This is a genomic window from Denitrobaculum tricleocarpae (genome assembly GCF_007004665.1).
Classification (GTDB): domain Bacteria; phylum Pseudomonadota; class Alphaproteobacteria; order Kiloniellales; family Kiloniellaceae; genus Denitrobaculum; species Denitrobaculum tricleocarpae.
In genome coordinates this window covers 276,653-391,995 of the sequence record NZ_ML660054.1, presented here as the reverse complement: position 1 = coordinate 391,995, position 115,343 = coordinate 276,653, and the positions used below count along the sequence as shown (strand labels likewise).

Sequence of the window (115,343 nt, the reverse complement as noted above, 5' to 3'; positions counted from 1 at the left end):
CCGGGTGTCGGTTGCGTGTCGGCGGCCGCTCCGGACAGATGCGCGGAGGCGATCAGCGGAACCAGAAATCCCGTTATCAACCGGCGCATGGGGCAGCTAACTCGCGTCTTCCCCGGACCCTAACGGCACGACACGGATCTTGCGATTGCGCGTGGTCAGGGCCAGGCGGCCGTTCTTGAGAGCCAGGGCATCATCGCCAAAGAGTTCGCGGCGCCAGCCGCTCAGCGCGGCCACGGGCGCGTTGTCGTCCGCGGCGATGTATTCCAGGTCGGCGGAGTTGGCGATCAGCTTTTGGGCAACGTCGTGCTTCTCGCACTTCATTTTGAGCAGGACCTTGAGCAGGTCGATCACCGGCCCCAGTCCGTTCGGGAGATCCGGTTTGCGGGGCGGGGAAGGGCAGTCGGTTTTCGGGACGGCGAGGCCCTTGTTGATCGCAGTCAGGATGCCCTGGCCGATTCGGCCGTTGGCGACGTCGCGGGACAGGCCGCGTGTCCGGCCCAAGGCATCGGCGTCGGTCGGCCGGTGCGCGGCAATGTCAAAGAGCTGTTCATCCCGCAGGACCCGGTTGCGGGGGGTATTCCGCCGCTGGGCCTCGCGCTCCCGCCAGGCCGCCAGTTCTTTCAGAATGGCGAAATAGCGGGGATCGCTTGAGCGGGTTTTCAGGCGCGCCCAGGCATTTTCGGGGTCCATCTTATAGGTGTTGTCACTGGTCAGGGTCGCCATTTCCTCGTCCAGCCAGGCGGCACGCCCCGAGTTATCGACCCTGCGTTTCAACTTTTCGAAGGCCGGGCGAAGATGAATAACGTCCGAGAGGGCATAGTTCAGCTGCTTGGCTGAGAGCGGCCGGTGCGACCAGTCGGCGAAGCGCGAGGATTTGTCGATGTGTTCCCCGGTCAGTTTGCGGATCAGGGTGTCGTAGCCGACGGAATCACCGAACCCGCAGACCATGGCGGCAACCTGGGTGTCGAACACGGGACCGGGCACATGACCCATCAGGTTGTAGAAGATCTCGAGGTCCTGACGCGCGGAATGAAAAACCTTCAGAATATCCGGGTTGTCCATCAGCGCGTAAAGCGGCGCCAGGTCTATGCCTGGCGCTAAGGTGTCGATTGCGGCGACTTCATCCGGTCCACCAATTTGTACAAGGCAAAGTTGTGGCCAGTAGGTCGTGTCGCGCAGAAATTCTGTGTCGACCGCGATATAGTCTGCGGTTTCCTGACGTGCGCAGAAGGCGGCGAGTTCGTGATTGTCGGCTATAATTGTCATGGAACCGATATACACGGTAATGCCCGGCGATAAAAGCCAAGGCCAACGATCCGGGGATAAGAGCAATTTAACTTCGGTTTATCTGCCGGAAGGCAGCGGGATTTCGGCCTCCAGGCCTTGACAAAAGGGGTGGTTAGATGCCTCTTTCGCCCCGCTTTCCATTGATGTGACCAAGAGTTCCAAAGGACCCGATATGCACCCCTATCGCACGCATAATTGTGCAGAATTGCGCCTGTCAAACGCGGGTGAAACCGTACGCCTGTCCGGATGGGTCCATCGCAAGCGCGATCACGGCCAGCTTCTGTTTGTCGATCTGCGGGATAATTTCGGTCTCACGCAATGTGTCATCGACATCTCGAGCCCGCTGTTCCAGAAGCTCGAGTCGGCCCGCAACGAGAGCGTGATCACGGTCACGGGACGGGTCATCGAGCGGACGGCGGAAACCATTAACGACAAGCTGCCGACCGGCCAGATCGAAATCGGTGTGGATGAGCTGACGGTTCAGTCAACTGCGGACATGCTGCCACTTCAGGTGAATGCCGATGAAGATGCCGGCGAAGATATCCGCCTGCGCTATCGTTACCTGGACCTGCGCCGCGAGAAGATGCATGAGAAGATCCTGCTGCGCAGCAAGGTGATCTCCTCGATCCGAAGCCGCATGATCGATCAGAACTTCACCGAGTTTCAGACACCGATCCTGACCGCGAGCAGCCCCGAGGGCGCGCGCGACTACCTGGTGCCCAGCCGCATTCATCCCGGCAAGTTCTACGCCTTGCCGCAAGCGCCGCAGATGTTCAAACAGCTGCTGATGGTGGCCGGTTTCGACCGCTATTTCCAGATTGCCCCTTGTTTCCGCGATGAAGACAGCCGCGCCGACCGCTCGCCTGGCGAGTTTTACCAGCTCGACTTCGAGATGAGCTTCGTCACCCAAGACGATGTTTTCGCAGCCATTGAGCCGGTTCTGCACGGCGTCTTCGAAGAGTTTGCCAATGGCAGGGCCGTTACGCCTGCGCCATTCCCGCGCATTCCCTTTGACGAGGCAATGCTGAAGTACGGCTCGGATAAGCCCGACCTGCGCAATCCGATTGAAATCATTGATGTGACGGAAGCTTTCCGCGGCTCCGGCTTCGGAATTTTCGCGAAACAGGTGGAGACCGGGGCCGTTGTCCGGGCCATTCCGGCACCGGGCGCTGGCGGGAAGCCACGCAGTTTCTTCGACAAGCTGAACGACTGGGCGCGGGCCAATGGCGCGGCCGGGCTGGGCTACATCAATTTTGCGGACGGTGAAGCCAAAGGCCCGATCGCCAAGAACCTCGACGCGGATCGTATTGAGCAGATCAAGGCCGCGACGGGCGTCGCCGACGGCGATGCGGTCTTCTTCGCCTGCGATAAAGCCCTGGCAGCCGCCAAGTTCGCGGGCACGGTGCGTAACAAGCTGGGCGACGATCTCGACCTGCTTGAGAAGAACTGCTTCCGGTTCTGCTGGATCGTTGATTTCCCCATGTTCGAACTGGATGAAGACACCGGCAAGATCGAGTTCAGCCATAATCCCTTCTCCATGCCGCAGGGCGGGTTGGACGCCCTTGAGAACCAGGATCCACTGACCATCAAGGCCTATCAGTACGACATCGTCTGCAACGGCGTAGAACTCTCGTCGGGGGCCATCCGGAACCATCTTCCCGAGGTGATGTACAAAGCCTTTGCCATTGCCGGCTATGCCCAGTCAGAGGTGGAAGAGCGCTTCTCGGGTCTGCTCTCGGCCCTGAAGTTCGGCGCACCGCCTCATGGCGGCTCGGCGCCGGGCATCGACCGGATTGTCATGCTCCTGGCGGATGAGCCGAACATCCGTGAAATCGTAGCCTTCCCGATGAATCAGAAGGCCGAAGACCTGATGATGCAGGCGCCCGCCGAAGTTCCCATGGAGCGGCTGCGCGAACTCCACCTTCAGCTCAAGCTGCCGCCGGAGTAGGCGGCGGCGGCAAGCCCTCGAAAAGGTTCATCGGAACTGCTCGCATAGACTGTATTTTTTTGGACTGTCAAACCTATTGGTGTTTACGCTATTCTGTAAGCGGGCGCCAGATTGGGGTGGTTGATCCAATTGCTATTCCAACCGGGCTCACCTAGAGTTTGCGGCTCGTTACGGAAACGTCAGGAAATGCATAGATGACTCTGCCACGTGATGACGGGTACTTCATGCCCGCCGAGTGGATGCCTCACAGCCGATGCTGGATGGCATGGCCGTGCCGCGAAGCCCTTTGGGGGGATCGCCTGGAAATGGCTCAGGATGCCTATGCCGAAGTGGCCAATGCGATCGCCCAATTCGAACCTGTGACGATGATCGCCAATCCGCAGGATGTGGCCGAAGTCTCTTTGCGCTGTGGTTCCGGGGTCGGGTGCCTGCCGATTCCCCATGACGACTCCTGGACCCGTGACACGGGGCCTTCTTTTCTGGCCAATACGCAGGGCGAACTGGCCGGTGTGGCCTGGCGCTTTAACGCCTGGGGCCAAAAATACAACGAATACGAAAAGGACCGGCAAACGGCGACAGCCATCCTCGAGCACTTGGGACTGCCGGTCTTCGCGGCGGATATGGTCCTTGAGGGCGGTGCGATCCATGTGGATGGGGAGGGGAGCCTGCTGACCAGTGAGCAGTGTCTGCTAAACCCGAACCGCAATCCGGATCTGACGCGCTCAAAGATCGAGGAAAAGCTGCGAGCCTATCTGGGCGTCGAGACGATTATCTGGCTGAACGAGGGCTTAATCGACGACGAAACCGACGGGCACGTCGATAACCTTGCCTGCTTTGCGGCGCCCGGGATTGTTTTAGCGCTTTCCAGCGATGATCCCAGCGACGAGAACTATACGGCGCTACAGGAGAACATTGACCGTCTGCGGGGAGCGGTCGACGCAAAAGGCCGTTCGCTCGAGGTGATCGAAGTGCCGCAGCCGGATCGCATGAACGACGATCACGGCAGACGCCTCAGCCGCTCCTATATCAACTTCTACATCGCGAATGGCGGGATCATTATGCCGTCGTTCGAGGATGCGCAGGATGCCCGCGCTTACGAGATCATCGCCGACGCCTTTCCCAACCGCTCGGTCGTCACTGTGGCCGCCAACGACATTGCTTTCGGTGGTGGCGGTATCCACTGCATAACCCAGCAGCAGCCCTTGGTTTAGACCCTGCCGGCGGCGCGATTTGACGAGCGACCGGCGCTCAAGACTGTGCCAGATGGGAAGACTCTTCGGCCGGATGTTTGCGACGGCGGCGGCTTGGCTTGCCGGGCGCGGCCAGCATTTTTCTGATCTTGTTTTTGCGCGCGTAGAGACTCCGGTCCGCCAGGAACATGACGGTGTCCGCTGTCTTGCCGGGACCGTAGCTGTCGACTCCCAGACTTGCCGAAACCGGGATCTGATGACCGTTCCAGTTGATCACCAGGGTATTCAGCATTTTATCGAGCTTGTTGGTGAGACGGGCCGCCGTATCGGGGTCGGACTGCGTGAAAAGGATGGCGAATTCGTCTCCGCCGATCCGCGCGACCGCATCGCACTGGCGGGTATTGCGAGAGAGCTTTCCGCCAATGGCGCTGAGTACGGCATCTCCTGCCAGATGGCCATAGGTGTCATTGATCGCCTTGAAGTGGTCCAGGTCGCATAGAACCAGCAGTCCGCTCTCGTCCGAACGGTCTGCCCGTGCTAGGGCACGGGCAAACTCTGCATCGAAACCGCGCCGGTTGAGGAGGCCCGTGAGTTCATCTGTTACCGAGAGACTCTCCAGATAGCGGATGCGTTTACTCTGCTCCGCGACCGTTTGCTCGGCCTCGGCCGCGAGGGCGAGCAGTTCCTCCAGCAACTCCTTGGAGGCCGGATCGACTTTCCAACTGCGTGGCTCCGGGAGCTTTTGCAGCCGTTCGCTGATCGCGCAGCAGTCGGTGATCTGGTTTTGCTCGGCTTGCTCTGTGGCTTGCTTCAAAGCTTGTGATGCAGACACGGCGTTTATTCCCCACAGTGAATGTTAGTGCGCGTCTAATACGAAGCAAACGCCGTGCCAGGAAATAAGGTTATTTTTGTGTCATTTCGAAGTTTCTGGCCGGTAATTTTTTCCAACCCGGCAAAAACAGCCAGTCCCAAGGGCAATTTTTGAACGCTGCGGAGAGCCTGCGGGCTGTAGAGGCGGCGGGCGGCCCGCGGCTTGGTGCCGCCGTTTACACCAAGCGGTCGGGCGGGCTGTCGCCCCGGAAAAAGGCATCCAGATTATCGAGACATTTGAAACCCATAGCGTTACGTGTCTCGACTGTCGCGCTTCCCACATGAGGCAGTAAGAAGGTGTTCGGCAGGTCGCGGTAGGCCGGATTGATCTTGGGCTCGTTTTCGAAGACATCCAAGCCGGCGGCTGCGATTTTTCCGCTTTTCAGCGCATCGATCAATGCCGCGTCGTCCACGATAGTTCCGCGCGCGGTATTCACGACAATGGCACCGTCTGGCATCAGCGCGAGATGATCCCGATCAAGAACATGATGCGTCTCCGGGGTGGCGGGGCAGTGGATGGAGAGAAAATCGCAGTGCGGCAGCAAGGCCTCGAGCGTCTCGTGGTAAATGGCGCCGTTCTCCTGGGAGGCAGGGAGGCGCTGGCGTTTGCTGTAGTGGATCGTCATGTCGAAACCTCGGGCGCGCCGGGCCACCGCTTCGCCGATCCGGCCCATGCCGAAGATACCCAGACGTTTGCCGGTGACCTCGGTGCCGACCAAAAAGTTCGGTTTCCATCCGGTCCATTTGTCTTCACGGACAAGCCGTTCGCCCTCATAGGCGCGGCGTGCCGCCGCCAGAATCAGAAGCATCGCGACGTCAGCCGTGGCATTGGTCAAAACGTCCGGCGTGTTGGTGACCACAATGCCTTTGTCTTTGGCTGCTGTCAGATCGATATGCTCGAAACCCACCGAGTAGGTCGCAATGATCTTAACCTCGTCGGGCAAAGCGGCGATCGTGTCTGCGTCCATCTTTTCCGTTGAGGTGCAGAGGATGGCGGCGCAACCCGCTGCCCGCTCGAGCAGTTCTTCTCGGCTCCAGAGTGTATCGTCATCATTCAGGCGCGCCTCATAACTCTGGGTCAGCCGGCTGATCACATCGCTGGGCATGGCCCGGGTCACGAGAAGGGATGGTGGCGTGTTCGGCATACAAAGAACGCTCCGTGCGTCTATAGAGAATCGGTTACACAGCGCTTGCGCGGAGGCCACGCAACTGCGGCGGACAAATTAGTACACGCTGAAGGAGTGGCCTGCTAGAGTCGGCGCGCCGTATTTTGCTGAGACAGCTTTTTGTTTGGGAGTACCCCGCTACATGTCCGATCGCACAGGTCCTGGAACATCATCGGTTAAATTTCTCTTGGCCGCCACGCTGGCGGCCGTTTTTGCGCTGCCCTCGGCTGCAACGAGCCAAATTCTGCCGCATCGGGCTATTTACGATTTGAACCTCAGCAAGACCCAGGCAAACAGCAATGTGACCCAGGCCCGCGGCTTCTTCGAGTTTGAGTGGGAGGACGCCTGTTCGGGCTGGACGGTTCTGCACAAGACGCGTCTCAAGGTCAACTATTCGGACGGGCGCCATCTTGATTTCGGTGCTTCGCATAAATCCTGGGAGGCGAAAGACGGCACGAGCTATCAGTTTTTCATCAAGCGCGACTATAACGGCGATACAGTTGAGGAGATCCGCGGCGAAGCGGAACGCGGTGGTGAAGACCTTGCCGGTACAGCCCGCTACAGCGCGCCCGAAGAGCGCGAAGTGCTATTGCCCAAAGGCGCTATCTTTCCGACCCAGCACAGCCTGGAACTTCTAAAAGCGGCGGAGCAGGAGGCTCTTCCCTTGTGGCGCGTCGTCTTCGACGGCTCAGGGGATGACGGCTTCTTTGGTATTTCGGCGGCATTGGTGCGCCCGCTGGCGCCGGGAGAGGATCTGGGAGAGGTCGCAACGGCGATGGCCGCAGAACCGTCCTGGCGCGTGCAGCTCGCCTTTTTCGATATCAGCAATCAAACCGGCGCACCTGAGCAGGAACAGGCCTTGCGGATCTTTGCCAATGGTGTGGTCGACGAACTTGAACTGGATTACGGGGATTTTGTGGTGAAAGCCCGGCTGCGCGAGCTCAAGCCCTTCGATGCGCCCGATTGCTGACGGTTTTGACGGGCTGTCTGTCTGAAAAGTTTATTTGAGGCTGCGGCCTTTTTTGATGGCGTCGTCGCCGAGCTTCTGACGTACGGCGTCGATGGCCCGTTCCACCTTTGCCACCTGAGCGAGTTCCGGAACCAACAGGCTTGGCGGATCTGCCGTTTCGCCGTCTTTCAGGTCGCTGGTGCCGACACCAATCAAGCGGAACCGCCGGCCGTCGGCGACGGTCTTCAGCAGACGCCTGCTTTCCTGATAGATCACCTCTGAGAGCTGGGTCGGATTCTCGAGAGTCCGGCTGCGGGTGATTTGTTTGAACTCGGAGGTTTTGAGTTTCAGTGTGATGTTGCCGCCCGCGAGCGACTTGGCTTTTAGGCGCTTCGAGACCTTTTCACAGAGGGACCAGAGCTGCTTCTCAAGCCGTGCCGGATCTTTTATGTCTTCGTTAAAGGTCGTTTCCGCTGAAATAGACTTCATGACGGAGTGAGGCTCTACCTTTCGGTCATCAATGCCACGGGCAAAATAGTAGAGACGGCTGCCGATCCGGCCGTAACGGTCAACCAACTGGGGTTCGTCGTAGGGAAGCAGGTCGCGGACCTGGCGGATGCCGTCATTGATCAACTGCTTTCTGAAGGCCTTTCCGACGCCCCAGATGATGTTAATCGGTTTCTCCGCCAGAAATGCCGGGGCCTCCGCCTCGCCAATCATGGCAAAACCCCGGGGCTTATCCAGATCAGATGCGATTTTCGCCAAGAACTTGCTGTAGCTGAGGCCGACGGATGCCGTGACACCGATTTCCGTTTCGATCCGTTTGACCAGTTGAGCCAGTGTTCGTGCCGGACATCCGCCATGCAGTTGAGTCGTGCCCGTGAGGTCCAGAAAGGCTTCATCGATCGAAATGGGTTCGACCAGGGGCGTGACGGCTTCCATCAGTGCGCGAACTTCACGCCCGACGCTGCTGTATTTTGCCATGTCGGGTTTGATAACGACGGCATTTGGACAGGCTTTCAGTGCTTTGAACATCGGCATGGCCGAACCCACACCATACATCCGGGCCAGATAGCAGGCTGCGGAAACAACACCGCGGTGCCCGCCGCCGACGATCACAGGCTTGTCCTGCAGGTCCGGATTGTCGCGTTTTTCAACGCTGGCATAAAAGGCGTCGCAATCGATGTGCGCGATCGAAAGGCCTTCGAGCTCCGAATGGCTGACAACACGGGGCGAGCCACAGGCGCTGCAGCGCGCGTGACGCCGGGGATCAACCGGAGTTTCCTCGCTGACTAAGAAACAGTCTCGGCACAGGCTTGTCATCGGTCTCGTCTTGTTATGACGGATTCCCGACGCTCCGTTTCGGCAATCCTTTCGTACCCCACAGCTTTGCCAGCTCGGCTGCTTCCGCTTCACTCCAAAGCCAGGCCGCGCCACGGACACCGCTGGAATCTCCATGTTTCGGCGGTACGATCATCGTATCAAACGAATCCGAGAAAACGTAGTCCCGAAGCCGGTCAGGGAGCGATTTGTAGAGGCGCTGGATGTTCGATATGCCGCCACCGATGACGATGGCGTCGGGATCCAGGATGTTAATCACCGATGCCAGTGCACGCGCCAGGCGGTCTTCGTAGCGTTGCAGAGCGGCTTCCGCAACATCGTCCTCCTGGTTTTCTGCGCGCAGGACCATTTCGCGCGTCGACGCGGCACAGCCGCCCCGGGCCCTGTAGTCTGCGTCAAGCGACGGACCGCACAGGAATGTCTCAATGCAGCCCGATTTGCCGCAGTAACACCTGGGCCCGGGCTGTTCCTCCGGCCTGGGCCAGGGCAGGGGGTTGTGCCCCCACTCACCCGCAATGGCGTTGCGGCCGTCCAACGCCTCTCCGCGCACGACAATCCCGCCGCCGACACCGGTCCCCAGGATGATGCCGAATATGATCCTGGCGCTCGGCATTTCCAGCGGTGAGGCGGCACCGTCTGAAGCTTCGGAGAGGACAAAGCAGTTGGCGTCATTCATGACCCTGACCGAACGGCCCACGGCAGCGGCGAGGTCCTGCTCGATCGGGTGGCCGATCAGACAGGTCGAGTTCGCGTTTTTGACGCGGCCCGTTGCGAGTGAGATGGCGCCCGGAATTCCCACACCGACCGTGCCAACGCAGCCGGTTTCCGCTTCCAGAGCGCTGACCAGTGAGCCTACGGTGGCAATTGTGGCATGATAGTTGCCTGCCGGTGTCTCGACGCGCCGGCGAAGGACTTCTATTCCGCCGGGTGCTAACAGGATTCCTTCAATCTTGGTGCCGCCCAGATCAATTCCTATTCGCACACCAGACTCTTCCCGGACTATAACCCCTAAATATATTGCGCACTCGCAACCTTCGACTTAATTGGTTACTCTAATTTAACTTTAATCGTATAGATCTCTGAGAGTACATTCCATAGGCTTGCGGTTTCTGCAGGTCTGTCGACTGCTCGGGGTCGGTAGTGGTTTTATTGCGGCGGCAAATGTCATACCGGTTGGAACAAAACCCGTGACTTATGTCAAAGGTTGAGGCGACGCGAACATGCAAAACGGCAAAAACGATTCCAAGACAGTCTTGGTGGTCGAAGACAACGAGCTGAACATGAAGCTTTTTCATGATCTGCTTGAGGCCCATGGCTACAACATTCTTCAGTCCAAGGATGGCATGGAAGCCCTTCGCATCGCGCGCGAACACCATCCCGACCTGATCCTGATGGATATCCAGTTGCCTGAAGTTTCCGGGCTTGAAGTGACCAAATGGATCAAGGAAGACGATAACCTGAGATCGATCCCCGTGATCGCGGTGACCGCCTTTGCCATGAAAGGCGACGAAGAAAAGATTCGCGAGGGTGGTTGCGAGGCTTACATCGCTAAGCCGATTTCCGTGACCAATTTTCTTGAGACTGTCGAACGGTTCCTGAATTAGTCGTCTGCCAAGTTTTTCGATTGCCATAAGTCAGGCCCCTAATGACCGCCAGAATTCTCGTTGTTGATGATATCCCGGCCAATGTGAAGCTGCTTGAAGCGAAGCTGATGGCGGAGTACTTCGAGGTTCTCTCTGCATCCGATGGTCCCACCGCCCTTGAAGTTGCCACGCAGGAGATGCCCGATCTCGTTCTGCTGGACGTAATGATGCCGGGCATGGACGGTTTCGAGGTCTGCACGCGCCTTAAATCCTCGCCCGAGACCAGCCACATCCCGGTTGTCATGGTGACCGCGCTGAGCGATGTCAGCGATCGTGTCCGCGGACTGGAAGCCGGTGCGGATGATTTCCTGACCAAACCCGTCAACGATATCGCGCTTTTCGCCCGGGTACGCTCGCTTGCGCGCCTGAAAGTCATGATGGACGAGCTGCGTGTCCGTCAGGCCGCGTCGGGCCGTGATCCGGTGCTGGAGCAAAAGAAGCTCGGCAGCGAAGAAGAGACCGCCAACGCGCGTATTCTCCTCGCCGAGGCCAATGAGCTGGTCGCGGAGAAGGTCGTGGGCTACCTCAGTGAAGCCGGGCACACGATCGACCGGCGTACGAATGTCGCGGAGGCCCTGGAGCTGGGATGCCGCGAATCCTACGATCTGATGATCGTCAGCCTGTTTCTGGGCGATGAAGACGGATTGCGGCTTTGTTCGCAGTTCCGGACCCAGGAAGAAACACGCCATGTTCCGATCCTGCTCGTGCTGGAGGAAGAAAACCTGCCCCAGCTGGCGAAGGGCCTGGATCTCGGGGTGACCGACTATCTGATCAAACCGATCGACAGTAACGAACTGCGCGCCCGTTCGCGGACCCAGATTCGGCGGCGCCGCTACCACGACATGCTGCGCGAGATGTTGCAGCAGAGCGTATCGCTGGCCTACACCGATGGCCTGACAGGTGTCTATAACCGGCGCTATATGAATGCGCATCTGGACCGTAAGATCATGGAAATCGCGGAAAGCGCGAAGCCGGTCTCGGTGATGCTGTTCGATATCGACAAATTCAAGGACGTCAACGACACCCACGGTCATGCTGCCGGTGATGCGATCCTCAAGTCCTTGTCGTTGCGCGTTGCCGACTCAATCCGCGATTTCGACCTTCTGGCTCGCTACGGCGGTGAAGAGTTTGTCGTGATTATGCCAGATACGGCGTCAGTGATTGCCATCACCATCGCTGAGCGTGTCCGCAGGCGGGTGGCGGAAGAGAAATTCCAGACCGTCGAGCTCGGGGATCCTCTCGAGGTGACGATTTCAATCGGTGTGGCGACGACCACCGATCCCATGGAGATTGCCGACAGCCTCCTCGCGCGTGCTGATGCAGCCCTCTATCAGGCCAAGCGTTCCGGCCGAAACCGCGTCGTTGCGGCCCAACCGCTGACCCAGGCCGAACGCGAGCCGGTCATCGCGCAGATCGTGTCCAACAACGATCAGTCCAAGGTCTCCTGATCTGACCTTCATGGCTGTCGCTGTGGCCATATTCCTTGGATTTGCGTTCGGGACCTCTCAATTTCGTCCCCAGAAAACAAAACAGCCGCCCGTAAAGGGCGGCCGCTTGTACTTCCGTAAGCTACGGAAAGCTTACTTGATCTTCGCTTCCTTGAAGACGACGTGCTTACGGGCCTTCGGGTCGTACTTCTTGAGCTCAAGCTTTTCGGTCAGAGTCCGTGGGTTCTTCTTCGTGACGTAGAAGTAACCCGTGTCGGCCGTGCTGACCATCCGGATGAGCTGTGTAGCTGGCTTAGCCATGGCGCAATCCTCGTAGCGTGTTCGTCCCCGATTGAGGCAATCGGGAAGGGAAACCGCCCTTCACCTGTTGAGTAAGAGACTGATATTCGTTCCACTTTGACAGAATTATGAAACGGACAGCCTCTAGAAAACCTAAAGTCAGCGCGCAAAATAGCGGCAGAGACGGCTAAGTCAAGCCTGGAGTGTCCTTTGGGAGGCGGAAACGCCGCCTTGATGCTTCGAACCGGTCCAGCGAAACATTGCCGCCGGGCGGTCAGAGAGGGCGGACTCAGAGTTTCTTATTATAGAATAATGCGTTAGCGCTTCTTGTAAAACCAGTTTAGTAATGTTGGCCATCGGAAGCTCGCCGATCATGTTGAGCGGACACCAGCCTATGTCCTCAAGTTCACCATCGCCGCCGATTTCTCCTTGGGCGAATCGGCCATCTCCCAGCAGAAAGCGGGTATGAAAGCGGCGCGGAGAAAAGGTTGGTGTGATCGCCCGGGCAATAAACCAAAGCCGCTCGAAGGCAGGCTGAATGCCGGCCTCGGCATAGCGGATCCAGATCTGGGATTGTCCGCTGTGGGGCACTTCTGAGGCCGCATCAGAGGCTTTGCCGTAGAGAACGCCGGTTTCTTCGAAGGTTTCCCGCAAGGCGGCTCTTGCGATTGCGGATGCCCGCCCATGGGTGGCTTTGTCAAGACCTTGGGGCAGGGGGGGCAAATCTTCGGGGAAAGCCGACGCTCCGCCGTCCTCTGGCTCGACCCTGCCGCCAGGCACCACATAGACGCCGGGCATGAACCCGGCCTTACCGTGCCGCCGTCCCAGCAGAACCTCCGTCGCGTCTTCGCCTGTCCCGCGCAATAGCACAAGTGCGGCCGCGGGCACGGGGCGGACGGGCAGTTGCCGCAGTGCGGCGGAGTCGATCTTGGACGCTGTCAGTGGGTACCGCTCTGGCGAGAGATAAGACGCTGTCTGTTGGAAGTGGCATTCTGCCAGCAATGACGGCTCAAGGAAACCGCATCGTCACGGTTTGATCGCGCGGATCACCGGTCGTTTTCGCTCGCCGATTTTGCCGCCGTTGCAGACATCTGGTAGCTGAAGGCCTGTGCCGTTGTGGCGTGGCTCACATCACCCAGGGCCTGGACGTAAAGCGATGGCTCACTCAGCAGGCGCTCCGCAACCTCCAGGTCGATGCTGGCTGCCGTTCGGCGTGGCGGGCAATTGTCCCTCAGGAGCTTAATCGCCGCGGGATCGTCGAAATCAGGGGAAATGCTTCGAATGTCATGGTCGATCGGCATAGTGCCCCGCCGCAATGCCGCCAGGACATCGTCGGTTGAATCAATGTCGCCGGTGGTGCAGATATCCGGCAGGACACCGCGCTGGTGTAAAGCATAGCCCGAGGGGGCGTGAAAGCGCGCCCAGGTGAGGGCCAGTTCACCTTGATTGGGCAGGCGGAATACGTTTTGAACGGTTCCCTTGCCGTAGGAGTTGCTGCCGATCACCACGGCGCGTCCCGAATCCTGGAGTGCGGCGGCGACAATCTCGGACGCGGACGCTGAGTTGCTGTTGATCAGAACGATGATCGGAAGACCATCGGCGATATCGTCAGGTTCAGCGTCGAAAAACTGCTCACTGTCGGGATGCCGGCCGTGGGTCGAGACGATTCGTCCCCCCGTAAGAAAGAGGTCGGCGACAGCGACGGCCTGATCCAGCAAACCGCCCGGATTTCCGCGCAGATCTAAAACGTAGCCCTTCAAATCCGGACCGACTTTTTGGGACACTTCCCTGATCTTGTTGCGCAGATTCAGGGTCGTGTTCTGATTGAAGCCGGATATGGTGATGTGAGCGACTTCGTCGGCTTTTTTGATCCGCACTGTCTGAGGTACGATCCGAGCGCGCGTCACCGTGATGGGCAGGAGTTCATTGTAACCTTCGCGTTCGATATCGAGCTTGACCTGACTGCGCAGGCGGCCACGCAGGCGCCGGATCGCATCCTTTTGCGAGAGTTCACGGGTGTCGACCCCATCGATCTTCAGAATCAGGTCCTCGGCCTTCACGCCGGCCTTTTCCGCAGGCGTTCGCTCCATGACAGAGATTACGCGGATCCCTTCATCGGAAATGTCGATGCGAATTCCGACACCGCCGAAACCTTCGCGGCTCGCGCGGTTGTTGCGGGCTTCATCCCGTCCGGAATAGCGCGAAAAGGGGTCAAGCTCGGCGAGCACGCCGTCGAAAACCGTCTCGTAGAGGCGTTCGGTATTGGTCTCTTCCAGCTCTTTCGACTTGGTCCGTGCCACGGTGATCGCGGCAGCCGTCAAATGAGCCCAGGCGTTGACATCGTTCGGTTTCGGCTGGTGAAAGCTGACGGCTTCTTCGCCTTCGAGCGCAATGCGGACCTTCTCCCGCTCAACGGCAATCGAGATATCCGGATCGATGGTCGCGAGGCCTTCCAGGCCCGCGAGCGCCAGACGGTCCACCATGACTTCGTCGATATAGCTTTCTGCCACATCGCGATAGCTTGCAACGAAGAAGCGGTCCGCGCGGGAGACGTCGAAGCCGGCTGATTTGGTGGTATCCTGCGATGCGCAGGCAGCCATAAGGAAGGCAAGCGGAAGAAGTGTGCTGCGAGATACCGTTCGTAACGCCCGGTTTTTGCCCATTGATTCTACCTGCGCGCGATCGCCGGGGGGACTATTTGGCACCGATGGTTCAGCCAACCGCCAGTTTCCTTAATTTTGAGTACAATCAAACACTAAGTGATGTTTGGTCTACTGCACCACAGTTAATATCGCAAACACACAATTTATTTATCTCTCAGGCGATGAAGTGCCCTCGAGATATGACATGATTGAAGCGCAAGCCCGTCAAGGATTCGTAAATATCCACGCTTGGTGTCGCGGATTCATTGCTCGTGCCGGCGCTAGCGTCGGCGCGATCCTTTGGTTCCGGGCGTTTTCTTGCGATTTTTTCCTTTGCCGGTAGGGCGCTTCCCGGGTTTTCGGGACTTCCGGTCTGCTAATTTCTTGTTTGCACTGGTTTTTTTCAGCGGGTCCCAGGATGCATCTGTGCCTTGCGGTTCGCTGTTTGCGGGGGCTTCGGCATCCTCATCGCCCTCGATAATCTGCAGCACGAGGCCACCAGTCACCGGAGTTGCTTCCATTAACCTTGCTGCGACGCGGTCACCCAAACTGTATACCCGGCCCCAGCGGCGCCCGATCAGGCAGTGCTTCGCTTCATTGTGATCGTAACGGTCGTCCGGAAGGGAACTCATGGGCACCAGTCCGTCCGCGCCGCTGTCGTCCAGCGTAACGAAGAGGCCGAAGCGGGTGACACCGTTCACCCGGCCCTGAAAGATTCCGCCGACCTTGTCCGCCATATATGCCGCCGTCAGCCGGTCGACGGCGTCGCGCTCCGCGGCGGAGGAGCGGCGTTCGGTTTTACTGATGTGCTGAGCGATCTCTTCAAAGGCCTCGGCGGCATCCGGCGGGAGCCCATCGTCGCCGAGCTTTAACCCTGAGATCAGAGCCCGGTGCACCAGGAGGTCGGCGTAGCGCCGGATGGGAGAGGTAAAGTGCGCGTAACGGGGCAGGGCCAGGCCGAAATGACCAATATTTTCAGGCGAATAGACCGCCTGGCTTTGTGTGCGCAGGATCATCTCGTTGATCATCGGCTTCTCGGGCCGCTTCGCTGCCTTGGTCAGAAGCTGGGTGAGGACCTTGGGGCGGATCACCTGGCCGCGTGCAAGGTGGAGGTCCATGGACGCAAGCACCTGGGCCAAAGCCTCGATCTTGACGGGATCAGGCTGCTCGTGGACACGGTACATACAGGGGCGCCGGAGCCGTTCCAGCTCCGAAGCAGCCGCAACGTTCGCGGCAATCATGAATTCTTCGATCAGTTTATGGCTGTCGAGCCTCTCTCGCGGCACGATCGCCGTGATCCGGCCGTCGTCATCGACCACGACCCGGCGCTCGGTCAGCTCGAGCTCCAGGGTGCCCCGCGCTTCGCGGGCGGCGAGCAAGGCACTGTAGGCGCCGTAGAGCGGTTTGATGACCAGATCGGTCAACTGGCCGGGAATCTCGGTATCTTCACCATTATGCGCTGCCTGGACCTGCTCGTAGGTGAGACGGGCTGCCGAGCGCATCAGGCCCCGGATGAAACGATGCCGCAAGGGCTTGCCCTCTGCGTCAATCCACATGTGAACGGCAAGGCAAGGCCGGTCTACCCCCGGCTTCAGGGAACACCAGCCGTTGGAAAGCTCTTCAGGCAGCATGGGCACGACCTGGTTGGGCAGGTAGGTCGAGTTGCCGCGCCTATAAGCGTCGCGATCCAATGCGTCACCGGCGGTCACATAGTGGGCGACATCGGCGATGGCGACCATCAGATGCCAGCCGCCGGGGTTCTGCTTGTCATCGTCGGCTTCCGCCCAGACCGCGTCGTCGAAATCGCGCGCATCGGAACCGTCGATGGTCACCAGCGGCAGGGCGCGCAGATCCTCTCTTGCGCCCAGATCTGCAGCTTTCGCGGCCTTGGCCGCTTCTTCGGCGTCATGCGAGAAGGCTATGGGGACCTCGTGCTCATAAAGCGCGATCAGGCTGAGGGAGCGCGGGGTGTCGATCGCGCCGATCCGCTCCAGCACACGCGCCTCCCGTTGGCTGTTGCGGTGCCGCGTGGGTTTCAGGGTGGCCACGACCAGTTCGTTGTTTTCAGCGCCCCGTGCATCTTCCGCACGCACGACGAAATCGTTTTTGGCGCGCCGGTCGGTGGGATGAAGATGGCCACCCTCCCGGCCGATACGATAGACTCCAAGGATGCGGTCGGGCGATTTTCCGATGCGACGAATGATTTGCGCGTCGTAGCTGCCGTCGTCGTTCCGCGACATGCGGGCGAGAATGCGTTCGCCTGTAGCGAAAGCGGCGCGGCTGCGTTTATCCGGCGCCAGGAAGATCCGTGGCGGCGGTGTTTCCTGCTCCCAGGTCGCGGGCCGTGCCAACTGCTCCCCGTCCTCGTCGATATCCGCGACCTCGATCACCAGGACCGAAGGCAGGTGGCCCGGCAGCATGACTTTCTTCTTTTCCCGAAGCTCCAGGTGCCCTTCGCGTTCCAGCTCCTTCAGCATGGCCTTGAGAGGAATACGGTCGCTGCCTTTGATATGGAACGCGCGGGCAATCTCTCGCTTGCCGACCGGAACCGGGCTCTCGCGGATGAAGGTCAGAACCTCGTCTTTGCTTGGAAAAGGTGTCGCCTTGGGTTTGATTTTTGCCAAGTGGGTCTCGATTTAGTCTTCGCTGGATGCCGTTGTCTTGGCTGGGGCTTTCTTTTTTGTAGTAGCCTTTTTAGCGGCGGGCTTTTTAGCCGCAGTTTTCTTCGCCGCTGTCTTCTTGGCGGGCGCCTTCTTCTTTGCTGCTGCTTTCTTTACGGGGGCTTTTTTGCCGCCCTTCTTCGTTTTTGCCTTTTCAGCCTGAACCTTCAGCAGTTCGACGGCGGCTTCGAGGGTGAAGCTCTCCATCTCCGCGGTTTTCGGCAGCGACGCGATCAGCTTGCCGTGTTTGACATAGGGACCGTAGCGACCCTTGAAGAGATTGATGGGTTCTTTGTCGTCCGGGTGTTCGCCGACAACCCGAAGGGGTTCGGCTGCGCCGCGCCGGGCAGGGGCCTCGGCAATCAGGGAAACCGCACGGTTCAGGCCGACGGTCAGCACGTCGTCGTCATTGCTGATCGAGCGATAGGTCTTGCCGTGTTTGACGTAAGGTCCGAAGCGCCCAATGCCTGCGGTGATCATCTCACCGTCTTCAGGGTGCGGGCCGATATCGCGTGGCAGGCTGAGAAGGCCAAGCGCGACCTCCAGCGTCACGTCCGAATGCGGCAGGCCCTTGGGCAGAGAGGCCCGTTTGGGCTTTTCCTTTTCCACCGGCTCGCCAAGCTGCGCATAGATGCCGTAGGGGCCTTTGCGCAGGGAGACTTCGAGACCGGTCTCCGGGTCTTTGCCGAGCACACGCGGGAAGGCGGCTTCGCCGTTCTCGCCGTCTTCGCCTTCGCCGGGAACGGCCAGAGCCCGGGTAAAGCGGCATTCCGGGTAGTTGGAGCAACCGATAAAGCCGCCGTTACGGCCCAGGCGCAACCCGAGCCGGCCTTGCGAACAGGTCGGGCACAGGCGCGGATCCTTATCCGGGTTTTTCGGATCCACCGGGAAGAAGTGCGGTCCCAGGTCTTCGTCCAAAGCATCGATCACTTCAGTGATCGTCAGGTCCTTGGTATTGCCGACTGCTTCGTTAAAGGCATCCCAGAAGGAGCGCAGAACGATTTTCCAGTCGATGCGTCCACCGGATATGTCATCGAGCTGCTCTTCAAGTTCAGCGGTGAAGTTATACTGAACGTAGCGTTCGAAGAAGGAACTCAGGAACGCGACCACAAGCCTGCCCCGGTCTTCCGGTACGAAGCGGCGCTTATCCAGGACCACGTAATTACGGTCCTGAAGGACCTGAATGATCGAGGCATAGGTGGAAGGCCGTCCGATGCCCAGCTCTTCCATCTTTTTGACCAGACTGGCCTCGCTGTAACGCGGCGGCGGCTGGGTGAAGTGCTGCTCCGGCTCGATGGCGTCGCGGGTTGGCCGGTCGCCTTCGGTCAGCTTCGGCAGGCGACGGTCCTTGTCGTCGTCTTCGCTTTGCTCGCCGGCATTGGCATCTTTCTGGTCGTCCTTGCCTTCCTGATAGAGCTTCAAAAAGCCATCGAAGGTCAGGATCGAGCCGGTTGCGCGCAGGGTGGCCTGGCCGACATCCACGTCGATATCGACGGACACCTGGTCGAAGCGCGCGGATTCCATCTGACTGGCCACCGTGCGGTTCCAGATCAGCTCGTAGAGGCGCGCCCCGTCGGAGTCCAGATAGGCCTTCATCTCGGAGGGGTGGCGGCTGACATCAGTCGGCCGCACGGCCTCATGGGCTTCCTGGGCGTTTTTGGCTTTACTCTTATAAACCCTCGGCGCGTCCGGCAGGTAGTTCTGGCCGTACTTCTCGCCGACCATGTCCCGTGTCGCGGCGACCGCCTCAGCGGAAATCGAGACGCCGTCCGTCCGCATGTAGGTGATCAGGCCCACGGTCTCACCGCCGATTTCGAGACCTTCATAGAGCTTCTGTGCAGTGCGCATGGTGCGGGTCGCGCCGAAACCCAGCTTGCGCGAGGCCTCCTGCTGCAGCGTCGAGGTGGTGAAGGGCGGGTGAGGGTTACGCCGGACCTGTTTGCGCTCGACCTTCTGAACGGTAAAGCTGGAGGCATCTTCCAGGCGCCTCACGGCGGCCATGGTGGTTGCTTCATCGGGCAGATCGAAGCGGTCCAGTTTATTGCCGTCCAGGTGCGTCAGGCGCGCCGAGAAAACCTTGTTTTCTTCATTGCGCAGCTTCGCGGTCACGCTCCAGTACTCGCGTGGTTTGAAAACCTCGATTTCCGCCTCGCGCTCACATATCAGGCGCAAAGCCACCGATTGGACGCGGCCTGCCGACTTGCTGCCCGGCAGCTTGCGCCAAAGAACCGGAGAGAGGGTGAAGCCGACCAGGTAATCGAGAGCGCGGCGTGCGAGGTAGGCGTCGATCAGTTCCCGATTAAGCTCACGCGGAGAATTGAAAGCGTCCAATACTGCACTTTTGGTCACTTCGTTGAAGACGACCCTTTGAACGGCAACATTTTTGAGGACCTTGCGGCGGGTCAGCTCTTCCGCGAGATGCCATGAGATGGCTTCGCCTTCACGGTCGGGGTCAGTCGCGAGGATCAGAGTATCGGCGCCCTTGACGGCGTTCTGGATGTCTTTGATGCGTTGTTCGGATTTGCCTTCAACCTGCCAGACCATGGCAAAGTCCTCGGCAGGGTCTACCGAGCCGTCCTTGGGCGGAAGATCGCGCACATGGCCGTAGCTGGCCAAGACGTGATAGTCGCTGCCGAGGTATTTATTGATGGTCTTGGCTTTCGCGGGAGACTCGACGACGACAACCTTCATACGGAATGACTTACCTGCAAATAAATATTCGAACCAATCGATTAAAACGCCGTCCGAGCCGCGGTTCCCGATCTGAGCGCCACCATATTCCCGGGGAGCCGATCTACGGCACCGGTGAGTTCCAGCTCAAGGATCGCTGAGGACACGGCTGCGGGAGACAATTGGCATTGCCTGATCAGTTCGTCAACAGCAACAGGTGTATCCGATAGCAATGACACGATGTCCCCGTGGGCTTCGGCGATTTCATTTTCATCGTTCGCCGGCGTGCAAAAGACTGCCTTCTCAAGCGCTTGCGGGGCAATCGGCGGTTTCTCGAAGCTGCTTTCCACTGCGCGCAGGATATCTTCGGTGGATTCGGTGAGAATCGCTCCCTGACGGATCAGATCGTTGCCGCCCTGCGATCTGGGATCGAGCGGCGAACCTGGCACGGCGAAGACTTCCCGGCCTTGTTCCAACGCTAGGCGGGCGGTGATGAGCGAGCCGGAATTACGGGCGGCCTCGACCACCAGGACGCCGAGCGAGAGACCCGAAACGATGCGGTTGCGGCGCGGAAAGTACCTGGCCTGAGGACGGGTGCCAGGCGCCATCTCGCTCAGCACCGTTCCTTGTTCCACGATCGCGTTATAAAGGTCCTCGTTTTCCGGCGGATAGATCACGTCGAGCCCGCCGGCGACCACGGCGAGGGTGCCGCTGTGCAGCGAACCCTGATGCGCGGCGGTATCTATTCCGCGGGCAAGCCCCGACGCGACAATCAGTCCTTCCCTACCCAGATCGGCCGCAAACTGCCGGGCCAGCCGCCGTCCGTTGGCGGAGGCATTGCGGGCACCGACCACGGCAATGGCTTTGCGTGTCATGAGCTTCTGATCGCCCAGGCCGATCAGGACCGGCGGCGCATCTTCAGTGGCTGCGAGGGCCGCCGGATAGCTGACTGACTGCAGGGGGATGACCCAGGCGCCCAGCTTCGCAATGGCATCGAACTCGCGTTCGGCTTCGCCCCGTGGCCTTAGCGAGAATCTGGCTGTGTGGTTCCTTTTACGCAGCAGACCCGGAAGAGCGGCAATTGCTTCACCGGCGGAACCGAAGCGGGCGGTTAACTGCCGGAAAGTGACGGGGCCGATAGAACGGCTTCGGCTGAGCTGCAGACTATCGATGATCTCGCGTTCATTGCGGGCGCTATCTTGAGTGCTGATCATGAGCTACCTTGGGTCGTAAACGCTGGTGGCGTCAAGGCGTGAAACTGCCACTCATGCTATTCCGTCTTTTTCTGACCGATCTTGGTTTCCTCGCCCTTAAGTAAGCGGAGGATATTCTCATGGTGCTTGAACCAGATCAGGATGGCGATGGCCGCGGTGAGTTCAACCATTTGAAGGTCGCCCAGGATATACCAGGAAAAAACCGGGGCAGAGGCCAAAGAAAGCAGTCCCGCGAGAGAGGAGTAACGCGCGGCGGCGGCCACCAGCAGCCATGTCACGCAACAGGCAATGCCGACCGGCCAGGCCAGCGCAGCGATGACCCCCAGGGTCGTGGCCACACCCTTGCCGCCCTTGAACTTCAACCAGACGGGAAAGAGATGACCGACAACTGCGCCAAATCCGGCCACCAGAGCCATATCGGGTCCCCAGAGCATGGCAATCAGGACTGCCGCCGCGCCTTTACCTCCGTCGAGCACGAGGGTTGCGAAGGCAAGGTCCTTACGGCCTGTACGCAAAACGTTGGTCGCGCCGATGTTGCCCGAACCGATCGAGCGGACGTCGCCGAGTCCGGCCAGCTTGGTGACGACCAGTCCAAAAGGCACTGAGCCCAGGAGATAACCGCCAACAAGAGCAGCAATCAAAAAAGGTGCGGCATGTGACCAGGATATCGGATCCGGCATGGCGTTGCGGCCCTCTTCAGCTTTCTCGCGCGTCGTCGGTGCCGAAAATGCAGCGGCCATCGACGATACAGCGCTTGACCGCCCCCTGGACAGGGTAATCCGTAAAGGGGGAGTTCTTCGACTTGCTCTGAAAGCTGTCCGGGTCGATCTGCCAGGGTTTGTCGAGATCGAAGAGGGTCAGGTCCGCGGGCGCGCCGACCGCCAGACTGCCGCCCGAGAGCCCCAGGATAGCGGCTGGTCCGCTGGTCAGCTTGGAAAGCGCATCCAACAACCCGATCTTGCCGTTGTGATAAAGCTGCAACGAGAGCGGCAGCAGAGACTCCAATCCGACAATCCCTGGTTCTGCGATGGCGAAAGGCAGACGCTTGGAGTCTTGATCATGTGGGCTGTGATCACTAGCGATCACGTCGATCGTGCCGTCGGCAAGAGCCTCTTCAACGGCCTTGCGGTCCTCTTCACCCCGGAGCGGCGGAGAGACTTTTGCAAAGCTACGATAATCGCCGACGGAGTTTTCGTTGAGCGTGAAGTACTGCGGGGCTGTGTCACAGGTCACCGCAAGACCGGCGCGCTTGGCCTTGCGGATCGCGTCGAGGGTCTCGGCGGTCGTAACGTTGGCGACGTGATAGCGGCCGCCGGTCAGGGCGACCAGGCGAAGGTCGCGCTCCACCATGATGACTTCCGCGGCTGCCGGGATGCCGGCGAGACCCAACCGCGTCGCCACTTCGCCTTCGTTCATTGCACCGCCCGACAGGGCAGGATCTTCTGGGTGCTGGATGATCACCTGTCCGAAGGTGCGGGAATAGCTGAGGGCACGGCGCATCACCTGCGAGTCCGCCACTGCCGTAAGGCCGTCGGTGAAACCGACCGCGCCGAACTCGGTGAGCAGACCGAATTCCGTGAGCTCCCGGCCTTTCAGGCCGCGTGTAACCGTGCCGTAGGCATAGACCTTGACCAGCTTGGCTTCGCGGGCGCGCCGGGCGATGAATTCCAGCACCGCGACATCGTCGATGACAGGTTCGGTGTTGGGCAGGGCGACCATGGAGGTGATACCGCCGCAAGCCGCGGCGCGACTGGCACTCTCGATGGTTTCCTTATGCTCGGCGCCCGGTTCGCGTAGCTGGACCCGCATATCGATCAGACCCGGCGAGAGACAAAGGCCCGCGCAGTCGACGACCTGCGCGTCTTCGGGAAGACCGTCGTTGAAAAGGCGCGGACCGACGTCGGCAATCCTGGTTCCGTCGCTGAGCAAAGCACCGGTTTCATCGGTCCCGCTGGTGGGATCGAGCAGGCGCGCATTGATGTAGGCGACGCGCCCCGGGTTCTTTCTGCTGATCGGATTCATGCTCGAGGACATCATGCTGCACCTCCGGCCTGGGCGGCGGTGCGTTCTTCGGAATTGGAGCGCAATGTCCGGGTCAGGGCATCCAGGCAGGCCATGCGCACCGCCACACCCATCTCGACCTGATCGCGGATCAGCGAGCGGTCGATGTCGTCCGCCAGTTCGCTGTCGATTTCAACCCCGCGGTTCATGGGTCCGGGGTGCATGATCAGAGCGTCAGGCTTGGCGGCCTGCAGCTTGTCGCGGTCGAGGCCGAAAAAGCGGAAATACTCACGGATCGAGGGCACGAAGCTGCCCTGCATGCGTTCCGTCTGGAGCCGGAGCATCATAACGATGTCGCAGTCCTTCAGGCCCTCGCGCATATCGAAAAAGGCTTCCACGCCCAGGCGTTCAATATTGCTTGGCAAGAGGGTCGGCGGCGCGATCACCCGCACGTGGGCACCCATGATTCCCAGGAGCTGAATGTTCGAGCGTGCGACCCGGCTGTGCAGGATGTCGCCGCAGATGGCGACTCGCAAGCCCTGGAGATTGCCGCGCCGGCGGCGGATGGTCTGGGCATCCAGCAGTGCCTGGGTCGGATGCTCGTGGCTGCCGTCGCCGCCGTTGATGACCGCGCAGTTGACCTTTTCGGACAGCAGCTTGACCGCCCCGGAGTCCGGATGCCGGACGATAAGCACATCCGGGTGCATGGCATTCAGGGTCATGGCGGTGTCGATCAGCGTCTCGCCCTTTTTGATCGAGCTGGACGAAACCGACATATTGATCACGTCCGCGCCCAGGCGTTTGCCGGCCAGCTCGAACGACGTTCGTGTGCGTGTCGAATTCTCGAAAAAGAGATTGATCACGGTCCGCCCGCGCAGGAGCGACGTCTTCTTGTCGTCAGAGCGGTTGAGCGCGACGTAGCTGTCGGAGAGGTCCAGAAGAAAGGTGATTTGTTCCGCCGTCAGCCCGTCGATTCCAAGCAGATGGCGGTGTGCGAATCCCAGGATGTTCGCAGTGTGTCCGGTATCAGTCATTAAAGCGGGACTATGTCACCCTCGCGGCGGTCGCGCAACGGGTGAAAAGGGAGATTTTGCAGAGTGCAAATCTGCGCCGTTCCGCGCCCGAATTCTGCTCTTCAGATCACACCGCTGTCGCGGAGTCCGGCGATCTCGTTCTCTGACAGTTCCAGCAGTTCCTGCAGCACTTCCTCGGAATGCTGGCCCGCGGTCGGTGGTGGCCGCCGGTAGGTGACCGGCGTGCCGGAATACTTGATCGGGTTGGCGATCAGATCCACCTCGCCGCTTTGGGATTCCGGGTAGGGCATGGTCAGTTTCATGCCGCGCGCCCGGATTTGCGGATCCTCAAAGACCTGATCGAGCGTGTTTACGGGGCCCGAGGGGACATGGATATCCGCCAGTCCCTCGACCCATTCCTGCTGGGTTTTGCGCTTCGTGACGTCCGGTAGCAGCGCGTAGAGGGCTTCGCGGTTTTTGACCCGGTCGGAATTGGTTGCGAAACGGGGGTCTTCGGCGAGTTCCGGCGCGCCGGCATAGTCGCAAAAGCTTTTGAACTGCCGGTCGTTGCCGACCGCGAGAATGAAAAAGCCGTCGGCGGCGGGCATGACTTTGTAGGGCACGATGTTGGCGTGCTCGTTGCCCAACCGGGTTGGTACTTTGCCCGAGGTCAGGTAGTTCAGGCCTTCGTTGACCAGCCAGGAGACCTGGGTGTCCAGCAGAGCCAGATCGATTTGCTGACCTTTCCCTGTTTGCGTGCGGTGGTGAAGGGCCGCGAGGATTGCCGAGCTGGCGTACATGCCGCACATGACGTCGGCGATGCCGACACCGACCTTCATGGGCGCTCCGTCGCTTTCGCCGGTCAGGCTCATGATACCGCCGATGCCCTGGGCCAGATAGTCATAGCCGGCGCGCGGCGCATAGGGACCGGTCTGGCCGAAGCCGGTGATGGAACAATAGATCAGGCCGGGAAACTCGTCCTTCAGGTCGTCGTAGGAGAGGCCGTATTTGGCCAGGCCGCCGACCTTATAGTTCTCCACCAGAATATCCGACTGTGCGATCAGGCGTTTGGCCAGTGCCTGTCCCTCCGGCTTGCTGATATCGATGGCCAGCGAGCGCTTGTTGCGGTTGGAGGAGAGGTAATAGGCGCTTTCCTTGGTGTCTTCGCCCTTCGTATTCCTGATGTAGGGCGGGCCCCATTTCCGGGTGTCGTCACCTTGTCCCGGCCGTTCGATCTTGATGATGTCCGCTCCCAGGTCACCAAGCAGCTGGGTGCAGGTCGGACCGGCGAGAATGCGGGTCAGATCGAAAACGCGAAGGCCGGCGAGAGGTCCGCTTGCTTCTGGAGTGGAAGGATTGTCGGTCATGGTCGTTTCTTATCTCGTTCGATGAAATGCGGCCCGGTTTCTTAAAGCGCCGGTTTGTTAAAGCACAGGTGGCAGGGGTTAGACCAGCGGGCCGGGCACGCGCGGCAGGGTTATCGCGAACAAGGCCAGCGCGCTCGCTCCTTAGGTGGGCGGTGAGGGCTCGCTCTCCTGCGCTCGGCTCTGGTTTGCAAGCGCATCCAGCGCCCCCTGCAGGATGTAGGCGGCGGCCATTTTATCGACCACGTCCGCCCGGCGTTTCCGCGTCATGTCGGCTTCGCCGACCAGAAAACGCTCAACCGCGGAGGTCGAAAGGCGTTCATCCCAGAAGGCGATCGGCTGCGTAAAACCGGCTTTGTCGATCAGGTTTTGGGCGAGTTGGCGCACCGACTGGCAGCGTGGCCCTTCGGTGCCGTCCATGTTGACCGGCAATCCCATGATCAGGCCGCCGACCTCGCGTTCCTTGCAAATGCCTGCGAGTTCCTTGGCGTCCTTGGTGAACTTACTGCGCTTAATCGTGCCGATGGGGGAGGCAACCATGAAGCCGCCATCCGATATCGCCAAACCGATGGTCTTGGTTCCCGGATCGAGGCCCAGCAGGCGCAGGCCCTTTGGAACCTTGGACAGAAGATCGGTGAAGGCGACGAGAGGCAAGACGGTTGCTTTCAAAGGTTTTAGCGTCAGGGCAGAAGAACCTGCACAGACATACAGAAGCGGCTGCAAGCGGGCAAGGCGGGCAGAACGGGCTTGAGATTTCGGTAAAGCTGGGCATAGCTAACGGCGTGAGAAAAACAGAGAGGGATGACTCCATGCAGCTCGCGGAACTGAACCTAGGCCGTCTGTCTCAGCCGATCGATCATCCGGATATCGCTGAATTCGCCGACAACCTGGATCGCATCAACGGTCTGGCAGATCGGATGCCGGGCTTCGTCTGGCGCTTTCAGGACGACAGCGGCAATGCAACCTCTGTCCAGGCCTTTGACGATCCCCTGATCATCGCCAATATGTCTGTCTGGGAAACCGCCGCCGACCTCGAGCGCTTTGTCTGGGGAACCATTCACCGCAAGTTTTACGAGCGCCGGGACGAGTGGTTCGGAAAGATGACCGAACATCACTTCGTGATGTGGTGGGTCGAGGAGGGCCATCGCCCGGATCTTGCCGAGGCCAAAGCGAAACTGGCTCATCTTCAGGCGCATGGTCCCAGTGACGAGGCTTTCGGCTGGGCCGACCTGCGCTCCGCCAAGCTCTGGGAAAAATCCCGCTGCGCCTGATATGCGGTGCTGACCGGGCTCAAATCTTAGCGAAACGCCGGCCGATCATTGCGGCCAGGATGACGTAGATGATCTTTGTCCCGGCGAGGATCGTGCCTTTCAGCGTGCCCGAGATTTTTGATTGTCCGATGCGGCGGCGATAGCTGACCGGCACCTCGCGGATCTTTAATTGCCGTTGTGATGCCTTGATCTGCATTTCGACGGTCCAACCGAAGTCCCTGTCACGCAGGTCGAGCTGATCTAGCGCGGCCCGGCTGATCGCCCGAAAGGGACCGAGGTCCGTGTAGCGGGTACGCCAGATCAAACGGATCAGCGCGCAGGCGAGACTGTTTCCGGCGCGTTGTTGCGGGGTCAGGGAATCGCGTGGATTGCTGCGCAGCGTGCGAGAGCCGATGACCAGTTCGGCCAGCCCCGAGACAATAGGGTCCACAAGCAGGTCCATTTCGCCGGGGTAGTCGCTGTAATCGGCGTCCAAGAACACGACGACATCGGACTTCCTGTTTGACTTCTGGCTGTTTGACTTCTGGCTGTTTGACCTCTGAAGATGGGCAAGTCCGCATTGGCAGGCCTGTCCGTAGCCCCTGCGGGGTTCCATCAGGACTGTGGCGCCGGCATCTCTCGCAACACCGGCGGTGTTGTCGCTTGAGCCGTTATCGACGACGATGATCTCGGTTACCCAGTCAGGTATGGCCGCGATGACCTTGCCGATTGACGCCTCTTCGTTGAGGGCCGGAATAATCGTCGTGATCTGTGTATCAGATCTCATGTTTCGGGACTCCTCTGGCGGACAGGGATCGGGGTGAGAGTGCCTCCCGCCTTCCTTGACGCAAGCCATTGCCAAGCCAGCATTCCCAGTACCGGGCCAAACTGGATCCAGGCAAAGACGCGCTCCGTTATCGCAGCGAATTCGTTGGCCTCGAAGACGAAGCGCAGATAGTAAAGCGGCAGGAGCGCCGTCATCAGCAGCAAGGGTATGGAGGGCTGAATGACCAGGAAGGGCAGCAGCCAGCTGTAGTACCAGGGATACTGTGTCGGGCTCAGCAGGAAGAGCAGGGCAGCGATAAAGAGGAAGCGCCGTGCGGTCTCGGCGGGTTCTCGGATATCATCGCGATTGATGCCCACGGCGACGCTGACGATCACTAGGGCGATAGCAAAACGCGCAATGCGCGCGGCGTCCAGCGACGTCAGCGAAAAAACATCGAGCAGGGCTGCGGAAAGCCAGGCAATCAAGCCGAAGAGGGCATCATTTCGTTGCCAGGATTGCGCGTAGGCGACGAAGCCGGAGTCCTGGCTGAAACCGGCCCAAAGGATGGGCGTCGCCAGAAGGCTTATGATCGTGCCGAAAATCAAGAGCGGCGCGAGGGCCTGGCGCCAACGGGCGGCAAGAGGCCTCAATAGGCTAGGGAGCAACAGGACGGGCCAGACCTTGCAGCCGGCCGCTAGCGCGAGCGTCACGCTCGCCCAGGCCGTCCGGCTTTTGAGAGCGAGCAAAAGCGTTGCGAGAAGAAAGGGAACGAGGACGGCGTCCATATGGGCCGAATTGAAGAATTCCTTCACCAGCAACGGATTGCACCAGTAAAGCGCTGACCAGATCACCGGGCGGCCAAGCCGCCGCAGGATTGCGACAAGCAGCCCCAGCGAGATGAGATCGAAAGCCAAGATGACCGCGCGCCACGCCATCAGGCTCCAGGGCTCCAGCCAATTGGCCAGAAGGAATGACGCTTGAGCGACAGGCGGATAGATGCTGCGCAGAACCGGATAGGTGACCCGCTCAAGCAGGCCGTCGGATTCCCTGGCAAGCTCCCGCAGGGCAGTGGGGGCGTCGCCTTGCAGAATGTTCCCGGGGGCATGGGCAAAGGGGTTTTGTCCTGCCGCGGTGACGGCGCCATCCCAGAGATAGCGGAAGTAATCGTTCTCGAGCATCGGCGTCGAAGGCAACATGAGAAGGCGCATCGCCAAGCCGACCAGCAGAAGCCAGATAAGGGCGTAGCCGATGCCTTGGTCTTTGTCGCCCCATCGCAGAATGTAACCGCAGAGCATCAAATAGATGACGCCGCCAGTCATACCGATCCCCACGAGCCAGAAGATCGGGGAGAGGCCGACGATTGCCTGCGAGAGCTGGTGATGGGAGAGCAGAAGCAGAAGGAGTGACGAAGCGGCGAGACAGAGTCCGCAGAAGACTATGGGTATTGCTGCCGTCTTCGCCGTATGGCTCCTGTGCAAGGGTTGAACGATCAGCTGCCGCGGCTACGCCACTCCTGAGCGGTTTTGCGTTTCTTGCTGGACTTCGTAAAGGCCACCGTGCCGTTCAGGTCCCAATCGTAACGGTCGTCGCTGACTTTCGTGACATCCGCGAGGGCGGCCTTCAAATCCGGGTTGGCGTACTGCTTCAGATGGGCGATGACGCCGGCATCATCGCCGCCGAAGTCTTCTTCGAACCAGTCGTAAATGCTGGAGACGACCAGGCGTCCCCCGACAATCTCGGCACCGCGTTTGTGGTTGATATACGCCACCGCGCCCGCGTCGAGGAATTCTTCCGTGTTGGCCGCCGTCATGGCGCTCGTCTGCAGGTTCGGGCAACCGATCGAAGCGCAGTTTACGGCATAGTGGATTCGGGGATCCTGCCAGATCGGCCTGAGAATCCGGTGCTCGATGTCGTCCAGGCTGAGCTGTTCACCCTCGATGGTTACCAGCTTCTTGCCCCAGGGACCGTCGCTGAAGAGGCCCGGCGAGATATCGATGTCGCGGATCGAGGCGACCGGGAACGCGTCAAGGACCGTCACGACCGTCAGGGCATTATAGAGGTTCACCCAGTAGGCTTGCTGTTCGGCGCGGTTCAGGCCGGAAACTCTTGTCGCCGTCAGCGCATCGATGTAATCGGCGAGCTTGCGTTTGTCGGCACGGCTGACGCCGGCATAGTCGACCCGGTTCACGCCATCTGCATGCTCGGAGACGTAACGTGACAGAAATGCGTCCCAGGCGTCATGTTGGAGCACTGTGGTTGAAGCCGGATCATGGGCGCTCCAGCGTTCCCAGAGTTCAGCCGAAGGTGCGGCGCGGACCGACTGCGCGGCAACGAGAAGCGCGATCGAGATCAAGCCAACGAGCAGTATGCGGTACGAGCCCTGAAAGGCTGCCGGGGACAGGGCTGCCGTTTTAGCCTGCTTTCGCATTGTTTCTTCTCCTGACGAATGCTGAATATCGGGGCGTTTGCTACTCAGGAGCTAAGCGCGGGAGGCTTCACCTGCCAGTCAAGCGAGATAACAAGATCGCGATTGGCAGTGAGAGATTAACCCCAAGTAGTACGGGAGCTCAGGCAAGACGTGAACAGGGTTGAGCCTGGATTGAAAGGCGACTCTTGGCGTTTTCTAGTGTTAGGATGGTCGCAACAAATCGCGTCAGCACCTATGTTAGACGCTTTAAAACAAATCGCTTTCCGGAGTCTCTCACCAAGAGAACCTCGGGACTTCCGGAGCGGCAGGTGAGTTGGGGCATTGCTATGCAGTTCAGGCACTTCGCTATCGCATCTCTTGTTGTGACCGCTGTTGCCATTGGTTCCGGAACTCGTGAGAGACCGGCGCTGGCGCAACAGGCTGCGGAACCGCCGAGCGTCATCGTTGTCCCTGCGGAGCGGCGGGATATCACACCTACCTTTTCCTATCTCGGCCGGGCTGAAGCGGTCGACACGGTTGAGCTACGAGCGCGTGTGTCTGGCTTTCTCGAAAAACGGAACTTTCGGGAAGGAACAGAGATCAAGGCCGGTGAGGTGCTTTTCGAGATTGAACGGGATACCTATGAGATCACCGTTCAACAGCGTGAGGCCGATCTGACGGGCGCTAAAGCCACCTTGCAGAATGCGCAGGCGGATTTTTCCCGCAAAGAGACACTGGTGAAGCGTGGAACAGCGAGTGAAGCCTCGCTCGATTCGGCGAGAGCAACCCTCGGAACTGGCCGTGCATCGGTTCTGCAGGCGGAGGCGGCTTTGCGGGCGGCAAATCTGGACCTGAGCTACACAGAGGTCATCAGCCCCATCGACGGAAAGATCAGCCGTGCGCGCTACAGTGTCGGCAACTTCGTTGGGCCGAACAGCGAACCCCTGGCCACCGTTATCTCACTCGATCCGATCTACGTGACCATTGCGGTCAGCGAGAAGCAACTGATCGAAGCGCGCCGTCAGGGTATCAACCTGGACAACCCGGTTGTCGCGCCTTCGCTTCAGCTCTCCGATGGCAGCTTCTATGAGCATCCCGGTGAATTCGACTATCTCGATTCAACGGTAAACCAGAGCACCGATACGGTGACGGCGCGGGCGGTTTTTCCCAATCCGGAACGCCTGCTCTTGCCGGGAGAATTCGTGACTGTTGTTGTACGTCAGATAACGCCGCAATCCGCTGTGGTTATTCCGCAGGCTTCGGTTCAGAAGGATCAGAAAGGTTACTTCGTCCTGGTGGTCGACCGGGCCAATAAGGTGGAAGTTCGGCGGGTCACGTTGGGCGATCAGGTCGAGATGGATTGGGTCGTCAACGACGGCCTGACCGAGGGCGAGCAGGTGATCGTGCAGGGCTTGCAGAAAGTACAGCCCGAAATGCTGGTCAATCCGGTCACCATGACCGGCGGCGGCCAGGGATAATCCCAGGGACAGACACTTTATGCTTTCCGCGTTTTTTATCGATCGCCCGAAGTTCGCGTTCGTTATCTCCATCGTCATTACCCTTGCCGGCATCCTCTCCGTCTATTCCATCCCCGTGTCGGAGTATCCCGAGATCACGCCACCGCAGGTCAAGGTCACCACCAGCTATCCGGGGGCCAGTGCCTCTGTGGTGCAGGAGTCGGTTGCCTCATTGATTGAGGCACAGGTGAACGGCGTCGACGATATGATTTACATGTCGTCGACCAGCTCGAATGACGGCAGCTACGAGTTGACGGTTACCTTCGAGGTCGGAACCGATCCGGACATCGCCGCGGTCAACGTGCAGAACCGGGTGGCCGTCGCCAATGCCCAGCTGCCGCTCGAGGTCACCCGGCAAGGCGTCGTGACCAGGAAGCAATCCTCCAGCATGCTGCTGGTGGTCAACCTTGTTTCACCCAACAACACCCATGACGCGCTCTTTCTCAGCAATTACGCCTCGATCAATATCGAGGATGTGCTGGCGCGGGTGAATGGTGTCGGCAGTGTGTCGCAGTTCGGCGCGCTGGATTACGGCATGCGGGTCTGGCTGGATCCGAACAGACTGTCTTCACTCCAGCTGACAACCACCGACATCTCGAATGCGATCGAAAGCCAGAACATCCAGGCGACCGCCGGGCAGCTCGGCGCGCCACCCTACAACGGGGCACCCCAGTTTCAGTATTCCATTCAGGCGAAAGGCCGGCTGGTCAGCGTCGAGGAGTTCGGCAACATTATCGTGCGGGCGGCCGGCGACGGTTCGATTGTGCGCCTTCGGGATGTGGCACGGCTCGAACTGGGGTCGCAATCCTATGGCGCGATTTCCAAGCTGAACAACAGACCGGCGGCTTCGATCGCCGTTTATCAATCGCCGGGCGCGAACGCTCTGGGCGTCGCGGACACGGTGTATGCCGAACTGGACCGGATGGCGGAGCGTTTTCCGCCGGATATGGAATACCGGATCCTCTATGACACGACCAAGGCGGTTCGGGCCTCTATCGCGGAAGTGCTCGAGACGCTGATGATCACCTTCGCGCTGGTGGTGGCCGTAACTTTCCTGTTCCTGGCGGATTGGCGCTCGACCATTATTCCGACACTGGCGATCCCCGTCTCCCTGATCGGCACCTTCGCGGTGCTCTTTCTGGTCGGATTTTCGGCCAACACCATCACGCTTTTCGCCATCATTCTGGCGATCGGCATCGTGGTTGATGACAGCATTGTCGTGGTGGAAAACGTGCAACGCATCATGTCCGAGACCGGTCAGAACGCACGTGATGCGACCCGGCAGGCGATGAAGGAAGTCACCGGGCCCGTGGTCGCGACCACGCTGGTGCTGCTTGCGGTTTTCGTTCCGGTTTCCTTTATGCCCGGCATTACGGGCGAACTCTATAAGCAGTTCTCCGTGACCATCTGTGTTGCCGTCTCGATCTCTTCGATCAACGCGCTGACCCTCTCGCCGGCGCTTTGCTCACTGCTGTTGAAGCCGGGAAGCGGCAATCCCCGCGGACCGCTGCGGCTTTTCGCCAATCTGGTCGATAAGACCCGGGACGGCTATGCCTGGGTGGTCGCGCGCATGATCCGCGCGACCGCTTTGAGCATCATGGTCTTCGGCGTCTTCGTGGGCGCCACCGTCTATATGTTCCAGTCTGTCCCGACGGGCTTTATTCCCCTGGAGGACAAGGGCGTCTTTTTCGGCAATATCCAACTTCCGGATGGCGCGTCCCTGTCCCGGACCGAACTGGTGGCCGATCGGGCAAGTGAGATGCTGTTGGAGATCGAGGGTGTCACCGATGTGATCGCGATCAGCGGCTTCAGTATTCTCGGGGGCGCGGCCTCCAACTCGGCGCTGCTGATCCCGATTTTGAGTGACTGGGATGAAAGAACCGAACCCGATCAGCAATGGTTTGCTATTCTGAGGCAGATCAATCAGCGCCTGGCGGGTATGATCGAGGCGGAGGCCTTTGCCTTCCCGGTTCCGCCGATCGCCGGTCTTGGCACGGGTGGCGATGTCGAGGCGCAACTTCAGGATTTCCTGGGGCGGAGCCCGCAGGAGCTGGCCTCGGCCATGCGCAGCCTTGTGTTCAGCGCGAACCAGAGGCCCGAACTCTCGAGTGTCTTTAGTACTTTTTCGGCCAACGTACCCCAGCTGTTCCTTGAAGTGGACCGGGACAAGGCTGAAGCGCTGGGGCTTTCGATCGCCGAGATCTTCTCTACGCTTCAGGCCAACCTGGGATCGTCTTACATCAATGATTTCAACCTCTTCGGAAAAGTTTATCGCGTCATCATTCAAGCCGAGGCCGATGATCGGGATGCCATCGACGATATCAGCCAGCTTCATGTCCGCAATGCCGCCGGGGAGATGGTTCCGCTCAACGCGCTCGTCGAGTTGAAGCCGATCCTGGGACCGCTCTCGATCACCCGCTACAACCTTTACCAATCGGCGTCCCTGACCGGTTCGAGCGCTGACGCCTTCAGCACCGGCGATGCCATTGCCGCGATGGAGGAGGTGGCCGCGGAGGCCTTGCCGGAGGGTTACGGTATTCAATGGACCGGGACCTCACAGCAGGAACTGGAGGCCGGCGGCCTTATCCTCTTCATTTTCGGTCTGGCATTTATCTTTGCGTACCTCTTTCTGGTGGCGCAGTACGAGAGCTGGACAGTACCGCTGTCAGTGGTGACCTCGGTGGTTATTGCGGCCTTCGGAGCCCTGGTGCCCTTGATGCTCTTTCCCTTCCTGGACAACAATCTCTACGCCCAGATCGGCCTGGTCATGCTGATCGGCCTGGCCAGTAAAAGTGCGATCCTGATCGTCGAGTTTGCCAAGGAGCGCCGGGAGCAGGGGCTCTCTATCCAGGAGGCCGCCCAACAGGCGGCCCGGCTTCGCTTCCGCGCGGTCATGATGACGGCGTTATCCTTTATCCTGGGTGTCCTGCCGCTGATCTTTGCCACCGGTGCCGGCGCGGCCAGCCGTGTTTCGGTTGGTTTTGTCGTCTTCGGTGGAATGCTGGCGGCGACCGCGATCGGGATTTTCTTTATTCCGGTGCTCTACTGCCTCTTCCAGGGCTTCCGGGAGAAGATCAAAGGAACGCCAAAGACAGCTGACGTTGCGCCCGCAGAGTAGTTGCACCGGGAGCGTAAAAGCGAGAGCGGGATTTGACCCAAGATGACGACGGCTTTCGAGACATATGAGCTGGAACCGGGCGCGCGTGAGAAGTTCGACCTATTGCTCGGCGAACTGGCCAGGGCCTATGAAGCCGAGGGGCGGCCGGGAGGGGATGAGGCGGTAACCGCCTTGAAGTCCGCGATAGGCCGGCCCTTTCGCCGGCGGCCGGGACGATCAGACGCGGGACCTTTGCTCGAGGCGGCATGCGGTCTTGTTAATGCCCTTCCAATTGCGCGGAGGGTTCTCGAGTGCGCTTCTCTGTTGGACTGGGAATGCTGGGAAGGCACGGGGCTGGCGGAGGATATTTCCTCAAACCTCCACACGACAGAGCTCGTTGGTCCCGACGGTCACATCTATGCGGAGTCGGCGCGGGTCGGGCTGCTGGTCTCCGAACGCGGTACGGATTATCCCATCTCCAGCCATTCAGGCGAAGAAACTTATCTGGTGATTGCCGGCGTTGCAGAATGGACCGTAGGCGCGCAGGATTACACGCCGCAGCCACCTGGCAGCCTGGTTCATCACCCGGCCTGGGTCCCGCATGGACGGCGTACGGCAAATGAACCTTTTCTCGGGGCCTGGCGCTGGAGTGGAGATCTCGATCTTTCGAGCTTCAGCGTATCCGAATGAATCACAAATCGATGTAATAGGCGTCGACGAGGTTGCCCTGGCGGCGTGTCGGGTATTGCCCTTCTTTGGCTGCTTCGTACTTGAAACCAAGTTTTTTCAGAACTCTGGTCGATCTTACGTTTTCCTGGTCGACCGTGGCAACGATCCGTCTGACGTGCAGGTGATCGCGTGCATAGGTGATCAACGGTTCGATGGCCTCGAAGACATAGCCCCGGCCCCAGTAGAGCTGTCCCACGAAGTAGCCCAGGGTCCAGGTATTGTCTTTGAGCTTACTGTCGATTGAGACGGCGCCGATCAATTTGCCCTCGTCGCGCAGGTAAATACCGAAGTGTTCCGGGGAGAGCTTTTCGTGGTCTTTGCGGACCTTGAGAATCCAGTCGATGGCGTCTCTTTGCTTGTAAGGGAAAGGAGGCGCGATAAGCCATTGGGCAACCTCCCAGTTGTTGAGGATCTTCACCAAATCGTCTTTGTCGTCCATCTCGACCGGGCCGAGCTCCAGACGCTTTGTTCTTATCCGCATTGGTGGGTGGACCCGGTCAAATACTGATTTTTGTTCTAAAGGTAGCATTCAATCACGCTATCAGAATTCCATCACGCCAGCAGTCAGGCCATCGGCGCAGGAGACGACCTGTTCGGCCCGGACATCGGAACATCCGGGCGGGGCAGGAGGGTGTGCCATAGATTCCATTGAATTTGAAGAGCGGATTTCAGGCAAAGACAAGCTTCAATTCAACCATAGCCTCGGACAGCGCCAGTCTCAATCACGGCCCTTCGCAGCCTTGGCATTGCGGGGGCGAAACGCCGGTGCTATTTTCCGCGCGCTTCGATCCCGCCGCGGGGTTTGGCCAGGTCTGGCCGGGCTTATAGCGGGATCTCCCAAAGAACGAGAACAGGACCCGTTATGGCTGTCGATAAGGACACCGTCGCGCGGATCGCTAAATTGGCGCGGATCCGCATACCCGAGGAACAGCAGGAAGCCCTGACCGGCGAACTGACCGAAATCCTGAACTGGGTCGAGCAACTTTCCGAGCTCGATACCGAGGGCGTCGAGCCCATGACCTCGGTGGTGGCCATGAGCCTGCCGCAACGCCAGGACGTGGTGACGGATGGCAACTGCGCCGACAAGGTTCTGAAAAACGCGCCCGAGGGCGCTCACGGCTTCTTCGCCGTTCCAAAGGTGGTCGAATAATGTCCAAGCTGACCCATCTTTCCCTCACCGAGGCCCGGGACGGCCTGGCGAAGGGCGATTTTTCCGCGCGCGAGCTGACCCAGGCTCATGTCGAGGCGGTCGAGGCCTGCCGCTCTTTGAATGCCTTTATCACCGAGACGCCCGAGCAGGCGCTGAGCGGGGCCGATGCTTCCGACGAGCGCCGCCGGAAGGGAAACGCCGGCGTGCTCGAGGGTATCCCGCTGGCGATTAAGGACCTCTTCTGCACGCAGGATGTCCTGACCACGGCGGGTTCTCATATCCTGGACGGCTTCCAGCCGCAGTATGAATCGACCGTGTCCGCCAATCTCTGGGCGGCCGGCGCGGTCATGCTGGGCAAGACCAACCTGGATGAGTTCGCCATGGGGTCGTCCAATATGACCAGCTACTACGGTGGCGTGGAAAATCCCTGGCGGCGCAGCGGCAGCAACGAGCCACTGGTGCCCGGGGGATCCTCCGGCGGTTCCGCGGCGGCTGTGGCTGCGCGCTGTGCTTTGGGCGCGACCGGGACCGACACAGGCGGCTCGATCCGTCAACCGGCGGCTTTCTGCGGCATTGTCGGCATGAAGCCGACCTATGGCCGCTGCTCGCGCTGGGGCACGGTTGCCTTTGCGTCTTCTCTGGATCAGGCGGGGCCGATGACCCGCACAGTGCGCGATGCGGCCATCATGCTCCGTGGCATGGCCGGTCATGATCCCAAGGACTCTACGAGCGTGGATACGCCGGTGCCCGACTACGAAGCGGCTATGACCGGTGATGTACGTGGCCTCAAGGTCGGCATCCCCAAGGAATACCGGATCGACGGAACGCCTGCCGAGATCGACGCCGTCTGGAAACAGGGCATTGAATGGCTGAAAGCTGCGGGTGCGGAGATGGTCGATATCAGCCTGCCGCACACCAAGTATGCGCTGCCGACCTACTACATCATCGCCCCAGCGGAGGCTTCCTCCAATCTCGCACGCTACGATGGCGTGCGCTATGGCCTGCGGGTTCCAGGCGAGACTCTCGATGAAATGTACGAGGCAACCCGGGGCGAGGGCTTCGGCGCCGAGGTTAAACGCCGGATCCTGATCGGAGCCTATGTGCTCTCGGCCGGTTATTACGACGCCTACTACAACAAGGCGCGCCGGATCCGCACTCTGATCGCCAACGACTTCAAGGCGGCCTACGAAAAGGTCGATGTCGTCCTGACGCCGACTGCGCCCAGCGCGGCTTTCGGTATGGGCGACAAGATGGACGACCCGGTCGCCATGTATCTCAACGACGTCTTCACGGTTCCCGCTAGCCTCGCGGGTCTGCCCGGGATTTCGATTCCGGCGGGCCTCTCGGGCGAAGGTCTGCCGCTGGGCCTGCAACTGCTCGGACAACCCTTCGAGGAGGGGACGCTGATGAAGGTTGCCGAGGTGCTGGAGAGCGCGGCCGAGTTTGATGCCTTACCCCAGATCATTTCGTGATCCGGTTGATTTGAGGCAAAGAGGAAAGACGAGCAGTCATGACGATAATCGAAGGTAAAACGGGCCCCTGGGAAATGGTGATCGGCTTGGAAGTCCATGCCCAGGTGATCGCCAACTCAAAGCTCTTCTCCGGCGCGGCGACCGCGTTCGGCGCCGAGCCGAACAGCCAGGTTTCGCTGGTGGACGCGGCCATGCCCGGCATGCTGCCTGTGATCAACGAGATGGCGGTCGAGCAGGCGGTCAAGACCGGCCTTGGGTTGAACGCGAAGATCAACCTCTTCTCCGAGTTCGAGCGGAAGAATTACTTCTACGCCGATCTGCCGCAGGGCTATCAGATCTCTCAGTTTCTGCATCCGATCGTGGGTGAGGGAACCATCATCCTGGACCTGGAAGACGGCAAGACCCGTGAAGTCGGGATCGAGCGCCTGCATCTGGAGCAGGATGCGGGCAAGAGTCTGCACGATCAGCATCCGACCATGTCCTACATCGATCTCAATCGCTCCGGCGTGACCCTGATGGAGATCGTCTCCAAGCCGGATATGCGCTCGGCGGAAGAAGCGGGGGCTTATTTGCGCAAGCTGCGGTCGATCCTGCGCTACCTTGGGACCTGCGACGGCAATATGGACGAGGGCTCCATGCGGGCCGACGTGAACCTTTCCATGCGGCGGCCCGGCGAGCCCTTTGGCACCCGGACAGAGACCAAGAACGTGAACTCGATCCGTTTCGTACAGCAGTCCATCGAGCTGGAGGCAAAGCGCCAGGTCGCGATCCTGGAAGAGGGCGGAACCATCGATCAGGAGACGCGCCTGTTCGATGCCAGCAAAGGCACCAGCCGCTCCATGCGCAGCAAGGAAGAGGCGCATGATTACCGCTACTTCCCGGACCCGGACCTGCTGCCCCTGAAGATCGACGGGGCCTGGGTTGAGTCGCTGAAGAAGGAGCTGCCGGAACTGCCGGACGCCAAGAAGCAGCGCTTTATCGATGAGTTCGGTCTGCCCGTCTATGACGCGGGCGTTCTGGTCGCCGATCAGGAGACTGCGGCTTTCTATGAGACCGTGGCCAAGGGCCGGGATCCCAAGCTGGCGGCCAACTGGGTCATCGGCGATTACTTCGGTGCTCTGAACCGAACCAGTGGCGCCAACCTGGGCAATGCGCCGGTGGATGCCACGAAACTGGGCGGTCTGATCGACCTGATCGCGGACGGCACGATTTCCGGACGCACGGCGAAAGAGGTCTTCGAGGCCATGTGGGACAGCGGCAAGGACGCCGCGGCCATCGTCGAAGAAAAGGGTCTGAAGCAGATCAGCGACACCGGCGCCCTCGAGGGGATCGTCGATCAGCTGATTGCGGATAACCCCGGACAGGTCGAGCAGTACCAGGGCGGCAACGCCAAACTGATCGGCTGGTTCGTCGGGCAGGTCATGAAAGCGACCCAGGGCAAGGCCAATCCAGGCATGGTCAATCAGCTGCTCAAGAAGAAGCTTGGTTGAATTCGGATCCGGCGGCCGGGGCGCGTGCTTGAGGTACCTGCAACCGGGCTATGGCTTTTTAGGTCTCTGCAGGCTATCCAGACTCCATGACTGACTCCGATACGCGCCGGCCCGCGACCCTGGCCGCTCAATCTCTCGAGAGCATCGATCCCGCAAGCGGCGGTGTGGTGCCGGCGATCCAGCCCTCGACGACCTTCGTGCGTGACCGGGACTATGAACCCTTGGTCGACGGGCGTATTTATGCCCGCGACCAGGCACCCACGCCCGAACACGCGGAAGGCCTGCTGGCCCGTCTCGAGGGCGGCAAGGATGCCATGCTCTTTGCATCGGGCATGGCCGCCGCGACCGCCGTGGTCCAAGCCTTGCGGCCCGGGGATCACATCGTGGCCCAGGACGTCATGTACTGGACCCTGCGCGCCTGGATGATCTCCTTCTGCGCTGACTGGGGTATCGGACTGGATCTGGTCGACGGGACAAAGGACGGCGCTTTCGAGGCAGCGATTAAGCCGGGCCAGACCAAACTGGTTTGGGTCGAAACGCCGGCTAATCCGACCTGGGATATTATCGATATTGCCGCCGTTGCAAAGGTGACGCATGCCGCCGGTGCCAAGCTGGTTGTCGACTCGACCGTCGTGACGCCGGTTCTATCCCAGCCGCTCGCGCTGGGCGCCGACATCGTCTTCCATTCCGCAACAAAGTACCTGAACGGCCACAGCGATGTCCTCGCTGGCGCTCTCGTGACTGCGGAGGACGACCCCTTCTGGGCGCGAATCAAAGACAATCGCCTGAACATCGGCGGTGTTCTCGGCACCTTTGAGGCCTGGTTGCTCTTGCGCGGTATGCGAACGCTTTACCTGCGCGTTGAACGTTGCTGTTCGAACGCCATGGCCATCGCCTGTCATTTTGACGGACATCCCGCCATCGACGCGGTGCTCTATCCTGGCCTGGAGAGCCATCCCCGGCATGCGGTTGCGCGCCATCAGATGCCGGGCGGTTTTGGCGGCATGTTGTCGTTACGGGTCAAGGGGGGGCGGGAAGCGGCCCTGCGCTGCGTCGCGAATCTGCGCTGTTTTCAGCGGGCGACATCGCTCGGCGGAGTGGAGAGCCTTGTCGAGCATCGGGCTTCTGTTGAAGGGCCGGACAGCCCAATCCCGGACGATATGCTACGGCTGTCGGTCGGTATCGAGGACATCGATGACCTGATCGCGGACTTGGAATCGGCCTTGGCCTAAGAGGGCGCATTCCCCTCCGTAGGCCCTTGTGGGTTAGGCCATGGCCTAAACCGTCGGATTAACGTTTAGTGCGTCACCGTGGAGCGCGTACGCCCGCGAGCGCCGCGGGAGATCTTCACGATTTCTGCAGGTTCTTCGCTTTCCCTGCCGGCAAGTGCCAGAAGCTCGCGCCGGCCCTGTTCCAGCCGCGCCAGTTCTCTGGCGTCGTCACGGTCATAGACTTCTACGCAGCTCAATTTGATTTCCACCAGGTCGATAAGTGTTTCGACCGTTCCCCGAGAGAGTGACATCCGATGCTCCTAATGCGGCAGTGCGTCTTAAATCTGACCGTCTTTCACTACGGGTGCGAAAAGACCGAATCAGCCCCTAAATCAAATGGTTAGAGAAAGGTTTGCAGTCTTGATCGCTTCCATCAAAAACCCCCGTCCTCTCAAGGAACTTTGGGCGGCACGTGCTTAAGATTGAGTGAATACGATTGAGTTTCTTCAAACAAAATCCGTGCTCTAAAGAGAACTGATCAATCTCACCTTAAAGTTTCATGGCTTAGCTATTTGTGTTCACCGTCAATCACATAAAATTCTGCTAACCATTTGAATTAAATTTTAGTTTTAGAGATTTCGTTCGAGGCAAGAGATTTGAGCCGTTCGGCCGGGCAAGACGGTTCGGTTCAGGGACATGCCCGAATTCCCATCTCGCCGTGCCCACTCGGGTTCTGAACAGGATCTTCTCGCGGGGAGCGGAACTCTGGGCTAAAGGGCGCCTCGGGAAGATGGATTTGCGCGAGGGTCGGCAAGCGACCAGGAACTTCAAGAACTGGGGCATATGCTCTCAGAATGGACCTCGTTACCGTCATCTTCTGATGGCTTTTCTGACGCCTTTTTCTAACTTGCAGCAGTCCAAGCCATCTTCAGAAAACCATTACCTGTTTGACAGGAGTCTTTTCCTCTGTATTTTATTAAGAATGATAATGATTCGCGATTGCAAGGCTCGTGAATCGAAATCTGAGATTTTTCTGATTGAAATGTAATAACATAACATTTATGGAAACCAGCAGCGCATCCTCGGTCGACACTGAGGTGCCTTTGGAAAGATGCCTCGTGTGAAAGCCGGAAGACCGGGTTTGCAACTGGGTGAGTTGTGGAAAGGAACGAAGTTGACTACTCGAAATGAATTGCTGCGCGAATCGAGCCGTGTTTCGCTGATCGCAGCGTCTGCGTTTGCCGTTACGCTCTGCGGTGCGGCGGGTGCGAAAGCCGAAGAGCCGATCAAGCTCGGGCTGTCCGGATACATGGAACAGTTCTTCGGCTACGCCGACAACGATACCGATCAGGATCACTTCGACCAAAAGAGCGACACCGAGGTTGAATTCGGCGGTGAGACGACGCTGGACAACGGGATTTCCTTCGGTGCGGCAGTGGTTCTCAACGGCAACACTGATAACGAGGAGCAGATTGCAGAGAGCTATGCTTACGTCGAAGGAAACTTCGGCCGCGGCGAAATCGGCTCACGTGACAATGCGGCGGCAATTATGCAATACGCCGCTCCGGACGTCGGTATCGGTTTGAACGATGGCGACGTATCGGACTGGATTGAGAACACGACCTCTTCCGACGCTGATTCCGCCTTCGAATCAACCTTCCTGTTTCTGGGTGAGGACAAGGCCAACAAAATCACCTATTTCACGCCGCGTTTTTCGGGCGTTCAGGTCGGCGTGTCGTACATTCCCGAATTCGAACGCGATGATAACGCTCAGCCGGCGGAGGATCTTTACGAGAACGGTTTTGCCGTGGGTGTGAACTTCGTGGAGACCCTGGGTGAAGTCGATGTGGCACTGGCTGCCGGTTTTCTAACGGCCTCGGCACCAAACGGCGGTGATGACGATGCCGAAGGTTACAGCCTCGGCTTCAACCTTGGTTACGCGGGCTTTACCGTCGGCGGATCCTACGCCCACACAGAGGGTAATGCCGGCGCCGGTACAGACACCGCAACGTCATTCGATGGCAATGGCTACGACATCGGCGTTGCCTATGCCTGGGACTCCGCCGCGGTCAGTCTGTCGTACCTGCATGGCGAGGTCGAAGGCCTGGTCGGTACGGATGGCGACGATGAAAACGATACGGTCATGCTGTCCGGCAGTTACGGCATCGGCCCCGGCGTTGATGTGATCGGTTCGATCTTTGCGACCGAATATGACGGCGATGCCGCCGACAGCAGTAACGAAGGCTGGGGCGTTGTTACGGGTCTGGTCTTAAGCTTCTGAGGTTTCGCCGGTTTTTGCCCGCCCGGCGAAAACGATGAAATGTGCGACGTCGCGCTGTTGTTCCTCAGAGCCATAGCGCCCGGGGAGCGGATCGGGTTTGCTGGTTCCGGTCCGCTCGCTGGTTCTTTCAAGTGAGCAACTCGCGGATTTTTTCAGGATAGAGCGACTTCAGAAATTTCCATTGCGTTGACTGGCTTCGCCGGCCCATCCGGCGGGTGGTTTTACGCCACTGCTTTGCCGTGGTGTCCAGTGCTTCCTTGCTGCTTATTTCGCCCCTGTCGGCCCGGACAATATTCTCCCGCAAAGCATCAAAGTATTCGCCCTGACCCTGGAGATAGAGGTCGGGAATGCTGCCGCGCATGGCGGAGCGGTGCGCCTTCAGAAAATCCGGGCTGTAGACGTCGACGATTTTGGGATCTTTGTAGTGTTCTTCGCGGAAGGGATCAAAGTAACCATTGCTATCCTGGACCGCGATCGTCGACATCTCCGGACTGCAGGCAAAGAGCGCGAAGAGATAGGCGATCTCGGGCTCTTTCGTTGCACTGGAGACCGTGTAGTTCCAACCCCAGTTGAAGTACGGTGTTTGAAGGAGCCTGCCTTTGACAATACCGCCTGGCGTCGGCCCAAATGCGAGTTTTCCGCGTACGGCTGATCCTGATGCATTCAAGAATTTTTGCGTACCGCCCCAGCCTATGTTGCAGAAGATATGACCCTCTGCGTAGGCCTTCCAATTATCGAATAACCCATTGGTGGCGGCTTCGGGGTAAAGGTATTTCGAGGCAGATATCAGTTCGTTCAGAGCCTCTATTCCGGCCTCATTGCTGATCTGCGGATCCATGTCGTCGGTGAACGGCCAAAAGCCTTTTGCGTGGAATCGCGTCCACCATTCCCAGGCAACGTAATTGGGCGTTCTGAAAAGAGCGCCGCCGTATCGTTTTTCCTCCGGTTGATGGAAAAAAGCCATCACGGTGTCGAGCTCTTCCCAGGTATCCGGAATTTTCAGCTCATAACCCTGCTGGTCGGCGAAGCGCTTCTGCTCATCCGGGTTCTCTAACCAAGGCCGGTTATAGAACATGAGGTATGTGTCACCGTCTGTCTGATAGCCATAGAGGCTGCTTTTGTAATAGTCGCCCACTGAAAAAAGGGCGTCCCGCCGAAAGTCGTCCGGTGCGTAGCGCTCTGCGAGATCGTCGAGATTCAAAAGTGCACCGGCCTCGACAAGATCCGGTAGACCGAAGGTCGCCGGTAGTGCGAGGTCAAAACTCCCAGTGCCAGAGAGTGTATCGATAATCATCTGCGTATTGATGTCGTCGACGGCGACTTCGACATAGCGGATTTTAACGCCTGTCGCTCGCGTAAAGGTATCGCCCAGTGGTTTGATGTTGCCCAGAGATCCCTGAGGTTGCAGGATTACGATCTCGACATTCCGCCCGGCTGCCAGGGATGCGACCTCTTGCATGATCTCCGTATGAAGCCGATCGAGAGAAAATTTGGTAGACTGGGCGCGCAGGCCGGAGCGCGGGAGTAACAGGCTGGATCCGATCAGTGCTGCGCTGGTGCCTGTGCCAAGAAGCCTCCGGCGCGAAATGCCACCAAAGGCAGAATCGTCTTCCATCACAATTCTCTTAGAATATTTATTAGTCGATACAATAATATAACGGGCATTTATAAATTGTTACGCTATTTTTAGTAAAAGCCGCGAAATGAAAATGGATGAACGAAAATAAATCGATGATCGGGGTTCGGCTTCGAGGGCTTAGTGTCGGTTCGCGTCTGCGCATCGCATTCTACGCGGTTGCAGGGCTGTCCTTTGCCGCCGCCGCTGTTGCTTTCGTGAGTTACAGCGTGATCGAGAACGCGCAGCGGCGCATCGTGGAGCAGGCCGTTCCCTCGATGATTGTCGCCGAGCAGTTGGTGCAGCAGACCTTCGTACTTACAACCTCAACCTCCGCGCTCGCCAGTGTGACCTCCCAAAATGAACTGAGTTATCAAACCGTCAGTATCGAAGCGCGTTTAACAGAGTTGCCGACGCTCATACGCCGCCTGCGGCGCGGTGGTACATCGATTGAACTTGTCGACAGTCTCAACGATCTGGTTGCACAGCTGTCGGACAATCGCATTTCTCAGGAAAGGCAGGTCGTAGAGCGAATCACTGCGCAACGACAACAGCGGCGGCAGCTTGACCGGGCCTATGCAGCTGTCTCAGCGATTCTTGATTCGGTACAACCCATTGTCATTGAAGCGTCGTCTCAGTTTATCGAGAACAGCGATTTGCTGCGTGAAAACCTGAGGGAGCGGCAAGAGGTAACCGAAGAGTTTCTGCAATTGTTCGAACGGGTCACCGGTGCCGATATTGAGGGGATCGAGCAACTCATTGAATTGCAGTTTCGCGCTGAATCACTTCTGCAAAAGCTGGACCAGAGCTTATTGGAGCAGAATACACGGCGCCTGGACAGCCTGAAGTCCGAGATCGATCTTGATCTCCGCGCGATGACGCGTCTGACATTGAACCTGGAGAAGATTGACCTGCGCGCAGAGGTTGGCAATTATCTCCGCGACCTGTCCGCGACGATCTCAGGCGCAAACAGTATCTTTCAGTTAGGGGCAATGATTCTGGAGCAGAACCAGCGTGTGGACCGGCTTCATCAGGATATCGTCAAGACTTCGGAGAGTATCAATGAACGCGCCGCCGCTCTCCTGGAAGAGGCTGAGCAGGCGATTACGGACGAAACGGTCTTTGCCGGCCAGGCGATATACTCAAGCCGCGTTCTCCTGACTGTCATCGTGGCGATGGCGCTGATCGGATCGTCACTGATTATTACCTTCATCGTGAGCCGGCAAATCGTAAAGCGTCTCGAAACCCTGACCTCGGCGACATTAGCGCTTGCGAAAGGCGACCACGAAGCCCGGATTAGTGTTCACGGCAGCGATGAACTTGGCGCGCTGGCGAACGCCGTGCGTGTTTTCCGGAACAATTCGATCCTACTGCGCGATCAGGAGAAGGAATTGCGACGGCAGACCGAAGCTCTCCGCGTCAGTGAAGAGCGCTTTTCTCTGGCCGCTGAAGGCTCAAGTGTTGGGATCTGGGATTGGATCGACATCAAGGAAAACGAAGAGTACTGGTCACCGAATTTTTATCGCCTGCTTGGGTATGATGTCGGAGAGATCGAAGCAAGTTTCGAGACTTTCAAGTCCCTCGTACATCCGGATGACCTTGGTGCTGTCGCCAACTTAGTGCAGGCGCATTTCGATGATGGTGTGCCATTTGAACTGGAGTATCGCCTGCGCCACAAATCAGGCGAGTACCTATGGTTTCAGGCAAATGGACTCGCTTCGCGGAATGAGACAGGTGAACCGGTCCGAATGGTGGGCTCGATCGCGGACATTACTCAACGCAAAGTGACCGAGACCCGGCTCGCCCTGCAGTCGGAAGACCTCAAACGCTCCAATACCGAGCTCGCTCAGTTTGCTTATGTTGCGTCTCACGACTTAAAGGCACCACTGCGCGGCATCGATAACCTTGCCACCTGGATCGAAGCCGATATGGGGGCTTTGATGGATGGCGAAAGCCAAGAGAATATGACGCTCCTGCGGGGTCGTATTGCCCGCCTGGAAGCCTTGCTCGATGATCTGCTGAAGTTCTCCCGGGTCGGACGCAAGGAAGAGAAAGTCGAGACCGTTGATGTCAAATCAACCATTGAAGGTGAATTCGACCTTGTGATGCAGGGCAAGCGCTTTGCTCTGACCCTGGAGGGTGAATTCCCGGTTCTCGAAACAGCCAAGGCGCCGTTGCATCAGATCTTCCGCAACCTCATATCCAATGCGATCAAGCATCACGACCGTGATGAGGGTATGATCACCATCGGCGCGGAGGAACAAAAGGAATGCTATCTTTTCTCGGTGCGGGATGACGGTCCGGGTATCGATCCCGAGTTCCATGAGCGCGTTTTTGGGGTTTTTCAAACGCTCAAGGGACGGGACGAAGTGGAAGGCAGCGGCATGGGTCTGGCAATCGTTTACAAGCAGCTCCAGATTGCCGGCTGTTCCATCGAGATCGAGTCCAATCCGGCAGAAGGCCGGGGCACAGGTTTTGTCTTCACTTGGCCCAAGTTATGGCAGTCGCGTGTCAGTGCGGAAATGGACAAGGTCGCAATTGCGGTCTGACGTGGTCATCGGCAGAGATGCCCGGGTATTCGCAGGTGTCGTCACCCGCTCGTCATGAGGTGGGGGCCTGTGCCGCTGACGTTTACTGTTGAACCATCTCGCGTGCGCGTTCTTCTGGCCCGCTTGTTTATATCTGCCGATCAGCGTTACACTTCACCAAAATGCCCTTAATACTTCCCGTCGGATAACCGGCTTTTGCTGACAGTGTGACGTGCAATGACAGATAAAACGGTGACTTTTCTCCTGGTTGAGGATGACGATGTTGATGTGAAAGCAATTGAGCGTTCGCTCCGTGAGCTGCGCATTAAAAATCCTCTGGTGATCGCAAGAGACGGCCGGGAGGCACTGGAGCATCTCCGCGGAGAGAACAACCGGGAAAAGATCGTTTCGCCTTTTCTCATTCTGCTCGATCTCAACATGCCGCGCATGAACGGTCTGGAGTTTCTGGCGGAGCTTCGCAGCGACCCTGAACTCAGTACATCGGTCGTCTTCGTGATGACGACCTCCAAGGATGACCGTGACCGGTTGTCGGCCTACGAAAAGCATGTGGCGGGCTATATCGTGAAATCCAACGTGGCGAACAGTTTCACGGACGCGATGAAATTTATCGACCATTACTGGCGTGTGGTCGAATTCCCATAGTGCCTTTTCTCCCGCTGCCTTGAATTCGAAATCCGGGTTATCGGGCTTCAGGTTCCGCAGATCCTCTGTTCTCTGAAGGGGGTGGGGCCGCTCTGCCAGATCCGACCAGCGCCCGGACGTTCGCTACTTTTCGTTCTCCGGCGTCTTGTGGCCCGGGGCCATACCCCGTCTGCGGATCTCGTAAGATCGCTCGAGCTCCTCCAGCACGTACTTGGCGGCGACGCGGTAGCCTGTATCGGGATCCTGGCCTTTTACTCTGACGAGAACCCGCGACCTTTTGAGGGCCCGAGTGATTTTGCTGGAGATTTCATCAAACATGCCGAGACATTAGTATAGGAACAAAAAGAGAACAATGTGGATTTATCGCTGATTTCCTGTAAACTGAATGCATGTGTGGACGTTATGGAATTGCCCGCCTGACATGGAAAGAAGTCGTTGATGCTCTCGGTTTGACGGGTCTGGACGTGCCGGCGTTCGATCTGGAGCCGCGCTATAACATTGCGCCGACCCAGCTTGCACCCGTCGTGCTGAGTGATCGGCACGAAGTGCGTTGCGCCATGGCCCGGTTTGGTCTGGTGCCTGAGTGGTTTCATAAGCCTCTCGAAGAGCTCAAATTTGCGACCTTCAATGCCAAATCCGAAGAGGTCATGGATAAGGCCAGCTATCGTGGCCCGCTGAAATCCCAGCGTTGCCTGATACCGGCCGTATTTTTCTATGAATGGCAGGGCAAAGGACGGCCTTGGATGATCAAGGAGCAGGATGGCCGGCTGTTCTTCATGGCGGGACTCTGGACGGCCTGGCGCGGCACGTCGAGGGGAGAGGCGGTTGATTTCTATAGCTTTACCATTCTGACAACCGCTGCGAACGAGGTGATGGCTGATATTTACAAACGTATGCCGGTCATTCTTCAGCCGGAGGACTATGAGACCTGGTTGATGGCCGATGTGCCTGATGCCCTGAAGATCGCGGGGCAATACCCGAGCCAGTTGCTGGAGGCCCTGCGTGTGGGTCCGGATGTGGGGAATGTGCGAAACGAAGGGCCGCAGTTGACCGAAGCTCTCGCCGGCAGCCTTCTATAGTCCTGCAGGTGCTGCATGACCTGCTTTGAAGCGGGCAGGGGGCGAGGGTGGGCCTCAGGGCGTAGACTTAAGTCCTGCAGCTTATAACTCAAGGATCGCCCAGTTTCCTGCCGATCTTCGTAAAGCTTGATTTTTCGATTTACATCGGCCTGCAAAAACCATAGATATTCAGCCGCTTCGCGCGAACGGAGAGATGGCCGAGTGGCTGAAGGCGCTCCCCTGCTAAGGGAGTATACGTTAATCGCGTATCGAGGGTTCGAATCCCTCTCTCTCCGCCACAAGCGTTTCGCAGGGCGAAACGCCTGCAGCATCTACAGTAGTCAGCCGGGCGGCAGTCGTTTCGAAGAAACGATGCAGACGCCGCAGGGTTCTTACACGCTCCTAGTCGACCTCCAATTTCCCGTGCGGCAATCGTCTTCCCGCCATCAGTCCGGAAGCTTCCGCGCGATGTAGTATCCGTAGCTCACGAAAGCGGAGAAGCGCTCGTATAGGCTTATCTCCGCTTGCTCGGCCTCGACGAGCGCGCGGGCATCGGAGGCGCCATCGTATTTTTCAAGAAGGCCCGCAAAGCGCTCCTGCATCGGGCGGTAGTAGTTATCGAGCCAGCAGGTCTCGGGGAGAGTGAAGTAGCCTACGGGTGTGTAGCCATTGGCCTCCAAGAGCGCCATCTTGGCAGAGGCTGTATCAACTTCCGGATACTCCCGGGACCAGTAATCCTCCAACTCGCTGGGCCGCTGATCCGACAACCAGGTCAACTCGGAAACCGCGAGAATTCCGCCCGGCTTAAGAAAGGGTCGCCAGGTCTGAATTCCTCTCTCGAAACCAATGTTGTAGATCGCGCCTTCCGACCAAATTGCGTCAAGTGTCGAGGGCCCGAATGTCAAAGCGTCCATTGACGCTTCGAGGGTAGTGATCTGCCTTGAGACGCCCTCGGTCTTCGCGTGCTGTTCCAATTCCTTCAGGAAATCCTGCAGGAAATCCACGGCTGTGACATCCGCGTCAAGAGACTTGGCCAGAGTGATCGTCGACGCCCCGGTGCCGCAACCGATGTCCGCGATTTTCAGGTTTTTCCGATCGGAGAGCCCGGACAGGGTGACTGCCAGTCGGGTCTCGGCTTCGCCTCCGGGACCCTGTCTGTCCGCTTTCTTGTGCAGGTCTAGCAAAAGGTCAATGTCTTCCATCTGCGCGCTCGTGTGATGCTGAATAGGGGAACTCTTCTTGGCAGAAATACCATCGTTATGCGCAGTTGTCCGCAATGGGTGCCGGGCAGGCATTCTGTCTTTATCTGTCCGCTGAAGGTCCAGACATACCGGAAGCCTGCGTGGTGGCGGCAGAGGGTTACGCAACCGCAAACGACATTGCGCCCTGTCTGCAAGACTCCGCGATGTTAGCGTGCGTGGTAGAGAGAATGAGTCTTTTTACCCCACGCTGATGCTGCGGTTCAATGCGGCCAGTGTCGATCTTTTGGCGTCAGAAACACCAGAGAGGGCTCAAACGTGCCCTTTGCCGGATGTTCTCTCTCGGGGGTTGGGAGTGACATGTGCTCGACTGGTCTACGCATTTCGATCAATTGCATGGCGAAGTGCGCAAAGTCCTGAAGTTCGCGGACTTCTTCCAGCGGGAAGCCCGCGCACGCTTCCGTATCCATGACGCAAAAGCTTCCGAGCCGTAGGCCCTCGCGATTGATTAAAGGCGCACCTGCATAGAAGCGTATACCTGGTTTGTGACATACCAAGGGGCTGCATCTGAAGCGTGCGTCCCGCGTTGCGTCGAGAATGACGAGAGGTTCGTCCGACAGAATCGTATGGCTGCAAAAGGCCATGTCGCGGGGTGTTTCGACGGCGTCGAAGCCTTGGCGCGACTTGCACCACTGCCGCGTGCTGTCCACCAGGGACAGCATTGTGAAGGGCGTCCCGAACTCCGCGCGGGCGAGTCTGGTTAAGTGATCGAAGGCCTCTTCGGTCGGCGTATCGAGGATCTTGTATGACTCCAGCGATTTCAGGCGCTGGGCGTCGTTATAGGGCACCGGGAACATCGGCTCATGTCCTTACCTTTTGTGCCCGCAACTCTAATTGGAGAGGAGTTTATAATTTGATACTAAGCAACCGAAGCTGGCAAATTATTGCCGAAAATTCCCAGACTCGGGTTTGCGAAGGCGACTTAGGCGGCAGGCTTCTGCAGACTGCGGTAGAGATCGGTGCCTTCCTGAGCAAAGCCGTTTGCATCGTGGATGGCTGCCGCAATTGAATCCAGACTGGAATTCACGTCACCAACCGCCGAGGATGCGGACTGCATGTTCGACGAAATCTCGCGTGTGGATGCGGATTGCTCCTCAACAGCACCAGCAACGGAACCGACGCTGGTTTCCACCGATTCAACAGCCGTTTTGATGCTGGCCAGACGTTCGACAACGTCGCTACAGACCGTCTGCATATTGCCGATCTCCGAGGAGATCTGTCCGGTCGCGCTGGCAACCTGGTTGGCAAGGGATTTGACCTCGGAGGCAACGACCGCAAAACCCTTACCCGCTTCGCCGGCCCGCGCCGACTCAATCGTGGCATTGAGTGCAAGCAGATTAATCTGGCCCGCAATTTCCTGGATCACGTCGACGACATTATTCATCGCCTGGGCCTGCTCGGTCAGTTTTTGTGTCGACTGATCGGCGGTCATGGCTTCCTCAATCGCTTTTTGAACATCCGATCTGGAGGTTTCCATGCTGCGCGCGATCTCGTTGGCCGAGGCCTGGAATTCCTCGGTCGCGGCCGCCACGGATTGGACTGTTTGCGTTGTTTGCGTCGATGCGGATGAAGCTGTCGCGGATTGCGTGTTGGCCTCGCCGACGGAGGTGAGGATCTTTTCAAGGTTCTCATCGATCAGTTTGCCGACCCGTTCCGCTTCCTGACGGGCCAAGACCTGTGCCGTGATATCCGTGGCGAATTTGACAACCTTGAAGGCTTTGCCGTTCGGGCAAAAAATCGGGTTGTACGAGGCTTGGATCCATACGTCATTGCCGTTCTTTGACACGCGCTTGTACTCGGCCGCCTGATATTCGCCGCGGCCTAACGCCTTCCAAAACTCTCTATATTCAGCCGATTGCGCGTAGCCCGGTTCGACAAAAATGCTGTGATGCTTGCCTTGGATTTCGCTCAGGCTGTAACCCATCGCACCTAAGAAATTCTCATTGGCCTCGATAATCGTGCCGTCCAGTTCGAACGAGATCACAGCCTGCGACTTGTTGACCGCATCAATCTGGCCCCGGTAATCGGCGTTCTGAAGTGTCTGGGCAGTGATGTCGGTGGCGTACTTTACGACCTTTGTCACTTTACCGGACCTGTTGATGATCGGATTGTAGGAGGCCTGAATCCAGATTTCCTTGCCGTCTTTGCCGACCCGCTTGTATTCAGCCGACTGAAATTCGCCCTGACGAAGATCGTCCCAAAACCTCTTGTACTCATCGCTTGTTTCATGCCCGGGCTCGACAAACATACTGTGGTGTTGCCCTTCGATTTCCTCCAGCCGGTAGCCCATTGTGCTCAGGAAGTTCTCGTTGGCCGTTATGATATGTCCATCCGGAGTGAACTGAATAACGGCTTGAGACTTGTTGAGGGCATCAAGCATGGATGCCATCTCGGTTGAGTTGGACAGGGCGCCCGCGTTCCCGCGCGTGCTGAAGGGCCAGATTTTCATGTAGGGTTCCTCTCGCCTTTACGCTCAGGCAATGCAGGGCGTCAGACCGAGCGCGCAGTCGCAACTTCGGCTGACGAATCTTGCGGATGTCAGAAGGGTCGGGGCATTGTTATCTGATCAAGCTCATTACCATCTTTCAGAAACGCATGGTTATCCTTGGTCTTCTAACCACTCATGTCGTTCGCACGCTCGTAGCCGTAAGTAGTCATTACTTGTATCGTCGAAAATTTTGCGTTTTTCTAAAGTCAAAATTAAATGCATTATTATTTAAAATATAATAAATCTGAAAAAATTACGCCATTAGTTGAATTTTTTATTTAAATATAGCTATCCTGGGTAGTTTTTGTGCATATAAATAGTGTGGAATAAGGAGTGTTGATGCCGCACTGCTTGTAGAGATGATTCTTCCCCGCGAGGGCAGCAGACCGCGGATCCTGTCGGCAACGTGCAATCATTTTCAAGAACAGTTTAAGGTCATCTGCGTGATGCATCGGTGACTGGACGGCATTGTTCTCCAGGAAGAATGATCTGCTCAGTCATCAAGAGACCGCAGGATCAAATGCTGAGACCCCTTCGCGCGGTGCCGCGAGGGGTTTTTGCACGGCGTCACACAAGAGCGCAGTTTTCAGCGGGCGGTTTCTTGCTGATAGCCTCTTGGTCGAGTCATCGCACAGGCTCTGCTGCGCTCAGCCTTTCCGGGGACGAGCCCAACCTTGTTCTTCATAAGACAGACTAGGCGAAATTTGTGGCGGCACGCTCACGCCGCTTTTTAGATCGGTTGACAACCCTAAATGGTAATCAGCTTCCGATTGCAGCGAGCTCTGTCCCGGCGCTCACCGGCGGTATTGAAGAATTGTGTGTTATCAATGACCTTTGGTTCAAGTTCGGCGCTCATTAACATCTTTTTATAAGGATGCCCTTATTCTTGGCCGCTAGATATATGCAGGCTGAAGCGGGTCTGCGTGTCAAAGAGTAAGGGCTTGCCTTGATTATGTGCGCTGGTTATTTTCGTCGCGCTTTGGATTCTGCGCTTTTGCGGCACTTCCATGATTCGTCGAGTCATCGGGACTGCGCGACGGCAAGGGGTGAAAAAATGTCTGCACGCGGTCGATTCCGTCCGCGCAAACGCTCTGATAACGGATACCTGATATCCGTGACCAACGTCGCAGCCTTGGAAAGAGGCTGGCATTGATATGACGGAGCAGACACAAGGGGAGAAGGCAGGAGTGCCCGCTAAGGTGTTGAAAGGCCGCGTATCAGCTTTTCTCGATCGAGTATTCGTGCCGCGCGAAATCCACCTGCGGTCGAATGACGAAATCAAGTTCATCAGACTTTCGTCCCGTACGCAGAAGCTGGCTGCGGCCGGCGCACTGGCCGTGGCAACCTGGATCGGTGTGTCGACCAGCGGCGTGGTTTTTATGGGCGGGCTGCTGAATGCAAACAGCAACAAGGCAAACCTGGCCCTCGCGGAAAAAGACTCCGAGATTGAACGGCAAAAACTCGCCTACTTCGAACTCCTCGCCGAAGTTTCCGAATATCACAACCAGTTCGCCGAGATCACTGAAGGCCTGGAGAAGAACCAGGATCTTTTGCTCTCGCGTTTGGGAAGCGGGAATGTCGCGCCGAATGAACTTGCCGCTATTCAGGAGGAACTGAAGAGTTCCACGACGGAACGCGCCCGTGTGGTCATTGCCCGCGAAGGCCTGACCGAGAAACTGCAGAAGTTCGAGTCCGATCTCCTGAAAATCGCCGGGCGGAACTCTGCACTGAAAAACCAGGTCGCGGAAATCCAGGACACCCTGAAGAACACCGAAGCCGGCCGTCGGGAAGTGGTGCAGGCGCGCGAGCGGCTGGGACGCAAGCTGCAGGATGTCCAGACCACGCTTGCTTCGACTCTCGATGAGAAGCAGGGACTCGAATCGGACCTGGCAGAGCTTTCGCAGAATCTGGAAGATTCGCGCCTTGCCTTCGACAGTGCGGTTGCGGAGTCGAATGCGACGCGCGCGAACCATCTTGCGGCTCAGGCTTTGGTGGAGGCCCGGATTGCCGCTTTGAACCTGCGTCTTTCGGCGAATGCGCAGCGTCGCGAATCCTTGAACGCTGAACTGGCCTCCACGCGCGAAGTGCTGGCGGAGATGGAAGACAAGGCTCAGCGTTTTGCCGAAGAAAACGGTGAGCTGAAAAATCATATTGTCGAGTTGCGTCAGGAGATGGGGCAGGTCAAAGACGCGCAGAGCATCGTGGTCCGCAGGCTGACCGAACGCACGAAACTTGGCATTGAGGCCATGGAGCGCACAGTCGCGATGACCGGTCTCAACCTTGATGACCTCCTGGCCGGCGCTGGAGAAAACCTGAACGGGCAGGGGGGGCCGTTTGTGCCTGCCGAGCGGGAGAACGAATCCGAGAGCGACCGGGATTATGATTCCGCGATGTCGCTGCTGGACGTGCGATTGAACCGCTGGGCCGCCTTGCAGGAAGTTGTCTCGATCCTGCCACTTGCGCCGCCGCTCGATCAGTATCGGATTACCAGCACTTTCGGCAAACGCCGCGATCCGATCAATGGCCGCACGGCCGTCCATAATGGTTTGGATTTCGCTGCGCGCCCGGGTGTTTCTGTTTACTCCACGGCCCCCGGAAAGGTCGTTTATGCCGGATGGCGGGGTCGCTTTGGACGCTTTATCGAGATTGACCACGGCAACGGCATCCGCACGCGCTACGCCCACTTGCGCAAAATCATGGTCCGCAAAGGCGACAGGGTCGCCAACCGCGACAAGATCGGTTTGCTGGGCAGTTCCGGCCGTAGCACTGGCCCGCACGTGCACTACGAGGTGTTGTTCAACCGGCGGGCGGTCGATCCCCGGAAGTTCCTCCAGGCCGGCAAGCACGTCTTTAAGAGCTAAAATGCGCGCATGTCGCTTTTAACGGTCAGGCTTGACGCGTAATCACCTCTTAATTTGTTTGGCCTCTTTATCGACACAACGTAATGGTGCATTCACCAAAGTGTCTTTGCTTTCCGTTAACCATTCTCGTGGTAACTTCCGTTAACACCTGATGCAGCGCTGTCTGTTGATTTTTGCGAAGAGCACCGTTGCCGATCTTAATGGTTAACGCCGCTCGAATTCATGCTAGTATCCCGCCGCATTTCGGCAGGTGCAGACTCGCATAATCCACCTGCGCCGACGGTGTCCGTGCGTTACCTCTCTTCGAACTGAATTATAGGGTTGGCTGACTGATGTTTTCTAAATCCAACAAGTCCAGTGCGGAGGGCACTAAGTCCAATGAGTCCGGCCAGCAGCCGGCAGCCTCACAGGACAGCGGTGTGCCTTCGATTATCTCCGCGGATCTGACTATCGTGGGAAACCTGACCAGCAGCGGCGACCTTCAGGTCGACGGCACTGTGGAGGGTGATATTTCCAGCCGTACTCTGACCATTGGAGAAAAAGCCCAGGTAAGCGGATCGGTCGTTGCCGACTCCGTCCGGGTTTGTGGCAGCATCAACGGCCAGCTCCAGGCCGCGTCGGTGGTGCTCGCCAAAAGCGCGCGCGTCACCGGCGACATTTCCCACAGCACCCTGGCGATCGATGCGGGCGCTTTCATCGAGGGCAACATCAAGCGCCTGGATGAAAAGACCGTGGGTTACTCCGCATCGGCGAAAACGGCCGCACCCTCGGCGACACCAAATGTAGCTGCGGCCGCCACGGCCAATATGCAGAACACGGCGGCGAGCCAGTCCAACGGCAGCGCGACCAAGCAGTAGTCTCTGCGCCCCTGCATTATCGAACAGAAAAAGCTGCGGTTTGGGACCTGCCCGAGCCGCAGCTTTTTTGTTTTTTGTAAGGCGCAGCAAACGAACTCTTGCCGCTTTTAGCCAGCGTCCGGCTTCACCTACTTCCAGACAACCGGAAACCAGTCCTCGCGCAGGCGTTGGCCGGGAGACATGTCATGGCCTGGGAAGGGAGGTGAGGTTCTGCCCGGACGTTCGACGTAACGCGCATCGTCGCCGACCCATCGCAGAGAGAGGGCGCGCCGCCGCCGGCTGGTCATGTTCGCGCGCGCGCCATGTACGGCTCTGAAGTCAAACAGTACCGCATCGCCGGGCACCATGGACCATTCGAGAGTTTCGTATCTGTCGGGGTCCTGGTCGGGATCCGGCACGGGCAGATAATCCGAACTCTCTGGATAAAAATCGCCATTGTTCAGCCACCTTACAGGCAGGACCATCTTATCCCAGAGATGGGATCCTTTGATCAGGCGCAGCGAAGCCTCGTCAACCGGATCGACGGGGATCCAGAAGCTGACGTTCTGCCGGCCGTCGACGAAGTAGTAGGGCGCATCCTGATGCCAGGGGGTTGGCTTGGAGGTTCCCGGCTCTTTGACCAGAATATGATCATGAAAGAATTGGGCGCGGTTCGAGCGCATGATCAGCGCAGCGGCCTCCGCGCAGGGGGAGTTTTCAACGATGTCTCTAAGTGCGGGAATGCGCTCCCAGTTACAGTAATCGTCGAAGAAACTTCCGCTCTCACCGTCGGTGACATTCTCCGCGGCGTAGGGACCGGGCGCTGCCATGTTTTCAGCAATGGCCGCCTTGATGACGTCCACCCATTCGGCGAAAAGGCCCGGGATATGTACGGCGCCGTCACGGGCATAAGTGGCGATCTGGGTTTTGCCGATAAGATCACTGGCAAGCGACATCAGAGGTCTCTCAGGCTTTCAGGACCGAGCTGAACACAGCCGGATCAACGTTGCCGCCCGACAGAGTGATCGCCGTGACTCTGTCCTTTGTGTCGATGCGGCCACTCAGGACCGCGGCCAGCGTCACGGCGCCGCCCGGTTCAACGACCATTTTCAAGGTGTTGAAGGCAAATCGCATGGCATTCCGAACCTCGCTGTCGGTGACGGAGAGGCCGCCGGTGAGCAGTTGACGATTGATTTCAAAAGTGATCTCGCCGGGTGTCGGCGTCAGAATGGCATCGCAGATCGAACTCTGGCCCGGTTCGTTGCTGACCCGCTGCCGGGCTGCCAGTGAACGCGCGGTATCGTCAAAGCCGGAAGGTTCAACGGTATAGACCTTCGTGCCGGGACTCTTTTCCGAGAGGGCGAGAGCGACCCCGGCGGTCAGCCCGCCGCCACCGCAACAAACCAGCATGTTGTCGAGAGAAACACCGAGTTCGCGCACTTGCTGCGCAATCTCAAGCCCGCAGGTGCCCTGTCCGGCAATTGTATGCGGATGATCGTAGGGTGGCGCGAAGGTCATCTGAGTGCCTGCGGAAATCGACGCGACGATTTCTTCCCGGGATTCCCGGTTGCGGTCGAAGAAGACGACCTCGGCGCCATAGCCCTTTGTATTTTCGATTTTGATCCTTGGTGCGTCCTCGGGCATCACCACGATGGCCTTCAGTCCCAGGATCGCGGCGGCGGAGGCAACGCCCTGGGCATGATTGCCGGAGGAGCAGGTCACCACGCCGGCAGCTTTTTGTCCCTCTGGAATCTGGCTTAGCAGATTGAACGCACCCCGGAATTTGAAGGAGCCGGTCCTCTGCAGGGTTTCCGCCTTAATGAGAACCCGGCCGCCGCAGAGTTCGTTTAGCTGGACGTTTTCCAGCAGGGGCGTGCGGATCGCCTGGCCTGAAAGCCGCTCTGCCGCCGCCTGAACATCGGCGAAGACCGGTGGGGCAATGTCGGCTGCGGTCTGTGCGTCGGTCACAAGCCTACTCCCATCAGTTCCATGAGATCGACGAGCGTATTGATGACGACCTTGGGTTTGCCGGGCAGGACTTCCTGGATTTTGTTGAAGCGGTTGAGCCAGGCCACGTTGAAGCCGAAATGAGCCGCGCCCGAAGCATCCCAAGCGTTGGTGGAGACAAAACAGATTTTCTCCGGCGCCACCGAGAGACGGTCAACGGCCAGCTGATAAACCCGGTTGTCCGGCTTATAAACACCGACATCCTCGATTGAGAGATTCTCGTCGAACAGGTCTTTTAGGCTCGCCGAGGTGACTGCGGCTTCCAGCATCTCGGGCGTGCCGTTGGAGAGAATAGCGGTCTTGTAACCGGCTTTACGCAGTTTCTGCAGGGTGAGTTGAACATCCCCGTACGCATCCAGGGTCAGGTAGAGCTCCATGAGCTTGGCGTGGAGTTCCTTGTCCGCAACGCCATGCGCTTCGAGGGCGTAATCCAGTCCGTCAGAGGTGACCTGCCAGAAATCTGCGTGCGCGCCCATGAGACTGCGGAGCCAGGTATATTCCAGCTGTTTCTGGCGCCAGGTATTTGAGACGTCGTCGGCCTTGTCGCCCAGGCTTTCTCCGCCCCGCGCGACGGCGGAGTGAACGTTGAAAAGGGTGCCGTAGGCGTCGAAAACGCAAGCCTCGACCGAGGCGAAATCTGGATGGCTCATGTGTATTCCTTACAATCCGGAGCCGCGGCTCCGGTTACAGACCGGTCCCGCTTCTTGACGAATGATGTCAGAAACAACCGTACTCAAGATGATATGGAGCAATGCTAGCCCAAAGGCTCGCTGTCTGAAAGACGCAGCCCATTAAAGCCAGGTTGGGAACATGAGTCCTCAGTTTTGGGAGATTGACGGTCGCCTCAGAAGCAACAGGGGTCGGACGGGGCTTGATGGCCCCAGGAGACGAAGGGATTGCCGGTCGAGTGGGGAGAAGCCGAGGGCGCGGCGCGTCCATCGGCAAGGATCAGCCGATAAACCGACAGGCTCTCGAGGATTCTCTGAACATAGTTTCGTGTTTCCGAGAAGGGAATCTGCTCAATCCAGTCGATCGGGTCGATCCCGGGGTCTCTGGGATCACCGAACTCGCGGATCCAGGTGCGCGCCCGATGGGGGCCGGCGTTGTAGGCGGCGAGGGCGAGAATGTAGGAGCCGTTGAAGCGATCCAGGACCTGTGACAGATAAGCCTGCCCCAAAGAGAGATTGTACTGCGGATCACTGGTCAGGCGGTCCTTGCTGAACTTTTTGCGCTGGGAACGCGCGACTTCCTTTGCCGTTGCGGGCATCAATTGCATCAGCCCCCGTGCGCCGGCGTGGCTTTTGGCCCGGGTATCGAAGGCGCTCTCCTGACGGATCAGGGCCAGGATCAAGGCGGTTTCCGGTTCGGTCTCCCCGGTTTCGATCGAAGGGTAGAGATGTTCAAGGAGGGTGATGCTGTTGCGCTGGGCCCTTTTTGCGACCTTTAGGGCACTGCCCAGGCGCGTTTGTTCCCGGGCCAGTTCGGCCGTCAAAATGTAGTCGGCGGAGCTTTTGGCATTCAGGCGCAGACGACTGAGAAACGCATCCTGGTACCGGGGCTGGTCAACCAGGCTCAGAAGCCTGACCACGGTAACAAGATCCTGCTTTTCGAAAGCCCGCCGTTCGGCGTCCGTTGGCGGTTGATGCGGATTTATGGGAAGGCTGATCTGACGTCCGAGGCGGTGGGCGGCGAGCTGGCCATAGAACGTGGTGCGATGACCGGCAGCGATTTTGTACCAGCGCTGGCTCCACTTTTCGTTGCCCATGGTGCGCGCGGCTTCGCCGGCCCAATAGGCGCCGCGCGCCTGACTTATGGGCGATTCAACACCGTAGTAGAGCCGCGCGAAGTGCTCGTAGCCCCGGCGTGGCTGCTTCAGAAACCGCAGGGAAATCCAGCCTGCCAGCCATTCGCCCTCCGCGAAGCCGATGCCGCTGTTCATGCCATGATTACTGCTGATCCGGTACGCCTGCTCGATGTTGCCTTTGGCCAGCGCGCTGCGGGTGATGCTGTGGCGCATCGACCACCAGAGTTCAGGGCGCGGCACTGACGCGCCGGCCTTGTCGATGAGTTCGACGACAGCATCGCGCCGGCCCTTCCGCCAGCGCCAACGGGCGCGCTCATAGAGCAGTCCCGGATCCTCCTTCAGATGGGTGGGGACACGGCGAATGGCCGCATCGACCCCGGCCAGTCTTTTCCCCAGCGCGATTCGGGCTTCCGCCAGACGGCGTTGATCCTCCGGAACCAGGCGTGCCTGGCGTGATGCAGATGTGTATTTCCGTTCCCAGAGCAGGCGCTGCAAGCGGCTCAGATTCATCTCAGGCGTGATCATCGACTTATAGCGCCGATGGAAGTTCATGGATTCTACGCGGCCGAAATCCAATTCCACCCAGCTTGCGGCGACGAGAGCTTCGAGCTGATCGTCGCGGCCTGCCCGTTTTAATGCGCCCGCATAGGCCGCGGCACCCCGGCCCGTAAGTGGCGGCTGGCTATCGAACCAGGAGAGGATTTCACTGTCGGGCGTCTGTCCGGTCAGCCTGGCTTCGGTTTTCCGCCTGAGCTGCTTGAGCCAGGGCCAATGGAGATGACTGGACGCAAATTCAGCATGTGTTTCAAACGACGAGGGATTGCTGCCTTTGTCGAGGCAGACCCATCTGGTCAGTTCGCGTGCGGTTTCGTGGGTAATGTGACGTGTATTGGCGCAGGCTTTGGAGACGCGACCGGCATCTACATCGGTGAAGAATTTTTTGAATCGGACGCGGTCGGGAGGATTCAGCAGTTGGTTGTCGCCGACCGTCGCCGCTTCCGCCACGGCGTCCTTCTTCAGGATCGCATCGCGGTGGCTTTGCTTTTGAAGGCTTTGCGCGCTCGCAGCCGTACTTTCGAAGCCCTGCGTAACTCCGAGGCAAAGGGTCAAAAAGAAACACGCCGAGACTACACGCATGACTTATCCATTTGGGGGCCAGCGGCCCTCTTTCAACGCACCGAAATGTGATCCTTCGGAAGACTGTTGAGAGAGGATGAGCCCCATGACTTTAACAGCCTGCTTTACCATTCCAAAGTGCTCGCAGGAGGCTATTCGTGAAACTATTATGACCAAACTCGGAAGCGGAGTGCCTGAACGCGGTTGTGATGTTCTTGCCGGGGTTCCGGCGAGAGAGTATCTTCGCGCGGTGCAAGTATGCAGATCTGACGCTTTATATTTGATTACTGGGGAAAAAATATGACTGGCCCGATGTTCAGGGGCTCACTCCCGGCGCTGATTACGCCGTTTACAAATGGTTCGGTCGACGAGAAAGCGTTTCAGGACTTCGTTCAATGGCAGATAAACGAGGGAAGCCACGGCGTTGTTCCTTGCGGAACGACGGGCGAGTCGCCGACGCTCTCTCATGACGAAGACATGCGCGTGACCAAACTCTGCGTCGAGGTCGCCAATGGGAAAGTGCCGGTTATCGCAGGAACCGGCTCGAATTCGACAGAGGAAGCGATTGCCCTGACCCAGGGGGCGAAGGCCTCTGGCGCGGACGCTGCGCTGATCGTCACGCCCTACTACAACAAGCCCAGTCAGGAAGGCCTATACCAGCACTTCAAGGCGATCCATGACGCGGTTGAGATCCCGATCGTGATCTACAACATTCCGGGCCGCAGCATTGTGGACATGAGCGTCGAGACCATGGCCCGGCTCGCCGAATTGCCGAATATCGTCGGTGTGAAGGATGCGACAGCGGATCTTGCGCGCCCGGCCAAGACGCGCCGGGTTATCGGCGATGACTTCGCCCAGCTCTCCGGCGAGGATGCGACGGCGGTTCCGTTCCTTGCGCAAGGCGGCCACGGCTGCATTTCGGTCACTGCCAACGTCGCGCCCGCTCTCTGCGCTCAGGTCCAGGATGCCTGGCAGGCGCGGGACTTCGATCGGGTCGACGAGCTCAATCAGCGTTTGATGCCGCTGCACGAGGCAATGTTCATGGAGCCAAGCCCCGGGGGAGCTAAGTATGCGCTGAGTCTGCTCGGGCACTGCGAAGACCGTTTGCGGCTTCCCATGATCTCCATTTCCGAGACCTGCCGCGTTGCGGTGCGGAACGCCATGGTCCACGCCGGGCTGTTGAACTGACGGAGTATACGATCGCGGTTGCGCGTCGCGCAGCCTGATTGAAATCAGATATGGCAGCCAGTGCAAACAACCTTGTCGCGCAGAATAAACGCGCGCGGCACGATTACTTTATCGAGGATGTCGTTGAAGGCGGTCTCGTCCTGACCGGCAGCGAGGTTAAGTCGTTGCGTCAGGGGCGTGCATCGATCCTGGAATCCTACGCCAGCGAGGAAAATGGCGAGATGTTCCTGGTGAACGCGCATATCCCGACCTATGACGCCGCCAACCGCTTTAATCACGAACCTAAACGGCCTCGCAAGATCCTGCTGAAACGCAGGGAAATGGCGAAGATGATCGGAATGGTGCACCGGGAGGGCTATACGGTGGTTCCCGTAAGCCTCTATTTCAACAAACGCGGCATCGCCAAGGTCGGGCTGGGGCTTGCCCGCGGCAAGAAGCAGGTCGACAAACGCCAGACTGAGAAAAAGCGGGACTGGCAGCGGGATAAGGCCCGCCTATTGCGCAGCAAGACGCTGTAAGGCCAGATCCGGGAAAACCAGACCTGGGGACTAGTCCTCTGGATCGAGCCGGTTGCGCACCGATCGAAACACGTCCTCGAACATCTCTTCCGTCAGGCGCCCTGTGTTCGTGTTGTAGCGGGAGCAGTGATAGCTATCGATCAGCAGAAGGCCATTGGGCAATTCATGGACGGAATTGTGCGCAAACTTACAGTGGCTTTTGCGTAAACCCAGTGCACTCAGAACCGATCCGTGGGCGATACCCCCCAGAGCGACGAGAGCTTTTAACCGGGGCAAAGTCGTGAGCTCGGAGGTCAGGAAACCAAGACACTCCTTGCTCTCCTGGGTCGTGGGTTTGTTTTCCGGCGGCACGCAGCGAACAGCGTTCGTGATCCTGCAGTCGTGCAGGCTGAGGCCATCGTCGGGCCGTTTGTCATAGTCGCCACGTGCGAAGCCGAATTTCTTCAAGGTCGCGTAGAGCAGGTCACCGGCATAATCACCGGTGAAGGGACGGCCGGTCTGATTGGCTCCCTTGAGGCCGGGTGCGAGGCCGACGATCAGGAGTCGGGCGTCCAACGGCCCGAACGAAGGGACCGGCGCATTGTGGAAACTTGGAAACTTTTCCTGGTTGGCATGCCGAAATGCGCTCAAGCGCGGACAGATCGGACAGTCGGATGCAGGTGCATCCGGTGCTGCAATGGACATCTACTAAACCGGATTTAGGCCGATTCGGCCTCGAAAACGTCATCGTAATCGTCGAAGTCGTCTTCCTCAACACCTGGTTCGGGCGCCGGGCGCCGAGTCTCGCCGCCACTCTGGCGTTCAATTTTCGGCTGCAAATCGTAAATGTCCAGGAAGCTGTCAGCCTGCCTGCGCAGCTCGTCGGCAACCATCGAGGGTTGTGAGCGAACCGTGGAGACGACAGTCACACGCACGCCCTTGCGCTGAACCGCCTCGACCAGTCGTCTGAAGTCACCGTCACCGGAAAAGAGCACGATGTGATCCAGATGTTCGGCCATCTCAAGGACATCGATCGCCAGTTCGATGTCCATGTTTCCTTTGATCTTCCGGCGTCCCGTGGCGTCCGTGAACTCTTTTGTCGGCTTAGTCACCATGGTGTAGCCGTTGTAATCAAGCCAGTCGACAAGCGGGCGGATCGGCGAGTATTCCTGGTCTTCGATCAGGGCGGTGTAATAGAACGCTCTGATCATATTGCACTGACTTGCAAAAAGGCCTTGCAAGCGTTTGTAATCAATATCAAAACCTAATGCTCTTGCGGTTGCGTAAAGGTTTGAGCCGTCAATGAATAACGCTACCTTCTCTTGTGGGTAGAAATTCATGTTAATTCCTTACGCTGGTGTAAAAACGAATAACTGATTGCATTTAAATCTACTAAAGATTGAATTGGCGGTAAGGCCTCTAATGGGCTTTTATCCATTTGTAATAATACTTAGAACAAATTGACCTGTCAGCAAGAGACAAAAATCAGGATAGCGATTTCGTGATCTTAATCGGAATAGGTGCGAACTTATCAACTCCTGGCTTAGGGACGCCCAGGAATGCTTGCGAAGTTGCGCTTCGAGAGCTGGAAAAGCAAGGCATTGCCATTGAACGCAGATCCCGCTGGTATCGGAGCGAGCCCGTTCCGGTTTCCGATCAGCCCTGGTACATCAATGGCGTCGCGCTGTTGCAAACGCCGCTTCCGCCCGACGAGTTGCTGCAAAGGCTGCACGGGATCGAGAACAGCCTCGGGCGCGTGCGCAAGGTTCGGAACGAGGCCCGTGTGATTGATCTGGACCTGCTTTCGTACGACGGGTTGGTATCGCAACCCGGGGCGTGCCCGATCCTGCCGCATCCTCGCCTGTTGGAGCGGGCATTCGTGGTGCTGCCGCTTGTCGAGGTCGCGCCGGAGTGGCGGCATCCGGTAACCGGCAAGTCGGGCAAGGACCTGATTTCCGGGCTGCCGGCGGGGCAGGTAACCGAATTGGACGGCTGAACGGCAATTAAACGGCCGTTAACCATGTTCTGAATGGCGGCAAATGGCCGGGTGACGAGAAGCCTGCAGCCCGCCGCGTCAAACGATTCCAGGAATGAGCCTAAACACCGCGAAATACTTGACAAACCGGCTTGCGTAACACACCTCAGAAGCCTATAGTCCGCGGCCTCAGGTCCCTGACAAACTATAGTTATTAATCGGAGCTCCGAATTCATGGCGCGCGTTACCGTTGAAGATTGCGTTGTAAAAATCCCAAATCGCTTTGAGCTGGTTATGCTGGCCGGGCAGCGGGCCCGCGACATTTCGTCCGGCGGAAGCCTGACCGTCGAGCGCGATAACGATAAGAATCCGGTCGTCGCCCTGCGTGAAATCGCCGAGGAAACCGTGAGCGTCGAAGCGCTGGGCGAAGAATTGGTTCAGGGCTTGCAAAAGCATATCGAGACCGACGAGCCCGAAGACGATATGCCCGAATTCGACGAACCGATGGTCGATATGGCCAAGGCTGCCGGCGAAGAGATGGTTGCTGCCGGTGTTCTCGGTGTCGAGACCGCCGATGGCCCGGTTGCAGAGGGTGGAGACGCGATTTTGGGCGGTGATGCGGCATCAGGCGAAAACGGTCCGGAAGTCGCCTGATCAAGTGGACGTTGGCATCCGTGCCTTTGAGTGACACACCATCAGGAAGACCGCCCGGGTTCACGGAGCTGGTCAAGGTAAAGCGCCTGCTCGTAATTCCTGTTTGGGAATTTGTCCGATAGGATAAACACCAGACGATAGGGCAGGCGCTGAATGATCCGACAGTTTGAGCTTGTAGAACGGGTTAAGGCCTACGATCCCAATGTGGATGAGGAGGCCCTCAACCGCGCCTACGTCTACGCGATGAAGTATCACGGCTCACAAAAGCGCGAGTCGGGAGACCCCTACTTTTCCCATCCGATTGAAGTTGCGGGTATTCTTACCGAGCTCAAGCTCGATGACGATTCCATTATCACCGCGCTGCTGCACGACGTCGTCGAGGATACCGAAGCGACTTTGGCGGACGTTGAGAAGGTGTTCGGCAAGGATATCGAGCGCCTGGTGGATGGTGTTACGAAGCTGACGCGGCTCGAGCTGCAGTCCGAACAGACCAAACATGCTGAGAACTTCCGCAAGCTGGTGCTGGCGATGTCCGAGGACATCCGTGTGCTTCTGGTGAAGCTTGCCGACCGTCTTCACAACATGCAGACCTTGCGGTTTGTAAAGTCTCCTGAGAAGCGTCGCCGGATTGCCCGTGAAACCATGGATATCTATGCACCGCTGGCCGAGCGCATCGGGATGCAGCGCTTTAAGGACGATCTCGAGGACCTTTCCTTCGCGGAACTGAACCCGGACGGACGGCAGTCTATCCTGGCGCGGCTGGAGTTCCTGAAAGGGCAGGGGGACGATCTCTCGGTCCGGATTGTGGATCAGCTGCAGGCGGACCTTGCGGAGCACTCCATCGACGCCAAGGTATCGGGCCGCATGAAGACCCCGCATTCGATCTGGCGCAAGATGCAGCGCAAGGACGTGACCTTCGAGCAGCTCTCGGACATCATGGCCTTCCGGGTTGTGGTCGATGACATCAAGGACTGCTACGCGGCGCTGGGTGTGCTGCACGGCACCTATCCCGTGGTGCCGGGCCGGTTTAAGGATTATATCTCGACCCAGAAACCCAACGGTTACAGCTCTCTCCACACCTGCATCATCGGCCCCGAACGCCATCGGATCGAAGTTCAGATCCGCACCACCGAGATGCATGAAATCGCCGAATACGGCGTCGCCGCGCATTGGGTCTACAAACAGGGACATAACCGCGAGGGGCGGCAGTATCGCTGGCTCCGCGAACTCCTGGATATCCTCGAGCATGCCTCCAATCCCGAGGAGTTTCTCGAGCATACCAAGCTCGAGATGTTCCAGGACCAGGTCTTTTGCTTCTCACCCAAGGGCGACCTGATTGCCTTGCCGAACGGCTCAACGCCGGTGGATTTTGCCTACGCGGTCCACAGCGAGATCGGAAACACCTGCGTCGGTGCCAAGGTGAACGGGCGCATGGTCCAGTTGCGCTCAATCCTGAAGAACGGCGATCAGGTCGAGATCATCACGTCAAAAGCCCAGACACCATCGCCGGATTGGGAGAAGTTTGTCGTCAGCGGCAAGGCGAAGGCCTGTATCCGCCGTTTTGTGCGCCTGAAGGAAAAGGATCAGTACGGCGAACTCGGTATGCAGATCCTGCAAAAGGCCTTCCGGCTCGAGGGTTACGACTTCACCGAGAAAGCGCTGGCCGGCGTTTTGAAGAAATTCCGCTGCGATGCCCTGGAAGACCTTTATTTCCGGGTGGGCCAGGGGCATTTGACCGGGCGTGAGGTGCTGGTTGCTGTCTTCCCGGGCGCCAAGGAAGAGAGCAAGCCGCAGATGACGGCGCCCGCGCCGCGGGCGAAGACCAAGTCATCCAAGCCTTCCGACAATGCAGTCCAGATCACCGGCCTGATCCCGGGCATGGCGGTGCACTATGCGCACTGCTGTCATCCGCTGCCGGGTGACCGGATCGTCGGTATCGTGACCACGGGCAAGGGCGTTACGGTTCACACCATCGACTGTGAGACACTGGAGACCTTCCAGGAGACGCCGGAGCGCTGGGTCGATGTGTCGTGGGATTTCAAAGACAGTGACGAACGGCACACTGGCCGTTTGCATCTGGTTGTTGCCAACGAACCGGGGAGTTTGGGCGGACTATCAACAATCATCGGTAAGAATTATGGCAATATTAGTAATCTTAAGATTACTAATCGTTCCGTCGATTTTTTCGAGATGCTCATCGATGTCGAGGTTCAGGACGTCAAGCATCTCAGCAATATAATTGCCGCTTTGCGTGCAACAGCCGTTGTGATTTCAGTCGATCGGGCGCGCGGATAACCGCTTCTTGATTGGCCGTTACAGCGTAAGCACGTTAGGTGGTAACAGTAGATTTCGGTGTGGCGGCGAGGGCTGCCGCATCCATCAAGGTGTAAACGCGCGGCATGTTTCAACGACGTAATCCTCTCCCCTGGGCCAAACGCTTAGCCCAGATTCTCTGGCCTAAGCAGGGGTGGCGCCGCGCAGGATCCTATGTCGCGCACCGTCTCAGGCGCTTGCCGGGGACGCCCTACCGGATTGCGGCGGGGTTCGCGAGCGGCGCGGCGGTTTCCTTCACGCCTTTTCTTGGACTACATTTCCTGATGGCCGCCGTTCTGGCGCTGGCTTTGCGCGGAAACCTCATGGCGGCGGCGATCGGTACGGTCGTAGGCAATCCCTGGACCTTTCCGCTGATCTGGGCCTGGATCTACAATCTGGGTACCTGGATGATGGGCGGAAATGGCACAGCCGACGACTTCAGCGTGACCTACCTGCTTCAGCACCCCACCTTTATTTTTGAAAACTTCCGGAGACTGTTTATTCCCATGGTGATCGGGGCCGTGCCGACGGCAATCGTGGCATGGTTCTTGTGTTTCTGGCCATTGCGCCGCATGGTTGACCGTTACCAGACGGCGCGCCTGCGGCGGCTGCAGAAAAAAATGGAGCGCAAGCGGCGAAAGCAGGCGGCAACGGCTGCGGCGCTGCCTTACGATCATGTGGCGGAGACAAGAAGATGAGTGATTATCTGCGTTTAGGGGTGAACATTGATCATGTGGCGACGATCCGCAACGCCCGCGGCGGACGCCACCCGGATCCTGTGCGCGCGGCCCGTATGGCGGCGGCGGCAGGGGCCGATGGAATTACCGCGCATCTCCGCGAGGATCGCCGTCACATCAGCGATGACGATATCGAGCGTCTGGCCAAGGACATCGATCTGCCGCTGAACTTCGAGATGGCCGCGACCGAAGAAATGATCGGTATTGCCCTGCGCTACAAGCCCCACGCGGCCTGTCTGGTGCCTGAGAAACGCACGGAGGTTACGACGGAAGGCGGGCTGGATGCGGCGGGCGGCCTGGAGGCCTTGCGCCCGGTCGTCGATCGCCTGGCCGAGGCCGGAATTCGGGTCTCCCTCTTTATCGATCCCGATAGGGCTCAGCTTGAAGCGGCCGTCGCGCTGGGCGCACCGGTGGTCGAGCTGCACACCGGCGCATACTGTGAGAGTCACATCGAGCACGGTGACGGCCCGGAGACGGCGGCGGAGCTGCGGCGGATCGTCGAGGCGGCCGCAATCGCTCGGGAGCTCGGCCTTGAGTGCCATGCCGGCCATGGACTGACCTTCGATACTGTTGCGGACGTTGCGGCGATCCCGACCATCATGGAGCTAAACATCGGGCACTTTCTGATCGGAGAGGCGATTTTCAGCGGTCTGGACAGCTCCATCAAGCGGATGCGTGCTCTGATGGATAAGGCACGGGCCGAAGCGGGCGGTGCGCGCACCGCGTAACCGGTATTTCTTGGCGGATCACGCGGTCACACTATGTGGTAGGAGCTGATTCGCGCTTTCTATCGGGTCAGTGCGACAGGATCCGGCTTCCAGGTGGCAGAGGTATTTGATGATTTTGGGAATCGGTAACGACCTGATCGACATTCGCAGAATCGAGAAGTCCCTGGAGCGTTTCGGCGACCGCTTCACAAACCGCGTCTTTACCGAGCTTGAGCAGGCCAAATCAGAGCGCAGAGCGCAGCGGGCCGCCAGCTATGCCAAGCGTTTCGCAGCGAAAGAGGCCTGCGCGAAAGCCCTGGGCACGGGTGTGCCCCGCAGGGGCGTTCACTGGCGTGATCTTGGGGTTGTCAATCTGCCGTCCGGTAAGCCGACGATGGCGCTGACCGGCGGTGCGGCGGAGAGGCTGCGCGAATTGACGCCCAAAGGGATGACAGTGCAGGTCGATCTGACTATAACCGACGACTTCCCGCTGGCGCAGGCCATCGTGATTATTTCTGCCGTGCCGACGTCCTGATGCGGTTGGCGGCATAGTGATAAGACCTCCGGCAGACTGCCGTTCAGCCATGCTTTCAGGCGGTGACCATCCAAAGGTCAGCCGGAATGCGGATAGCCAAGGACCTGATTGAAGAATGTCGAAAAAGCAAGAGAGCCCCGATGTGGATGCGGAATCGCAGGTCTCGGATAACGGCGAGAAAGCTCCCGGCGCTGCCATGGAGACCATCAAGACGGTTGTTTATGCCGTCCTGATCGCCTTTTTCGTGCGCACCTTCGCATACGAGCCCTTCAACATTCCCTCCGGTTCCATGAGGCCGACCCTTCTGGTGGGCGACTATCTTTTCGTCTCCAAATTTTCCTACGGCTTCTCGCACTACTCCTTCCCCTTTAGCCCGAAGATATTCCGGGGCCGGGTTCTGTTTGACGAGCCTGAGCGCGGCGACGTGGCGGTGTTCAAAAAGCCGGGTGAAAACAAGACTGATTACATCAAGCGCATCGTCGGCCTACCCGGCGACACCATTCAGGTGACCGGCGGCGTCCTGCACATCAACGGCGAGGCGGTGAAGCGTGAAAAGATTACGGACCGGCCTGAACGGAATTCCTACAACATGCCCGAAACCGCGACGGAATACCTGGAGACCCTGCCGAACGGCCGCCAGTATCTGATTTGGGAGTTTGGAGACAGCCTTCGCTTCGACAATACGCGGGCTTTTAAGGTGCCGCCGGGACACTATTTCGGCATGGGGGACAACCGTGACAACAGCCTCGACAGCCGCGGCATTGGTCCTATCCCGGCGGAAAATCTGATTGGGCGCGCCGAGTTCCTTTTCTTCTCCCACGACAGTTCGGCCCGTTTCTGGGAGATCTGGAAATGGCCGACGGCGATCCGCTTCGGACGGCTCGGTGATGGAATCGACTGATTTTGCCGTGAGTGACGATCATAAAAAGGACCAGAAGCCTCATGGTTCGGCGCCTGACAGCCGGGAGCGCGAGGGCCTTGAGAGCGAAAACCGTAATGACCGGGGTGGCGCGCCGCCGGAAGCCCTCGCCAAGACGCTAAGTTACGTCTTTCAGGAACCGGGCCTGCTGAAACGAGCGCTGACCCACCCGAGCGCGGCCATGAAGCGCAAGGCCGGCGTGGCGGACAGCTATGAGCGTTTGGAGTTCCTCGGCGACCGCGTACTGGGTTTGATCGTTGCCGATATGTTGCTGCGGCGATTTCCCAAGGAAAGTGAGGGCGCGCTTGCCAGGCGCCATACCGCTCTGGTCCGCCGGGAGACCCTGGCTGATGTCGCGGGTGATCTGGAGGTCAACCGATACCTGCGCCTTGCGAAGGGGGAGGATGAAGCCGGAGAGCGCGAAAACCCGGCAATCCTCGCAGATGCCTGCGAGGCCGTGATTGGCGCGCTCTATCTCGATGGCGGACTGGAGACCGCGCGGCGGGTTGTCGAAACGGCTCTGGAGCCCTACCTCAATTCTGCGGGGAAGCCGCCTCAAGACGCGAAAACCGGCTTGCAGGAATGGGCACAGGCCCGGGGTCTTCCTCTGCCTCAGTATCGGGAAGTCGGGCGCGAGGGCCCGCCGCATCAGCCGACCTTCTCGATCGAGGTCTGCGTCGAGGGCCATCCTCCTGAACGGGGCGAGGGGCGCTCGAAACGTATTTCTGAACAAAGTGCGGCGCAGGCGTTGTTGAAACGCCTAAAGGCCGGAGATCAACATGACCGATAGCGCCAAGTCCGACCGCGAGACACAAGAAGGCGGCAACAGCCACCGCTGCGGTGTCGTGGCTTTGCTTGGAGCCCCCAACGCCGGAAAGTCGACGCTGCTCAACGGCCTAGTCGGCGCGAAGATTTCCATTGTGACCCACAAGGTTCAGACGACTCGGGCCCGGATCCGCGGCATTGCCATGGAGGGCGACAGCCAGATCGTTCTGGTCGACACACCCGGTATCTTTGCGGCCGAGAGAAGACTCGAGCGCGCCATGGTGGCTGCGGCCTGGGCCGGTGCGCGGGATGCGGATTCGATCGTGCTGATTTACGACGCGTCCCGAAAACGCATCGACAAAGACACCCGGATGATTATCGATGGCCTGAAGGAAACCAACCGCCGGGCGGTGCTGGTTTTAAACAAGATCGATGCGATCAAACGCGAGCGTCTGCTGGAGCTCATCGCGCTCTTCAATGCCGAAGGAATCTTCGATGAGACCTTTATGATCTCCGCGCTCAAGGGCGACGGCGTGAAGGATCTTATGAGCTATCTGGCGGCGTCGGTGCCTTCCGGCGAATGGCTGTTTCCGGATGACCAGCTTTCCGACCTGCCCATGCGCCTTTTGGCCGCCGAGGTGACCCGGGAGAAGCTCTTCCTGCATCTGCATCAGGAATTACCCTATGCTCTGACGGTCGAGACCGAAAGCTGGGAAGATTTCCAGGACGGCAGCGCTCGACTGGAACAGACCATCTATGTTCAGCGGGATCAGCACAAATCGATCTGTCTTGGAAAGAAAGGCCAGATGATCCGGCGCATCCGTGAGGAGGCGCAGGCCGAACTCCAAGAGATGACGGGACGAAAAATACATCTCTTCCTCTTCGTCAAGGTTCGGGAACGTTGGGTCGACGATCCCGAGCGCTACCGGGAATGGGGCCTGGAGTTCAATGCCTGAGCGCCGGACGGCCCCCCCGCAAAGACCGCAGGTCCCGGGATGATCGAATGGACCGACGACGGGATCGTGTTGTCGGTGCGTCCCCACGGCGAAACCGCGGCCATCATCCATGTCCTGACCCCGGAGCGGGGGCGTCATGCGGGATTGGTACAAGGCGGGCAGGGGCGTAAGGCCCGTGCGATCTATCAGCCGGGAAACCGTCTTGTCGTGACCTGGTCCGGGCGGCTGGCCGACAACCTGGGCAGTTTTAAATGCGAGCTTGAGACCAGCCACGCGGCACGCCTGTTGGATCAACCCAGGCGCCTGACCGCCTTGACTGCAGCGGCGGCGATCTGCGAGCGCGCCCTGCCGGAACGGGAAGCCCATCCGGCCTGTTTCCATGGCTTTCTGGCGTTGCTCGATGCGCTTGAGGGCGATCACTGGGCCGAAATCTATGTGCGTTGGGAACTCGGTTTGCTGGCAGATCTTGGATTCGGATTGGATCTTTCGGCCTGCGCGGCGGGTGGTGACAACGATCAGCTGGCCTATGTCAGTCCGCGGACGGGACGGGCGGTCTCTCTTGCCGCCGGTGAACCTTACCGGGACAGGCTGCTGCCTTTACCACCCTTTTTGATCGGGCGAGGCGCGGGCGGCCCCGAGGAAGTCGCCCAGGGTCTTCAGCTCTCGAGCTATTTCCTCGAGCGGTCGGTTTTTCATCTGCAGGATCGTCCCCTGCCACCGGCACGCGAGCGTCTCGCCGCACTTTTTCCGCTTCCCGGCCAGGATGATGATCCGACTTAGGTGAAGGCCCAAAATGCCCTGTAAAAATCACATCTGACCGAGCGCAATCGGTTGTCATGCGGCAGCACTCAGGTACTATATCTGGTAGCCTGATGAGGAGAATATGAGTCAATCCGTTGTACCAGCTGCCGGTGGCGAAATCCGTGACGTTCGTCTCACCGAAGCCCTATCCGACCGCTATCTGAGTTACGCCCTGTCCACCATCATGGCCCGGTCGCTGCCCGACGTGCGCGACGGCCTGAAACCGGTACACAGACGTCTCGTCTATGCCATGCGGCAATTGAAGCTGGACCCGAACTCCGGCTTTAAAAAATCTGCCCGCGTGGTCGGTGACGTTATCGGTAAGTTCCATCCTCACGGTGATCAGTCGATCTATGACGCGCTGGTGCGGCTGGCGCAGGAATTTGCCTTGCGGTATCCCCTGATCGACGGTCAGGGAAATTTCGGCAACATCGACGGCGATAATGCCGCGGCGATGCGATACACCGAAGCGCGCATGACCGCTGTCGCGACCGCATTACTCGAAGGCATCGACGAGGACACCGTCGACTTCCGGCCGACCTACGACGGCGAAGCCGAAGAACCGGTGGTCCTGCCCGCCAACTTTCCCAACCTGCTGGCAAACGGATCTCAAGGTATCGCGGTCGGCATGGCCACTTCGATCCCGCCCCACAATGTGGGTGAAATCTGTGATGCCCTGATTTATCTGATCAAGACCCCGAACGCCGGGTTCGAAAAACTCGTGGACTTTATTCCAGGGCCGGACTTTCCGACCGGCGGCGTCCTGGTGGAAGGCCGTCAGTCGATCCTGCAGGCCTACAGCACGGGGCGCGGGTCTTTCCGGGTCCGTGCGCGCTGGGAGCAGGAAAACCTGAAAGGCGGCGGCTATCAGATCGTCGTCACGGAGATTCCGTTCCAGGTCGCCAAGTCCCGTCTCGTCGAAAAAATCGCGGAACTCCTCACGGCCCGCAAGCTCGCCATGCTGGGCGATGTGCGGGACGAATCGACGGATGAGGTGCGGCTGATCCTTGAACCCAAAAGCCGGAACGTCGACCCGACAGTTCTGATGGAATCGCTGTTTCGGCAGACCGATCTGGAGACCCGCGCAGGCCTGAACATGAATGTTCTGGATGCGGACAATACGCCCAGAGTCATGAACCTGCGCGAGGTCCTGCAGGCCTTCCTCGATCACCGCCTTGTGGTGCTGGAGCGGCGGACGAAACACCGGCTGGAGAAGATCGCGCGGCGGCTCGAAGTCCTGGAAGGCTATCTGATCGCCTACCTGAACCTGGATGAGGTGATCCGGATCATCCGCGAGGAGGACGAACCCAAAGCCGTGATGATGGCCCGCTGGGATCTGACTGATGCGCAGGCCGAGGCGATTCTCAACATGCGCCTGCGCTCCCTGCGCAAGCTGGAAGAAATCACGATCCGGAAGGAACACGACGAGCTTTCCGCAGAACAGGCCGACCTGCGGGATCTGATGGCCGACGAGAGCCGTCGTTGGAGCGAGATTTCAGGCCAGGTTCAGGGCATCAAGAAAGCCTTCGGGCCGAAAACCGAGATCGGGGCACGCCGGACGGAGATCGGTGCGCCGCCTTCTGATGTGGTTATCCCCATGGAGGCGGTGGTCGAACGTGAACCCATTACGGTTCTCTGTTCCTCCAAGGGCTGGATCCGCGCCATGAAGGGGCACATCGAGGATGTCTCCGACGCCAAGCACAAGGAAGGTGACCGGGGCCGCTTTGCTGTACATGCGCAAACCACGGATAAACTGCTGATTTTCGCGACCAACGGCCGGTTTTATACGATCGGCGGCGACAAGCTGCCCGGTGGCCGCGGTTTCGGCGAACCCTTGCGCCTGATGATCGACCTGCCCAACGACCAGGACATCGTCGGCCTTTTCGTCCATGATCCGGAGAGAAAGCTGATTGTCGCCTCGGCGGACGGACGCGGATTCCAAGTCGCGGAAAAAGACGTGGTTGCCCAGACGAAAGCGGGCAAACAGGTTTTGAATCTCTCTCCCGGAGTCGAGGCGGCCATCTGCGCCGCGGCCGAGGGCGACATGGTGGCGGCGATCGGTGAAAACCGTAAACTCCTGGTGTTCCCTCTGGACCAGGTGCCGGAAATGAGCCGTGGACGCGGTGTGATCCTACAGCGCTATAAGGATGGCGGTCTCGCGGATGTCAAAACCTTCTCCATGGCCGAGGGCCTGACCTGGTCGATCGGGTCGGGCCGTAAACGCACGGAGACGAACCTTGAAGCCTGGCTCGGCAACCGGGCCGGTTCCGGCCGCCTGCCGCCCAACGGTTTTCCGCGCTCCAACAAATTCGGCTGACAAAGCGGTTTGCGCGGCGCGGCGAAAGGCTTAAAAGAAGCTATGTTTGACTGCTTTCGCGGTCGTAATCCAATTTCGGATGTTAAGTGAGGAAAATGAAATGCAGGGTGCACAGACTGTAAACGCAACGCTTGCAGATGCCCTTTGGCCGTCGGGAAGCAAAGCGATGAGCGCCGGCCGCGCTGTTCTGCTGGTCTTTGCCGGCAGCGTGCTGCTGACGATCGCGGCGAAAGTGCAAATTCCCTTCTATCCGGTTCCGATGACGATGCAGACCTTTGCCGTGCTGGCGCTTGGCATGGCGTTGGGCTGGCGTCTGGGCGCCGCCAGCGTTCTTTTCTACCTGGCGCAGGGGGCAGCTGGTCTGCCCGTCTTCTCCGGGACTCCCGAAAAGGGCATCGGCCTGCTCTACATGGCAGGGCCGACCGGCGGATATCTTCTTGGTTTTGTGCTGGCGGCAGCCCTCCTTGGCTGGCTCGCGGAGCGCGGCTGGGACCGCAGGGTGCTGACCACGGCGCTTGCCATGCTGATCGGCAATGTCGTGATCTACGTTCCGGGTGTTCTCTACCTCGGCGTTCTCTTTGGCTGGGACAAGCCGATTGTGGAATGGGGACTGACGCCCTTCCTGCTCGGGGACCTTGCCAAGCTGGCGCTTGCCGCCGCTGTCTTGCCGGCAGCGTGGCAACTGCTCAAGCGTTTTAAGCGCGGCTGATCAAGCCGGATACTCCAATGCGAAAGGGCCGCTGGAAAAATCCAGCGGCCCTTTTTCCTGCTCATTCCACGTCGCAGGAAGCAGATGTCGCGGTTAGACCGGATCATCTTTAGACAGAACCACTTCGTGGTTTTGCCTAAAGGTGTGAATCCGCTCTATATCTTATAGTTAGATCAGATTCACAAGCACGATAGATCGCCTTCGGCGATTCCATCTAAACTTGATCTGATCTAGCTCGCCGCGTGGTGAAGTCGGTTATAAAGCAGCGGATTCTTGGCATAGGGTGCCAGGAATTTAGCCAGTGCGAGAACCGCAAGATCGGCCAAAGGTTCGAGAATGATGACCGTCATGTAAGCCGCTCCAAACGTCCCCACGGCCGCGAGGTTCTCGGCAGTGAAGCCACTGCCGTAGAAGGCCCAGAACGCAACCCAGGCCACGATACCGCCCTGATAAGCGGTCGAGAGGGCAAGCGCCTGGGAGTATTTCACATCCACGTAAGCTGTATCAGCGGGAATGATCCGCTTGGCCAGCAGGCTCAGGCCCCAGAGTGGAACCAGGAGCGTGGTGACGTTCATGCCGTATTGCGGCAGATCGAAGGGCGCGAGGAAGAGTCCCTGGAACAACAGACCTGCGGCAAGTCCGATTGCGGCTGGTCCGGCGCCGAACATCAGATAGAGCGTCGACCCCAGGATAAAGTGTACTTCCGACACACCGACCGGATAGTGCGGAAAGATTTCAAAGAAAGAGAAGACGAGCGCAGTGGTCACGACGCTGCGCATGGCCAAGGCTGCAATGCCGCCATCTTTGCGAACAGTGTCCAGCGCCATTTTACCGAGCAGGCCGAGAGAGGCCGCCGCCGTTCCATAGCTTAAAACCAGTTTTGCGCCGTCAACGACGCCGGGTTCGATATGCATTTGATTGTCCTTTCCGCACCCACCGTGCGTAGAGAGGTTATGTTGTGCGCGCAAAGGCGCGGGATGTGATGGCAGGTCTCCTGGCTTGCGGCTTGCAGTTTCATCCGCCTTCCCAGCCTGAACGGCCAGTGGCTTTACGGATGTCTCATGCCGCTCACAGTTGCGGGGGCAGCCACGGTCTCGGTCCCTGATGGGTACGCCTCACCGTGTTCCCTTTTGATCCGCCGCTCGGTCGGTTGGCGGAACCATCATGGAAACTCTGCAAGAAAACGCGGAAAGCCGCAAGGGATCCAAAGGCTTATTTTCACATTGTTTGATCGTATTTTCGTGAAGATGTGAAAACCGGAACAGGGGGCATGTCGCAACCTTTCCAGCACTGCATTCGGTGATAAAAAAAGAGCCGCAGAATTTCTCCTGCGGCTCTTTTCTCTCAAAGCTGTTTGAAGCTATCCGAACACCACCTTCGGCAACCAGGTCGCCAGTTCAGGGAACTGGGCCAGAACCAGCAGGGCGATGATCTGAATGACTACGAAGGGTGCGACACCCTTGTAGATATTCATGGTGGTCACGCTCTTGGGTGCGACGCCGCGCAGGTAGAAGAGGGCGAAGCCAAAGGGCGGGGTCAGGAACGATGTTTGAAGGTTCATGGCCATCATCACACCCAACCAGACCGGGCTGATATCGCTCTGCAGCAGCACCGGTGCCACGATGGGCACCACCACGAAGGTGATCTCGATGAAGTCCAGGAAGAAGCCCAGGAAGAACATCACCAGCATCACGATCAGGATGGCATAGGGGCCGGCCTTGCCGCCCGGGATGTTGTCCAGGAACTCGTGCACGAATTCATCGCCGCCCAGTCCCCGGAAGACCAGTGAGAACACGGCCGCACCGATCAGGATCACAAAGACCATGGAGGAGATTTCCATGGTCGTGCGCATGACCGGGGTCAGGATAGAGGTGGCCCAGACACGTCCGAGGCTGACCAGCAGGCCCCAGGCGAGGCCGATGCAGCAGACGGCGGCGATTAAAATGCCGATTGTATCTGCGGTCCCGATTTCGTTACGCGAGACCCGCAGATCGAAGAAGCCCTGCAGGATCAGCATGATGGCCAGAGAGATGGCGGCGACGATGATCGGCCGCTTGGTGCCGTCATCGAGGGTCTTGCCGATCAGGCTGTTACCGCTGGTCTGCACATCGTCCAGCATGCCCAGTTCCTGAACCCGCAGACCTGCGAGCAAGGTGGCGCCGATGGCGCCGACGGCCGCAGCCTCCGTCGGGGTCGCGATACCTGCGAGGATCGATCCCAGCACCGCAATGATCAGGGCGACGGGCGGCACCAGGGCATGCATGACCTTTGCAACAAAGGACGGACCGCCCACAACGATTTCGTCACGCGGGACCGGCGGTGAAGAGTTTGGCACGAAAAAGGCCATGAGCAGTTGGTAGGTAATATACATACCCACCAGAAGCAGACCGGGGATCAGAGCACCCGCGAAGAGATCGCCGACTGATACCGGATCCGGCGACCAGTTACCGACGATGCGCTGTGCGTCGGAATAGGCGTTGGAGATCTGATCGCCCAGAATGACCAGTACGATCGACGGCGGGATGATCTGGCCCAAGGTTCCGGATGCGCAGATCGATCCGCAGGCCAGCGAGGGGTTGTAACCCCGGCGCAGCATGGTCGGCAGGGAAAGCAGGCCCATGGTGACAACGGTGGCGCCCACGATACCGGTCGATGCGGCGAGCAGAGCACCCACGATGGTGACCGAAATGCCCAGGCCGCCGCGCAGGGAGCCGAAAAGCTGTGCCATGGTGTCCAGCAGCTCTTCGGCCACTTTCGACCGTTCCAGCATGACGCCCATCAGGACGAAAAGCGGAACGGCGATCAGGACTTCGTTGGTCATGGCATTGCCGTAGATCCGCGAGGGCAGGGCGCCGAACAGCGTCATATCGAAAACGCCGTAGGCATTGGCTACCAGAGCGACCGCGAGCGAGACACCGGAGAGGGTGAAGGCAACGGGAAAGCCTGCCATCAGGCAGAGGCAGGCTGCGCCGAACATGATGAATAGAAAAGTCTCGGCCATAATCTCAAAATACCTCGTGGTCTTCTTCGGCGGGCATGTCTTCCACGCCGCGCAGAACGAGGACCGAGTGAATCGCCAGCGAAATGCCTTGCGCGAAAACCAGTACGCAGAAAACCGGGATCATGGTCTTGAGCAGAAACACGGCCGGAATACCGCTGGTTTCTTTGGAATGCTCCAGGACCTTCCAGGAATTGATCACGTAAGGCATGCTGTACACCATGATCAGGACGCAGACCGGTGCCAGCAGCAGGATCACACCGAGCAGGTCCACGATCGCCTTGGTCCTTGGTTTGGCCTCGCGATAGAAGATATCCACCCGGACATGGCCACCGTGCAGCAGGGTGTAACCCGCGCCGGCCATGAAGAGGATGCCGTGCATATAGATCACGGACTCCTGCATGAAAATCGAGCCGATGCCGAAGACGTAGCGCATCACCACGACGATGAACTGAACCAGCACCATCAAGAGAGCCAGCCAGGCGATTTTTTGGCCGATTCCCTGATTAAGTGCGTCGATTGTTTTTGCCAACTTGGCCAGAGAACTCACTCTGCCTCCTTTTTCCGTCACGGATTTTTTTTCTTATTTCCGTTTCGGCCCCTTGGGTCTGATCGTATTTCGCTGGGTCGGTAAAGATCTCAAATCAGCCTCTCATCATCGGGCGAGAGGAGGATTTACGGTCTTGAATGACGAAAAGGTCCGCGCTGGCGTTCAGTGCGGACCTTCTCTCTAAGCTTTCACGCTCACTCCCTTGGCTCTTACCCGCAGGCGTAAGCGCAATTAAGGCCTATCGTCCGTATTTGAACGGCAAGGAACGAGCGTTCCAGTAGCCTTGATCCGAGAGCTTCGACCAGGCGATCGAACCGCTGCGGAAGGCCATGTAACTGTCGTAGACCTTTTTCGTGATCCCGCCCTCATCGGCCGCGGTGGCGACAACTTCGCCCGATGCGGTCCCGATTGCGGTCATAACCTCGTCGCTGAACTGGCGCAGCTGAACACCGTGATCGTTGATCAGGGTCTTCAGGGAGTCGTTGTTCCGCGCGTTGTATTCCGCGAGCGAGTAGTTGTTTTCAGCCAGTGCGGCGCCCCGGATCAGAGCCTGGTCGCTCTCGCTGAAGCTCTCCCAGACGGACTTGTTGATACCGCAGCAAAGCATCGAGCCGGGCTCGTGGAAACCGGGCCAGTAGTAGAACTTGGTGACCTTGTAGAAGCCAAAGGCCAGATCATTCCAGGGGCCAACCCATTCCGTTGCGTCGATAGCGCCGGACTGCAGAGACGGGAAGATTTCACCGCCCGGAAGGTTGACAGCCGCTGCACCGATCTGGCGAAGGACTTCACCGCCCAGACCCGGCATACGGATCTTCAGGCCTTTGAAGTCTTCAAGAGAATTGATCTCCTTATTGAACCAGCCACCCATCTGGACACCGGTGTTACCGGCCGGCAGATGCTTGATGTTGAAGTCTGCCCCGAGTTCGTCCCACAACTCCTGACCGCCGCCGTGGTTGATCCAGGCATCGATTTCCGTCGCGGTGAAGCCGTAAGGCACGGCCGTGAAGAAATTGTAAGCCTTTGACTTGCCCTGCCAGTAGTAGTCGGCGGCATGGTACATGTCGGCTGTGCCGCTGGAGACGGCGTCGAATGACTCGAAAGGCGGAACCAATTCGCCTGCTGCGAAGAGCTTCACCGTGATCCGGCCATCCGTCATTTTGGTGATGGAATCAGCCAGACGCTGTGCACCAGTGCCCAGACCCGGGAAGTTCTTCGGCCAGGTTGTGACCATCTTCAGTTCGCGTTTGTCCTGCGCGATCGCAGGCGTCGGAAAACTGGACGCGACTGCTGCAGTTGCTGCAGCTGCGGCGCCGGTAGCCGAGGCCCGCTTTAGGAAGTCACGACGTTTCATATAATATCCTCCCTGATACAAAATTTTGGCAGAAATCCGGAAGATTTTTGTCCCCATCCGGGCTGCCGTTGCGAGACAATAGAGACCTTCTCTTGCCGTTGCAACAGAGAGGAAAACACGCCTAGATATTAGGCAGACAATGGATTTACCGTGACCCGTAAGTGACAAATAAACTTACATTTTTTGCAAAAATAATACTTTTCCGAAGCTCTTTCTTTCGGTTTTACTCTTCTAATGAATTCAATTTTTAGATGATTCTTTGCCGCAGTGTTCAAATTCGCGAGCCTGCGTTGTGATCTAATGCCTGCGTTGTGATCTACTGAGAGAGGCGGCAGGCGGGGTGCTCGCGTTCAAAGACCGATAGAGTTCTCTGTTGGCATGACTTTACCTGTTAAGCGGGCAACTGCCGGATCATCAGTCAAACAGGATTTTCCAGCCCTGCGGTGTAAAACCCTCAATCGGCCGGAACCGGGTCTTATACGACATCTTGGGAGAAGCTTCGATCCAGTATCCCAGATAGACATATGACAGCCCGCGCGCGACAGCGGCCTGGATCAGCCAGAGCACCATATAGCTGCCAAGGCTCTGATCCTCAAGATCCGGATCAAAGAAGCTGTAGACGGCAGAGGGGCCGTCGATCAGCCAATCGACGAGGCAGGCCGCGAGCAATCGTCCGCTCTCGTCCCGGAACTCGATAACGTTGGTGTTCAGGCGTGTGTGCTCGATCATGCCGCTGTAGTCGTCGAAGCGCATTCCGATCATCTCGCCGTCCGCATGCCGGGAGGTCAGATAGAGGTCGAACAGGGCATATTGCTCGTGCGTCGCGACGGCGGGGCGTTCGCTGGCGTGAAGGCTTTTGTTTCGGTTGGCTACCCTCTTCAGGGACTTGCCGGGCTGAAATTGCGTGGCAATCACTCTCACCGGTACGCAGGCATTGCAGCCACTGCAGGCGGGCCGGTAGGAGAAGAAATGACTGCGCCGGAAGCCGGCGCGGGACAGAAGGTCGTATTGCTCGACGGCGTCGGCGCCGGCAATGTCGGTCATAACCTTGCGCTCCCAGCGCCCCTCCAGATAGGGACAGGGTGTTTCCGGCAGTGCGCAATAGACCTGGGGCGGAACCCGCCATTGCTTTGCTACTCGACCTGGGTGCGCAGTGTTTTTATCCGGTTTCATCGATGCTCTCGCAGTCACACGGATAGAGCTTACCCTGCTCTGGACCATATCGGCAGCAGAAACTTGATTTGGCAAGCATTTCTGCCCTGCTTCTCCTCTATTGCGCTCTTTCTCTATTGCGCCTCTTCTCTACTGGGCCTCCTCATACCCGAAGAAGTCCCGGCCCAATTCATCATGCACAATGATTAAACTGCACTGGATCCAATCCAGGAACTCGTGCAACCCGGTTTTCACGATGGCTTCGGCGGTCTGGTTTACCAGGCCACCGCGCAGGCCATCCAACTGCTCAAGGGCGCCAACGCCGCGCTTTAGGCCATAAGTTGACTTCATCTCGTGCAAAAGCTCTTCCAGTTCCTCGATACAGGCCAGGACTGATCTGGGGAACCGCTTGTGAAAGAGCAGGAAGCCGGCCACCCCGGTTGGAGACATACCCCTGGGGTGGACCCGCCTGAAGGCATGGTATCCCGCCGCCGAGCGAAGAACCGAGTTCCACTGGCTGACATCCAGTGGCGAGCCGACGGCTTGAGGGGAGGGCAAGAGCAGATGATATTTGACGTCGAGCAGCCGCGTGGTTTGGTCCGCACGTTCGACCCAGCGGCCAAGCTGATAAAAATACCAGCCTTCGTCGCGGTAAAAGGTTCCCTCGGTAATCCCCGTGTGAGTCTGGCAGGCTTCCTTGATAAAGGAACAGAGCCGGGCAATGCGTGGCGCGGCAAGGTTGGCGCGGGTCATGGCGCGCAGATGATTGTAGAGGATGTTGAGCTGGATCCACATTTCGGTGGATATCAGGGGCCTCAGGGTTCGCGCATTCTCCCGTGCCATCCCGATCGAGGAGATGATTGAGGAGGGGTTGTTGGGATCCAGCACGTAGAAATACAGGACGTTATCCGCACTGGCTTCCATAGCGGTCTCGGCGAAGCGTTCTTCGTCGCGATAGAGCTGAAGGATCATCTGCCAGTTCTGACTGCCCCGGCTGTCGCGGCTGAACGTCTCGTTGACATCGAGGACGCGGGCCAGGTTTTCCGTCCGCTCGACATAGCGGGCGAGCCAGTAGACGGCTTCGGCATAGCGGGAGAGAAGATGATTATTCAAGAACCCAGGTATCCTTTGATCCGCCACCTTGCGATGAATTGACGACGATCGATCCCTTTGTCAAAGCGACCCGGGACAGGCCGCCCGGCAAAACCCAGGTGGATTTGCCGGTGACCGCAAAGGGCCGCAAGTCGACGTGCCGCGGTTCGATGCCCTCGTCGACCAGTGTTGGACAGACCGAGAGATTGATCATCGGCTGGCTGATGTAGTTGGCCGGATCTTCCAGAAGCTCCTTGCGGCAGGCCTCGAGTGCTTCGGCGGACGCGCGCGGTCCGATGGTGATGCCGTAGCCACCCGCTTCGCCTACCGGTTTGACCACCAGCTTGTCGAGGTTGGCCAGCGTGTAGTCCAGACCTTCCTTCTCCCGGCAGATGTGGGTTTCCACATTGTCGATGATCTGGTCTTCATCAAGGTAGTATTTGATGATGCGTGGCATGTAAGCGTAAACAGCTTTATCGTCCGCGACGCCGGTGCCCACGGCATTTGCGAGGGCGACGTTGCCTTTACGGTAGGCGCCCATCAGACCGGCGGCGCCAAGCGTGGATTCCGGATTGAAGACGGCCGGATCCAGGAAGTCGTCGTTAATTCGCCGGTAAATCACGTCAACCGGCCGCAGACCGTTGACGGTCTTCATGAAGACGCGGTCGTTCTCGACCACGAGATCCCGGCCTTCCACCAAGGGAACGCCCATCTCCCGTGCCAAAAAGATGTGCTCGAAATAGGCCGAGTTATAGGTTCCGGGCGACAGCAGAACGACCTGGGGATCGAGGACCGAGTCCGGCGCCATCTCGGTCAGGGCTTCGTGCAGCTTTTGACCATAGTTGGAGACGGAACGGATTCCAATGTCGCGCATCAGATCCGGAAAGATCCGCTGCATCAGATGGCGGTTTTCCACGACGTAGGAAACACCGGATGGTGAACGGGCGTTGTCTTCCAGGACATAGAATTTGCCGTCGCCGCCGCGCACAAGATCAGTCCCGTTGATGTGGACGTAGTTCTTGTGCGCGACGTCCAGGCCTTCCATTTCAGGGCGATAGCCGGGATTGCCGAGCACCAGCTCTTTCGGAATAATCCCGTCTTTCAGGATCTTCTGGTCGTGATAAATGTCCCAGAGGAAGCAATTCAGAGCCGTCACCCGCTGGGCGACGCCGCGCTCGATGAAGTCCCATTCCTGCGCTGAAATGACCCGCGGGATCACATCAAAGGGCAGTATTCGATCTATGGCTTCTTTTTGAGTATAGACCGTGAAGGTAATGCCGAAGTTATAGAGCTCCAGCTCGGCATCGTGCGCGCGGTCTCGAAACTCATTGACCGGGATCTGACCGAGCTTGTAGCGGACGGGCTTGGTGTGCGGTGCGACGGAAGCGTTTTTGCCCAGCATCTCGCAGTAAAAATCGTTCGGGTCGTAACTATCGAGCAGGCGCACGTGCTCTGTTTCGGTCATAGACTACCCCTGACTAACTCGCCTGTTCTTGTCTCGGCGTATCAGGTTGCTATCGCAAACCGCGGCGCTAACGACCCGTCGCCGTCATTCATTAACATCAGTATTGCAGTTAATTGCAGCGTGACGCCAGCACGGAATGAACAATCAAGCCTGAACGTTTAGCTCGGCGACTTCGATTGCTAGAATTGGCGGACTTCGATCTTGTTCAAGTAAATCTCAAAACAATCTCAAGGCAATCAAATGACAGACTTATCGGGTGTGCGTGAATGTCTTGGAGCATGGTTGGCGGCTTTCAACGCGAAAGACATCGAAAGCCTGATGTCGCTTTATGATCCCGAGAGCAGCTATGCGGGGGCGCGAACACCACTGATGCGCGGCATCGACGAAATCAGAGCCTGTTATGAACGCTCTTTTCCCCAGGTCACCGGCACGCTGATGTTCAAGGAAGAAGCGGTCTTCGAACAGGAGTCTATGGCGCTGATCTACGGAAGCTTTTACTTCAAACCCGATGCGGATGTCGATGAGCCGGGCACCACCGGCCGCGTGGCCATCGTTTATCGCAGAGCGGGCGACGGCAGCTGGAAACTGCTGTTCGACATGGACAACAGCGCGCCGGACGTGACGCCAAAGGACTTTATGTAAACACCGTTCCGCAAGCAATCAGGAACTGGCCGAGGGAGGCAACAAGCTCTCGCGGCGGTCAATCCGGCGCACGGAGAGTGCGGCCAAGAGCCCGGCTGCCGAGCAGAAGAGCATCAGTGCAATCAGTGCGAAGGCTCCGTTCTCTTCGGTCAGGATTGCGCCGGTGACCGAGGTGAAGACAGCGCCCGAACCGACCGTCAGTGCCCCGGAGAGGCCCGATGCGCTGCCGGCAAGCCGGGGGCGAATAGAGAGCGCGCCGGCGTTGCTGCTGGGCATGGTCAAGCCATTGCCGATCCCCACGAAGAGCGTCGCGCCGAACAGGGTAAGCAGATTGACGGTGCCGGTGGCAATGAAAGCGAGACCGATCAGCAGACCGCCGCAGGCAACAACCCGCCCTGCGATCATCATGGTGGTAAGGGCGGTGCGCTTGGCCAGGCGTCCAGAGAGAAAGCTGCCGAAGAAAAAACCGCCCGTGATCGAGCCGATGTAAAGACCAAGTTCGGCGGAACTCACGCCGAGCAGGGTTTGTGCGACCAGGGGCACGCCGCTCAGAAAACTGTAGAAGGCGGCGGTCGAAAAGGCCATGCAGAGGGAGTAACCCCAGAAACGCCGCGATTGAAAGAGCTCCGGGTAGCTCCTGAATTGCCGGGCAAAGGTTTCCGAGGGCTCCTTGTTGGTCTCCCCTAGGTCGGTCCAGCACAACAGCAGCAGAACGGCGCCCAGCCCCGTGAAAGCCAGAAAATTTGCCCGCCATCCGAAGACGGCGTCCAGCGCCCCGCCGAACATCGGTCCCAGCATGGGCGCGACCGCCATGGCCATACTGACATACCCCATGAGGCTCGCAGCCTCCTGTGCCGGAACCATGTCCCTGATCACAGCGCGTGAGAGGGCGGTTCCGGCGATGATCGCCCCTTGAAGGATCCGAAAGGTAAGGAAGACCCAGATGTCCGTTGCCAGCGCACAGCCCAGCGAGGCCATGACGAAAACCACCAGCCCAACCAGCAGCACCGGGCGCCGCCCGAAGCGGTCGGAAAGCGGACCCATGATGACCTGCAGAACCGCTGTGATTGCCAGGTAGCCTGCGATCGAGAGGTTGACCAGCGCATAGTCCACCTGAAAGTCCAAGGCCATGCCGGGGAGCGAGGGTAGAAACATATTGAGGGACAGCGTCGACAGCGCGGTCAGCAGCACCAGTGTGACCATTCGGGGCGGGGAGGAGGCGGCTCGGAGCATATGGGGTTTGTATGTCCTTGGGTCTAAAACGCGCGCATAAAAAAAGCCCCCGGTTTCTCGGGGGCGCATGGAATGATCCTCCGGACCCGTTAACGGGCCCTGCGCCTTTTCCTGCGGACGACGACGGGAGAGATCATGAAGCTGTGCTCCGTTATGTTCAGCTGTCAGGCTAGGCCCCGCATCGCATCAAGTCAACGGCGCCGGAAGCCCTGGCTCAGGCCTCCGGACGTTGCTTATCCGATTTTCATTCATTCAGGCCGCTGCCCGCCTGCGTCCCGACACGGCTTCGGCCAGACCATAAAGCACGTCAATCGTGGTCGCCCAATCGATGCAGCCATCAGTCACCGATTGGCCGTACTTCAGCGGCTTGTTGGTGAGATCCTGGCGTCCGGCAACGAGGTGGCTCTCGATCAGCAGGCCCAGAATACGACGCTCGCCGCCGGCGATCTGGTCTGCGATATCCGCGGCGACCAGGGGCTGATTCTCGGGCTTCTTAGCGCTGTTGGCGTGGCTGGTGTCGATCATGACGACGCCGCGCTGACCCGCGGCCTCTGCCGCGCGGCAGGCCGCGTCGACGGAGCCCGCATCATAGTTCGGAGCGGCCCCACCACGCAGGATCATGTGGCAGTCTTCGTTTCCGGTCGTCGCGGCGATGGCGCAGCGGCCGGTTTTGGTGACTGCCATGAAGTGATGCGCATGGGCGGCTGACTGTACTGCATCAAGTGCGATCTTTATATCTCCCGAGGTGCCGTTCTTGAACCCGACCGGGCAGGAGAGGCCGGACGCCAGTTCCCGATGGATCTGGCTTTCCGTCGTGCGGGCCCCGATTGCGGCCCAACTGACTTGATCCGAGATGTATTGCGGTACGGTGGTGTCCAGAAACTCGCATCCGACCGGCACGCCCATCTCGTTGATCTGCGCCAACAGGCGCCTTGCCTTGGCCAGTCCGCTGTTGATGTCGAAGCTGCCGTCCAGATGCGGATCGTTGATCAGGCCTTTCCAGCCGACCGTGGTTCTGGGTTTCTCGAAATAGACCCGCATGACCACTTCCAGACTTCCTGCCAGCTCCAGACGCAAAGCCGAGAGACGCTGCGCATAGTCCAGCGCGGCCTCCGGGTCATGGATCGAACAGGGGCCGACGACCACCAGAAGCCGGTCGTCCTGGCCTTTCAGAATACGCTGGATGGCGGTGCGTGTGCCCCGGACTGTTTTCGCAGTCTCCGGGGTCAGCGGGATTTCATCCAGGAGCTTCTCGGGGGAGACCAGCTCGGTTATCTCTTTGATTCTCAGATCATCGGTTGTTTGTTGCATCGCTCGGGTTCCTTGTCTGTGGCTCCCAGCGGAAACAAAAAAACCGCCAGTGAGCTGGCGGTTGGATCGGTCTTATACGTCTGTTGTCGTCAGAACATAGGATCCCCTCCGTCCGCCATTGGGCCCGGATAGCTAAAGTAAAACCAAAAAGCGGCGAAGGAGTTGATCATGGCGGGAGCCTGACATGGGAAGGGGCGGGCTGTCATCAAGTTTTTTTCCGGCTGATTGTCGCTCGCTGCCAAGGCTTTGCCGCTCCACTGCACAAACCGGTTGTCGCTATGGCCGATATTACAACGATCTTGGATCCATCAGTTAAGGTATCGATCCGGCTCGGTTGGCTGAACAGGCAAGATTCGATGTCGAATTGAAAATCGAAATTGCGCTTGCTCTCGACTCTGGGCTATGACGGATATGGGACAGAAGAGTTCTGTAACCGGTTACATCCAGGCACAGAGCCATCTAGGCGGAGTTCTCACAGTCTGTTGTGGGGCTGTTGCGGGTCATTTGGGAGAAAAACAATGAACATCAATGTCGACGTCAACGATTTCAGCCAGGTCATCGAGAATGACCGGACCCGTATCTGGCACCATCTGACCCAGCATAAGAAGTTCGAGACGGTCGATCCGCTCCTGATCATCGAGGGCAAGGGCTTGCGGGTCTGGAACCAGGCCGGGCGCGAACACCTGGACGCGGTCTCCGGCGGGGTCTGGACCGTTAACGTCGGCTATGGCCGCGAGCGCATCGCCAACGCCGTGCGCGATCAGCTGGTCAAGATGAACTTCTTCGCCGGCTCCATGGGCACTATCCCCGGCGCCAACTTCGCCGAGATGCTGATCGCCAAGATGCCGGGTATGAGCCGCGTCTACTATTCCAACTCCGGTTCCGAGGCGAACGAGAAGGCCTATAAGATCGTCCGTCAGATCTCTCATCAGAAGCACGGCGGCAAGAAGCACAAGATCCTTTACCGCGAGCGCGACTACCACGGCACCACCATCACGGCCCTGTCCTCGGGCGGCCAGCAGGAGCGCAAAGGCATGTACGGACCCTTTACGCCGGGCTTCGTCGAGGTGCCGCACTGCCTTGAGTACCGTTCCCAGTGGGGCGAGGTCGAAGACTACGGCGTGCGCGCGGCCAACGCCATCGAAGAGGTCATCCTGCGCGAGGGCGCTGATACGGTGGGCGGCCTGATCCTGGAGCCGGTGACGGCAGGCGGTGGTGTGATCGTGCCGCCCGCGGGTTACTGGGAGCGGGTTCAGGAAATCTGCGCGAAGTACGACATCATCCTGATTATCGACGAGGTCGTTTGCGGTATGGGCCGGACCGGCGAGTGGTTCGGCTATCAGCATTACGGCATCAAGCCCGACATCGTGACCATGGCCAAGGGGGTCGCCTCGGGCTATGCCGCGATCTCCTGCACGGTGACCACGGAAGCCCTGTTCGAGGAGTTCAAGTCCGATCCCGAAGAACCCATGAGCTATTTCCGCGACATCTCCACCTTCGGCGGCTGCACGGGCGGCCCGGCGGCAGCGATCGAAAACATGCGCATTCTGGAAGATGAAAACCTGCTGGCAAACACCGCGAAGATGGGCGATTACCTGGTTGATAAACTGGAGGGCCTGAAGGGCAAGTACGACATGATCGGCGAAGTCCGCGGCAAAGGCCTCTTCGTCGGCGCCGAGCTGGTCGCCGACCGCGAAACCCGCGACCCGGTCCCCGAGTCCGTGACCCAGGCTATCGTCGGCGACTGCATGAAAAACAACGCCGTCGTCATCGGCGCCACCAACCGGTCACTGCCGGGCCTGAACAATACGCTCTGTCTCTCCCCGGCGCTGATCGCCACCAAGGACGATATCGACGAGATCGTCTCGGCGATTGATGAAGCGCTTGGTCGGGTGACGGCGGCTTAAGAGACTCGCTTTACTGCTTTCCCCGATTCAGAGGAGCTGGACCGGGGAAAGCAATTGCGATCGGTAACTGATGTGGCACTTGCGGGCGCCCTATCACGAGAGCGGTGCTGTCAGCAGCGCTTGTTCGGTTAAGCCCCGCAGCACTTCTTGTATTTCTTGCCCGAACCGCAGGGGCAGGGGGCGTTGCGGCCGATCTTGACGACTTCGCGCGGCGCTTCCTTAGGGTTTATCTGTCCGGTGGTATAGACCCAGCGGCCCTCTTCACGCTCGAAGGCAGCCAGCTCGTGATGCGCGTGCCGCTGGCCGCCCAGGGTAAAGTGCGCGACGAATTCAACGGTTCCGGTCTCGTCCTTCTCACCACCGTCTGTAACAGCGCGGACCTCCAGTCGCTGCCATTTGGCGTTTCCGGCTGTGTTTTCCGCATCGGTCTTATCGAAATCCTTGCGCGCCTCGGACGACAGGGTTTCGGCGAGGTAATCGATATTCCCGATGGCAAAAGCGGTATAGCGCGAGCGCATCAAGGCTTCCGCGGTTGGTGCCGCCGTGCCACCGAGTGCGAGCCCGCAGCAGGCGTCAAAACTCCGGCCTGATCCGCAAGGGCACTGCGTCGTGGCGAGAGACTCTGTTTGGGCCATCGCTTTTCGCTTTCCTGTGTCTAAGGATAAAAATGAACGCGGTTTAGAGCGTCCGTCTAAAGCGGCCTGCGTCGTGAAAGGTCAGCTTTGTTCGGGGCAACATAGCGAGGATAGGCCGAGGTGTTCAAGCGAATCAGGCCCGGCGTCCGACTGTGGGGTCCGCTTGGAAATTCTCTTCTGTTTTCCGTGCAAGAAAGATGTTGAAGAGCATAGCGGAAAATAGAGTTTCGGTCAGGCCGCGGCTCGTTTTGACCATCGGCCGTAAAGACCCGGGAGGTTCGGTCACACGGGCGCCTTAGAACCACTGAAGCTTAATTCACCGCTTCGCCTTCGGCTTCAACGTCCTGGTTTTCCCGCAACAGAATAATCGAAATACGCCGGTTTTGCGGTGACCTGGGATCCTCGATGATGAGTGGATCCATCGCGGCACGCCCGACCACCGACACCACGCGCTCGGGCGTCAGTCCCGAGTCGATCAGCGCGCGGCGGCTGGCGTTGGCGCGGTCGGTCGAGAGTTCCCAGTTGCTGTATCCGTTCGCACCGGAGAAGGGCGTCGCGTCGGTGTGGCCTTTGATAGAGATATTCTGCGGCAGATCACCGATCGCCTTGACGACAAGGGCCATGAGCTTGGCAGTATGTTCGAACATGTCGGCCCGGCCCGAAGGGAACATTGACTTTCCGTCCTGATCGACAAGCTGAATGCGCAGGCCTTCCGGTGTATTGTCGACCACGAGATTATTGACCAGTTCACTGAGTTCCGGCGCTTCGATGATGGCCCGCTTCAACGCGGCTTTGGCTTCGTCAAACTGTTTGGTTTCTTCCTCGAACTTGGCTTTTCGGGCGGCTTCCTCGGCCTCACGCGCCGCCTTGGCAGCGGCGGTTTCTTCGGGTGGGGCGTCAGGATCGGGTTCCGACTCCTCCGCCGGGGGCAGGGTGACCTGAATCCCGATTGCTGATCGATCGGAAATCATCGCGCCTTCCTCCGTGACGGTCTGTCCACCGAGGACGCCGTCGGAACCGCTGGTCGTGGAGGAGACCCGTGTGGTGGGCGTAAAGTAGTCGGCGATGCCTTTCTTTTGTTCCTCCGTGGTGTTGGCGAGCAGCCACATCAGGAGGAAAAAGGCCATCATGGCGGTCACGAAGTCGGCGTAGGCAATCTTCCATGCACCGCCATGGGATCCATGGCCGCCTTTCTTGACCTTCTTGATAATGATGATGTTGCCACCACCATCACCGCCATTTTCGCCCTCTTCGGCCATTTAGATTTGCTTTCCTCTGATACGGCTCCCGCCGCTTACAAGATCGATGTGCCCGATGCCTCTATCATCAAACGACAGCGGGGCTAGGCGGGTGCGGGCAGTGCGTCGGAGGCTTCCTCGACCTCCGCGAAGCTCGGACGTGCGTGGGACAGCAGGCATTTGCGGGCGTATTCGACGGACACCGTCGGCGGGTTGCCGGCCATGTGGGACAGTATCCCCGCCTTGATGCACTCGTAGTATTTGGAGTCTTCTGCGACGACCACGTTGAAGGCGCCGGCCATGGGGCTGACGACGCCGTAGGCCATGAAAATACCGAAAAAGGTGCCGACAAGCGCTGCACCGATCAGACCACCCAGAATTTCCGGCGGCGCGGAGATGGAGCCCATGGTCTTGATCACGCCCAGAACCGCCGCGACAATGCCCAGAGCGGGCAGAGTGTCGCCCAGACCGGCGATGGCGCCGCCGATTGCGTGTTCTTCCGCATGATGGGTCTCGAGTTCGAGATCCATGATCGCTTCAATTTCGTGAGGTTTGTTGGCGCCGAGAGACATCAGGCGCAGGTAGTCACAGAGAAAATCCACTGCGTGGTGGTCGCCGTGGAACTTCGGAAATTCCGAGAAGAGCGAACTTTCGTGCGGGTTTTCGATGTGAGGTTCTAGGGCCAGCATGCCCTTGGTCTTGGCCAAACGGAAAACCTGGTACTGCATGGTCAGCAGTTCGAGGTAGTCCTCTTTCTTATACACGGGGCCCTTCAGCATACGGCCGAAGGCTTTGCCGACGCCGCCGATGATCGCCTTAGAGTTGTTGGTGATGATAAAGGCGCCGACGCCGCCACCGAGGATGATGACGAATTCGAAGGGCTCCCACAGAACGCCCAGCTTTCCGCCCATGGCGACATAGCCGCCGGCGACGCAGCCAAAGACAACCACAAGACCGATAATGACAAACATCTGAGCCCAAGTTTCCTAATGATGGAATTTGAGCAAAGTTAGATCGAATTCGGTTAATAACCTGTTTATTAGGAGAAAATTCGACCTCTCGCAGTCGAAGACTGCCTTTGTCAGAGGCGGTAGACGAGAAGTTCGGTCTCTCGGCTGTCCTGGACCGTGACCACTTCGTCGGCTGTGACCCCGGGAACTTCAAAGGAATTGCTGATCAGGAGCGTGCCGGACCCCATTTCGCGTTTTGCCTTCTCGAAAAGCCGTGGCATGGGTTCCGGGGAGAGGAAGCAATAGACCAGATCGAAGACGCTCAGGTCCTGTTTCCAGAGGTCTCCGTAGCGGATTTCGAGATTGGGGGCGCCGCTGACCAACGCGCGCAGGCGCGCCAGGGCGTAGGGCAGCGGTGCCGATTCAATACCGACGAACTCTGCCTGCGGATATCGGCGGGCGAGGTAGAGCAGTGCCCCGCCCAGACCGCAACCGATATCGCTTACCTTGAGGGGCTCTTTCGAGCGCTGCGCCTCTGCGCCAAGGAGGGCCTCGAGAGCCTGCCAGGTTTTTCGGTTGGTGAGATAGAGCGGGACCCGGTCGTCGGCACTGTTCCAAAACACCAGAGCCAGGGCCAGGAACAGCAACGGATAGATCCAAGCGGGGAGGTTGAGCAAGAGTGCCAGCGCGGCTGCCGCCGGCAGCAGAAGATTGATCGGAAGCCACCATCGCGCAAGGCCCAGCAAGTGTCCCAGGCCAGCCGCGATCACTCCCTGGAAAGCCAATAAGAGCGGTAAGGGAAGAACAAGATCGGCCCGGTTTCCCAAGATCTGCTGGCCACCAATCACGATAACGGCAGCGGCGATCTGGGCGACAACGGCCCGGATCAGGGGATAACTTCGCTTACTCGAGGAAAGGCTGCGCGCGTCGTCCGGGGAGGGGGTGGCTTTGGTCATCTTGGGCTCAAAAGGGTCTGGTCGGAATGAACGCGGCTTGAAACGGGCCCGTGCGTTCGTGTTTCGCGCCGATTTGCCATTCACCACACTAGGTCGATCGTTCGTAGGCTGCAACTTATCCTCATCTGCCAAGCACTTATCAATAACCCTGTGCAAAGCTGTTTTGGAACCTATTTTAGGGGGCGGCGGTCCACAGGCTTTAACTGGGTTGTTCTATGCTGAACCGGTAAAAGGCGGTCCGGGCCCAGCGGACACGGGAAGATATTTATTTTTCCGCCGCCGTGCTGTATCGATGCGCCTGAGCAAGGCCAACTGCGGAAATGAAAAAATCGATGAAGTTCGATTCACAGGATTACCGGACAGCCCTCGGGTGCTATGCCACAGGCGTCGCCGTGGTCTCAGTCCTTGATGATGCGGGCTTGCCGCGCGGTGTAACCGTCAATTCCTTTAACTCGGTATCGCTCGAGCCGCCGCTGGTCTCTTTCTGCATCGATCGTGCGGCCTTCAGTTTTCCCTGTTTTCAGAATGCGGAGCACTTCGTTGTTAATGTTCTGGCAGAGCCTCAGGAGGCACTCTCCGTCCGCTTTGCCAGCCCCAAACCCGACAAGTGGGACGGCATCCCTTACGATGTCTGGGAGAGCGGCGCGCCGATCCTGCCGGGTTGTCTGGTGAACCTGGAATGCGCGCTGGATGCCGTGCACGACGCGGGCGACCACATCATTGTGGTGGGTAAAGTGACCAGGCTCGCCATGGGGGCTGCCGGTTCCCGGCCCTTGCTGTATTTCCGCGGCGCCTACAGCAAGATGGCCGGCTAAGCGCCGTTCTCAGATCACAATCTTCAAACCATAACCGTCAGACAAGGGTATCGAGCGCCATCTGTTCTCTGCCCAGCTCGGTCAGATCTGAAGCTGTTGCGCGCCCTTTGAAGTTCACCTCGTAGTTTTCCGGCGCAAAGTCCGGGGCCGAGAGGCCTTCGATAAAGGCGCGTGCCTGCTTTCTGGCGTAGACCGTATTCTTTGCGCAGCGCGGTGACGCGCCGACGTAAACCACATTCGAATAGCCCGCGCCGTTATGCTCGTCTTCGACTGCGTGAATGACGTCAGGGTGCCACCAGACCGTGTCTCCGGGCTCGACGGTCGGGATGGAGATCAGGCCTTCGAGCAGAAGTGGGTGCCATTCCTCGGTTGCGCTGAGCGCCCGCCCCGGCAGCGCGCCACAGAGGTCGTCCTCGGCGACGTCGTCCTGCAGGGCGCGCAGCAGCATATAGGCAATCGCCTTTGCGCTCGGCACAAGCTGCAGTGTCCCGTCGTTCGGGCCCTGGGTGGTCAGGCCGGTCCACCCCTGGAATGTCCGGAACATGGAGCAGACAGCTGGTGAAGGGTATTCGATGGTCTGCGTGCGTTCCGCGGCATTCCAGGGATCGTAGGCCTGCCAGTCTCCGGCAAAGACAGCTTCGTAGATGGTCTGGAATGCGGGATCGGTCCAGCGCTCGTAGGAGCCGGCATCCATATGCGGCGACAGGCCAAGTGTTTTATCGCCCGGCTCGCGGCGCCGGATCCGGTCCGCATAGGTGTAATCGTTGTCCGGATCGAATTCCTTGCCGTTCGGACCGGCGATGTCCCATAAGCCGTTGAGAAAGCGTTTCGTTGCCGCCATGGTCTCTGCCTGACGGATCATGATTTGCGGCTTGGACCAGTAGAGGCCGAAGATCTGCGGGCGGCCGGATGCGAGCTCGTCGAAGTATTTGTCCAGCCCGCGTTTTTCCACTTCCTTCTCATAGTAGCCGTTATCGTCGATATAGGCGCCGAGTTCCTCGTTCCAGTCTTCGGCTTGTGTACGGTCGAAAACGCCCCGTATCACAACCGCACCGCGCTTGCGAATATCGGCGCGGGTCTGGTCCGAAACCATGCCGTCACGGATGGTCGCAAAATCAAGTTCAGGAATACAGGGCCGCCCAGCGGCCACCGTCGTTTTGATTTCGTCGATTTCTGCCTTCATGGCGTCGCTGAGGTGGGCAAAGGAGGCCTTGAGCTTTGCCTTGTTGCGGCGAAGCATCTTTTTGGCCGAAGTGATCTGCGCTTTGACCGCCTCGTCAGTCTTCCCAGCGCTTAAGGCGCGCGCGCCTGCGGGTTGGGTATCAGAAGACTTGGTTTTAGAAGGTTTATTTTCAGAAGGCATGCGTTCAGAAGGCTGGGCCGTCCCGTCCATTTTTGCTTCTCCCTTTTGTGCGCCGGCGGATTTTTGGGTTTTCTCATGACGAGCCGGCGAGGCTGCATCTGCCGACGAAGACGTGCGGAACCGGAGTTCGGGTGTGCCGATGGTCTGGAGGCTTGCGACTGGACTGTCATCCAAGCGCCGGAGAATGATGTTGGCCAGTTCCTGTCCGGTTGCGGTCAGGTCCTCGTAAATCGTATCGATTTGCGGCTGATAGTGATTGAAAATACTCGAAGTTTGCTTTGCAACGATGTCGACGTCTTCGCCGATTTTGAGCCCGGCATCCGCAAGACCTGCCATCAGGGCTATTGCCGAGATCTCGCCGCCGCAGACGAAGCCGTCCGGACGTTGGCCTTGCTTCACCAATTCCCGGATGGAGGTTCTGATTTGCTCGGCGGTGCTGTCGAGATCGACCTGCGATAGGAAAACTTGCTCCACGCCGGCCTCGCGCACGGTGTCCGCAAACCCGCGGGTCATGTGCTGGTGATAAGTGTGAGCCGTGGGCGGCGCAATCAGAACCAGCCGCTTCCGGCCTTTTTCGATCAGGCGCCTGGCCGCGAGCCGGCTGAATTCGGCATTGTCGTAGTCATGATAGGGATGCTCCGTCGCAAGCTCGGTCCGTCCGTGGCTGACGAATGGAAAATCGATCTCCATCAGATAGCGTACCCGAGGGTCCATGGGTTCGGTGCGCGAGAAGACAATGCCGTCGGCGGAACCGCTTTCGGTGATGTAGCGGACGGAGTCCATCGGATCGGCATTGAGAAAATGTGGCGTTACCACAAGGTGATAGGGGGTCGAGCTCAGAACCTGCGACAGGCCGAGGATGACCGAAGAGCCATAGCCGACCACCTCGTCATGCGGGTTCAGGACCAGGCTGATGACATTGGTCTTGCCGGTCCGCAGCCGCACACCCGCGCGGTCCGGGTAGTAACCAACCTCGCTGGCCACCTGGCGGACCTTGCGTTTCGTCTCTTCGGCAATCTCAGGCCCGTCCTTCAGGGCCCGGGAAACAGTGGTGACGCCGAGGCCCGTAATTGTCGCGATTGTCTTTAAAGTCGGCCGTTTGCCGCGGTTTCGTAAACTCGCGTGAGAAGCTGACGGGGGCAGCGGAACATCAGTTGGTTTGTCGGTCACGGGCGGCCTCGAGTGGGGGTAGTTAGATCGACTATGAAACTGTAACGTTACAGATTTTTAAGCATTCGTCAAAATCACTTTTTTCACAATCACCTTAACAAAGCTATAATATTAATTAAAAACAATTAGATAAGATGGTTTTCAGAGTTCTTTCGACAGGTGGTGCGCCGCCCTAAGTCTTTTGTAACGTTACGGATTTTGCCGCTATTCCGTCCCGGCGAGTTGGTGGTCCAGGGCAGTTGAAGGCTTCTTCGGGGCGTTCGACGTCGTGCTGCCTTCAAGAGTGGCTCTGTAAGTTACGGATCGCCTCGCAGCGCAACGGCAATGCGGATGTTGAGTACTGGTCTTGAACGGCAGTCTTCCCCGGATTGAAAAGCTGAAACGTTACAGCTGCTCACTGTAACGTTTCGACTGGTGATGGCTTACTGGAAGGCCTGCCGAATTGAGCAGGCCGATCATGTCCCGCTAAGCAGGGACTTAAGTCTTTCCAGATACCGTGTCGTGTCCGAAGGATTTGGCGTCACGGCTTTGCCTATCACTTGTATCGTTACAGATTTTGATTCGGTCCTGTTGCGGGAGATGGCGCCAGAGATGACGCCATTCGTATCTAATTTACAGAAACTATTCATAAAATTTTGGACGAACTGCGGAAATGACGCCAAAATCAAATCAAATTCGTAACGATACAGAACCTGCCGGATTCGATGGGCTTTTGCGGTCATTCCCCCGAGATGTCTCGCGCGGCCTTGCAATGCGGCAAAGGGGTGAAAGATTTGACGATCAAATTGGAATCAGACAGACTATGGCCTGAAACGATCTGTAACGTTACAGATTAAAAAGATCCGGCTCGGCGGACAGAAATCCAGCGCTTGGCGCTTAAGGGAGGATGAGAAATGAAACGTTATCTTTCGAAACTTGCGGGTGGGGTTGCCGTCTGCGCAATCATGACCGGTGCTGCGGGCGCGGTGTCGGCGGCTGACAGCTCCGTGGAGGTCCTGCACTGGTGGACGTCGGGCGGCGAGGCGAGCGCGCTGAACGTGCTGAAGGAGGACCTCGAGAGCAATGGCGTAGCCTGGAAGGATATGCCGGTCGCAGGCGGCGGCGGCGAGCAGGCCATGACGGTTCTGCGCGCGCGGGTCACAGCGGGCAATGCACCCACTGCGGTTCAGATGCTCGGCTTCGATATTCAGGACTGGGCGGCGGAAGGCGCGCTCGCCGACTTGAACAGGGTCGCAGCGAAAGAAGGCTGGGACGAGGTGGTTCCGGCCGCGCTGCAGCGCTTTGCCAAGCATGACGGCAAGTGGATTTCGGCCCCGGTCAACGTGCACTCGACGAACTGGGTCTGGGCGAATAAGAAGATTTTCGACGAGCTCGGCATTGCACAGCCCGCGAGCTGGGACGAGCTGGTCGCCGCCCTGGATAAAATCAAAGGCGCCGGTTACACCGCGGTTGCCCATGGCGGTCAGCCCTGGCAGGACGCAACCATCTTCGATGCGGTCGTGATGTCTGTCGGCGGACCTGAATTCTACAAGAAAGCCTTCGTGGATCTGGATCCGGACGCGCTCGGGTCCGATCAGATGAAGGAGGCTTTCGACCGTATGGCGACGTTGCGCTCCTATGTGGACGATAACTTTTCCGGTCGGGACTGGAACCTGGCGTCGGCCATGGTGATCGAGGGTAAGGCCGGCGTTCAGTTCATGGGCGACTGGGCAAAGGGTGAGTTCCTGAAGGCAGGCCAAAAGCCTGAGGAGGATTTTCTCTGTTTCCGCTTCCCCGGGACTCAGGGCACCGTGACCTTCAACTCCGATCAGTTCGCCATGTTCTCGGTGGGCGAGGAAGGACAGGCCGCGCAGGTGAAGCTGGCCAGTTCGATCATGGCGCCGTCGTTCCAGTCCGCGTTCAACGTGGTCAAAGGATCGGTTCCGGCGCGCACGGATATCTCAGATGAAGCCTTCGATGCCTGCGGCAAAAAGGGCATGAAGGAACTCTCGGAGGCCAACGCATCTGGCAAGCTCTACGGATCGATGGCGCATGGCCATGCGGCACCGGCGGCGGTGAAGAACGGCATCTACGATGTGGTTACCGCCCACTTTAATGGCGAATTCGACTCTGAGACTGCCGTCGAGGAATTGGTGTCCGCCGTCGAGGTCGCCCAGTAAATCGGGCGGTATTCCGAACTGTGAGTCGTCTCGAGTAAGTTGGCGATGGGTGTCCTTTGCGGCACCCGTCGCCTCGCTCGCTTTTACACCGTCATACGGGTTATCCGCCTCCGCGGCGGGCACGCCCCCGGTAAACACCGAAGACCAATGTTGTCATGATTGAAAGGCTCCAGACATACCTGCCGCGGCTTGTGCTCTCGCCGAGCTTCGTGCTGATTCTGCTGTTCGTCTATGGCTTCATCGCCTTTACCGGCTATCTCTCGGTGTCGGATTCGCGGATGCTGCCGTCCCTGGGTTTTGTCGGGTTCGAAAATTACGAAAAACTATTCAGCCTGCGGCACTGGTCGATTGCGCTCAAGAACTTGGCGATCTTCGGCATTCTCTACATTGTGATCTGCACCGTGATCGGGCTGGGCCTCGCGATCCTGCTGGATATGAAAATCCGGGGCGAGGGGGTGCTGCGGCCGATCTACCTCTATCCCATGGCGCTTTCCTTCATCGTGACGGGCACGGCGTGGAAGTGGTTCCTCGACCCCGGTATCGGCCTGGAGAACGTGATGCATCTCTGGGGCTGGGAGAGCTTTTCCTTCAACTGGATCAAGAGCCGGGAGATGGCGATTTACACGGTCGTGATCGCCGCGGTCTGGCAGTCCTCGGGATTCGTCATGGCAATGTTCCTGGCCGGGCTGCGCGGGATCGACAACGAAATCCTCAAGGCCGCGCAAATCGATGGTGCGTCCAACTGGCAGCTTTACCGGCGGATCGTGATTCCAATGCTGCGCCCGGCCTTCCTCTCGGCCTTCGTGGTGCTCGCGCATCTGGCAATCAAGGCCTATGACCTGGTCATCGCTTTGACCAACGGCGGCCCGGGCCGGGCGACTGAGCTGCCCGCGACCTTCATGTATTCCTACAGTTTTACCCGCAATCAGATGGGCATCGGCGCGTCCTCGGCTGTGATCATGCTGATCATGATCGCCTCCATTATCATTCCCTATCTCTACAGTGAACTGCGGGAGAAGAAGTCGTGAGCGCGGCGTCCAGGGATACGGCGCTTCGGACCGGCACGATAGCCCGGGCTCTGATCTATGCGATCCTGATCGTCTTCGCGGTTTTCTATCTGCTACCGCTCTTCGTGATGCTGGTCAATTCGGTGAAGCCCCTGGAGGAAATCCGCCAGGGCAACATGCTGGCCTTTCCCGAGGTCTTCACGATTGAGCCCTGGATCCAGGCCTGGGGCGAGGCGCAGATCGGTGTGCAGCCGACCGGGCTGAAACCCTACTTCATCAACTCGCTGGTGATGGTCATTCCGGCGGTGATCATTTCCACCCTGCTGGGCGCGATCAACGGATATGTCCTGACCAAGTGGCAGTTTCCGGGTCACAGGATCGTCTTCGGCCTGATGCTCTTTTCCTGCTTCATCCCCTTTCAGATCGTGCTGATCCCCATGGCGCGTATCCTGGGTCTTTTGGATCTCGCCGGCACGACTTACGGCCTGATCCTGGTGCATGTGGTTTACGGGCTGGGCTTCACGACTCTCTTCTTCCGGAACTACTACGATGCCTTTCCGACCGAGCTGATCCGCGCTGCGACCATCGACGGCGCCGGTTTCTTTAGGATCTTCCAGCGCATTCTGCTGCCCAGCTCCGGACCGATCATCGTGGTGACGGTGATCTGGCAGTTCACCAACGTCTGGAACGACTTCCTCTTCGGGGCGTCCTTTGCCGACTTCGACAGTCAGCCCATGACCGTGGCGCTGAACAACCTGGTCAGTTCCTCAACCGGGGTGAAGGAATACAATGTGCATTTCGCGGGCGCGATTCTGGCGGCGCTGCCCACACTTATCGTCTACATCGTCTCCGGACGTTATTTCGTGCGCGGCCTGATGGCCGGCGCGGTGAAGGGCTGATCGGCTATGGCGTTTCTCGAAATCAATCGTCTCCATAAACAGTACGGCAATGTGGAAGTCCTCAAGGGTGTCGATATCGCCATCGAGGAAGGGGGCTTTCTGGTCCTGGTCGGGCCATCCGGCTGCGGCAAGTCGACCTTGCTGAACACGATCGCGGGCCTGGAGGGGATCACCTCCGGCGAAATCTCGATCGATGGGACTGTGGTCAACGATCTGCATCCCTCGAAGCGGGACATCGCTATGGTCTTCCAGTCCTACGCGCTCTATCCCTCCATGTCCGTTGCCGAGAACATCGCCTTCGGTCTGGAAATGCGCGGCGTCTCCAAGGCGGAGCGGGAGGAGGCCATCCAGGGCGTTGCCGGAATGCTGCAGATCGAGCATCTGTTGAAGCGGCGCCCCGGGCAGCTTTCCGGTGGGCAACGTCAACGTGTGGCCATGGGACGCGCCCTGGTCCGGGACCCGAAACTCTTTCTTTTCGATGAGCCGCTCTCAAACCTGGACGCCAAGCTGCGCGTGGACATGCGCACAGAGATCAAGCGGCTGCATCAGAAGCTGGGCACGACCATTGTCTATGTGACCCATGATCAGATCGAGGCCATGACCCTGGCGACCCAGATCGCGGTTCTGAAGGACGGCATCCTGCAGCAAGTCGGCTCGCCGGACGAGGTCTATTCCAAGCCCGCGAATATGTTCGTCGCCGACTTCATGGGGTCCCCGACCATGAACCTGATCGAAGCCAGAATAGAGAACGGCGGGGATACGCTCTGCGTGGAAATCCCGCAGCGGGAACGTTCCTTGTCGCTACCGGTGCCGCAGCCGCCATCCTCACTGCACAGCTACAGCGGAAAGTCGGTGGTTCTGGGCATCCGCCCTGAGGACATCACGGACCCCGATGGTGCCGACCCCAAGGCCGAGCACATCGCCCAGGCGCACTGCAGTGTAGAAGTGGTGGAACCGACCGGTGCGGATACCTTCGTCGTCACTCAGCTTGGCGGCAAGGAAGTCACCGGGCGCATGCGCAACGCCACCGGACTCTCGGTCGGGGCCGATGTGCCCTTCGCCTTCAATATGGGCAAGATTCACTTCTTCGATCCCGCGACCGAGCTGCGGATTGCATAGTTCGGCTTTAACAAAGGACACCTAATTTCATGACGGTACGGGTCGGATTGATCGGGTATGGGCTGGCGGGCAGGGTTTTCCATGCGCCGCTCTTTCCCAAGGCGGGACTGGAGCTTGCGGCGGTGGCGTCCTCCCGGCCCGATGACGTCAAAAAGGATCATCCGGATGCGCGGATCTATGCCACACCAAAGGAGCTTTGCGCCGACGAAAACGTAGATCTGATCGTGGTGGCTGCGCCCAGCGATCTGCATGTTCCGCTCATGCTCAAAGCGCTGGCGGCGGGTAAGCATGTGGTATCCGACAAGCCCTTTACGCCCTCGGTCGCGGAAGCCGATAACGTTATTGCGGCGGCGAAGAAGGCCAACCGCATTGTGTCCTGCTTCCAGAACCGGCGCTGGGATTCCGATTTTCTGACAATGCGAAAACTTATGGGTGAGGGTGCTTTAGGGGACGTTCATTCCTACCGGGCGCATTTCGAGTTCTTCCGTCCTGAAGTCAGTGACATCTGGCAGGACCAGCCCGGCAAGGCCACGGGCCTGCACTATGACCTGGGCTCGCATCTGATCGATCAAGCGCTGGTCCTCTTCGGCACGCCGGATTGGCTGAGCGCGGATATCACATCGCAGCGGCCCGGCGGGAAGGTAGTGGACGGTTTCCATATCCGTATGGCCAAGGGACGGCAGCGGATCGATCTGATGGCCAGCGTCCTCTCCGCGGATTTCTCTACACGATACGCGGTCCACGGCACTCAGGGTTCCTACATGAAAAAGCACATGGATATTCAGGAGGAGCAACTTCGCGGCGGCATGACTCCGGAAGATCCCGGCTACGGCGTGGAGCCGCAGGACCGTTGGGCCGAAGTCACGGTTCTGGAAAAGGGAAAACTCTTCGCCCGGCGAGAGCCCAGTGTTCCCGGTGCGCACTATGAGTATTACCGCCTTTTGGGCGAAGCGATCGAGCGGGGCGGTCGGCCGCCTGTATTGGCCGAGGAAGCAAGGGAGACGATCCGCATGATCGAGGCGGCAAAACGCTCCAGCGAAGAGGGACGGAGGATCGAGTTCTCATGATCAGGCATTGCGTCTTCATCCGATATCAACCCGGCACAAGCGATGATCTCAAACGCGGGATCTACGAGGGGCTTGCCGGATTGCAGGATCATCACCCCGGATTTCTCGGGATCGACTACGGCGACAATGTCAGCCCGGAATGCATGGATAAGGGCCACAGCGAGGGTTTTATCATCACCTTTTCGGATGCTGCGGCGCTGAATGCCTATCTGGTAGATGACGAGCATCTCGCGATCGGCGCAAGGCTCGTCGCGGCAGCCGAGGGTGGCAAAGACGGAATTCTGGTGTTCGATATGGAAGTTGCGGTTTAGGAAACGGGACTATGAAACGTTCGGAAATCAACGAGATCCTCCGCGAAGGACAGGCCTTCATCGAATCCTTCGGCTTTGTTCTGCCGCCCTTCGCCCATTGGCGCGAGGAGGATTGGACCAGCCGCAAGGAGACCTGCAGCGAGATCTTCCGCGCCGGTCTGGGTTGGGACATTACCGATTACGGTCTTGGGGATTATGGCAAGACGGGTCTCTTCCTCTTTACCGTCCGCAACGGACGCCAGGAGGATCTGGCGTCGGGGAAAGGCATGCTCTACGCCGAAAAGATCATGATCTCGAAAAAGGATCAGCTCGCGCCGATGCACTATCACGAGTCCAAGGCGGAGGACATCATCAACCGCGGTGGCGGTGATCTCGCCATCAAGCTCTACCATTCCAATGACGAAGGCGAGTTGGACCGGGAGCGGAAAGTGACCGTCTTCACCGACGGTGTGGAACGACGCTTCTCGGCGGGTGATATTCTGCGCCTGAAACCCGGCGAGAGCGTGACGCTGCTGCCGCGTGTCTACCACGCTTTCTGGGGCGAGGGGAAAGACGTGCTGGTAGGCGAGGTCTCGACGGTGAACGACGACCATGTCGACAACTACTTTCTCAACCCCATCGGCCGGTTTCCGGACATTGAAGAAGATGAGTCTAAGCATCGTTTCCTGGTCGGGGATTATGAGGCGCTGCAATAAGCAGCCTGCCGCTCCCGCTCAGCTTTTCAGGGTATGGGAGAGCAAAGCCCGCCCGAGGGCTTCCACGTCCTTCCGGCTGATGCCGACCCTCTGGTAAGCGGAGATCGGCAGACGGCCCAGGCTCGGCAGGCCATCGCTTTCCGAACGAACCTTCAGAGGGGCCATCGCAGCGATCCTCGGCATGACCGTGAGGGCGAGGTTGGCAATAACCAGCGCGCGCAGCCCTATGGGATCCGGGCTGGTGTGCGCGATGTGGCTTTCCTGTCCTGCATTGTCCAGGGCGTTCATGGCGAAACGCCGGAGATCTCGGCCATCGGTCAGGAAGGCGAGGGGCACACTCTTTGCCGGATCGAAGCTGAAACGTGGACCCGACACCCAGGCCAGACCGACGTTCTCGACGAAGAGCCGGCCAGGCCGCTTGCCCTGATCGGTGATAAAGGCGAGATCGAAGTCGCCGTTGTCGAAACGGCGGATCGTGGCCGCACTCCGGTCGCAGGAGACTTCGACCCGCACCTTGGGAAACTGAAGGGCGAAGTCTTCCAACACACCTGAGAGAACCGAAACGGCGAGTGTGCTGGTGGTTCCCAGCCGGATGACGCTCTGTACCCGCGACTGCCTGATACTATCGATCGCTTCATCGGTCAGATTGAGAATGCGCCGGGCATAGATGACAAAGGCTTCACCCTCCGCCGTCAGCCGCATGGATTGCCCGCGCTTACGGTCAAAGAGGCGCTGCCCGACCAGTTCTTCAAGCTTTAGAATGTGGCTGCTGACCGCCGATTGAACCGTGTTGCGGCGCTTTGCGGTTTCGGAGAAATTCAGGGTCTCGGCTGAGATTACAAAGCTCTCAAGTTCCTTGAGGTCAAGTGGCACAAGTATCTCCAAATCAGTTTTATAAAATCATATAAAACTGTTTCCCATATTTCCATCACAAGCCTATTCCCCTCTCTCAGAAACGCATCGCCGAGGAGAGAGGATTTGTCCGTTGAGTTTTATCTGGTGGCCGCCTTTGCAGTCCTGATGACCGGCGTTTCGAAAAGCGGTTTCGCGGGCGGGCTCGGCGTACTCGCGGTCCCTTTGATGTCGCTGTTCCAAACGCCGCAAGCGGCGGTCACGGTGATGATGCCGATCCTTCTGGTGATGGACTGTGCGAACATCTGGAACTACCGGCATTCCTGGTCCTGGATCTATGTTAAGTCGCTGATGCCCGGCGCTCTCTGCGGCATTGTGGTCGGCGCGTTCACCTTCCAATGGATGGACCCTGCGTTGCTGAAGTTGGCCATTGGAGGAATGGCGCTTCTGTTCGTTCTCCAATTCACCTGCGCGCAGACGATCGGTCGGCAAGCCAGGGATTCAAGTCGGGTCGTCGTCTTCTCCTTGGGTGCTCTCTCGGGCTTTGCGAGTTTTATCGCGCACGCAGGCGGTCCGCCCGTGAAGGGTTACTTGCTCAGCCGGGGAATGGAGAAATCTCTGTTCGTCGGCACTAACAGCGTTTTTTTCTTCACGCTTAACCTGATCAAGACAGTTTCCTACATGGCGCTTGCGCAGTATTCCCAGGAGACGCTGACGGCGAGCCTCCTTCTGACCCCGTTTCTGGTTCTGGGTGTTCTGCTTGGTTTTCGTCTGCATCACCTGATAAGTCAGATGCTCTTCACCAGGATCGCATACCTGTTCCTGGCGCTTGCGGGAACGAAGCTGTTGTGGGACGGCGCGCTGTTGCTTTAGGCCGTGCGGGGGTGCTTTCAGCCGACTCCAGGACAGCAGGTGAGCGAGAACCGGTCATTGGTCTGGAGCGCAGCGAATTCACCCTTTGAGCCCTTTCTTTTCAATGCTGCGGTATGTTCGAAAGTCGGCTTTTGTTCCGATTGAATTCAGCTTGAAGCTTGTCGCATGTGCGATGGCAGTACTGAGACATCGGAGTAGGCTTTTTCTGGGTCGTTGTAGAACGGATCGGTCCCTGCGGGTTGAAAGACAACTTCCCGGTCCGCCACACCGACAGGTCTGGTTGCGACGCGCCAATATTCTTCGGCGATCTTAGATGGGTCGAATGGCCCGCCGGGCGCTACAATACCGCATATTGCCAAGACCGAAACATGGACACCTTTTGGTGCGAGGTCTTTGTACAGAGAAATCGCAAGGCTTCTAAGCGCCGACTTTCCCAAGGCGAGAGAAGTCCATTCTGGAAACGGTTCGAGCGAGAGCCCCCCGCCGGTAAACAAAATCGTGCCCGCGCCCCGCTCTATCATCTTGGGCGCCAGCTTCTTGACGGCCCGATGCGCGCCAAGCAGATTGACCGCTAGCTCGACAGCTATGTCATCCGTCGTAACGTCAAGCGGCTTGCCGGGGCGCAAAACTGCAGCGTTGTAAACCAGTACGTCGCAGGAGCCTTGGCGTGAGACAAGGCTATCCAAAGCTTGATCAAGCTCTTCTGCGTCGCCTGCATTGGCCGTTTCCCAGAATGCCGTGACGCCTGCATCAGATAAACGTTTGCTCAGATCTTCAAGGTTTTGGGCGTTTCGAGAAATGAGCCCAACGGTATATCCGCCTGTGCCAAAGCGCAGGGCGACGGCTGCACTGACTCCCGACCCTGCACCGACAATGATACATCGCTTCAAATTTAATCCCTCCAGACTTAGTTGAATCTCCGAGCATCTGATATAGCAACCAACTGGAAGTCAAAGCGGACGTTGGTAAAATCAATTGAAGAGGGCGACGATTGGCAGTTTTTGATGAAGCGTCGCAAACGAGTGTTCTAGATAGCCGTTCAAAACTGGAAGCTATGACGAAAATCGTGCGTCTTGTCCCGGGTTTGGATTAACGCAACGCAAACATCAGGTCCGTTTCCGCTCTTCATTCAGCGAACGCATTGTCCTGCGCTCAGGTGAGGTCATGCCTCTTACTCTTCTTGCTGCGCGCCTTATGGCTCACGAAGACGTGATTAAAATATAGGTATGCAGTCAATATATTCTCGGTTAAGTAAGCTTAATTTTTAGGCAAAATATTCTTCTGGGTTGTAGTTTATGGGGTTTGCAAAGTTTCCTCTTGCCGGTGAAAGCTTCACGTTAAGCGACCGCTCTTTTCATGTTGGCACCTGGCGTGTCGATCTCTCGAGCCGCAGTGTTACCGATGGGAATGCGGTCAAGCGGGTGAGTCCGCGTGCGGCCAGGCTGCTCGAAGTTCTGGCGGCGAGTGAGGGGCAGGCGGTTGCGCGTGAGGCGCTCTTGGATGTGGTCTGGCCCGACGTCATTGTCGGGGACGATAGTCTGACTCAGGCTGTTACGGAACTCAGGCGGGCTTTCGACGATCGCCGCGGATCCAGCCGGATGATCGAAACGATTCCAAAATACGGCTATCGGCTGACCGCGCCCATTTTGCTTGAAACCGCGGCGAACGATGCCGCGCCTCTGAGCGAGGCCAGCGACTGTTTCGACCTGGAGGCCTACGGGCTCTGCCTTGATGCGCGCCGTGCCATCGCGCGCAGCGGACGGGGTGGTTTCATGGAACCCGAGGCTCTGGCGAAAGCGGCTGTGGAAACGGCGCCGAACTTCGCGCTGGGTCACGCTGAGTACACGATCACACTCTGTTACCGCTGGCTCTACCAGCGCGGTGAAGACGATGGATTGATCAAAGCCCTTGAGCACGCCGAGACGGCCCTTCGGTTGCGGCCCGATCTGGGCATCTGTTACGCCGCCATGGCCTTTGCGCAAGGCGCGTACGGCAATGCGGACCGGGCGCGGGCGGCGCTTGCGCAGGGACTTGCCCGGGATCCGGGCGATAGTGAAATACACTATCTTGGTGCGCGGACCCTGCTCGCAATGCGGGACTACAGAGGTGCGGTGAGTTTTGCTGAGCGGGCAGCGGAGCTCAATCCGGATGACCTGCGTCCACTCTATCTCGCGGCACGCGCGGCCATGGTGTTCGATCCGGTTCGAGGCCAGCGCAGTGCTTATGCCTGTCTGGCCCGGGTGCAGGCACGGATCATCGCCGATCCGACGGAAGCCCGCGCGCGCAATACGCTCGGTCCTCTTCACGCGCTTCTGGGTGATCGTGAGAACTGCTGGCGCGCTTTGAATGCCCAGGATGGCTACCGGTCCCCGTTGCAGTTCTACGACGTGGTTGCGCTTGCGCAAGTCGGTGAGTTCGAGGCTGCGTCTCAGGCCTTTGAACGCGTCGTCGATCTCGGATGGCGCCACAAGGAATGGTTGGTCGCGGAACCGACACTCGCGCTCCTGAAAGACAATAAAACCTTCCGCAGAGCGGCCCGGGCCGTCGGCGTCGCATAAGTCGCTCCGACCTCCTGCTTAAAAAATCCTGATGCGAGCCTGGCACCGCTTTTCGGTTGCCGGGCTGTTTTTTTGGGGGGTGAGATTTACACAGCATCTTGAGTGATTGAACCAACGCTTTTCAGGAAAGCTTCCGAAGTCTTTCAGGTCTTTAATCTCCGCAACCCTTAAGTCCTCTGCAGCGGCCCCGAACGGCGCAATATCGTCGCGGAGACCGAGATCTAAAAACCTGAAAGGAAGACTCATGGCACTGACCATTGGCGATATGGCACCCGACTTTGTGGCCGAAACCACCAAGGGGCGGATCATGTTTCACGAATGGATCGGTTCGGACTGGTGCGTGCTCTTTTCCCACCCGAAGGACTTTACACCGGTCTGCACTACTGAACTGGGGATGATGGCGCGGCTGCACCCCGAGTTCAGTAAACGCGGTGTAAAGGTCATCGGCCTGAGCGTCGATCCGATCAAGGCGCATCTTGAATGGTCCGAGGATATCCGTGCGACCCAGGGGGTGGCACCGGACTATCCATTGATTGCGGATTCCGATCTGGCGGTGGCAAAGCTCTATGGCATGCTGCCGGCTGACGCGGGCGACAAAGCGGATGGCCGCACGGCGATGGACAATGCTACGGCCCGCTCCGTGTTCGTGATCGATCCGAGCAAAAAGATCATGCTGACCCTGACGTACCCCATGACCACGGGACGGGATTTCAGCGAAATCCTGCGCGTGATCGACAGTCTTCAACTGACCGCCATGCACAGGGTTGCGACCCCGGCCAACTGGCGTCAGGGCGAGGACGTTATCATCGTGCCGTCGGTTTCCGACGAAGAAGCCCGCGAGGCCTTTCCCCAGGGCTGGACGGCCGAGCGTCCCTATCTTCGCTTCGTTGGACAGCCTTAAGACACTCTGGGGACAACCCGGTGGAACGACCCGGTAACTCTTTATTCCTCACACATTTTTACGGGACACGAATATGTTCACGCTCCTTAAGCGCAAACTCTATTTCGGCGCCCTTCTAGGCGCGGCACTGGCGACATCGGCTTGTGCCAACGCGGGCGATTATGCAAACCCCGAACTTCTCGTAAATGCGAAGGATCTCGCCCTGATGACCGGCGGCGATCACAATGAAGGCAAGGTCGTGGTGATCGACGTGCGCAGTGAGGCGAAGTATGCCGCCGGTCATATTCCCGGCGCACGACACCTCGATCCGAACGAAGTTGTGGATTCCAGCTCTCCGATCGAAGGCGCATTGAAATCCGAAGCCGAGATTACGCAAATCCTGAGTGCGCTCGGAATCACCGCCGACAGCCGCGTCGTCTACTACGATGACAAGGCGGGGTTCCACGCTGCACGCATGTTCTGGCTGAGCGAGCATTACGGCCATCGGAAGGTGGCTTTGCTGAATGGCGGTCTGAAGGCCTGGACGGCGGCGGGGTACGAGCTCTCGCGGGATGGCGTTGCTCATCATCCCGCACGCTTTGCACCGGCGATCACGCCCCGGCGGCATGCGTCCGCCGACTACATCCTCCAAAGCCGTGGTGACAGCAACACCGTGGTGATCGATGTCCGGCCCACCAAACTCTATGCCGAAGGTCATATTCCCTGGGCAAAGAATCTGCCGTGGAAAGGCAACCTGGACGAAGACGGGACCTTCAAACCGGCTGCCGATCTCGCGGATCATTTCGCGGCGCAGGGTGTGATCGACACAAGGAATGTGGTCATTCACTGTCAGACCGGATTGGCCTCTTCGCACAGTTATGTCGCCTTGCGGTTGCTCGGGTACCCGCAGGTCAGAGTCTATCACCGTTCCTGGGCGGAGTGGGGCAGCGCCGGTGATCTGCCGGTCGATAAAGACGTTTAGGAAGCTGCAACAAGGCGGTGAGACGGAAGGCGGCCAACGGGCCGCCTTCTGTTTTCTTGCGCTGATCAGGATGAGGTGCAGGCCGGGATAGCGAAGACACGGGGAGGGGCCGACTGCCATCTTCCCGAGCGCGGAGGAGACTCAGACGCTCCGGTTAGACGGCTGTTGTGGCAACGCGTTGGGTGTCTGGCGGTTAGGAACTTCGCTTTGCGCCTCGATGAAGCCGCCAAAAAAGCTGCGCAACGAGATCTCGAAAATCTCGCAGGCCTCGTAGAGCGTTACTGCCGGCAAGCGGTTCAGTCCCAGCTCCGCGTTCTGGATGTCGACGATGCTCAGATCCAGCTTGCGGGCAAGCTTGTCCTGGGTCAGCCCCATACGTTCGCGGTGTAGCATGAGATGCCGGCCGACGTAGCGGTTCAATACAACATCGTCTCTATCGTTTTCGCGCTCCTGGGCAGAGGTCTTTTAAACTGATTTTCCGGGGCGACCGGATCTCGCCTGCACGCGCCTTTGTGCGGCTGCTGTTCCGAGGGTGCGATCTATCTCGAAAGCGATATAGAGCTCAATTCGGGAATCTACTTACAGGCGTGGTCCGGACCTGATTTCACCCGGATTCCGTCTTTGGCTCGGGCACCTGTTTTGATAGAGACGGGAGAGCCTGCGATCGGAAACCGGCCCTGGTGACATAAGCCTGTAAGCCAGTCGATTGAATTTATTATGAGATTCGTCGTTTGCGCCGGAGCCGGGATGAAGCGGCGTGCCACCCGGAGCATTGGTAAGCAAATGCAAGGCTTTCGCTGCGGCGATCTTATGTGCTAGCATTTTAGTAAGCTCTTGGTCCTGACGCGACGCACAGAAAAATCCGTGTTGTGCGGGGCTGTAAAATAGCACTTTAGGGAGAAAATTTATGATCAACCGCAAGCAGTTTCTCAGCGCGGCATCCGGCTTTGTCGCCGCCGCTTCGATTTTGACCGGCGCGACCCTCACCCAGGCCGCTGAGGTGCTCAAGTGGGCGCATGTTTATGAGGCAGGTTCGCCCTACAACACCGCCGCGCTCTGGGCGGCGGAGGAATTCAAGAAGCGCACCGACGGCCGCTACGAAATTCAGGTCTTCCCGGCATCGTCCCTGGGCAAGGAAGTCGACATCAACGAAGGCCTCGCGATCGGTTCCGTCGACATGATCTACACCGGTCCGGCGTTCGCCGCCCGCTCCTATGGTCCGCTTGCGATCTCCGACTACCCCTTCATCCTGCGTGATTTCGATCACTGGAAAGCCTACCGCGACAGCGACCTCTTCCAGGAAATGAGCGCGGGCTATAAAGACGCGACCGGCCACACCATCACCGGTCTGGTTTACTATGGCGCGCGTCATGTCACCTCGAATAAGCCGATCCTGACCCCCGCAGATATGGAAGGCCTGAAGATCCGCGTTCCCAACGCGCCGGTCTACGTCATGTTCCCGGAGGCGGTCGATGCCAACCCGACGCCCATGGCGTTCTCGGAAGTCTACCTCGCGCTGCAGCAGGGCGTGGTCGATGCTCAGGAAAATCCACTGCCGACGATCCAGTTCAAGAAGTTCTATGAAGTGCAGAAGCACATCAACCTGACCGGTCATATCATCAATTCGCTGGTGACGATCGTCTCCGGTTCGACCATGGACAAGCTGGGTGAAGCGGATGCGGCCATCCTGACCGCCGTGACCCAGGAAGCGGCCGCGCGGGCATCGAATGAGATTGATGCCGCCGAGCAGAGCCTCGCTGAATGGTTCGAAGCTCAGGGTAACGTAGTCAATAAGGTCGACCGTGGTCCCTTCATGAAAGCGGTTGAGCCACGCCTGACCGCGGACGACGTGCCCTACACGCTCGAGCAGTTCAAACGCTTTGTCGCTTTGGGTCAGTAAGCCCGATCGGATAAACTCCTTCGATGAACGAACCAAGTCACGATGACGGGCAGTCCGCTGAACGCGGGCTGCCTAAAATCGAGTTTGAGACGGTCAACGCCGACATTTCCGATATCAAACTCATCGACATCCCGGCGCTCGTCGTTTTCTGGGCGCTGATGCTCGTCGTGTTTCTGCAGTTCTTTACCCGTTATGTGCTCAACGATTCCCTCGGCTGGACGGAAGAGGTCGCGCGCTTTCTTCTGATCATCGTGGGTTACGTCGGCGCCGTCACCGCCGTGCGGAAGGGTTCGCACATCTTTCTCGAATTCTTCTATCGCTACCTGCCGCTCAAAGCCGGCAAGGCGGTGGCCGTAGTGGTCGAGTTCATCAATGTCGCCTTCTACGGATATCTCGCCTGGGTCGCGGTTTTGCTCGCGGACAAGACCCGGCAAAAGATGGTCTCCATCGATGTTCCCAAGAGTCTGATCTACTGGGTCGTCGCGGTTTGCCTGGCACTGATGGCGATCAATTCCCTCGTCTGGCTGTACAAGAAAATCCGGCAGCCGAGTTCCGATGTCGTCGCACAGCTCGAAGAGCGCGCCATAAACGAATAACCCTCACCAGGACCGCAGGATAACGTTTGGCATGTCGATCCTTTTTCTTTTTCTGATGCTTTTTGTGCTGCTTGTGATGGGTGTGCCGGTGGCCGTCGCGCTGGGGCTGTCGTCGCTGACCTTCATTCTCTTCAACGGCATGCCGAGCCTTGTGGTCCTGCACAACATGATCAACGGGATCAACAGCTTTCCCCTGATCGCGATTCCCTTCTTCATTCTGGCTGGCCATCTGATGAACACCGGCGGGATCACCACCAAGATCTTCAATTTTGCCCGCGCTTCCGTCGGCTGGGCCCATGGCGGTCTGGGGCATGTGAACATCGGCGCCAGTGTTATCTTTGCCGGTATGTCCGGAGCGGCGGTGGCTGATGCCGGCGGCCTCGGCAACATCGAAATCAAGGCCATGCGCGATGCCGGTTACGACACGGACTTCTCGGTCGGGATCACCGCGGCGTCCTCGACCATCGGCCCGATCATTCCGCCCTCGCTGCCCCTGGTGATCTACGGCGTGATCGCCGATACCTCGATCGGCCAGCTTTTTGCGGCCGGTTTGATCCCCGGCGTGATGATGGCAATCGCCCTGATGATCATGGTCGCCTGGAAAGCCCGCCTAAACAATTATCCGCGCGACGAGCGCTTCAGCGTAAAGCATTTCTTTGAGTCGCTGCTCGACGCTACGCTGCCGTTGATGACACCCATCATCATCGTCGGTGGCATCATCACCGGTGTCTTCACCCCGACCGAGGCCGCGATCGCGGCGGTGGCTTACTCCGCTTTCCTGGGACTCGTTGTCTACCGGACCCTGACCTGGCGCGGGATCCTTCGGGTCTCCATGGACACCATCGAGACCACCGCGGCCATCCTGATGATCGTGGCCAGCTCGGCGATCTTCGGCTGGATCCTGACCGCCAATCAGGTCGCGGGACAGTTCGCCGATGTATTGCTAGGGTTCACCGATAACAAGATCGTCATCCTCCTCCTGATCACCCTGATGGTTCTGATCATCGGCTGCTTCATGGAGACCATTGCTTCGATCACCATTCTGGTGCCGGTGCTGTTGCCGGTGGCGGTGACCATCGGCCTGGATCCGGTTCACTTCGGTATCATCCTGATCCTGAATCTGATGCTTGGCTTGCTGACACCGCCTGTCGGGATGGTGCTCTACGTGCTCTCGAAGGTCTCGTCGGTCCCCTTCGAACGCTGTGTGATCGCAACGGCACCCTTCCTGGTGCCGCTGGTCACGGTTCTGTTGCTGATGACCTTCGTGCCCTTCTTCACCATGTGGCTGCCGACGCTTATTTACAGGTGAGGGCGGACGTTCTTCCCGTTGCGATTTGACGTTTTCGCGACCGGCGCCGCTTTTCCGTTGAACCCTGTGGGGGCAGTCTCCAAAGTACCTTTGCAATAGCTTGCGCATATGCACTTTCGGGAGGGCGAGGACATTTCTGACGATCATCATCACGATCATGACAACCATCTCAGCGACATGGATGCGAAAGTCCGCGCTCTGCAGACCATTCTGGAGGAAAAGGGGCTGGTGGATCCCGCGGCGGTCGATGTCGTAGTTGAAACCTACGAGCACAAGGTAGGCCCCAGGAATGGCGCGCAGGTCGTAGCCAAGGCCTGGGTGGATCCGGAGTTTCGCGCCTCCCTGGAAAAGAATGCGAGCGCGGCGATTAACTCGCTGGGTTTCGATGGCCGGCAGGGCGAGCATATGCATGCCGTCTTTAACACGCCCGAACAGCACAATATGGTCGTTTGCACCCTCTGTTCCTGCTACCCCTGGCCGGTGCTTGGATTGCCGCCGGTCTGGTACAAATCCCCGCCTTACCGCTCCCGCGTCGTCTATGAGCCGCGCAAGGTGCTTGGCGAATTCGGCGTGGAACTGCCCGAGGGCACAAAGATCAAAGTCTGGGATTCGACCGCGGAACTGCGGTACCTGGTGATCCCGATGCGTCCGGCGGGCAGTGATGGGATGAGCGAGAGCGAACTCACCGATCTGGTGACCCGTGACAGCATGATCGGAACCGGCCTGGCTCTCGAGCCGGAACAGGAGTGACGGCTGTGGATGGTCCTCAGGATTTAGGCGGTAAGCGAAACTTCGGCCCCATCAACCCGGAACAGGACGAACCGATCTTCCACGCGGAGTGGGAAAAGAAGGTGCTGGGCCTGACGATCGCGTCAAACGGGCTGGGCCACTGGAGCATCGACGAAGGCCGCTTCGCGCGCGAAAGCCTCTCGCCCCAGCAATACT

At 58.7% G+C, this 115,343-nt stretch carries 102 protein-coding genes, 1 tRNA gene and 1 riboswitch (2 of these 104 running past the window's edge); of the genes, 53 read left to right on the top strand and 50 right to left on the bottom strand.

All coding sequences use genetic code 11. The annotated features are described in order from the left end of the window. Both FKG95_RS10875 and rnd read right to left on the bottom strand, forming a co-directional pair. Positions 1-89, bottom strand: partial view of a M23 family metallopeptidase gene (locus tag FKG95_RS10875; protein ID WP_142896372.1) — the 5' end (the start) only. 970 nt of this gene lie to the left of the window's left edge; 89 of the gene's 1,059 nt are visible here — the first part of the coding sequence; it begins with the start codon at positions 87-89; the stop codon falls past the left edge of the window. A gap of 7 nt (positions 90-96) precedes the next feature. Further along, positions 97-1,266 carry a ribonuclease D gene (gene rnd, locus FKG95_RS10870; RefSeq protein WP_142896371.1) on the bottom strand — a complete coding sequence of 390 codons (1,170 nt, stop codon included), beginning with the start codon at positions 1,264-1,266 and terminating at the stop codon, positions 97-99. Positions 1,267-1,459: 193 nt separating this feature from the next. Between rnd and aspS the strand changes: the two genes are divergently transcribed. After that, entirely contained in the window at positions 1,460-3,235 is a 1,776-nt protein-coding gene (aspS, locus tag FKG95_RS10865; RefSeq protein ID WP_142896370.1) for an aspartate--tRNA ligase, read from the top strand. A gap of 194 nt (positions 3,236-3,429) precedes the next feature. Then, a complete protein-coding gene (gene aguA, locus FKG95_RS10860; protein ID WP_142896369.1) occupies positions 3,430-4,446 on the top strand; it encodes an agmatine deiminase in 1,017 nt (338 codons plus the stop codon). A 37-nt stretch (positions 4,447-4,483) separates the two neighbouring features. On the opposite strand, the gene FKG95_RS10855 is transcribed toward aguA, so the two are convergent. Both FKG95_RS10855 and FKG95_RS10850 read right to left on the bottom strand, forming a co-directional pair. Further along, positions 4,484-5,257 (bottom strand): GGDEF domain-containing protein, encoded by a 774-nt coding sequence (locus tag FKG95_RS10855; protein WP_179954044.1) that lies wholly within the window; start codon positions 5,255-5,257, stop codon positions 4,484-4,486. 214 nt (positions 5,258-5,471) lie between these two features. Next, the gene (locus FKG95_RS10850) at positions 5,472-6,440 is read right to left on the bottom strand and encodes a 2-hydroxyacid dehydrogenase (protein ID WP_142896367.1); all 969 of its coding nucleotides are present in this window, start codon (positions 6,438-6,440) and stop codon (positions 5,472-5,474) included. A 163-nt stretch (positions 6,441-6,603) separates the two neighbouring features. Between FKG95_RS10850 and FKG95_RS10845 the strand changes: the two genes are divergently transcribed. Then, positions 6,604-7,431, top strand: a complete 828-nt coding sequence (locus tag FKG95_RS10845; RefSeq protein ID WP_142896366.1) for an EipB family protein — start codon at positions 6,604-6,606, stop codon at positions 7,429-7,431. 30 nt (positions 7,432-7,461) lie between these two features. Here FKG95_RS10845 and FKG95_RS10840 read toward each other — a convergent pair whose 3' ends face one another. Continuing rightward, a complete protein-coding gene (locus FKG95_RS10840; protein WP_142896365.1) occupies positions 7,462-8,733 on the bottom strand; it encodes a DNA polymerase IV in 1,272 nt (423 codons plus the stop codon). A 13-nt stretch (positions 8,734-8,746) separates the two neighbouring features. Further along, the gene (locus tag FKG95_RS10835) at positions 8,747-9,733 is read right to left on the bottom strand and encodes an ROK family protein (RefSeq protein WP_142896364.1); all 987 of its coding nucleotides are present in this window, start codon (positions 9,731-9,733) and stop codon (positions 8,747-8,749) included. 238 nt (positions 9,734-9,971) lie between these two features. On the opposite strand from FKG95_RS10835, the gene FKG95_RS10830 reads away from it, so the two are divergent. Together FKG95_RS10830 and FKG95_RS10825 are read left to right on the top strand one after the other, a co-directional pair. Further along, on the top strand, positions 9,972-10,355 hold the full coding sequence (locus FKG95_RS10830; protein ID WP_142896363.1) for a response regulator: 384 nt from the start codon (positions 9,972-9,974) through the stop codon (positions 10,353-10,355). A gap of 41 nt (positions 10,356-10,396) precedes the next feature. After that, complete coding sequence (locus FKG95_RS10825; protein ID WP_142896362.1) at positions 10,397-11,842, top strand: PleD family two-component system response regulator; 1,446 nt, start codon at positions 10,397-10,399, stop codon at positions 11,840-11,842. 132 nt (positions 11,843-11,974) lie between these two features. Here FKG95_RS10825 and rpmG read toward each other — a convergent pair whose 3' ends face one another. The 11 genes from rpmG to ruvX all read right to left on the bottom strand — a co-directional run bounded on the left by rpmG (position 11,975) and on the right by ruvX (position 26,339). After that, entirely contained in the window at positions 11,975-12,142 is a 168-nt protein-coding gene (rpmG, locus tag FKG95_RS10820) for a 50S ribosomal protein L33 (protein ID WP_142896361.1), read from the bottom strand. A 171-nt stretch (positions 12,143-12,313) separates the two neighbouring features. Further along, positions 12,314-13,123, bottom strand: a complete 810-nt coding sequence (locus tag FKG95_RS10815) for an NUDIX hydrolase (RefSeq protein WP_142896360.1) — start codon at positions 13,121-13,123, stop codon at positions 12,314-12,316. Positions 13,124-13,167: 44 nt separating this feature from the next. Next, positions 13,168-14,721 carry a S41 family peptidase gene (locus FKG95_RS10810; RefSeq protein WP_179954043.1) on the bottom strand — a complete coding sequence of 518 codons (1,554 nt, stop codon included), beginning with the start codon at positions 14,719-14,721 and terminating at the stop codon, positions 13,168-13,170. A gap of 323 nt (positions 14,722-15,044) precedes the next feature. Continuing rightward, positions 15,045-17,387: a ribonuclease R gene (gene rnr / locus FKG95_RS10805; protein ID WP_142896358.1), complete on the bottom strand. Its 2,343-nt coding sequence runs from the start codon at positions 17,385-17,387 to the stop codon at positions 15,045-15,047. 12 nt (positions 17,388-17,399) lie between these two features. Beyond that, positions 17,400-20,114 (bottom strand): type I DNA topoisomerase, encoded by a 2,715-nt coding sequence (topA, locus tag FKG95_RS10800; protein WP_142896357.1) that lies wholly within the window; start codon positions 20,112-20,114, stop codon positions 17,400-17,402. Between the two features lie 41 nt (positions 20,115-20,155). Then, positions 20,156-21,307: a DNA-processing protein DprA gene (gene dprA, locus FKG95_RS10795; protein ID WP_142896356.1), complete on the bottom strand. Its 1,152-nt coding sequence runs from the start codon at positions 21,305-21,307 to the stop codon at positions 20,156-20,158. 56 nt (positions 21,308-21,363) lie between these two features. Next, positions 21,364-21,987, bottom strand: a complete 624-nt coding sequence (gene plsY, locus FKG95_RS10790; protein WP_142896675.1) for a glycerol-3-phosphate 1-O-acyltransferase PlsY — start codon at positions 21,985-21,987, stop codon at positions 21,364-21,366. Positions 21,988-22,003: 16 nt separating this feature from the next. Next, positions 22,004-23,344, bottom strand: coding sequence for a dihydroorotase (gene pyrC / locus FKG95_RS10785; RefSeq protein WP_246116739.1), 1,341 nt, complete (start codon positions 23,342-23,344; stop codon positions 22,004-22,006). After that, positions 23,341-24,342 (bottom strand): aspartate carbamoyltransferase catalytic subunit, encoded by a 1,002-nt coding sequence (locus FKG95_RS10780; protein WP_142896355.1) that lies wholly within the window; start codon positions 24,340-24,342, stop codon positions 23,341-23,343. The genes pyrC and FKG95_RS10780 overlap by 4 nt, the downstream gene beginning before the upstream one ends. 101 nt (positions 24,343-24,443) lie before the next feature. Next, positions 24,444-25,688: a CaiB/BaiF CoA transferase family protein gene (locus FKG95_RS10775; protein ID WP_142896354.1), complete on the bottom strand. Its 1,245-nt coding sequence runs from the start codon at positions 25,686-25,688 to the stop codon at positions 24,444-24,446. Between the two features lie 141 nt (positions 25,689-25,829). Beyond that, positions 25,830-26,339 carry a Holliday junction resolvase RuvX gene (gene ruvX, locus FKG95_RS10770; protein WP_142896673.1) on the bottom strand — a complete coding sequence of 170 codons (510 nt, stop codon included), beginning with the start codon at positions 26,337-26,339 and terminating at the stop codon, positions 25,830-25,832. A gap of 155 nt (positions 26,340-26,494) precedes the next feature. Between ruvX and FKG95_RS10765 the strand changes: the two genes are divergently transcribed. Next, on the top strand, positions 26,495-26,956 hold the full coding sequence (locus FKG95_RS10765; protein WP_142896353.1) for a DUF3291 domain-containing protein: 462 nt from the start codon (positions 26,495-26,497) through the stop codon (positions 26,954-26,956). A gap of 19 nt (positions 26,957-26,975) precedes the next feature. On the opposite strand, the gene FKG95_RS10760 is transcribed toward FKG95_RS10765, so the two are convergent. Genes FKG95_RS10760 through FKG95_RS10750 form a run of 3 tightly spaced genes read right to left on the bottom strand, consistent with a single transcriptional unit; the run spans position 26,976 to position 30,129 of the window. Further along, entirely contained in the window at positions 26,976-27,722 is a 747-nt protein-coding gene (locus FKG95_RS10760; protein WP_142896352.1) for a glycosyltransferase family 2 protein, read from the bottom strand. Further along, positions 27,719-29,179: an MptA/MptB family glycosyltransferase gene (locus FKG95_RS10755; RefSeq protein WP_142896351.1), complete on the bottom strand. Its 1,461-nt coding sequence runs from the start codon at positions 29,177-29,179 to the stop codon at positions 27,719-27,721. The genes FKG95_RS10760 and FKG95_RS10755 overlap by 4 nt, the downstream gene beginning before the upstream one ends. 11 nt (positions 29,180-29,190) lie before the next feature. Then, positions 29,191-30,129: a DUF547 domain-containing protein gene (locus tag FKG95_RS10750; protein WP_218940158.1), complete on the bottom strand. Its 939-nt coding sequence runs from the start codon at positions 30,127-30,129 to the stop codon at positions 29,191-29,193. A gap of 308 nt (positions 30,130-30,437) precedes the next feature. Here FKG95_RS10750 and FKG95_RS10745 point away from each other — a divergent pair, with 308 nt between their 5' ends. The 3 genes from FKG95_RS10745 to FKG95_RS10735 are packed head-to-tail and all read left to right on the top strand — an operon-like array spanning position 30,438 to position 35,412. Next, the gene (locus tag FKG95_RS10745; protein ID WP_179954042.1) at positions 30,438-31,586 is read left to right on the top strand and encodes an efflux RND transporter periplasmic adaptor subunit; all 1,149 of its coding nucleotides are present in this window, start codon (positions 30,438-30,440) and stop codon (positions 31,584-31,586) included. 19 nt (positions 31,587-31,605) lie between these two features. Further along, positions 31,606-34,743, top strand: coding sequence for an efflux RND transporter permease subunit (locus FKG95_RS10740; RefSeq protein ID WP_142896349.1), 3,138 nt, complete (start codon positions 31,606-31,608; stop codon positions 34,741-34,743). 42 nt (positions 34,744-34,785) lie between these two features. Next, positions 34,786-35,412, top strand: a complete 627-nt coding sequence (locus FKG95_RS10735) for a dimethylsulfonioproprionate lyase family protein (RefSeq protein WP_142896348.1) — start codon at positions 34,786-34,788, stop codon at positions 35,410-35,412. Position 35,413: 1 nt separating this feature from the next. Here the strand turns inward: FKG95_RS10735 and FKG95_RS10730 are convergent, their stop codons facing one another. Next, entirely contained in the window at positions 35,414-35,932 is a 519-nt protein-coding gene (locus FKG95_RS10730) for a GNAT family N-acetyltransferase (protein ID WP_179954041.1), read from the bottom strand. Between the two features lie 381 nt (positions 35,933-36,313). On the opposite strand from FKG95_RS10730, the gene gatC reads away from it, so the two are divergent. From gatC to FKG95_RS10710, 4 genes are all read left to right on the top strand, one after another. After that, positions 36,314-36,601 (top strand): Asp-tRNA(Asn)/Glu-tRNA(Gln) amidotransferase subunit GatC, encoded by a 288-nt coding sequence (gene gatC / locus FKG95_RS10725; protein WP_142896346.1) that lies wholly within the window; start codon positions 36,314-36,316, stop codon positions 36,599-36,601. Then, on the top strand, positions 36,601-38,073 hold the full coding sequence (gatA, locus tag FKG95_RS10720; protein WP_142896345.1) for an Asp-tRNA(Asn)/Glu-tRNA(Gln) amidotransferase subunit GatA: 1,473 nt from the start codon (positions 36,601-36,603) through the stop codon (positions 38,071-38,073). Before gatC ends, gatA begins: the two co-directional genes overlap by 1 nt. A 38-nt stretch (positions 38,074-38,111) precedes the next feature. Then, positions 38,112-39,563, top strand: a complete 1,452-nt coding sequence (gene gatB, locus FKG95_RS10715; RefSeq protein ID WP_142896344.1) for an Asp-tRNA(Asn)/Glu-tRNA(Gln) amidotransferase subunit GatB — start codon at positions 38,112-38,114, stop codon at positions 39,561-39,563. Between the two features lie 86 nt (positions 39,564-39,649). After that, on the top strand, positions 39,650-40,795 hold the full coding sequence (locus tag FKG95_RS10710) for a trans-sulfuration enzyme family protein (protein ID WP_142896343.1): 1,146 nt from the start codon (positions 39,650-39,652) through the stop codon (positions 40,793-40,795). Between the two features lie 65 nt (positions 40,796-40,860). Here the strand turns inward: FKG95_RS10710 and FKG95_RS10705 are convergent, their stop codons facing one another. Further along, positions 40,861-41,085: a hypothetical protein gene (locus tag FKG95_RS10705; protein WP_142896342.1), complete on the bottom strand. Its 225-nt coding sequence runs from the start codon at positions 41,083-41,085 to the stop codon at positions 40,861-40,863. An 863-nt stretch (positions 41,086-41,948) separates the two neighbouring features. Between FKG95_RS10705 and FKG95_RS10700 the strand changes: the two genes are divergently transcribed. After that, positions 41,949-43,055 (top strand): porin, encoded by a 1,107-nt coding sequence (locus FKG95_RS10700; RefSeq protein ID WP_179954040.1) that lies wholly within the window; start codon positions 41,949-41,951, stop codon positions 43,053-43,055. Positions 43,056-43,182: 127 nt separating this feature from the next. Here FKG95_RS10700 and FKG95_RS10695 read toward each other — a convergent pair whose 3' ends face one another. Beyond that, on the bottom strand, positions 43,183-44,670 hold the full coding sequence (locus tag FKG95_RS10695) for an extracellular solute-binding protein (RefSeq protein ID WP_218940157.1): 1,488 nt from the start codon (positions 44,668-44,670) through the stop codon (positions 43,183-43,185). Between the two features lie 98 nt (positions 44,671-44,768). Between FKG95_RS10695 and FKG95_RS10690 the strand changes: the two genes are divergently transcribed. Together FKG95_RS10690 and FKG95_RS10685 are read left to right on the top strand one after the other, a co-directional pair. After that, positions 44,769-47,219, top strand: a complete 2,451-nt coding sequence (locus tag FKG95_RS10690; RefSeq protein WP_142896340.1) for a PAS domain-containing protein — start codon at positions 44,769-44,771, stop codon at positions 47,217-47,219. Between the two features lie 216 nt (positions 47,220-47,435). Continuing rightward, the gene (locus tag FKG95_RS10685) at positions 47,436-47,861 is read left to right on the top strand and encodes a response regulator (RefSeq protein WP_142896339.1); all 426 of its coding nucleotides are present in this window, start codon (positions 47,436-47,438) and stop codon (positions 47,859-47,861) included. 123 nt (positions 47,862-47,984) lie between these two features. On the opposite strand, the gene FKG95_RS10680 is transcribed toward FKG95_RS10685, so the two are convergent. Further along, the gene (locus FKG95_RS10680; RefSeq protein ID WP_142896338.1) at positions 47,985-48,179 is read right to left on the bottom strand and encodes a hypothetical protein; all 195 of its coding nucleotides are present in this window, start codon (positions 48,177-48,179) and stop codon (positions 47,985-47,987) included. Positions 48,180-48,250: 71 nt separating this feature from the next. Here FKG95_RS10680 and FKG95_RS10675 point away from each other — a divergent pair, with 71 nt between their 5' ends. Then, positions 48,251-48,940 carry an SOS response-associated peptidase gene (locus FKG95_RS10675; protein WP_142896337.1) on the top strand — a complete coding sequence of 230 codons (690 nt, stop codon included), beginning with the start codon at positions 48,251-48,253 and terminating at the stop codon, positions 48,938-48,940. A gap of 187 nt (positions 48,941-49,127) precedes the next feature. Then, a tRNA-Ser gene (locus FKG95_RS10670) sits at positions 49,128-49,218 on the top strand. A 147-nt stretch (positions 49,219-49,365) separates the two neighbouring features. Here FKG95_RS10670 and FKG95_RS10665 read toward each other — a convergent pair. From FKG95_RS10665 to FKG95_RS10655, 3 genes are all read right to left on the bottom strand, one after another. Next, entirely contained in the window at positions 49,366-50,121 is a 756-nt protein-coding gene (locus FKG95_RS10665; protein ID WP_142896336.1) for a class I SAM-dependent methyltransferase, read from the bottom strand. A gap of 260 nt (positions 50,122-50,381) precedes the next feature. Next, positions 50,382-50,975, bottom strand: a complete 594-nt coding sequence (locus FKG95_RS10660; RefSeq protein ID WP_142896335.1) for a GAF domain-containing protein — start codon at positions 50,973-50,975, stop codon at positions 50,382-50,384. A gap of 125 nt (positions 50,976-51,100) precedes the next feature. Further along, positions 51,101-52,627, bottom strand: coding sequence for a methyl-accepting chemotaxis protein (locus FKG95_RS10655; RefSeq protein WP_142896334.1), 1,527 nt, complete (start codon positions 52,625-52,627; stop codon positions 51,101-51,103). A gap of 1,226 nt (positions 52,628-53,853) precedes the next feature. Here FKG95_RS10655 and FKG95_RS30145 point away from each other — a divergent pair. Beyond that, a complete protein-coding gene (locus FKG95_RS30145) occupies positions 53,854-55,527 on the top strand; it encodes a M23 family metallopeptidase (RefSeq protein WP_179954039.1) in 1,674 nt (557 codons plus the stop codon). A 332-nt stretch (positions 55,528-55,859) separates the two neighbouring features. Continuing rightward, positions 55,860-56,384, top strand: coding sequence for a bactofilin family protein (locus FKG95_RS10645; RefSeq protein ID WP_142896332.1), 525 nt, complete (start codon positions 55,860-55,862; stop codon positions 56,382-56,384). Positions 56,385-56,512: 128 nt separating this feature from the next. Here FKG95_RS10645 and FKG95_RS10640 read toward each other — a convergent pair whose 3' ends face one another. The 4 genes from FKG95_RS10640 to FKG95_RS10625 form a co-directional block, all read right to left on the bottom strand. Further along, complete coding sequence (locus FKG95_RS10640; RefSeq protein WP_142896331.1) at positions 56,513-57,319, bottom strand: phytanoyl-CoA dioxygenase family protein; 807 nt, start codon at positions 57,317-57,319, stop codon at positions 56,513-56,515. A gap of 10 nt (positions 57,320-57,329) precedes the next feature. After that, the gene (locus FKG95_RS10635; protein ID WP_246116738.1) at positions 57,330-58,331 is read right to left on the bottom strand and encodes a threonine ammonia-lyase; all 1,002 of its coding nucleotides are present in this window, start codon (positions 58,329-58,331) and stop codon (positions 57,330-57,332) included. Next, entirely contained in the window at positions 58,328-59,020 is a 693-nt protein-coding gene (locus tag FKG95_RS10630; protein ID WP_142896330.1) for a haloacid dehalogenase type II, read from the bottom strand. Before FKG95_RS10630 ends, FKG95_RS10635 begins: the two co-directional genes overlap by 4 nt. A 194-nt stretch (positions 59,021-59,214) precedes the next feature. After that, a complete protein-coding gene (locus tag FKG95_RS10625) occupies positions 59,215-61,311 on the bottom strand; it encodes a lytic transglycosylase domain-containing protein (protein ID WP_142896329.1) in 2,097 nt (698 codons plus the stop codon). Between the two features lie 291 nt (positions 61,312-61,602). Here FKG95_RS10625 and dapA point away from each other — a divergent pair, with 291 nt between their 5' ends. Together dapA and smpB are read left to right on the top strand one after the other, a co-directional pair. Then, complete coding sequence (gene dapA, locus FKG95_RS10620) at positions 61,603-62,478, top strand: 4-hydroxy-tetrahydrodipicolinate synthase (RefSeq protein WP_142896669.1); 876 nt, start codon at positions 61,603-61,605, stop codon at positions 62,476-62,478. A gap of 50 nt (positions 62,479-62,528) precedes the next feature. Next, positions 62,529-62,996 carry an SsrA-binding protein SmpB gene (smpB, locus tag FKG95_RS10615; protein WP_142896328.1) on the top strand — a complete coding sequence of 156 codons (468 nt, stop codon included), beginning with the start codon at positions 62,529-62,531 and terminating at the stop codon, positions 62,994-62,996. A gap of 30 nt (positions 62,997-63,026) precedes the next feature. On the opposite strand, the gene FKG95_RS10610 is transcribed toward smpB, so the two are convergent. Continuing rightward, positions 63,027-63,680 (bottom strand): uracil-DNA glycosylase, encoded by a 654-nt coding sequence (locus tag FKG95_RS10610; RefSeq protein ID WP_142896327.1) that lies wholly within the window; start codon positions 63,678-63,680, stop codon positions 63,027-63,029. A 14-nt stretch (positions 63,681-63,694) separates the two neighbouring features. Then, positions 63,695-64,315: a LabA-like NYN domain-containing protein gene (locus tag FKG95_RS10605; RefSeq protein ID WP_142896326.1), complete on the bottom strand. Its 621-nt coding sequence runs from the start codon at positions 64,313-64,315 to the stop codon at positions 63,695-63,697. Positions 64,316-64,476: 161 nt separating this feature from the next. Here FKG95_RS10605 and folK point away from each other — a divergent pair, with 161 nt between their 5' ends. The 12 genes from folK (at position 64,477) to FKG95_RS10545 (ending at position 76,363) form a co-directional block, all read left to right on the top strand. Next, on the top strand, positions 64,477-64,971 hold the full coding sequence (folK, locus tag FKG95_RS10600; RefSeq protein WP_142896325.1) for a 2-amino-4-hydroxy-6-hydroxymethyldihydropteridine diphosphokinase: 495 nt from the start codon (positions 64,477-64,479) through the stop codon (positions 64,969-64,971). Positions 64,972-65,184: 213 nt separating this feature from the next. After that, positions 65,185-65,604 (top strand): DNA-directed RNA polymerase subunit omega, encoded by a 420-nt coding sequence (rpoZ, locus tag FKG95_RS10595; RefSeq protein ID WP_142896324.1) that lies wholly within the window; start codon positions 65,185-65,187, stop codon positions 65,602-65,604. Between the two features lie 153 nt (positions 65,605-65,757). Further along, positions 65,758-67,899: a RelA/SpoT family protein gene (locus FKG95_RS10590; protein WP_142896323.1), complete on the top strand. Its 2,142-nt coding sequence runs from the start codon at positions 65,758-65,760 to the stop codon at positions 67,897-67,899. A gap of 104 nt (positions 67,900-68,003) precedes the next feature. Beyond that, entirely contained in the window at positions 68,004-68,615 is a 612-nt protein-coding gene (locus FKG95_RS10585; RefSeq protein ID WP_142896322.1) for a DUF2062 domain-containing protein, read from the top strand. Next, entirely contained in the window at positions 68,612-69,382 is a 771-nt protein-coding gene (locus FKG95_RS10580) for a pyridoxine 5'-phosphate synthase (RefSeq protein ID WP_142896321.1), read from the top strand. Before FKG95_RS10585 ends, FKG95_RS10580 begins: the two co-directional genes overlap by 4 nt. A 109-nt stretch (positions 69,383-69,491) precedes the next feature. Then, positions 69,492-69,896, top strand: a complete 405-nt coding sequence (gene acpS, locus FKG95_RS10575) for a holo-ACP synthase (protein WP_142896320.1) — start codon at positions 69,492-69,494, stop codon at positions 69,894-69,896. A gap of 196 nt (positions 69,897-70,092) precedes the next feature. Beyond that, complete coding sequence (gene lepB / locus FKG95_RS10570; RefSeq protein ID WP_142896668.1) at positions 70,093-70,797, top strand: signal peptidase I; 705 nt, start codon at positions 70,093-70,095, stop codon at positions 70,795-70,797. Then, the gene (gene rnc, locus FKG95_RS10565) at positions 70,784-71,605 is read left to right on the top strand and encodes a ribonuclease III (RefSeq protein WP_142896319.1); all 822 of its coding nucleotides are present in this window, start codon (positions 70,784-70,786) and stop codon (positions 71,603-71,605) included. The genes lepB and rnc overlap by 14 nt, the downstream gene beginning before the upstream one ends. Next, entirely contained in the window at positions 71,595-72,536 is a 942-nt protein-coding gene (gene era, locus FKG95_RS10560) for a GTPase Era (RefSeq protein WP_142896318.1), read from the top strand. The genes rnc and era overlap by 11 nt, the downstream gene beginning before the upstream one ends. Before the next feature lie 39 nt (positions 72,537-72,575). After that, positions 72,576-73,316 (top strand): DNA repair protein RecO, encoded by a 741-nt coding sequence (gene recO / locus FKG95_RS10555; protein WP_342779221.1) that lies wholly within the window; start codon positions 72,576-72,578, stop codon positions 73,314-73,316. Between the two features lie 103 nt (positions 73,317-73,419). Beyond that, positions 73,420-75,654 carry a DNA topoisomerase IV subunit A gene (parC, locus tag FKG95_RS10550; RefSeq protein WP_142896317.1) on the top strand — a complete coding sequence of 745 codons (2,235 nt, stop codon included), beginning with the start codon at positions 73,420-73,422 and terminating at the stop codon, positions 75,652-75,654. Between the two features lie 100 nt (positions 75,655-75,754). Next, positions 75,755-76,363 carry a biotin transporter BioY gene (locus tag FKG95_RS10545; RefSeq protein ID WP_179954038.1) on the top strand — a complete coding sequence of 203 codons (609 nt, stop codon included), beginning with the start codon at positions 75,755-75,757 and terminating at the stop codon, positions 76,361-76,363. 230 nt (positions 76,364-76,593) lie between these two features. Here the strand turns inward: FKG95_RS10545 and FKG95_RS10540 are convergent, their stop codons facing one another. From FKG95_RS10540 to FKG95_RS10510, 7 genes are all read right to left on the bottom strand, one after another. After that, the gene (locus FKG95_RS10540; RefSeq protein WP_142896316.1) at positions 76,594-77,277 is read right to left on the bottom strand and encodes an energy-coupling factor ABC transporter permease; all 684 of its coding nucleotides are present in this window, start codon (positions 77,275-77,277) and stop codon (positions 76,594-76,596) included. Positions 77,278-77,330: 53 nt separating this feature from the next. Then, positions 77,331-77,542, bottom strand: a riboswitch (cobalamin riboswitch). Positions 77,543-77,723: 181 nt separating this feature from the next. Then, entirely contained in the window at positions 77,724-79,364 is a 1,641-nt protein-coding gene (locus FKG95_RS10535; protein WP_142896315.1) for a TRAP transporter large permease, read from the bottom strand. Between the two features lie 4 nt (positions 79,365-79,368). Continuing rightward, positions 79,369-79,911 carry a TRAP transporter small permease subunit gene (locus FKG95_RS10530; RefSeq protein ID WP_142896314.1) on the bottom strand — a complete coding sequence of 181 codons (543 nt, stop codon included), beginning with the start codon at positions 79,909-79,911 and terminating at the stop codon, positions 79,369-79,371. 238 nt (positions 79,912-80,149) lie between these two features. Then, a complete protein-coding gene (locus FKG95_RS10525) occupies positions 80,150-81,262 on the bottom strand; it encodes a TRAP transporter substrate-binding protein (RefSeq protein ID WP_142896313.1) in 1,113 nt (370 codons plus the stop codon). A 414-nt stretch (positions 81,263-81,676) separates the two neighbouring features. Then, positions 81,677-82,435, bottom strand: a complete 759-nt coding sequence (locus tag FKG95_RS10520) for an arginyltransferase (RefSeq protein ID WP_179954037.1) — start codon at positions 82,433-82,435, stop codon at positions 81,677-81,679. Between the two features lie 129 nt (positions 82,436-82,564). Then, positions 82,565-83,527 carry an alpha-E domain-containing protein gene (locus FKG95_RS10515; protein WP_142896312.1) on the bottom strand — a complete coding sequence of 321 codons (963 nt, stop codon included), beginning with the start codon at positions 83,525-83,527 and terminating at the stop codon, positions 82,565-82,567. Further along, complete coding sequence (locus tag FKG95_RS10510; RefSeq protein ID WP_142896311.1) at positions 83,520-84,971, bottom strand: circularly permuted type 2 ATP-grasp protein; 1,452 nt, start codon at positions 84,969-84,971, stop codon at positions 83,520-83,522. The genes FKG95_RS10515 and FKG95_RS10510 overlap by 8 nt, the downstream gene beginning before the upstream one ends. Positions 84,972-85,211: 240 nt before the next feature. Between FKG95_RS10510 and FKG95_RS10505 the strand changes: the two genes are divergently transcribed. Then, positions 85,212-85,613, top strand: a complete 402-nt coding sequence (locus FKG95_RS10505) for a YybH family protein (RefSeq protein WP_142896310.1) — start codon at positions 85,212-85,214, stop codon at positions 85,611-85,613. Between the two features lie 18 nt (positions 85,614-85,631). Here the strand turns inward: FKG95_RS10505 and FKG95_RS10500 are convergent, their stop codons facing one another. Both FKG95_RS10500 and FKG95_RS10495 read right to left on the bottom strand, forming a co-directional pair. Next, on the bottom strand, positions 85,632-86,846 hold the full coding sequence (locus FKG95_RS10500; protein ID WP_142896309.1) for a multidrug effflux MFS transporter: 1,215 nt from the start codon (positions 86,844-86,846) through the stop codon (positions 85,632-85,634). Positions 86,847-87,098: 252 nt separating this feature from the next. Beyond that, entirely contained in the window at positions 87,099-88,157 is a 1,059-nt protein-coding gene (locus FKG95_RS10495; RefSeq protein ID WP_142896308.1) for a 3-deoxy-7-phosphoheptulonate synthase, read from the bottom strand. A gap of 518 nt (positions 88,158-88,675) precedes the next feature. Here FKG95_RS10495 and FKG95_RS10490 point away from each other — a divergent pair. After that, the gene (locus tag FKG95_RS10490) at positions 88,676-90,064 is read left to right on the top strand and encodes an aminotransferase family protein (RefSeq protein ID WP_142896307.1); all 1,389 of its coding nucleotides are present in this window, start codon (positions 88,676-88,678) and stop codon (positions 90,062-90,064) included. Between the two features lie 128 nt (positions 90,065-90,192). Here FKG95_RS10490 and FKG95_RS10485 read toward each other — a convergent pair whose 3' ends face one another. From FKG95_RS10485 to FKG95_RS10470, 4 genes are all read right to left on the bottom strand, one after another. Further along, entirely contained in the window at positions 90,193-90,699 is a 507-nt protein-coding gene (locus FKG95_RS10485; protein WP_142896306.1) for a YchJ family protein, read from the bottom strand. Between the two features lie 311 nt (positions 90,700-91,010). Then, a complete protein-coding gene (locus FKG95_RS10480; protein WP_142896305.1) occupies positions 91,011-91,958 on the bottom strand; it encodes a flagellar motor protein MotB in 948 nt (315 codons plus the stop codon). A gap of 83 nt (positions 91,959-92,041) precedes the next feature. Continuing rightward, positions 92,042-92,908 carry a flagellar motor stator protein MotA gene (gene motA / locus FKG95_RS10475; RefSeq protein WP_142896304.1) on the bottom strand — a complete coding sequence of 289 codons (867 nt, stop codon included), beginning with the start codon at positions 92,906-92,908 and terminating at the stop codon, positions 92,042-92,044. Positions 92,909-93,018: 110 nt separating this feature from the next. Beyond that, positions 93,019-93,843, bottom strand: a complete 825-nt coding sequence (locus tag FKG95_RS10470) for a class I SAM-dependent methyltransferase (protein WP_142896303.1) — start codon at positions 93,841-93,843, stop codon at positions 93,019-93,021. Between the two features lie 332 nt (positions 93,844-94,175). Here FKG95_RS10470 and FKG95_RS10465 point away from each other — a divergent pair, with 332 nt between their 5' ends. Beyond that, positions 94,176-94,658, top strand: coding sequence for a flavin reductase family protein (locus FKG95_RS10465; protein ID WP_142896302.1), 483 nt, complete (start codon positions 94,176-94,178; stop codon positions 94,656-94,658). Positions 94,659-94,695: 37 nt separating this feature from the next. On the opposite strand, the gene FKG95_RS10460 is transcribed toward FKG95_RS10465, so the two are convergent. Then, entirely contained in the window at positions 94,696-97,191 is a 2,496-nt protein-coding gene (locus FKG95_RS10460) for a YbiU family protein (RefSeq protein ID WP_142896301.1), read from the bottom strand. 893 nt (positions 97,192-98,084) lie between these two features. Here FKG95_RS10460 and FKG95_RS10455 point away from each other — a divergent pair. The 7 genes from FKG95_RS10455 to FKG95_RS10425 all read left to right on the top strand — a co-directional run bounded on the left by FKG95_RS10455 (position 98,085) and on the right by FKG95_RS10425 (position 104,448). Continuing rightward, entirely contained in the window at positions 98,085-99,350 is a 1,266-nt protein-coding gene (locus tag FKG95_RS10455; RefSeq protein WP_142896300.1) for an ABC transporter substrate-binding protein, read from the top strand. Positions 99,351-99,505: 155 nt separating this feature from the next. Next, entirely contained in the window at positions 99,506-100,378 is an 873-nt protein-coding gene (locus tag FKG95_RS10450; protein WP_142896299.1) for a carbohydrate ABC transporter permease, read from the top strand. Next, positions 100,375-101,256 carry a carbohydrate ABC transporter permease gene (locus tag FKG95_RS10445; RefSeq protein WP_142896298.1) on the top strand — a complete coding sequence of 294 codons (882 nt, stop codon included), beginning with the start codon at positions 100,375-100,377 and terminating at the stop codon, positions 101,254-101,256. Before FKG95_RS10450 ends, FKG95_RS10445 begins: the two co-directional genes overlap by 4 nt. Before the next feature lie 6 nt (positions 101,257-101,262). Further along, on the top strand, positions 101,263-102,375 hold the full coding sequence (locus FKG95_RS10440; RefSeq protein WP_142896297.1) for an ABC transporter ATP-binding protein: 1,113 nt from the start codon (positions 101,263-101,265) through the stop codon (positions 102,373-102,375). Positions 102,376-102,404: 29 nt separating this feature from the next. Next, on the top strand, positions 102,405-103,442 hold the full coding sequence (locus tag FKG95_RS10435; RefSeq protein ID WP_142896296.1) for an oxidoreductase: 1,038 nt from the start codon (positions 102,405-102,407) through the stop codon (positions 103,440-103,442). Next, complete coding sequence (locus FKG95_RS10430; protein ID WP_142896295.1) at positions 103,439-103,753, top strand: Dabb family protein; 315 nt, start codon at positions 103,439-103,441, stop codon at positions 103,751-103,753. The genes FKG95_RS10435 and FKG95_RS10430 overlap by 4 nt, the downstream gene beginning before the upstream one ends. Positions 103,754-103,764: 11 nt before the next feature. Next, the gene (locus tag FKG95_RS10425) at positions 103,765-104,448 is read left to right on the top strand and encodes a D-lyxose/D-mannose family sugar isomerase (RefSeq protein ID WP_142896294.1); all 684 of its coding nucleotides are present in this window, start codon (positions 103,765-103,767) and stop codon (positions 104,446-104,448) included. Positions 104,449-104,466: 18 nt separating this feature from the next. On the opposite strand, the gene FKG95_RS10420 is transcribed toward FKG95_RS10425, so the two are convergent. Next, on the bottom strand, positions 104,467-105,321 hold the full coding sequence (locus FKG95_RS10420) for a LysR substrate-binding domain-containing protein (protein ID WP_179954036.1): 855 nt from the start codon (positions 105,319-105,321) through the stop codon (positions 104,467-104,469). A 105-nt stretch (positions 105,322-105,426) separates the two neighbouring features. On the opposite strand from FKG95_RS10420, the gene FKG95_RS10415 reads away from it, so the two are divergent. Then, positions 105,427-106,173 carry a sulfite exporter TauE/SafE family protein gene (locus FKG95_RS10415; protein ID WP_142896292.1) on the top strand — a complete coding sequence of 249 codons (747 nt, stop codon included), beginning with the start codon at positions 105,427-105,429 and terminating at the stop codon, positions 106,171-106,173. A gap of 146 nt (positions 106,174-106,319) precedes the next feature. Here the strand turns inward: FKG95_RS10415 and FKG95_RS10410 are convergent, their stop codons facing one another. Then, positions 106,320-107,063, bottom strand: coding sequence for an SDR family oxidoreductase (locus FKG95_RS10410; RefSeq protein ID WP_179954035.1), 744 nt, complete (start codon positions 107,061-107,063; stop codon positions 106,320-106,322). 405 nt (positions 107,064-107,468) lie between these two features. Here FKG95_RS10410 and FKG95_RS10405 point away from each other — a divergent pair, with 405 nt between their 5' ends. From FKG95_RS10405 to FKG95_RS10395, 3 genes are all read left to right on the top strand, one after another. Then, positions 107,469-108,731, top strand: coding sequence for a winged helix-turn-helix domain-containing protein (locus FKG95_RS10405; protein WP_142896290.1), 1,263 nt, complete (start codon positions 107,469-107,471; stop codon positions 108,729-108,731). A gap of 244 nt (positions 108,732-108,975) precedes the next feature. After that, complete coding sequence (locus FKG95_RS10400) at positions 108,976-109,632, top strand: peroxiredoxin (RefSeq protein WP_142896289.1); 657 nt, start codon at positions 108,976-108,978, stop codon at positions 109,630-109,632. Positions 109,633-109,705: 73 nt separating this feature from the next. After that, positions 109,706-110,593, top strand: a complete 888-nt coding sequence (locus tag FKG95_RS10395) for a sulfurtransferase (RefSeq protein ID WP_142896288.1) — start codon at positions 109,706-109,708, stop codon at positions 110,591-110,593. Between the two features lie 141 nt (positions 110,594-110,734). On the opposite strand, the gene FKG95_RS10390 is transcribed toward FKG95_RS10395, so the two are convergent. Further along, entirely contained in the window at positions 110,735-111,013 is a 279-nt protein-coding gene (locus FKG95_RS10390; protein ID WP_142896287.1) for a helix-turn-helix domain-containing protein, read from the bottom strand. Between the two features lie 487 nt (positions 111,014-111,500). Here FKG95_RS10390 and FKG95_RS10385 point away from each other — a divergent pair, with 487 nt between their 5' ends. The 5 genes from FKG95_RS10385 to nthB form a co-directional block, all read left to right on the top strand. Further along, complete coding sequence (locus tag FKG95_RS10385; RefSeq protein WP_142896286.1) at positions 111,501-112,493, top strand: sialic acid TRAP transporter substrate-binding protein SiaP; 993 nt, start codon at positions 111,501-111,503, stop codon at positions 112,491-112,493. A gap of 23 nt (positions 112,494-112,516) precedes the next feature. Continuing rightward, positions 112,517-113,089: a TRAP transporter small permease gene (locus tag FKG95_RS10380; RefSeq protein ID WP_142896285.1), complete on the top strand. Its 573-nt coding sequence runs from the start codon at positions 112,517-112,519 to the stop codon at positions 113,087-113,089. A gap of 31 nt (positions 113,090-113,120) precedes the next feature. After that, positions 113,121-114,398 (top strand): TRAP transporter large permease, encoded by a 1,278-nt coding sequence (locus FKG95_RS10375; RefSeq protein WP_142896284.1) that lies wholly within the window; start codon positions 113,121-113,123, stop codon positions 114,396-114,398. 108 nt (positions 114,399-114,506) lie between these two features. Further along, complete coding sequence (nthA, locus tag FKG95_RS10370) at positions 114,507-115,148, top strand: nitrile hydratase subunit alpha (RefSeq protein WP_142896283.1); 642 nt, start codon at positions 114,507-114,509, stop codon at positions 115,146-115,148. A gap of 5 nt (positions 115,149-115,153) precedes the next feature. Further along, positions 115,154-115,343, top strand: partial view of a nitrile hydratase subunit beta gene (gene nthB / locus FKG95_RS10365; RefSeq protein WP_142896282.1) — the beginning only. It continues 470 nt past the right edge of the window; only the first 190 of its 660 coding nucleotides appear in the window; its start codon is at positions 115,154-115,156; its stop codon lies beyond the right edge, outside the window.

Excerpts from the sequence above, each read along its gene's own strand:
- FKG95_RS10825 (WP_142896362.1), top strand. The coding sequence starts at position 10,397 with ATGACCGCCAGAATTCTCGTTGTTGATGATATCCCGGCCAATGTGAAG.
- FKG95_RS10470 (WP_142896303.1), bottom strand. The coding sequence starts at position 93,843 with ATGACCAAAGCCACCCCCTCCCCGGACGACGCGCGCAGCCTTTCCTCG.
- FKG95_RS10780 (WP_142896355.1), bottom strand. The coding sequence starts at position 24,342 with ATGACTGATACCGGACACACTGCGAACATCCTGGGATTCGCACACCGC.
- FKG95_RS10490 (WP_142896307.1), top strand. The coding sequence starts at position 88,676 with ATGAACATCAATGTCGACGTCAACGATTTCAGCCAGGTCATCGAGAAT.
- FKG95_RS10680 (WP_142896338.1), bottom strand. The coding sequence starts at position 48,179 with ATGTTTGATGAAATCTCCAGCAAAATCACTCGGGCCCTCAAAAGGTCG.
- FKG95_RS10605 (WP_142896326.1), bottom strand. The coding sequence starts at position 64,315 with ATGAATTTCTACCCACAAGAGAAGGTAGCGTTATTCATTGACGGCTCA.
- FKG95_RS10845 (WP_142896366.1), top strand. The coding sequence starts at position 6,604 with ATGTCCGATCGCACAGGTCCTGGAACATCATCGGTTAAATTTCTCTTG.
- FKG95_RS10675 (WP_142896337.1), top strand. The coding sequence starts at position 48,251 with ATGTGTGGACGTTATGGAATTGCCCGCCTGACATGGAAAGAAGTCGTT.
- plsY (WP_142896675.1), bottom strand. The coding sequence starts at position 21,987 with ATGCCGGATCCGATATCCTGGTCACATGCCGCACCTTTTTTGATTGCT.
- FKG95_RS10525 (WP_142896313.1), bottom strand. The coding sequence starts at position 81,262 with ATGAAACGTCGTGACTTCCTAAAGCGGGCCTCGGCTACCGGCGCCGCA.
- FKG95_RS10505 (WP_142896310.1), top strand. The coding sequence starts at position 85,212 with ATGACAGACTTATCGGGTGTGCGTGAATGTCTTGGAGCATGGTTGGCG.
- recO (WP_342779221.1), top strand. The coding sequence starts at position 72,576 with ATGATCGAATGGACCGACGACGGGATCGTGTTGTCGGTGCGTCCCCAC.
- aspS (WP_142896370.1), top strand. The coding sequence starts at position 1,460 with ATGCACCCCTATCGCACGCATAATTGTGCAGAATTGCGCCTGTCAAAC.
- rpoZ (WP_142896324.1), top strand. The coding sequence starts at position 65,185 with ATGGCGCGCGTTACCGTTGAAGATTGCGTTGTAAAAATCCCAAATCGC.
- dapA (WP_142896669.1), top strand. The coding sequence starts at position 61,603 with ATGTTCAGGGGCTCACTCCCGGCGCTGATTACGCCGTTTACAAATGGT.
- FKG95_RS10455 (WP_142896300.1), top strand. The coding sequence starts at position 98,085 with ATGAAACGTTATCTTTCGAAACTTGCGGGTGGGGTTGCCGTCTGCGCA.
- era (WP_142896318.1), top strand. The coding sequence starts at position 71,595 with ATGACCGATAGCGCCAAGTCCGACCGCGAGACACAAGAAGGCGGCAAC.
- FKG95_RS10765 (WP_142896353.1), top strand. The coding sequence starts at position 26,495 with ATGCAGCTCGCGGAACTGAACCTAGGCCGTCTGTCTCAGCCGATCGAT.
- FKG95_RS10840 (WP_142896365.1), bottom strand. The coding sequence starts at position 8,733 with ATGACAAGCCTGTGCCGAGACTGTTTCTTAGTCAGCGAGGAAACTCCG.
- FKG95_RS10810 (WP_179954043.1), bottom strand. The coding sequence starts at position 14,721 with ATGGCTGCCTGCGCATCGCAGGATACCACCAAATCAGCCGGCTTCGAC.
- FKG95_RS10695 (WP_218940157.1), bottom strand. The coding sequence starts at position 44,670 with ATGGAAGACGATTCTGCCTTTGGTGGCATTTCGCGCCGGAGGCTTCTT.
- lepB (WP_142896668.1), top strand. The coding sequence starts at position 70,093 with ATGGAGACCATCAAGACGGTTGTTTATGCCGTCCTGATCGCCTTTTTC.
- FKG95_RS10665 (WP_142896336.1), bottom strand. The coding sequence starts at position 50,121 with ATGGAAGACATTGACCTTTTGCTAGACCTGCACAAGAAAGCGGACAGA.
- FKG95_RS10775 (WP_142896354.1), bottom strand. The coding sequence starts at position 25,688 with ATGACCGACAATCCTTCCACTCCAGAAGCAAGCGGACCTCTCGCCGGC.
- gatA (WP_142896345.1), top strand. The coding sequence starts at position 36,601 with ATGTCCAAGCTGACCCATCTTTCCCTCACCGAGGCCCGGGACGGCCTG.
- rnd (WP_142896371.1), bottom strand. The coding sequence starts at position 1,266 with ATGACAATTATAGCCGACAATCACGAACTCGCCGCCTTCTGCGCACGT.
- FKG95_RS10690 (WP_142896340.1), top strand. The coding sequence starts at position 44,769 with ATGAACGAAAATAAATCGATGATCGGGGTTCGGCTTCGAGGGCTTAGT.
- FKG95_RS10535 (WP_142896315.1), bottom strand. The coding sequence starts at position 79,364 with ATGGCCGAGACTTTTCTATTCATCATGTTCGGCGCAGCCTGCCTCTGC.
- FKG95_RS10830 (WP_142896363.1), top strand. The coding sequence starts at position 9,972 with ATGCAAAACGGCAAAAACGATTCCAAGACAGTCTTGGTGGTCGAAGAC.
- FKG95_RS10710 (WP_142896343.1), top strand. The coding sequence starts at position 39,650 with ATGACTGACTCCGATACGCGCCGGCCCGCGACCCTGGCCGCTCAATCT.
- FKG95_RS10740 (WP_142896349.1), top strand. The coding sequence starts at position 31,606 with ATGCTTTCCGCGTTTTTTATCGATCGCCCGAAGTTCGCGTTCGTTATC.
- FKG95_RS10685 (WP_142896339.1), top strand. The coding sequence starts at position 47,436 with ATGACAGATAAAACGGTGACTTTTCTCCTGGTTGAGGATGACGATGTT.
- rpmG (WP_142896361.1), bottom strand. The coding sequence starts at position 12,142 with ATGGCTAAGCCAGCTACACAGCTCATCCGGATGGTCAGCACGGCCGAC.
- FKG95_RS10645 (WP_142896332.1), top strand. The coding sequence starts at position 55,860 with ATGTTTTCTAAATCCAACAAGTCCAGTGCGGAGGGCACTAAGTCCAAT.
- acpS (WP_142896320.1), top strand. The coding sequence starts at position 69,492 with ATGATTTTGGGAATCGGTAACGACCTGATCGACATTCGCAGAATCGAG.
- FKG95_RS10585 (WP_142896322.1), top strand. The coding sequence starts at position 68,004 with ATGTTTCAACGACGTAATCCTCTCCCCTGGGCCAAACGCTTAGCCCAG.
- FKG95_RS10450 (WP_142896299.1), top strand. The coding sequence starts at position 99,506 with ATGATTGAAAGGCTCCAGACATACCTGCCGCGGCTTGTGCTCTCGCCG.
- aguA (WP_142896369.1), top strand. The coding sequence starts at position 3,430 with ATGACTCTGCCACGTGATGACGGGTACTTCATGCCCGCCGAGTGGATG.
- FKG95_RS10655 (WP_142896334.1), bottom strand. The coding sequence starts at position 52,627 with ATGAAAATCTGGCCCTTCAGCACGCGCGGGAACGCGGGCGCCCTGTCC.
- FKG95_RS10705 (WP_142896342.1), bottom strand. The coding sequence starts at position 41,085 with ATGTCACTCTCTCGGGGAACGGTCGAAACACTTATCGACCTGGTGGAA.
- FKG95_RS10730 (WP_179954041.1), bottom strand. The coding sequence starts at position 35,932 with ATGCGGATAAGAACAAAGCGTCTGGAGCTCGGCCCGGTCGAGATGGAC.
- nthA (WP_142896283.1), top strand. The coding sequence starts at position 114,507 with ATGCACTTTCGGGAGGGCGAGGACATTTCTGACGATCATCATCACGAT.
- FKG95_RS10400 (WP_142896289.1), top strand. The coding sequence starts at position 108,976 with ATGGCACTGACCATTGGCGATATGGCACCCGACTTTGTGGCCGAAACC.
- topA (WP_142896357.1), bottom strand. The coding sequence starts at position 20,114 with ATGAAGGTTGTCGTCGTCGAGTCTCCCGCGAAAGCCAAGACCATCAAT.
- motA (WP_142896304.1), bottom strand. The coding sequence starts at position 92,908 with ATGTTTGTCATTATCGGTCTTGTGGTTGTCTTTGGCTGCGTCGCCGGC.
- FKG95_RS10760 (WP_142896352.1), bottom strand. The coding sequence starts at position 27,722 with ATGAGATCTGATACACAGATCACGACGATTATTCCGGCCCTCAACGAA.
- FKG95_RS10465 (WP_142896302.1), top strand. The coding sequence starts at position 94,176 with ATGAAGTTCGATTCACAGGATTACCGGACAGCCCTCGGGTGCTATGCC.
- pyrC (WP_246116739.1), bottom strand. The coding sequence starts at position 23,344 with ATGATGTCCTCGAGCATGAATCCGATCAGCAGAAAGAACCCGGGGCGC.
- FKG95_RS10580 (WP_142896321.1), top strand. The coding sequence starts at position 68,612 with ATGAGTGATTATCTGCGTTTAGGGGTGAACATTGATCATGTGGCGACG.
- FKG95_RS10520 (WP_179954037.1), bottom strand. The coding sequence starts at position 82,435 with ATGAAACCGGATAAAAACACTGCGCACCCAGGTCGAGTAGCAAAGCAA.
- FKG95_RS10640 (WP_142896331.1), bottom strand. The coding sequence starts at position 57,319 with ATGTCGCTTGCCAGTGATCTTATCGGCAAAACCCAGATCGCCACTTAT.
- FKG95_RS10510 (WP_142896311.1), bottom strand. The coding sequence starts at position 84,971 with ATGACCGAAACAGAGCACGTGCGCCTGCTCGATAGTTACGACCCGAAC.
- FKG95_RS10495 (WP_142896308.1), bottom strand. The coding sequence starts at position 88,157 with ATGCAACAAACAACCGATGATCTGAGAATCAAAGAGATAACCGAGCTG.
- smpB (WP_142896328.1), top strand. The coding sequence starts at position 62,529 with ATGGCAGCCAGTGCAAACAACCTTGTCGCGCAGAATAAACGCGCGCGG.
- FKG95_RS10660 (WP_142896335.1), bottom strand. The coding sequence starts at position 50,975 with ATGTTCCCGGTGCCCTATAACGACGCCCAGCGCCTGAAATCGCTGGAG.
- parC (WP_142896317.1), top strand. The coding sequence starts at position 73,420 with ATGAGTCAATCCGTTGTACCAGCTGCCGGTGGCGAAATCCGTGACGTT.
- FKG95_RS10540 (WP_142896316.1), bottom strand. The coding sequence starts at position 77,277 with ATGCATATCGAACCCGGCGTCGTTGACGGCGCAAAACTGGTTTTAAGC.
- FKG95_RS10385 (WP_142896286.1), top strand. The coding sequence starts at position 111,501 with ATGATCAACCGCAAGCAGTTTCTCAGCGCGGCATCCGGCTTTGTCGCC.
- FKG95_RS10375 (WP_142896284.1), top strand. The coding sequence starts at position 113,121 with ATGTCGATCCTTTTTCTTTTTCTGATGCTTTTTGTGCTGCTTGTGATG.
- FKG95_RS10750 (WP_218940158.1), bottom strand. The coding sequence starts at position 30,129 with ATGCGAAAGCAGGCTAAAACGGCAGCCCTGTCCCCGGCAGCCTTTCAG.
- FKG95_RS10610 (WP_142896327.1), bottom strand. The coding sequence starts at position 63,680 with ATGTCCATTGCAGCACCGGATGCACCTGCATCCGACTGTCCGATCTGT.
- FKG95_RS10425 (WP_142896294.1), top strand. The coding sequence starts at position 103,765 with ATGAAACGTTCGGAAATCAACGAGATCCTCCGCGAAGGACAGGCCTTC.
- FKG95_RS10380 (WP_142896285.1), top strand. The coding sequence starts at position 112,517 with ATGAACGAACCAAGTCACGATGACGGGCAGTCCGCTGAACGCGGGCTG.
- FKG95_RS10735 (WP_142896348.1), top strand. The coding sequence starts at position 34,786 with ATGACGACGGCTTTCGAGACATATGAGCTGGAACCGGGCGCGCGTGAG.
- FKG95_RS10485 (WP_142896306.1), bottom strand. The coding sequence starts at position 90,699 with ATGGCCCAAACAGAGTCTCTCGCCACGACGCAGTGCCCTTGCGGATCA.
- FKG95_RS10435 (WP_142896296.1), top strand. The coding sequence starts at position 102,405 with ATGACGGTACGGGTCGGATTGATCGGGTATGGGCTGGCGGGCAGGGTT.
- rnc (WP_142896319.1), top strand. The coding sequence starts at position 70,784 with ATGGAATCGACTGATTTTGCCGTGAGTGACGATCATAAAAAGGACCAG.
- FKG95_RS10480 (WP_142896305.1), bottom strand. The coding sequence starts at position 91,958 with ATGGCCGAAGAGGGCGAAAATGGCGGTGATGGTGGTGGCAACATCATC.
- dprA (WP_142896356.1), bottom strand. The coding sequence starts at position 21,307 with ATGATCAGCACTCAAGATAGCGCCCGCAATGAACGCGAGATCATCGAT.
- FKG95_RS10395 (WP_142896288.1), top strand. The coding sequence starts at position 109,706 with ATGTTCACGCTCCTTAAGCGCAAACTCTATTTCGGCGCCCTTCTAGGC.
- FKG95_RS10590 (WP_142896323.1), top strand. The coding sequence starts at position 65,758 with ATGATCCGACAGTTTGAGCTTGTAGAACGGGTTAAGGCCTACGATCCC.
- FKG95_RS10850 (WP_142896367.1), bottom strand. The coding sequence starts at position 6,440 with ATGCCGAACACGCCACCATCCCTTCTCGTGACCCGGGCCATGCCCAGC.
- FKG95_RS10500 (WP_142896309.1), bottom strand. The coding sequence starts at position 86,846 with ATGCTCCGAGCCGCCTCCTCCCCGCCCCGAATGGTCACACTGGTGCTG.
- FKG95_RS10430 (WP_142896295.1), top strand. The coding sequence starts at position 103,439 with ATGATCAGGCATTGCGTCTTCATCCGATATCAACCCGGCACAAGCGAT.
- FKG95_RS10440 (WP_142896297.1), top strand. The coding sequence starts at position 101,263 with ATGGCGTTTCTCGAAATCAATCGTCTCCATAAACAGTACGGCAATGTG.
- gatB (WP_142896344.1), top strand. The coding sequence starts at position 38,112 with ATGACGATAATCGAAGGTAAAACGGGCCCCTGGGAAATGGTGATCGGC.
- FKG95_RS10625 (WP_142896329.1), bottom strand. The coding sequence starts at position 61,311 with ATGCGTGTAGTCTCGGCGTGTTTCTTTTTGACCCTTTGCCTCGGAGTT.
- gatC (WP_142896346.1), top strand. The coding sequence starts at position 36,314 with ATGGCTGTCGATAAGGACACCGTCGCGCGGATCGCTAAATTGGCGCGG.
- FKG95_RS10545 (WP_179954038.1), top strand. The coding sequence starts at position 75,755 with ATGCAGGGTGCACAGACTGTAAACGCAACGCTTGCAGATGCCCTTTGG.
- FKG95_RS10405 (WP_142896290.1), top strand. The coding sequence starts at position 107,469 with ATGGGGTTTGCAAAGTTTCCTCTTGCCGGTGAAAGCTTCACGTTAAGC.
- FKG95_RS10630 (WP_142896330.1), bottom strand. The coding sequence starts at position 59,020 with ATGAGCCATCCAGATTTCGCCTCGGTCGAGGCTTGCGTTTTCGACGCC.